Below are 115343 nucleotides of genomic sequence, written 5' to 3' on the forward strand. Positions count from 1 at the left end.
TCCGATGGCTTCATAATAATCCCCACTGTACTCAAAGTCTGCTTGCGTATTCTTCAAAAGCTATCCCTCCGTATCTGTTGTGCCTACACGGAAGTGGATTGGCGTGACAGCTTAACCCCTTCCGTGTCCCGAATGACAACGTTCAGCCTGTCAGCGCTTCTATTCATAAGTTCACTCGCTTTCCTTATTATGTAACTTCAGGGTAGACAATCGGAGCCGGGGAGTCAAAAGAAAGAACCGTTATACTCATTCTGTACGGTTAACTTAACGAATCTCCCGGACCTTCAACCCCGCTGAAGCATCCAGCATAACCTCACAGACATCTGTTTTAATCGTTAGCGGATGCGGATAAGCTTCCTCCTGGTCAGACATGAACCAGACCCGGCCTTGCTTCACAGCAATAATCAGCCCGTGCTCGTCACCTGCGGCGGCGAACTGGCTACTGTAATCCCGCCAAGGAACGATCCCTACCCGGGATAACTTGAGCAGTGCCTCCTCTGCATCGGCTACAGGCAGACCGATCTCACTTACACATAACAGGCTGGCCGGAGAAAAAACTTCATTGGTGGAATTGTTCAGATTGTGCCGGGCAATCAGCTCTACAATATTACCTGCCGGATCATAGAAATAGATGGAATCGGCATTCCAGGACTCAAAGTGAACGACTTTCTGGCCCTCATTAGGAATGACAGATACCTTCGGAATAACCCACCTCAACGCTTCCTCTATCTGGTTCTCAGGGATGTTGAACGCAAAATGATATTTCGGCTGTCTGCCTGGGTCAGACTCTTTGAAGGTTAGAGTGGAATCACCCACTTGTACACTGAAGGACGCCGGATGTTCCCGGACTACTGTCAGCCCAATAGTATTCTCATAAAAGTCTTTCATTCCTTTCAAGGAATGGGTCTGCATTTCTACTTCTCTTATCATTTCGGATCACCTCTGTTTGTGGCATAACAGCCAGATCTTTGCTTCCATGGTATCCATGCAGAGAATTGAAGTCAAACCCGCATCTGCAACTTCTGCACAGCAACCGCGTCCATAATAATATGGAAAATCTATCTATTCTCTGAAAACAATAGGACAATTGAACACAACAGGAGGTTTATGTATGCGCTTTATGGCAGCAATTGTGCTGGCGGCGGCTCTGCTCTCAGGGTGTCAGGGAGCAGACAAGGAAGCTGTGAACAGCTCCTCTTCATCCCCGTTCACAGCTTCCCCGGCCCCTTCCTCACAGACTGAAGTATCACCCACAGCTACTTCAGCCACACCTTCCGCTCCAGCACCTTCAAGCGAGGAGGAGCCGCTGCTCTATATTGAGCAATTGAGAATTATCGGCGGAGGCGGACAAGTGATACAGGTGAAGTCGAACAGCGATATCGATAAACAATCATTGGAGCAAGCATTGAAAAATAGTCTGCAGACCAGTGATCCCGAAGCAGAATTCCGCTACACACTGGAATGGGAGTCCCCGCGGTTTGTGCAAATCCGCCTGCATCTGGATGAGAGCAGCGCCTGGTCCGGGACATTCAATCTGGATGAAGCCCTCACCGCAGACGGGCGCAAGTATGCCAGCACCGAGCAGCCGTACCGTAACACGGTTGTCGTCAGGGCCCAAGCTGGTCAAGGCAGCCTGCTATTCCAGGGCATCACCTCTGGCACCCGGCGCGTAGTACCTGCCTGGAACACGGGCTGGATCAAGTCCGTTCAGACTACCGAATCCTCCGCTCCCTCCTATCTGTTCTACGGGCAGGAGAAGCATCAATTGGTGCAAGCCCTGAAGGGCGAGGCGCTGGAGATTCCGGCTTGGCCCCAGGAGAAGGATGCCTACGGTAATGACTACGGTTACCATGAGATGTATTCTGACCGCTTCTATTCGGGCTTCACTTATATGATCTCAGGCAATAAAACGCTGTATCGGGTAGACCTGAAGAACTTCACCCGCGAGAAGCTTCATGTGTTCGACAAGCCAGTCTACGGCATGTCCTCCTCACCTGACGGTAAGCGTATCGCTGTATTAACCGCACACGACGAGTTCATTGGCCCTGCGGCAGACTTGACGGTGCTGGATCAGAAGGGGAAAATACTGCATTCCAAGGAGAATGCCTCCTTCATCTCCCACAGTGACGGCTTCCTGTTCGTATATTCTCTGACTTGGGGGGATGATTCGCATCTGCTTCTTCCCGCAGACAGAGGTGAGGAGAACCCTCTCGGCCAAATCCGCTACAATACCGGGAACGGAGACTCTTCGGTTATGCAGGATGAGCGCATCACGGACCAAGTAAAACAGGATATTTCGGAGCATGAGCGGCAGCTGCGAAGTGACTTTCTCTTCACTGAACTCCACTGGTCACTGGACAACCGATTCGCAGCCTTCAAATCCGGCACAGGCGCCATTCAGGTCTACGACACACAAGAGCGGACCTTCACCTTCGTCTCCGCAGGCACACTGCTGGACTGGATGCCGGATGGAACGCTGGCCTGGGCGGATGCCGGGGATCATGTGTATACTTTTTAACTATACTTCTCCCCAAAAAATCTCAGTTTCATATTCGAAGGGAACCACACCGTGTTGATTATGCCTGTCAAATATATTTTGCAGCTCTGTCATCATCGGCTTGTAATTCGGATGCCCCGGAACAGGGCTATAGGAGGAGGATAACAGCCGGCCGCTCAGACCCGCGAAATCGAACTCCTGAGTCATTTCAAACTGGCTTTTATGCATCGTATTCTCTTTGAAAAAAGAGCGAAGTATCGCCGGAGAAATGTTTTTATGATTCACTTGTTCATAGTCGGTTCCGTAGGTGCGAAGCAGTTGATCGTACTCTTCACGAAATGAAGTACCCTGTGTAAGCCGGGAATTCCATAGGAGTATGACTTTCCCGCCAGGCTGTAGTATTCTGCGGAACTCCGTTTGCGCGGCTGCTTGGTCAAACCAGTGAAATGCCTGAGCACAGACAATAAAATCAACCGACCGATCCGGTAACCCGGTAGCTTCCGCCGACCCTGATCTGCTCTGAAAATTCGGATTGCTGTGGAGCCTTTGCTCTGCGGCTTCACGCATAGCCTTATTGGGCTCGACCGCGATTACATTGCTGCCGCGTTCCAGAAGCAGCTTGGACAGGCTCCCTGTGCCTGAACCGATATCTGCTATTTTACTGTTCAGGCGCAGACCAATATAGTCGTACAAATAATCAATAGCCTCTTGCGGATAGCTCGGGCGGTACTTCAAATAGGAATCGACCCGGTTCGAAAACCTTTCACCACTGTTCATCGCTGTTCACTCTCCTATTTTGTATTTTTCGGAAACCCGTATACGAATAGTATCACACCAATTAACGTAAGAATGGGCACAAAGATATTATCAAAGAAGCCGGCGATATGGATTTTAGGCTGTACATCGTACATTTGCGCTTGGTATAACGCAGAAATTTCATGAACGCGGGCGATCATAGTCCCTACACGTTCGATCGTGTAGATTAACCCGGCAGCAATCAGAAAGGCCGCCCCTAGTTTTCGGTATAAGTTGTTGCCCATGGAATATTATGCCTCCTCTACTCTTGTGGAATGATTTAGTTACGGTTTCACCACTCCGCCCGGAAGCTCGGAAGCCGGCGGCCAGACGATGGTGCCGCTGCGGTTCATGTACCCTCTGATTTCCTCGCGTGTATCCGGAACCAGCATGGTGATTTCCGCCAACTCGCCGTTGAACGAATGAGCCCAATAGAGCTGCGGCTTGACCACGAAGCGGCCGGAGGTATTAATATAGCCGAACCTCTGTCCCGGGCTGGCCGGAGCCAGACCGCCCTTGAACAAGCCTCCGGCCGTAAAGCCCTGAATGACTTTGGCGCCCTTCTTATTAATATAGAAGGTAACTCCATTGCGCTCGACGAACGCCAATCCTTCCGAGAACGGCTGGGCCATGCTGAACTGCGGTTTGATCAGGTAGTTGCCCTTTTTGTCGATGTAGCCGTACTTCCCGTTCACATAGACCACTGCCGCCCCATTGGAGAACGGAGTGGCGTAATCATACCGTGGTGTAATGAGCAGCTTACCCTTGGTGTCGATATAGCCGCATTTGCCGCCAACGGCAAGCGTAACGGCTGCCATCCCTTCGGAGAAATCAGACGTAAAGCTATACCGGTACGGAACGATAAGCTCGCCCTTGGTGTTAATGTATCCTGAGGCTTTGCCCATGTTGACCCGGGCCAGGCCTTCAGAGAAATTAAATGCCCGGACGTAGATTGGCTGTATGGCTACCTTGCCTTGGCTGTCGATATACCCGTAACGGGTCGCCGTGGCCCCGCCAGCGAGTTGAACCTTCGCTGTATACAGCGCACGGTCATTGTACAGAATACCGGCGTCTCTCAGCTTATATTCGAACAGCTTTTTGCCGGCGGAGCTGAAATAATATTGCTTTTTGGCCGCGTGGTCCTCGACATATACTGTTCCTCCGGGCATTCCTGAATATCCGCATCCGTCGTATACCGCTTCGATAACAACCTTGCCTTTGCCGTTGATGAAGCCGTATTTCCCGTTCACTTCAACCGGATATAATTGATCGGCTGTCTTGGCCTGCACAGTACCAGCTCCGGCAGCCTGGGCCTTGTCCTGCGATTGCGATGGACCCGCTACACTTGCACTGAACACCATCGTCGTCATTAGTAGGGTAAAAGCCAGCTTTTTAAACACCTGTGGTTCACTCTCCTCAGAGGCTATTTTCCATTCTTTATGTATAGACGGCGATTGTACCGGTTTTGTTGTGCAATATTTGGAAGAAAAAAATAGGGCTGTCCCAAGCAGCCTCTCATGGCTACCGGGACAACCCTTTTGTAATTACAATCAGCGAACCTCGCCTCTGGAAGCAATCAGCTTCTGATACCAGTAAAAGCTCATCTTGCGGATACGGCGCAGCTCCTTCAGGTCGAACTCTTCGCGGTCAACATAGATGAAGCCGTAGCGTTTGCTGGAGCCCTGATGGGTGCTGACCAGATCGATGGCAGACCAAGGACAGAAGCCGAACACCTCTACCCCATCGGTAAGTGCAAGCTGAATTTGCTCGATATGCTTGCGGAAGAATTCAATCCGGTACGCATCATTTACCGTTCCGTCTTCCTCCAGCTTGTCGAATGCGCCCAGCCCGTTCTCTGTAACAATCAACGGAAGGTGGTAACGGGAATAAATCTGGCGCAGTGTTGTTCTGAAGCCCACCGGATCAATCTCCCAGCCAAACTCTGTGGTCTGGAGGTTAGGGTTCACTGATCCCCGGTACGCTCCCGGCTCGCCGACGATTTCGTGCTGATCGCCTGTGTGGGAGAAGTCGTTGCCGTCATTTTTACTCTCGCCTACGGTCTGGGAAGTATAGTAATTGAAGGCAATGAAGTCCGGGTGGCCTTGCCGGAGGATATCCATATCCCCTTCCTCGATCTTCGGCTCATAGCCCTTCTCCACCAAATAACTCCAGGCAATATGGTTATACCGTCCGTAGACCGCCATATCCAAATAGAGCCAATTGCGGATCGCTGCATAGTTATCTGCGGCCAGCATATCCTCTGGCTTGGAGCTTGCCGGATAGATGACACCGATGTTGGGAGCAGGACCAATCTTCGCATCTGGCAGCATCTGATGGCATAGCACCATAGCCTTCGCCTGCGCAACGAGCATATGGTGGTTCTGCTGGTAGAGCTCTTTTTGCGGATCGGTCATGTTCTCATTCAGGGTTCCGATCGATCCCGGGTGCAGAATCAGCATATTCTGTTCGTTGATGGTCAGCCACCACTTCACACGGTCCCCATAGTTCTCGAACAGCGTCTTGGCATATTGTTCAAAAGCATCGATCGTCGCCCGGCTGGACCACCCTCCCCGCTCTTCCAGCCCGTAAGGCAGGTCGAAATGGTACATGGTAACGATAGGCTCAATACCGTATTTAAGCAGCTCATCAATTAAATTGCTGTAGAATTCAAGCCCCTTCGGATTAACGGCTCCGTCTCCTTGCGGGTAGATCCGGCTCCAGGCGATGGAGAAGCGGTACGCTTTGAAGCCCATTTCCGCCATCAGGGCAACATCCTCTTTGTACATATGGTAGTGGTCACTGGCAACCTTGAAGTCCGTGACCCCTTCCACGTGGTTGGCCAGGTCAATGACAGAAGGCCCTTTGCCGTCCTCATCCCAGGCACCCTCCAGCTGATAAGCTGAAGTGGACCCGCCCCACAAGAAATTCTCTGGAAAAGCGTGAAGTTGTTTGTGCAGCATACCTTATTCCTCCTCTGTCTTCGATTAACCCACTAATGTCAAAATCACTTCGTTCTGCTCAATCTGCTGCTGGTCTGTCTCAAAAACTTCAACCTCTTTGGGTGTTAAAGTGACGATAACCGGCGTAATGGTCTGATACCCGGCTGCCCGGATCTGCTCCAGATCGAACCGGATTAGCAGATCGCCCTGGCTCACCCGGTCGCCTTCCTTGACCATTGGTGTGAAATGCTTGCCTTTTAGCCCGACGGTATTAATGCCGATGTGAATCAGCAGCTCAGTTCCGGCGGCGGACGTGATGCCAATGGCATGGCCTGTCGGGAAGATCGAGGTTACGGTCCCGTCTACAGGAGCAACCGCCTCTCCAATCACCGGATCAATCGCCAGCCCTTTGCCCATCGCTCCGGTAGAGAAGGCCTCATCGGGAACGGTACTGAGCGGGAAGGCTGTGCCCGTAAGCGGGCTGAAGATCAGTTCCTTTTTCAAGTCCACCACTGGTGTTACCAGGTTGTCCGGCTGAATGGGTTCTATAACTGCATCCGGAGCGGAAGCTTCAATCTTCCCCTTACTCTCATATCCGAACAGCCAGGTCAGCAGCAGCCCTGTCCCCATGGACACAACCATCGAGACAATGAAGATCGACATCGGCTGCTCCACCGGAATCGAGAAAATATTATGAAACACATACGCCGTATACAGCACACCGAAGTGTCCGTTAATCGCGCCGCCGAGCGCCCCGGCAATAATGACGATCGGAATCACCCGCTTGTAGCGGAGAATCAGGCCGTACACAATCGGCTCACTGACCCCGGCCAGCAGTCCGGTAATCCCGGAAGAGGCGGCGATACTCCGCAGGTTCCGGTCTTTCTTGGCCCGCAGGAAGATCCCGAAGGCTACCCCGATCTGGGCGAATACCGCTGCTGAAGCCATGGCTTCAATCGGGTCACCGCCGTTCGCAATATTTTGCAGCGTGATGGGAGTGAAGCCCCAGTGAAGTCCGAACACAACCATGAAGGTCATGCCCCCGCCAAGCACGATCCCCGACAGGATGCCGCTTACGCCAATCAGCCAGGTCACGCCGGAAGCGATCCAGTCGCCGACACTTGTACCGAATGGACCGAAGGCAATCACCGACAGCGGAACCATAATCATCAGCGAGAGCATCGGCACCATGAAGATCTGCAGGTCCTTGTGGATAATCTTCTTAAGCAGCTTATCCAGCAAGGCGTAGATGCTAATCGCAATGAAGATCGGGAAGACGCTGGAGGCATAACTGACCATGACCACCGGAATTCCCAAGAAGGAATGACCGCCATCTCCCTCCAGCATCGCCGTAAAGTTCGGTTCCATTAGCGCCGCCCCTATTGCTCCTGCTACGTAAGGGTTCGCTTTTAACTTGATGCCCAGGGTAATTCCCAGGAAGATCGGCAGGAAGTAGAACACGGCATTACCGGCCGCAGACAGAATCTTGTAGGCATCGCCTGAATCGGACATCCAGCCCAGCAGCGTAAGCACTGTCAGCAGCGCCTTAAGCATCCCCGATCCGGCCATTACAGGAATCAGCGGCGAGAAGCTCCCGGAGATAACCTCGAACACCTTTGATACCGCCGAAGTCTTCTGGCCGGAATTCTGATTATCGGTGGATGTGTTAGACAGGAAGCTGGTATTTTTGACAATTTCGGCGTACACATTCGCTACATTGCTTCCCACGACAACCTGGAATTGCCCCCCGCTCTCCACCACGGTAATGACGCCCGGATGCTTCTCCAGCGTCTCCCGCTCGGCCTTCTTGTTATCCTTGAGGCTGAATCTCAGCCGGGTGGCACAATGGACAAGATCGTTGATATTCTGCTCCCCGCCGACGAGACGGATGATGTCTTCTGACATTTTTTTGTTATCCATGCTGATTCTCCTTTGCTATACTGCCAAAAATGGGCATAAAAAAAACCTAAACGAAAGTTGTAGATCACACCGGTGTGATCCACATCTCGTTTAGGTATCGCCTGCTTCAGCAGTAACAATCCTTAGATTTAAGTTGTGACTCCAATATAGCGGATTAGGTAATCGTTTGCAAGCCCTTTCTTGCTTCCTTTTTAATCCAACGGGTTCATATCTCTTGAAGTAACCCGCTGAATATGAATCGTCAGATACACCTTCTCGTCGATGGACATGGCGTTCCCGTAGGTCTCTTCCAGGTAATGATTAATCTTATTCGTACATGCAAAAGCCTGCGGAAATTTCACCTTAATCTGGTCGTACAGGAAATTGTCGCCGGATGCGGACCGCTCCTGTTCCCCGCTGATCATACGCTGGAGGAAATACTGGAGATGAGTGAGGAACCGGGAGTAGTTGAACGAATTCTCGTTAAGCTTGACCTGATATTCGTCCGCCAGAATACCAAAGATATCGCTCATCGCCTTGGTCACCTCGACCGTCCGCTGCATCTCCTGCCCATCCTGACGGGCATTCACGAAGTGCATCGCAATGAAGCTCGCCTCATCCTGATCCATCTCGATGTCAAAGTGCTTGTGGATCAGACTCAGCGCGTGTACGCCAATAGCGAACTCCTTGGGGTAGAACCGCTTGATCTGCCAGAACAGCGCGTTCTTCAGATTCATCGACTTCCGGTAGCGGGCAATCGCAAAATGAATATGGTCAATTAACGTGATATATATATTGTCATTGAAGATGTCGCCCATATCGGCCTTGGCATAGGCAATAATCTCATCGGCCAGCGAGAAATATTCAGCCGAGGTCTCACCGATCAGATCAATCAATTTGCGGGGTACCTTCTCGGGCTTCAGCATGAAGGTCTTCTCAATCCGTTCCTCTTCGACCCGCTGGCCCGGCTTCTTCTTAAAGCCTAACCCGTTCCCAATGACAACGTATTCATGTCCGACCTGATCTTCAGCCCGAATGACATTGTTATTGAAAATCTGCCGGATAATCATGGTGCTTCACCTCTTCTGTATGCTCCCTGAAAATATATCCTAAGATAACACAGTGGTGTTAGAAAAGACAAGAGGCGGGGGCTTATGTTCATTTGGAACGTATTGGTACTACAATGGTAGCTACGAATTGAACCAATAGAATCAGAAAAAATACGTTCCAAATGCTCGGAATGGATGCCATTGCCAAGTAGAATGAATAGGGTGCCAGCCAGATCCAAGAAATGGCCATGAACACGCGAAGACCAAGCCAGATTGAAATGGTCATGAAGGCTGAAGGTACTATGAGCATGAGAAGCACAATCACTTGTGTGCTGCTGGATGCCGCCTGATCACTGTATGGGTTAGCAAACAGAAACAGAAAACTTAGTCCAATGCCCAGCAGGGATAAGAAAAAGGCTGACCACTTTATCCCAGGACTCAAATGCCTCACCCCTTTTGTTTACTGAGGATAATAATCAGAGAATCCCGAAATCAGAACTCTAGAACCCTTAGTGACGCTGTCCACCTTCCAAGTTCCGTTCGCGAATATTAGCGAGACTGTCCGATCCTCTGCATATTGATCTTCACCTGTAAGACCATTCGCTACTATTACAGATTGTGAAATTGTGGCAGAATTCTTACTGGTATAAATAGGTGAAGTGACAGGCGTTTCATAAGTACCCGCTGTTTTCAATCCTTTGTTCTGAGTAATAGACTTAATTAATTTATCCGTAAAGTACGGTTTAAAGGTTGAATTTACACTCTTAATTGAAGATACATTTGAGGCTTGATTTAATTTATCAGATAGAAGTTTCAAACGTGCTTCAGAAATTTTATTCTTTTCCGGAATTTGAATAGACGGGGTCTCCATATGAACAACCAATCCTTTGTTGCCCATTGTTACTGTAGCTTGTTTAGACAGTTGGTTCCACATTACCGTTGCCCCTAACGACTGACTAACAAAACGAAGAGGAACATAAGTGGTTCCATTGATGACTTGTGTAGCAGTATCCAAATCGACATATTTCTGTGCTGGTGTATCTGGAGCTTCACTTGAGGGAGCAGATTCAATAATCACACGTTTGAAATTTGCTGCAAGCCATATCGTCGAATTCCCGGTTTTGATTTTAACAACTTTATCTGTTTGAAACCATTCCACGCTTGCGTCAAGATTTTCGGAGACAGCACGTAAGGGGATTAAGACTCGGCCGTTGTTTATTTGACCATTGTTAATCGTTGTAGATGTTTGTGCCTCTGCCGCATAACTAGACCCAGGTGTTAAAGGTAGCATAAGAAATGCTGATGAAATCAATGCGATTGTCCATTTTTTTATCATAATATTTCCTCCTCTTAAATAATTCACCACAAAACACTCTCACGCATCTGATTTCTCTATGCAAATAGAATTCAGTCAAACAAAAACTCCCCATACAGCAACAGGCTTTATTATCTCACCTGTCTACCATATGGGGAGCACATCAGTGCAGAAACACTGTCATCTTATGTTGCGGATTAGCCTTTACTATGCAGAGTAATCAGGTAACCGTCCGGATCAGCAAAGGTAAAGGTACGTCCGAAGGGGCCGTCGATGGGTTCGGATGTAATTTTCACGCCTGCTGCTGCGAGTTTATCGTGAATGTCTTGCGCATCTGGAGCATAGAGCCATAGCGCAACACCAAGTCCAGGCTGAGTCCCCTTACTGAGTTCGACTCCCGGCAGGAGGTCACGAAGTGCAAATGCAATAGGCTTGGTGTCAAAAACCACCGCATGAGGCGGGCCCGCCTGTGAACGGATGAGTCCAAGATAGTGTTGATAAAATTCAGCAGAGCCTTCAAGATCGCTCACCTGAAGTGAGATGAAATCGGGTCCAATGACTGACATAATATAGCCTCCTAATATTCGCGTTTGTAGGTTAATATAGTCTTCATTATACCCACCCTTCCTGACAACGTTATGTCAGTAGCGTTCTATCTGTGCTCCCGGCTTGGTTCAGCCTTGTCTCCTCCAGACGCCTCCTGCACAAGCGGTAAATCCGCATCCGGTGTAAAAGGACGTATGCTTGGTATCGTAGGTCAGGGTTACAATCTCCAACCCGACATGCTCCGCTTCCTGAAGTAATCTCTTTACCAGGGCTTGCCCCAATCCCTTCCTCTGAAATTCAGGATGCACGAGGATGTCCTCCATATAGCCATGCTGCAAGCCCATTCCAGCAACATAACCGAACGCTATTAGCTGCTGGCTTTGTTCATCCCTCACGCCTGCCCAGAAGTTGCAGCGCTCGAATACAGCAGGGTAATCCGCCTGCCTGCCCTCCCACCCCACGAGTTCCCTTAACACTGGTACTTCATGCGGTTCGATCAGGAGATTGATGATGATCTCAAGGTTCATGGGCGGCTCCTTTTACGCAATTTCTGAAACGCCGAATACTCCTTATTGCACTTAATGAAACTTAGTATTGCCTCTGCGCATTCTGCCGGAGTCTGCTCTTCCGTGTTCACTTCAAGGTCATATTCATCAAAACAATACACGATGTCGAACTGGGCATCCGCCAGTCCAATCTGCCGGTCCCCTCTGGCCTGCTCTCTTCGGATGAGCTCTTCCCGGGAGCATAGGACGCCAACAAATAACGTAGTCCGGCCGGCAAAATGATCCAAAAACTCATTAAATCTCTTGTCGTTGTCGAATACGGTATCCACGATGACATTGAATCCCATTTCCGCTAACAGCTTAATCGTTGAATAGAACACGGAGCAGATGGAATCATCCAGGATATCCGAGACCACCTGATGGTCGATTTCGCGTACTGGCTCATCCGGGAATTTATGATTAATGAAATCATTGTAATTCATGAAAAAATCATCAATCGAAACATGATAAAACGGAATCTCTTTCTGCTTTACAACCTCAGCCGAGATGGACGTCTTCCCGGAGCTTGAGGTTCCATTTAGAACAAGCAACATACCTTTATTCAATTCTTCCCCTCCTTTTCACCCATTATAAACCATAGGCGATAGAGGGAGGAACTCTCCGCTGGATCAGTTAAACCCGCCGTTGACGCGAATCGTCTGCCCCGTGATCCAGCGGGCTTTGTCACTGACGAGCAGGTCGATCACATTGGCAATATCCTCCGGCTCCCCAAGCCGTCCAAAAGCATTCATCCGCCGGAAGGAATCCACCAGCTCCTCGGATTTCCCGTTCAGGAATAACTCCGTCGATACCTGCCCGGGTGCTACGCAATTCACGACGATATCCTTCACCCCGAATTCCTTCGCTAACTGGCGGGTTAACTGCTCGACTGCCCCTTTGGTTGCGGCGTATACGCTATAGGTCGGCAGCATCGCGCCCGATACAGAGGTCGAGAAGTTGATAATCGTTCCGCCCCGCTCCATATGCTTCATCGCTTGCTGGCAAGCGAAATACGTACCTTTTACATTTACTGCAAAGTGCCGGTCGAACATCTCCTCCGTTACATCTGCGATAGGCACACAGTCCATAATTCCGGCATTATTCACCACAATATCGACACGCCCGAATTGCCCGATTGTCTCCGAGAAAAGCGCTTCGACCTCACTGACCTTACTTACGTCACCTTGAACGGCTACCGCTTCCCCGCCGGACTCCTTAATGATTTGCACGACCTCGTCCGCTTTTCCACGATTAGATGAATAATTAACAGCTACTTTAATCCCTGATCCAGCCAATTGAATGGCGATTTGTCTTCCGATCCCCCGTGATGCACCTGTGACGATGGCTACTTTTCCGTTCTGACTCATTAGGACCACTCTCCTTAAGTTTGCTTAGGCCGGATGATGATCTGTTGGCCTTATGAATTCATTGTAAATCAAGCGAAGAACATCCCGTTATAACAGACCTGTTCACTTCTTGCCTATTTCTCTTCAACTCGTTATGATTAACAACAAACCCCGTGAATACGGAAAAAGGAGGCTTTCAACTTGGACGATTCATTGCGGACCGGGCCACTTTTACAGCAATTGGCTGCGCTGATCCTTCGCCATGCTCCATCGGCAGGCACCCGCCAGACGCTCATTCCTTCCTTGCAGTTGATGCACGCCACAGATGCAGCCGAACCGCTGGAGTCTGTCTATAAGCCATCGATCTGCGTGGTTGCCCAAGGAGCCAAAGCAGCCACCCTGTCGGGTGAGACATTTCATTACGATCCGTCAACGTACCTGGTGACCTCTGTCGAGCTGCCAATTAACGGGAGAATTACCGGGGCTACGTCTGAGCATCCTTTTCTGGGCATCAAGCTAAGCTTCGACCCAGGCACTATCCTCGAAATTGTAAAAGAAATGGCAGACTCCCCCCTTGCTCCGGGTGAAACCTCCCTTGGCATAACGGTTGCCCGCACCTCTGAGCCCTTACTTGAAGCCATCGTACGGCTTATCCAGTTGCTCGACGCGCCTCAGGATATTGCCATTCTGTCCCCGCTCGTGATCCGCGAAATTCTCTATCGCGTTCTTCAAAGTGACCAAGGCGCACACCTGCATCAATTCGCCATCATCGGCAGCCATGCGCACCGGATTGCTGAGGCCATCCAAGTGATCACTAAGCAGTACGATCGATCCCTTGTCGTTGAACAACTGGCTGAGTCTGTAAATATGAGCACCTCCGCCTTCCACAAGCACTTCAAGCGTGTCACCGCCATGAGCCCGCTGCAATACCAGAAGGTCATCCGCTTGCAGGAAGCCCGCCGCCTCATGCTGACCGAATCGCTCCAAGCCTCCGATGCCGCCTTCCGTGTAGGCTATGAGAGCCCCTCCCAATTCAGCCGCGAATACGCCCGCCAGTATGGGAGACCGCCGGTGGCCGATGTTCAGGGGCTGCTGGGCTCAGCGAAATAGCGAAGTGGCAAGTGAAATTATCGGGCTGCAGACGATATTTTTGCCCGCTATGGACAAACAAAAGCAGACATTACGTTCTTCGTGTCGTGGATTTGAATAAACACTCTCCATCTTTTCTTCGAAAATGGCTGATAAAAGAGCCGTTCCAGTTCTTCGAACTGTGCTTCATTCAGATGTAAAAAGAGCGCATGTTTTGCGATTTTGGCGGCAGGCTGGGAAGAAGTTTTCCGTCCTCCGGCCTTTCGTTTGATAGGGATATGAAATTGCAGCAGGTCCTCTAGCTGATCCCAGCCTTCCCAACTCAGCCGGCCTCCGCGTTTCCAGTCAATGGCATAGAGGACATAATAGGCGTGTACTCCTGATTGTTTGGCGGCAATAATCCAGGTGGAAGGAATAAACTTGTCCCGTTGTCTTCGATTCATTGAATTACACCCCTCATTCTAAGGACATCAAGGTCCTTCACGTGTGACATCGAGATACATCCGGTGGGCCGGTCCGCCCTCTGTGTAAGCGAAGCCGTTAGCGATGAATCCGGCGGCTTCGTAAAACTCTATAGCCTGCGGGCCAGCGGTCACCTCTACACGTACATCGCGGAGCGCAATATCTTGGATCAGGGCACTCGCAACACCTTGGCGTATCCATTCAGGATCTGTGAACAGATCCTCTAGCTCAAGGCAGCCGTTGGCAGGGCGTGCTGACACAAAGCCGACGACCCGCCCGTTAACAGCAGCGACACGTGTGAACGGCAACATCTTGTCGTCCCACACGAGCCACTCAGGATGAGCGGCGAAGAGATCCCGGTCAGCCTCAACACTCAGCGAAGCACGGCGATAAATATCGCGAAGCAGGCCGATATCGTCGAAGACTGCGTTTCTAATGATGAAGTTAGACGAGTATAACGGCTTTTTCATCCCAACTCGACCCCCTTTTTAAAAATTAAAAAATAACGGCTCCATTCTCTGGCCAATTCTAAGAGTTCTCTCTCACCGGCCGCTTGTATAGAGCAGCATTGTTGCACATATTGCAGGATTTCTATATAACTGTTACTGGCTGTGGAGCAATGTTGCATTATTTGCACAAATTCTGGTGGTTAGAGTAAGTTAGCGCTGGATTTGTTGCATTTCGTGCATAATTTCAGCATATTCCGCTTTTATTGGCCAGTATTGCTGCATTTATTGCAGGATTTTGCTAAAAATGTTACTGGCTCATACCGTTTCGGACAGATCGTGGCCGCCTACCCGTTTAGTTTCCCGGCCAACACATGGCCCAGATGCTCCAACGCCTGCCGGGTATGGCGGTAAAAGGTCGTTCGGCTCATATGAAAAGCATCTGCAAGTTGAGATTTCCGGTGATTTTTACGCAAATAGCTCTCCCGCAAGATATGCTGCTCCAGTTCTGTGAGCGGATAAGGCGGCGGCTCTGCCGTTAATATGTTCTGCATCAGGTCCCTCATCCCCGCTCCATTCATCCCCGTCGCCACCAGAATCGGCAAAGAACGTAGAAGATTATCGTTATACAGATGCTGAAGAAGGCTTCTCACCTGGTCCCACGGCACGGGAGGGATCTCTGCCGCCAGCTCCTGTTGTTGTTCCTGCTGCAAAATCACCCGCTCCACCCACCGGTCGAAAGACGCCTGCCTGAAGTCCAGCTCCCATACGACCATACCCGGCTGAAGCCGATCTGGCGGTTGGGGTTGTTTGGGCTGGAAACCGGACAACGGAAGCAACATATGCAGCTGCGGGTCCTCTGTCGCGATAATCGCCCGCCATCCATTTGTTGTCTCGACCATCCATGATTGGAACAGCAGGGCGCCTAACTCCTCCGGCCGATAAAAGGACTGATCCACGTTGACCGCGGCCAGCAGCATACACATCGTATCCGCCGCTTCGGATGACAGCGTTCGCAGCTGCTCAGCCTCTTTACCCAGCATTTCGAGATATAGCGGAGCGTACTGTTCCAGCAGCGGCATCGTTTCTGAGTGCAGCCACAGCCCGGCAGAGAAAGCCAGCGGAATACCGTCAGTATTTCTGGTGACCAGAATGCTCATTGGACTCAACTCCGCAATATCATCAAGCAGACGGTGATGCTCTCCGGCCTGCACCAGTTCGGATTGCCAGTCGGACCGCGATAAAGATACCTCCAAATAACGGTGCAAATACGGCAAATCCTCCGGACAAAAACCTTGCTTCTGCTCCTGTCCATGAACACCCGAGAAATCAACATACTGATGAGCTGCAGGCAGCTGCTCACGGTACAGCTCCAGTGCATGGGCCGCAAACTGCATTCGGCGCAGCTGGTCTGCGGACGAATATTGCTCGATCAGCAGTTTTAACGCCAGCCGGCGCATTGTATTATATTCTCCGGGATCACGCTGCTTATAGTCGTCTCTCAGGATCCGGCCTACCACCTGATGTAAGGCAAGCCCGGCCGGAACCATCCGGACGCATGACAATTTGCTAAGCGCCGTATATTCCGCTGCCTGGAGCGGATGCTTCATCAGGCGGTTAAGCATCGTCTGATCTGCGGCGGGAAACAGCGACAGCAGCTGCAGAGCCTCATACATGTACGGGTCAGCGGCCTCCCGAAGCAGCTCTGCACTCAGGATTCTAGGCAGTTGTACTGCCTTTTCCATTGGATCCGTTCCTTCGCGCCTCATCAGGTCTGTGGTCAGTGCAAGCAGCAGCGGGTGCCCTTCCGACCTCTGGGCAATATCCTGCTGCAGCCGGTCGGGGAGACCGCTGTCCTGCAGGTATTCATAAATTTGCTCCCGGGTAAACAGCTCCAGCGGAAAGCGCTGAATCCTGTTCGACCACATAGGGTCCGTATACCAGTGAAGCGGCAGTCCGGTTCTCGACGCCATCACCAGCAGGCACGCAGAATCCTTTAACAGAGGAAACAGCTGTGCCAGCAGCCAGCTCTCGGTCCGGGCCAACGACTCGCAGTTATCCATAATAATAACCGTACGCTCACGATACAATTCTGCTACAACATGGGCAAGCAGCGTATCGTCCGCCTTACGCACCCTGCCGTATTCCGTCTCCAGGCTCATGTCCAGATAAGCCAGCACATCCCTTGGCGTATGCAGACAGAGCTGCCCGTCCACCCACAGCACACGCACGGCCGCCCCGCGGGCCTCCGCCGCCAGCTTTGTAAGCAGTGTTGTTTTGCCGATGCCGCCAATGCCGGATACCGCAAAAATTTGCATACCCTCCCCAGGCGTTTCCAGCCAATCGGACAATGCCCGGATTTCCCGGGTACCGCCAACAATCCGCTGAGAATGTGAACTGGGCCCCGCTGAAGGATTATTCATTACTGCACGCTACTTTCCGTTTGAATTAAATTTGAAACATAATCGGAACAATCTATGAATTTAAATATACTATAATTTGATCTAATCAGCAGCGCTATGAAAGGGGAAAAAGAAGTGAGAATACATAAATCAAAGATAGCCGCCTTGCTTGTGGGCGTGATGCTTATCGGACAGCCGGGGCTGTGTACATCGCCCGTTTTTTCGGCTGGAACCGTTGCAGACGGTATGAATGTAGTTGCGGACAGCCTACAAGCTATACCGCCGGTGATAGAAGGCTGGGTAGAATTATCCGCCCCGGAGCATCTGGTCTATATCGATCAGCACCAGGAGCAATATGTAGACAAGAATCTGCGGCTGCTCCAGGACATCGACCTGTCCGGCGTGTCCTGGATTCCTTTTGGCGGTAATGAGTATGCTCCATTTAGCGGAGTTTTTGACGGGCAAGGGCACTCTGTAAAAGGGGTCACCATCGACGGCTACACGCGCGTCTACGCCGGTTTCTTCGGCGAAGCCAACGGCAGCATACGCAACCTTAGTCTGGAGTTGAATATCAGGGGCGGCTCCATTACAGGGGGAGTAGCAGGACTTCTGTCCGGGGGAAGCATCGAGAGAGCCTATACGAAAGGCAGTGTAACCAGTATTCTTCCCCGCAATCCGAATCAGGTTATTTCTGCCGGCGGAATTACAGGGATACTGGAGCGGGCAACCATTGAGCGAAGCTCCTCGGATGCCACTGTCACCGTCGGCCCGGGAGCCAACAGGTACAGCGGCGGGATTGCCGGACATCTTGTCGCTTCCTCCATCATTGACTCCTATTCCAGCGGTCCGGTCCGCAACACAGAGTATGACGGAAGTAGTTTTCTGTTCACCGCCGGAGTTAGCGCCTATTTAATCGGCTTTCCAGAAGATAGAAACACTATAAAACATACTTATTCCCGTGGGATCATAGCTTCTGATTATCCCGGAACTACTTATACAGGCAGAGCGGGCATTGCAGCTTATGTGACACGGACAGATGTATCTAGTTCTTACTTCGATACGAATACTACCGGGATGACTGTCGGGATAGAAAGTTTCTATGAATCGGATATCCGAGAGGCTACCGCAAAAACAACCGCCGAGATGAAGCTGCAAACGACTTACATGGGCTGGGATTTCGGGCATATCTGGAATATGAACTCAAAGGTAAACGATGGATACCCTTACTTCCGCCCCGAAGTCTTAACAGAGACGCTCCCTTATGCCGTGCATAATAAGCCTTATTCCTATGCGCTTGCCGGTTATGACGGCGCACATGCCGGGCTGACCTGGAGCGCTTCAGGGCTTCCCGAGGGCATGAGTTTGAGCGCTTCAGGCGAAATGCAGGGTACCCCGACAGCCGGTTTTTCGGACAATCGCACCTACACTGTTAAAATAACGGCGATGGATGCCGGCGGGGCAACGGCTGTACGCTCGCTCCAGCTTGAGGTAAAAAGACCAGCACTGGAGCTGAATGTAGCGCTCCAGCCAGGTACTGCGATCGGCACGACAGCCATTGAGGTGGTACCGCAGGAGGCTGGCAGCTCCTTTGCATATATGCTGAACCGGGCGGAAAATGATCCTCCTCTGTTGGACAGCTCCCTCCCGGAAGGTGCGGCCCCATATATCCCCGGCTCCGATCTTTCTGGTGTACAGCCGGGAATGACTGTAGATTTGTATGAGATAAACGGACAAGGACACATTCTAGCCTGGCAGCGTTTAGTGCTGGAGACTGCGCATATTCGGCAGGAGATCCCGGTTAGCAGCATCACGCTTGAGCCGTCATCCCTTCTTCTGACAGCCGGCGGAGCGCCGGTAAAGCTTACTCCAATTCTGAAGCCGGACTCCGCCACCCATAAAGAGGTGACCTGGAGATCCACTGATCCTGCAGTAGCGGAGGTAGACGAACTTAGCGGTGAAATACATCCCCTGAGTCCCGGTCAAGCAGTTATTGTCGCCACCGCATCAAACGGTCTGACGGCTGAGGCATCTCTCACCGTCGAATCTGCAACAGGCAGCGTGACAGGCTCAGTGTACAACTCTGAACTTGACCCGATCGCAGGCGCCTCGGTATCGCTTGACGGCACCCTCAAACAGACCGATTTGCAAGGTCATTTCAGACTGGATCATATTGCGGTTGGCACACACATGTTAATGATAGAAGCAGCGGGTTATCACACTTTCACACAGAGCATCGAGATTGTGGAAGGGCAAACAGCAGATACAGGAAGGATTATGCTCACTTCAAGCAAGACGCCTGAGCCGGAACCTTCGCCAACGCCGTCGCCGACACCATCAGCGACACCGGCAACAACACCATCAACGACAGCGACACCGACAACAACACCGTCACCGACACCGTCACCGACACCAACACCAACACCAACAGCGACACCAACAGCGACAGCGACACCGACAGCAACACCAACAGCGACAGCGACACCGTCACCGACAGCAACACCAACACCGTCACAGACAGCAACACCAACACCAACACCAACACCAACACCAACACCAACACCAACACCAACACCGTCACCGTCACCGTCACCGACAGCATCATCGTCGCCGACACCGACGTCATCGCCGGAACCAACTCCGGACTTTGGTTCGGCTCCGGCTAGCCCCGCAGCCACAGTTGACCCGGCTAAGGTTCTGCTGACCATCAACGGCCAAGGCGTTCTGGTCACGATGTCGCGGGAGATAACCCAAGGCGGGCAGTCGGCGATCCGCTTGAAGCCGGATGCTGCGATATTGGCTCAAGCACTCGCTGCTCAAAATGAAGTTCGTATCGAATTCCAGACGAACAGCTATTCTGCAGTATTTCTTGACCTCCCGGCAGAAGCAGTGCTCAACAGGCTGAAGCTGGCCTCAGCTGCAAGTGTGCCTGCGAACCATTTGGGATCTTCTGCTGCTGCCAAAGAAGGATCCGGCACCGGTCCAGATGACCCAGCCATCACTTTTGCAGTAAACGGAGCCGAGCATGGGTTGCCTCTGCGCCGGCTCAACGGTCTTATGCCTGCGCTGGATTCCGGCTCCATCGTGACCCTGGGCATCTCTTGGCTTACTGCGGCTGAGGAGGAAGCACTAAGCGCCGTCCTTGCGAACCAGGGAGCGGAGCTGACCGGAAGCCCTGTCGCTTTCTCAATGGAGAGAAACGGGAAGCCTGTAGAGAGTCTAAACAACAGATCCACAAATATGTATTTGAATAAGTCGCTGCCGCTTCCCTCCCCCGCTGACCCGCTTCCAGCTGCGGTTGTCAGGGTAGATCAAAACAGCAGTGTCCATTTTGTACCTGCGCTGTTTGGCGCAACTGCGGGTGAAGCGATCATTCATTCACCGCATAACGGCTTGTTTGCGGCAATTGCAACCCGTCGCTCCTTCGCTGATACCGCCGGGCACTGGGCCGAGGAAGATATTCAGCTTTTGGCTAACAAGTGGATTATGCAAGGCGTAAGCCGGGCCACATTCTCACCGGATACCGTCTTGACTCGTGCGGAGCTCACTGCGCTGCTGGTGCGTGCCCTGGGATTGATGGAGTCCGGGGCGGTCCACTCTTTTGCAGATGTCCCTTCCGGTGCCTGGTATGCTGCGGCTGTTGAAACAGCCCTGGAGGCAGGACTCATGACGGGATATGAGGACGGTACATTCCGGCCAAATGCCAGGTTAACGCACGAGCAGTTAGCCGCTGTGATCGCCCGTGCCTTGAACATCGCCGGAAAGATCCCGCAGATAACCGGACTCACTCCAGAAACATTGGCCGGCACAACCGGCCTCGCTCCTTGGGCGGCACAGCCTGTATCGATGCTGCTGGAGGCGGGTCTCCTGAAGTATTCCGAAGCCGTGGACTTTTCATCTAAAGCTCCGGTCACCCGTGCTGAGAGTGCGGTTATGTTGACGCGGATGCTGAAGTATTTGAAATTTATAGATCGTTAGGGGCGAATCCGGCTACATTTCCTTCATTGAAAACGGAATAACTGCAAGTTCATAAAAGACAAATGGCCTATAGATATGCAAAAAGCACAGAGTTTAAACAGACTCTGTGCTTCTTTTTATAGCGGCCGATCCTTAAATTGGCATCCAATTGCTAATTAGAATGTTTTATATGTTCCTCACTATTAACTGTTCACGTCTTGGCCCTACAGAAACGTACGTGATTTTCACATTAATTGCTGATTCAATAAACTCAACATAATGCTTCGCGGCATCTGGCAGGTCATCATAAGATCTTGCATTAGATGTATCACATCTCCAACCTTGAAAATGCTGCAGAATCGGCTTTGCTTTATCTAACTTAGCACTCACTGGAAATTGGTCAGTTATTGTTCCATCTTCTAGTTCATAACCTGTACAGACTGGGATGGTTTCCAAATATCCGAGTACGTCCAGATTCGTTAATGCGACTTCGGTTGCACCTTGTACCATACAGCCGTAACGGGTTGCGACAGCGTCGAACCAACCGACACGACGAGGGCGGCCAGTGGTTGCGCCATACTCCCCCGCATCCCCCCCGAGCTGTCTTAATTCATCTGCCGCCACTCCATCTAATTCGGATACAAAGGGACCCGTGCCAACGCAGCTTGAATACGATTTTACTACTGCCAATACCCTCGTAATCGCAGATGGAGGCAACCCAGCACCTACTGGAGCAAAACCTGCAAGTGTTGAAGAAGATGTAGAAAAAGGATAAATGCCGTGGTCAGGATCTCGAAGTGCCCCCAGTTGACCTTCTAACAGTATGGAATCACCATTTTCGCAGGCTTCGTGGAGCATTGAAGTGGTGTTGCAAACAAATGGCCGAAGTTTTTCTCCTTGGCTTACTAATTCCGGCATCAACTCTTCGGGTTGAACCGGTTGTCGCCCGTACATATGCACTAGCAGCACATTTTTAGTCTCCAGCGATTGTTGTAAGCGTGAAAAGAGCCGCTCCTCATTGTACAAGTCTGACACTTGAATTCCAAGCTTTGCGTATTTATCAGCGTAAAAGGGTGCGATTCCGCGTTTTGTCGACCCAAAACTGCGTGAACCTAGCCGCTCCTCTTCCAGTTCATCAAATAGACGATGGATTGGAAGAACGATTTGGGCTCGATCTGACACACGTAAACAAGGTTCTGGCACACCCCGGGCAAGCAGTTCTTCCCTTTCCCTCATAAAAGACTCTACATCAAGCGCTACTCCAGGGCCAATTACATTCGTGACGTTTGGATAGAAAACCCCCGAAGGCAGCATGTGTAACGCAAATTTTCCGTAATCGTTGATAATCGTATGCCCCGCATTGCTTCCACCTTGATAACGGACCACATAAGATGATTTTGCGGAAAGCACATCCGTCATTTTGCCCTTTCCTTCATCTCCCCAATTCGCTCCTACAATTGCTGTAACCGTCAAATTCATTCGCCTCCACCGCTTGTAATCCCTTACAGCGGTTATTATAATTTGAAAGACAGGCATTAGTAAAATTGAATTTAATAATGACTAACATAAATTGAGGTAATGACTATGGAATTCAATATGGAATGGTATCGCGTTTTTTATTGGACAGCAAAATTAGGGAGTTTGACCAAGGCTGCAGAGAAACTCCATATCACCCAGCCTGCGGTCAGCCATACACTTAAACAGCTAGAAAGGGGCCTCGGCGGGCAACTGTTTTTCCGTACGACAAAAGGGGTTACGCTAACCGCTGAAGGTGAAGTACTCTTTAATTTTGTGGAGCAAGCCATGCATTTTATCGAAATTGGTGAGAAGAAAATTGCGGAGATGCAAGAGTTGTCTTATGGGGAAATTAACATCGGAGCAAGTGATACGCTATGCAAGCATTTTCTGTTGCCGCACCTTGAACAATTCCACAAACAATATCCAGAAGTCAGGATCCGCGTCACTAATCGGACAACACCTGAGACCCTCACACTTTTGAAGGAAGGTAAAATTGACTTCGGAGTTGTGAACTTGCCTGTGTTTGATGCTAAGATCGATTTCCGTACCAGTTCAACACAGCAGGATTGCCTTGTTGGTAATCAAGAGTATGCGGCTTTAGCAGACAAACCATTACCTTTGGAGGAACTTCATCGTTACCCTTTGTTACTGCTTGAACCAGGAGGAAGCACGAGAAATTTTCTGGATGAGTATGCTGCATCTAACGGGATTACGTTAAGTCCTGAGTTTGAATTGGGAAGCCTAGATCTCCTTATCCAATTTGCCCAAAGCGGGTTTGGCCTTACCTTTATCATGCGGGAATACGTTACTAAGGAATTAAATGATGGTAAGCTAATTGAAATTCCTCTAACGCCTCCAATTCCTGAACGCCATGTCGGGATTGCGACACTTAAAAATGTCCCACTTTCTGCTGCTTCGCGACGATTCCTTGAATTTTTGCCATGAAATTTAAACTGGGCTATTTATATCACAAGGTTTAAAAAGAGAGCAGCCTGAAAGAATATTCAGGCTGCTCTTAATTGAGTTTTCTTGGATATTAATTTATACAGCTTTAGTTTCCCCTATCCCCTACTCCACAGTAACACTCTTCGCAAGGTTTCTTGGCTTATCCACATCATGGCCCAGGGCCAGAGACGCATAGTAAGCAAGCAACTGCAGGGTAACTACAGACAGTGCAGCGGTCAGCAGCGGCAGGGTCTGAGGGATCACGAATACCTGATCAACAGAGCGGAGCAGGTCGTCTTTGTGCTCTTCGTGAGTGATGGCCATGACATGGGCGCCACGGGCCTTCACTTCTTTGATGTTGCTGACGGTCTTCTCCAGCACGGATTCCAGAGTAGCCAGAGCGATGACAGGAACGCCTTCTTCGATCAAGGCTAAGGTACCATGCTTCAGTTCACCCGCAGCATAGGCTTCGGAGTGAATGTAGGAGATTTCTTTGAGCTTCAACGAGCCTTCCTGAGCTACAGCGTAATCTACGCCGCGGCCGATGAAGAACAGGTGCTTGTGCTCAGCGATTTGCTCAGCGTAAGCTTTGATCGCGTCTTTTTGACCGAGAATCACTTCTACTTGTTCCGGCAGAGACTGCATAGCAGCCAAAATCTTGGTCACTTCAGATTCAGACTGTGTGCCGCGTACTTCAGCCAGATACAGACCCAGCAAAGTGAATGCGATCAGCTGAGAAGTGTAAGCTTTGGTCGAGGCTACAGCGATCTCTGGACCCGCCAGCGTAACCAGTACACTATCTGCTTCTCGGGCAATCGAGCTGCCTACTACGTTGGTGATCGCCAACACATGGGCTCCATTTGCTTGACCTTCACGAAGAGCAGCCAGAGTATCAGCAGTTTCACCCGATTGGCTCACTACGATCACCAGTGTCTCCGGAGTTACGATTGGCGAACGGTAACGGTATTCAGAAGCGATATCATTCTCTACAGGAATACGCACCAGGGACTCAATCAGGTTACGTCCAACCAGACCGGCATTATAAGCAGTCCCGCAAGCTACCACTTGGATATTGCGGATGTTCTTGATTTGTTCTTCTGTCAGGTTAAGCTCAGGCAGAATAACCTTGTTGCCTTCAGCGTTCATGCGGCCGCGCATCGTATCACGGTAAGCCTTAGGCTGCTCATGGATTTCTTTCAGCATGAAGTGCTCATAACCGCCCTTTTCTGCGGTAACGGCATCCCAATCGACAGTAATCATTTCCCGAGAAATAAAGTTGCCTTCAATCGTCATCAGTTCGACAGCATCCCGTGTCAATACAGCCATTTCGCCGTCGTTCAAAATATATACGTTGCGGGTATATTCCAGCAGTGCAGGAATATCGGACCCGATAAAGTTCTCGCCTTCTCCAAGACCGATAATCAGCGGACTGGCTTGACGTACAGCGACCAGCTTATCCGGTTCATATTCAGTCAGTACACCCAGAGCAAACGCTCCGCGCATGTAAGAAATCGCCTGTTGTACAGCCTTAACAATATCTCCCTTATACTCACGGGCAATCAGATGGGAGATGACTTCTGTATCTGTCTCCGAGGTGAAGTGGCATCCTCCGGCAATCAGTTCTTCCTTGAGATCCAGATAATTCTCGACAATCCCGTTGTGTACTACCGAGAATTTGTGAGTATTATCTGTGTGCGGATGAGAGTTCTCATCAGATGGCTTGCCGTGTGTTGCCCAGCGGGTGTGGCCGATTCCGGCACTGCCTGTCAGCGGAGTCGCGTCCAGACGAGATTCCAGGTTCGCCATACGTCCCTGTGCTTTTACCACCTGCAGACCATCCTTCGTGAACACAGCAATACCAGCGGAATCATACCCGCGATACTCCAGCTTCTTCAGACCCTCTACCAAGATCCCCTGCGAATTCTGATTACCAATATATCCTACAATACCACACATTATATTTTCCTCCGTCCAATTTATCGTAATTAGGGGCGCATGAGGAAAGAAACGTGCCGTGCGGCATGTTTTGAAGAAAAGCAAATATGATGTTGTCCATTACACTCAACATGATAACCTGTCAATTACATCGTTAGTCACGATTATGCACAGTCTTCTCCTCTGCCGTGGCAGAACCATCTGCGTTCCTGCAAATGCGCATACCCATGATTTGTACATCTTCAATTGGCACCCACAGAAGCGTTGTGTGCAAGGTCGCCCTCGCATTTTCCGCTTCCATTTACGGCTCTGGTGCATCACCGGGAGGTCCCCGCCGAACATTTCGAACACCTCCACCTCGTCAGCTTACATCTGCCGTGATCCGTTCAGACCGTCCTGCACTGTCGGCGCAGCTACCGGTCCTCCCTTCTCTCCCGCGCAAGATCAAGCTCTGGCGCTTGTGTTGCAATAACCTTACGATCCCCGCTTTCCTTCTGGAATGACACTCAGTCTATTATATGCATCTCATACTGTTTTTGCAACGATGTGCCGAAGAAAACCTTTTTCATCCATTTCACACTTTTTCCAAACAGCCATGACCTCATTAATAATTCAGCCGGTGAACGAATCGGATTGATCCATCCACCGGCTACCGTTCCTGCTATTTCAGTGAGTGATTACACCAGCTCGCGCTGAACCACTTCAACAATCTGCCCTACAAAAAGATCCAGCTCCGCCTTATCCGGCCCTTCGGCCATTACACGGATCAGCGGCTCGGTTCCCGAAGGACGCACCAGGACACGCCCGTTGTCGCCCAGCTTGCTTTCCACTTCTATGATCGCGGCCTCAATGGCCGGATTGTTCGGATAATTGGTTTTGTCCTGCACACGCACATTGACCAGTACCTGCGGATATTTAGTCATCATGGACTTCAGTGTGCTTAGCTTTTTGCCGGAGGACTTCATGGTATTCACCAGTTGAATCGCAGTCAGAATTCCGTCACCCGTAGTATTATAGTCCAGGAAAATCACATGGCCGGATTGCTCCCCGCCCAGATTATAGCCGCCGCGGCGCATCTCTTCCATGACATAACGGTCGCCGACCGCGGTCTTCGCCGTATTCAGCGCCAGCTTCTCTGTTGCCTTGTAGAACCCGATGTTGCTCATTACTGTAGATACAATAGTGCCATCCTTCAGCTTCCCTGCACGGTTCATCGCATCCCCGCAAATGCAGAGAATGAAGTCGCCGTCCACCTCGTCGCCGTTCTCATCGATAGCAATCAGGCGGTCCGCATCCCCGTCAAAAGCAAGCCCCAGATCCGCACCATGGCGCAGCACCTCTGCACGCAGAGTCTCCGGGTGTGTGGAGCCGAAGCCGTCATTGATATTAAGCCCGTCCGGCTCTGCCCCAATGGCAATCACTTCCGCACCCAGTTCCTTGAACAGACGCGGTGCCAGCTCATAGGCTGAACCGTGTGCACAGTCGAGCACTACCTTCATCCCCTTGAAGGTCTGGTCGATGGTTGTCTTTAGATACTCCAGATAGAGATATTTCGCTTGATCATCTGCCCGCAGTGTGCCCAGACCAGCTCCCACCGGACGCGGCAGCTCATCCTGCTCGGCATCCATCAGCTCCTCAATGCGCAGCTCTGTTTCGTCTGTCAGCTTGAAGCCGTCTCCGCCGAAGAACTTAATTCCGTTATCTTCCACCGGATTATGTGAAGCAGAGATCATCACTCCGGCATCCGCCTGGAGCAGTCTTGTGATATAAGCAACAGCCGGGGTAGAGACTACACCCAGACGGATTACATCCGCCCCAATGGACAACAATCCGGCAATCAGTGCCGATTCCAGCATCGGACCGGAAATCCGTGTATCCATCCCGATGACCACCTTAGGCTTTTCCACATTTCCTGCCAGCACATACCCCCCGCACCGTCCAATACTGTAGGCCATTTCTGCTGTTAATTCACGGTTAGCCACCCCGCGTACGCCATCTGTTCCGAAATACTTACCCATCTTATTTTCTCCTTTGTGAATACGCTGCTTCAGCTTAATAAATTATAGTATGAATGATTCAATAATTCGTGTATGTCAGGTGCTCATATAGACTCGTACATGACCGGAAAATTACGTTCCGCCCGTACTGTTGGCATTATTCCCGCTTGCGGGCGGCGTCGGTTCAGCCTCCGGCGGAATATGTGTCGGCGTCGGGGTCTCCTCTATGATCTCGCCGGTATGCTCCGGGGTTGGCTCTACGAGCGTCTCGTCCCCGGATGCAGGCTCAGCACTGGGCTCCGGCGTAGGCGTCGGGATAGGGCTGCTGTCCGGCGCGGCAGTCGCAGCCGGAGCAGCAGGCGCTACCAGCTCAACCTTCGCAACAAGCTGCGAGGCGGTATTCTGCAGGGTAATGAACCGGGGGAGCGACACTTGCAGCGTGACATCGTAAACGCCAGCCGTAAGCCCACCGGCATCTGCAACTACGCTGATACTATCCTGGTCGAGCTGATCCAGCAGCGTTGGCGCACCTGATATGGTCAGATCCATAGTGGCGCTTCCAGGATCTATGATACGGGCTGTCAGCCCGCTGCTGACGCCCTCCAGCTTAATGGGGACAGCAGAGAGGGTCCGCTGGGTAATCTCCGCCGCAGAGACCGCTACAGTCATTGCCGCAGGCTCAATCTTGCCGGTGCCCTCCGGCGGCTTAAGCTCCAGCTTCATCTGCTCTGTACCAGCATTCTTGATAGCGCTCAAATCCAGTACAGCCTCATACGAGGATAAGGTCTTAAGGGTCTCAGCACTGCCGTACACCGTTACCATATCCTGTTCAGGCGTTACCCTGGACAGCACCAGTGAGCCGGGCAGACTGCCGGTGAAGCTGATGTCCAGCGGCAAGGTTTTGGACGGGAGGGTAACAGGCACTTCCACCGCTACTGTAGAGGGTTCAATGACCGCATCCTCCAGCACATTCCCCTTACTATCCAGAGCGAAGAGCTTCAGCCTTTTCTCGCTAAAAGTCTCATTCTGCCCGTCCAGCTCCACCTTCCCCTGCACCTTCGCTACCCGTCCAAGATCACTTGCCGGAAGGGTAACCTCCACCGATTCCGGGTCAATTACAGGACTGCCTACTTCATAGCCTGCTGCCGGCTCTCCCATAATATTCAGCGAGACGGGAAAAGACTTGGTCGTCCGCGGCTCTATATGCACATTCACCTGATTCGGGACCATAGCTTCCAGGGTGACACCACTCGGAGTCGAATACATCAGCGGAAGCGTGTTATCGCCGGGCTTCACATCCTTCAGATCCAGCCATACCCGATAAGCATCGGAGAACTTATAGGTCAGATCAGACTTTTTGCCCATTACCTCCATCCTGACGCTATCCACATCCTTGGTCAGTACATACTTCTCACTGTCGAAGCCTTCAATCTCCACTTTGACATTCTCAATCGTCTTCGATTCGTTATTAACCGTAGTCTGGTACGTTGGCGCTGTATCCACATGCACAATGGTCCACAGAATAATCCCTAGAGCCAAGGCAAGGATCTTGTTGAAGTTGTTATTCTTCATCCACTTATCCATTGTCTTTATTCCCCCTCCGTCTCCAGAAAGCAGAGCTCTTCTCCATCAGGGGCGAGCTGCTTGCACTCAGCTCTTGGTGCAGCTTCGAGATCAGGGATTCTTCCTTGATATCCCGGACAATTTGTCCATTAATGGCCAGTGAGATCTGCCCCGTCTCCTCGGAGACGACCACAGACACCGAGTCTGCTACCTCGCTGATACCTATGGCGGCACGGTGCCGGGTTCCCAGCTCCTTGCTGATGAACGGATTCTCAGAGAGCGGCAGGTAACAGGCCGCCGCAGCAATCTGGCTTCCCTGCATAATCAGCGCCCCGTCATGCAGCGGCGTGTTGGGAATGAAGATATTAATCAGCAGCTCCGAGCTGACCTCAGAACGCATGGCAATCCCTGATTCCGTATATTCATTAAGCCCCGTAGCCCGTTCAAATACGATCAATGCCCCGATTTTACGGACAGCAAGATAATTCACGGCTTTAATCACTTCGCCGATTAATTTGCTGATCTCCTCATCGCTCTCCGCATTCCGCCCGAAGAACTTGCCCCGGCCCAGCTGTTCCAGCCCCCGCCGCAGCTCCGGCTGAAAAATAATAAAGATCGCAAACACCCCGAACGTAAACATCTGGTTCATCAGCCATTTCAGCGTGTATAAGTCGAGAAGCGTACTGCCGCCCCAGATCACGACCAGCACCAGAATCCCCTTCAGCAGCTGAACCGCCCGCGTCCCGCGCACCATATTGAGCACTTTATAGATAATGTAGCTGACAATTAGAATATCGATTATATCTTTAATGGATTCTTTCCATGTAAGGTCAGTAAAGTAGCTCATGGCCGAAAACCCCCGTCATTTCAAATTAGCTGGGTTTATGTAAATTGTCTGTTAAGTTTGAATCTTATTCTAGGTTATAACGTTACGCCTCCGGTTGCAAGTTTAGCGGCTGGTAAATTGAAGAACCTGTAATTTCAGGCAACAAAAAAGCGCCATCTTTCCGGAAAAAGAGGCGCAAATGAGTTATCTGCTACAAGCGACCAACATTTAGCTATCGGTAGGCAACTTCAGAGAACATGTTCGTCACTTTATACCAGATCCAGCTTACTGCTTGGTCTATACTTTTGACTTGCCCGGAGATATGGGCGGTTGAAGCCTGATACAGAGAACCGTCGATCACCGTTACGTTCCCGTTGACTTCCCCGTAGACTTGAGTCTTACCGTTCTCCACCGTCAGATCACCGGAGATAATTTTGCCGGAGGGTACAATCACCGTATTCCCCTTGATCACAACCTGGTCGAGGTCTGCCCCTCTAACCACAAGCTGCCGATCCTGATTCCAAAAGGTTACGGAGCTCATCAGCATCACAAGAATGAACATGGACGCCGCCGTCAGAGCCGGATGTCTCTTGATCCAGGTGATGAAGGCTCTTTCCTTCTTGGGTTTCGGTAATGAATCCATAATCCGGCTAACCATATCCTCCGAGGCCACAGGTGCCTGGTGCATCAGGGAAAACATCAGCATATCGGTCTGTTCCAGTTCTTTGAACCTCGCACGGCACTCCGTACAGGATAAAAGATGCTCCTTCAATTCCCTCTGCTGCAGGTCGGGCAAGTCGTCATCCAGGTAGTCGTGCATCATAGAGACGGCCAGTTTGCATTCCATAGGAGCCAATCCTTTCATACGTGCTAATTTAGTGCATAAGACTTGCTTAACTTACATACGTCCCTGCCCTGCAGGAGTTTCATAAAAAATAATCTATTTTTACAATTTGGGTCCTAACTTCTTACGCAAAAACTCACGGCCCCGGTGCACCCGGGTCTTGATCGTCGTTACAGGCATATCCAGCACATCGCCGATCTCCTGAAGTGACAAATCCTGCAGATACCGCAGAATCATCACCGACCTGTACTTAACGGGCAGGCTGTCGATGGCTTCATAGATGAGTCTCTGTGTCTCCGAGAGCAGCAGTTCCGTCTCCGGTGTCACATTATCGCTCGGAATCATCGAATACCCGTCAATCCCCTCCTGGTCGTTCATCTCGGCATCCAGGGAATAGGTCGGGCGCCGCTTACGCAGCCGGTCAATGCAGAGGTTCGTGCCAATCCGGTAGATCCATGTCGAGAACTTCTGCTTATCATCATACCTGTCCAGATTTCTGTAGACGCGCAAAAAAGTCTCCTGAACAACATCCTCCGCCTCATGACGGTTATTCAGCATACGGTAAGCCAAATGATAAATTTTGTCTTTATATAGTTCCACAAGCTCGGCAAATGCCCTTTGGTCACCCTTCAGGGCGAGCTTTGTCAGTCTGCCTTCCAGATTCTCCACCTGTTAACTCCCCCAGACTTGCCGCCCTTGGACTGTCAGCTCTTCGAAGACCACGGTACAAGCATTTAAATCGTAAATCATGTGTGTTCAAAAATCAAGGTTTGTATTGTTACCTTCTATATAATGTGCTGGAAAAGCTTCTGCCGGGCTGCTGGCGGCTGATCGCAGCAGGAACCCCCTGGCGGCTGATTAGTCGGGGGCTGCGCAGAACATTTGGACTTCCGGTCGCTGTTATTGGCAGATTTCCTGATTGGAACCGCAGGCTGCGGTCGAAATCTGCCAATAAAGGCGAACGCTATCGCTCCTGCAGTTCCAAATTTCCGCTCCGCCCCCTCCATCAGCCTGGGTTCCCCTACTACAGCTTTTCTTGTTGCCCAAAGTATATCTCAGGCAACAATGGGGTGGGGCATGGGCTCGGCCGTGCCTGTGGCTCCCGGCCTCCTTGAACGACAAAAACCCCGTCCCTCCTCTAGCTAAGAGGCGAACGGGGTTGAAGAACAACGACTTCAAAATCTTAAAGCGGCTTCGCCGACTTTGAAAATCAAAACCTTAAAGCGGCTTCGCCCACTTTGAGATCAAAACCTTAAAGCGGCTTCGCCGACTTTTTAGATCAAGATCGTCAGAGCGAGTGCTCACAAAGCATCAGCCGGTATTCCGAAGACCGGCTGCAATACCATTGATCGTGAGCAGCACTTCGCGCAGCAGCTCAGCGTCATCCCCCTCAGCCTCACGCAGGGCGCGAAGCTCAGCGAGGAGCTGAACCTGCAGGTAGCTGAGCGGATCGACATACGGATTACGCAGGCGGATGGATTCCTGAATGACCGGAACATTATCCAGAATATCCTGCTGGCCGGTGATCTGAAGGATCAGCTCGGAGGTCAGCTTGAACTCGGCCTCGATTTGACCGAAGATTCGCGCACGCGCCTCCTCGTTCTTACCCATGCCGGCGTATTCCTTAGCGATGACAAGATCCGCCTTCGCAATAGCCATCTGCAGCGTATCGATCAGGGTCGTGAAGAATGAGAAGTTGGCATACATATGCTGCATGATCTTCATATTCTCTTCCTTGCCCTCATAGAAGCTCTGCAGACCGGTTCCGGCGGCATACCATGCCGGAAGCAGATAACGGCTCTGCGTCCAAGCGAATACCCAAGGAATTGCACGCAGGTCCTCGAAGCGCTCGCTGTTCTTCCGCTTCGAAGGGCGTGAGCCGATATTCAGCTCGCCTACCTCCGGTAGCGGCGTGGACTCTTTGAAGTACGTAAGGAAATCCGGATCACGGAAGATCAGATCCTGATATTTATTCAGCGAGACTTCAGAGATGCGGGCAATAATCTCATCCCACTTAGCTTCGTACAGATCCGTCTGCGGCGTTTTGGCATGAATAGCCGCCGTGATCAGCGCAGATGTTGCCTGCTCCAGACTGCGGTAAGCAATGCCTTTCATCGAATACCGGGAAGAGATAACCTCACCCTGCTCAGTAATCTTAATCCCGCCGCCGATGGTGGAAGCCGGCTGGGCCAGAATACTCCGGTTGAGCGGCATACCGCCGCGTCCGAGTGCGCCGCCCCGTCCGTGGAAGAACTTCAGCTTAATACCGAACTCATCGGCAGTTGCTGTAATCTCTTTCAAGGCCACACGCAGCTCCCAGTTCGCTGTAACCACACCGCCGTCTTTATTACTATCGGAATACCCCAGCATGATCTCCTGGAGATCATTCATCGCTCTGACTGCATCGCGGTAGATCGGCATGTTGAGCAGCGTACGCATAATCTGCGGCGCATCATGCAGGTCGTCAATCGTCTCGAACAGCGGCACCGCCTGCAGAGTACAGACTACCGTACCGTCGTTGTCTTTGCGGAACAAGCCGACTTCCTTGGAGAAGACCATAACCTCCAGAATATCGCTTGCCGCCTCCGCCATACTGATCAGATAGCTAGTGATGCACTGCTTGCCGTATTCCTCCTGCGCCTCATAAATCGCACGGTATACCGCCAGGCATTCCTCTGTCCCTTCACTATAGGACTGGTAAGGGGAAGTCAGCGGACGCGGATCATTCAACAGTTTCTCCAGCAGCACAATCTTCTCTTGCTCCGACAGCTTGGAATAATCCGGCGTAACATTCATCTTAGCCAGAACCTCTGTCATTGCATTCTCATGCTCCTGGCTGTGCTGGCGGACATCCAGTGTAGAGGTGTGGAAGCCGAACAGCTCCACCTGACGAATCAGCTTCTTAATGTAGGTATCTGCTACATAATCGGCATAGTGATGCCGCAGGCTGCGGTCAATCACGTTCAGGTCGTCGATGAATTGCGCCGGAGATGCGTAGCGCTCTGGTGTTCCTTTTTTCTCATCGTCCAGCACATTCTGGGTCTTCGAGATCATATAGCTGAGCTTAATCCGGTAAGGCTCGTTATCATTACGCCAGGCATCGACCCGGTTGAGATTGATAATATTCCGGTCTGCCTCAATGGATTCCAGCAGCTCCGGCGTCACATTCACAATGCTTGTACTAAAGCTGAGATACTGCATCAGCTCGCGCATAATACGCTGGTATTCACGAATAGCCAGCTTGCGCTGCAGACGGAGGGTCTGTAAGGTAACGGCTGCCTTCACTGAAGGGTTGCCGTCTCGGTCTCCCCCGATCCATGAACCGAAACGCAAATAGGTCGGCACATGCCAGTTCTGGCCCGGATAATATTTGCTCAGACAACGCTCAAGCTCCTGATATACATCCGGCAGCACTTCAAAAATCGTCTCATGGAAGTAATACATCCCGTTACGCACTTCATCCAGCACTGTAGGCTTGCGGTCACGGAGTTCATCAGTCTGCCACAAGGTAATTACCTCATTCAGCAGCTTCTCCCGGAGCTGTTCGCGTTCGCGGAAGGTTAACGTCGGATTATCCAAGCCCATGACGTCGTCGGAGATCCGTTTGTGGATATCGAGAATCGCACGGCGCATAGCTTCTGTAGGATGAGCGGTCATAACCAGCTCGAGTGACATGCCGCTCATGATCTCAAGAACCTCTTCGTGGGAGAATTCCCGTTCGCGAAGCTCCTGAACCGCGCTCTCAATCGACCCCGGTTGTACCGTCTCCCCGGCAGAACGTTCGTAGTCGCGTTTACGGCGAATGCGGTGGTTCTGTTCGGCGATATTCACCAGTTGGAAATAAATAGCGAACGCGCGGATTACCTGATGGCGATTCTCCGGGTCCAGTGAGCTGATCAGCTCTTTAAATTCATTGTGCAGTTCAGGCAAAAACAGTGAGCGCAGCGATTTGCTGGTCTCCCGGATCTTCTCCACGATATCCAGCAGTTCGTTGCCGCCTTGGTGTACCAAGACTTCGCCCAGTATGTTCCCCAGGAACCGTACGTCTCGCCGCAGCAGATTGTTGGAGTTGCTTTTGCTAACGGCAGTCGTAAGTTCGGTCATGCTGCTCCCCCCATCCTCTTCCGGATCAATGCTCTTAACATTGTCTATTTGAAAAGCTTTCTACATATCATACAATAAAACAGCCCGGAAATCTTCAACTTTATTGCGCGGTAAAGCAGTGCAGTAATTTCGATTATACACTAACCCGGCTATTTATGCAGTCAAAAATAATTATGTAATTCTTCCTATTATATTCTCTCTTTTATAGGTGTTATATGTAGTAGTTGTGTAAAGTTACATGACGTAAAACGACAAAAAAGCCAGCTCCGCAGAGCCGGCCGTTGATTACAGGTTAACTTTTATTTCATTGTGTGTCCTGAGTGGTTGTTGAATGCCAATTCAAATAATCCGGTAGCCGATAACCCCGCCAATCCGCCTGCCCATAGACGCAAGGTCAACTCCAGCTGTGTAAAAGGATACGCCGCCGCTCCAACCAGCAGCCCGATGCCTAGTCCAATAAAAGGGATGCTGTTACGCGGCAAATGGGTATTATTTTTGATCAGCTGCACTAGGGCAAGAATAAAGACGGACAGAATGGAGGCAAAAGCCAATACATTATCCAACAGTTCGCTGTTCATCATGAAATCGCTCCTTTCTGCGGTGTGGTGGTGATTTCGACGGTGTTGGCAGCCGGATGGTAGGCAATCTGAGCGCCAAGCGCCTCCGCAATTTTACGTGCAGGAACATAGGTCACCCCATTCTCCAGCCACCCGTCCGCAATCTTCCTTCCATTCACCTGTACTGCAACTTTCATCTGAGTCTTCACCGCTTGTTCCTCCTTGGGCTTGATCCGTTCTATCGCCGCTTCCACGGCCGCAGCCGCAGGTTTCTTCCCCGTTCGCAGATCAGCCAGGCTTAATCCGAAGCTCATCTGCAGATGCGGGTAATCCTTGAAGCTGGTCCAGCCGCCGCCCCATTCGAACCCGATGGCCTTAGCGTGCTGCACCACCTCCAGCCAATCTCTAGTGCCATTCTGGTTGCCGTCCCGGTTCATATCCCAAGAGACGCTAGAGCCATCCGGAAGCAGCAGCGCAAAATCCGCCGCCAATCCATAATTGTGATAACTGTACCCGCCGCGCGCATTCGTCACGATCGCTCCCGGCCGGGTTCGCCCCTGGGCATAGAGCGCATCCTGTTCGGCCATCGTCCGCAGGCCTTGCGTGATCAGAATGGGAACCCCGCCAGCATAACTGCGTTCAATGAGCGCAGTTGCTCCGGCAAGGACGGCGGGATGAAGCCCGGACAGGCGGGCAGCGGATTTATTCAGTACCTGAGCCAGCGTCAGCATGCGATTCCTCCCCTTTCCTGATTTCAGAGAGAACCACGAACAGATCCTGGCGTCTGGTATACATCAAGAGAGTTAGGATGACCAGTCCAATGGTCGTCCCCGTCTGGGCAATGGCCCAGGCATCCGATTGCAGCGAGCTTCGTATAGCTTCCGGGGCGGGAGCGGAGCTGAATCTGATCCAGAAGGCCACCGCCATTTTAACCGTATACGCCCCGAGGAAAAAGAACGCCGCCAGCATAAACAGACTGACTACGCGCACCCGGAATCTCCGGCGGAAATACAAAAAAAGCGCAGCCATCAGCAGCAGCGCACAGAGAAAGGATATGGAATAGGCCAGTAACAACACAATATCAATGCTGCTCATCTTCTGCCCCCCGATCATAGATTAGGAACTGGGCGAACCCGTTGTTCCTGATTTCATCCTGAATGTCCTGAGAGACATTCTTGTACCTTCGGATAGAGAGCGACACCTTATGTCCTGCCAGCGCCAGCCTCCGCTCTCTGTCCCGGTGCAGGGGCGATAGACGCTTGATCCACGCACTCAGCACGTTATCCCCCCCTGTCTTCTTCATTAGTACTACTGGTGTGGCTGTTTGCGGAATGGTCTATTTTCAATCGCTGCAAGACTTCAAGCGTGGGTGCCATGAAGTCTAACCGCTCTTTGTCGAGAATATTCTGCAACCGGTCCCGGTCCTCCTCGGCACGCTCCAGCAGTTCACGCGGCACCAGATTCCCCTTCACAATCGACCGCAAAAGCACAAGCATAATCATGAGCAGAATCAGTGCGATAATATAAGCCAGTCCATACTTATCTGCAAGCGGCAGCAGCTTCTCCAGATTCGCAACATCGTTGCTGTCCATTGCTTCACTCCCTTCTGTGTGATGATTAAATAGTTATATAAGACGCACTTAAGATTTAAACTTGAAGCTTCATCGTCATATATAGCCCCCAGACGAATCCGAGGGCAAAATAAAAACGCCCTCAGCGGCGCCTCTGGCAATCTACTCTTCAGTTACAAGGAACGTAAGTCCATTCTCTACCAGAATCTCCTTGACGGCAGGCTTCAGCGTAGCGGGGACCTCGCTATACTTCGTCTTCCCCAGCGTGACGCGTTGTGCAAAAAATAAGGCCATTGCTCTCACCACCTTTCTATTAATATCTGAACAGCTTAAACAAACCAGCCAAACGTTTAAGAATAGACTTGGGTTGCCATTTCAGCAATAATATCCTCGATAAAATCCGCACGCTCGGACAGCGCCTGATTCTGCGCTCTCAGCACCATATTCTCTTGCTGCAGCTGCTCCATCTCCGTCAGCACTGGCGGCTTGTTCGCCTCAGCCTCCTCGTACGCTTCCCAAGCTGCTTGCAACTCAGCCTCGGTCGGCTGCGGCACATTCAGCTTCCAGACCGCAATATATGGCCCTTTCTCTACCAGATCATAATCCTCGCCTTCAGTCAGCAGATTATAGTCAATGCCGTGGCGGTAGTGGACACCCTCTACGGGTTGTTCGCCGATCTCTGGCTGCTTGATCTCGTAGCGAACACGGCCTTTGGCTTCGGCTCCCGGCCGCAGGACGGGTTCCGGGCCGTTGTCTTGCACGATGAAGTCGTGCATGGGGTTGGCGTTTGGATATAAATGCATGATTGTTTTTGCTAAGTTCATATTAGTCCCCCCTCTTTTATGAAACTCTTACAATTCTCATATAAGTGTAAAACCCGGAGCCTGCAGTAATTGCTGCAACACCAGAATCTTGGAACATATAAATATTTATTGCAGTTCCTGAGGTTATATCTAATGTTGTAGTTCCGCAAACTGAAGCCGGCCCCGCCTTCCCCACATGTTGAGCGGCAAAAATCTGATCCAGGCTTCCGTTTTTACTTGTTCTTAGGTGCATAATAGTTCCATCTATAACATTATCAAGACCAACACAAACAGTTATAGCATAGTGACCTCCGATTTTCGGCGTAAATGTTCCAGTTGAAGCGTTAAATTCACCGCCTACATAATCATATTGGTAACTACCAAATGGTGCTACTAGCTTAACCCATGTACCGTTAGCTATAGATTGCGCTCCGTTTGCTGTCCCTTGTGCGCTACTGCGCTGATTTGCTGTATTATCCCCCCATGGATTAACAACACCATATCCGTCACTAACTATCCCCCCCTCTGATGTATTCATTTTCAAAGTAGAACCTATAGAAGTTCCTGTAATATGAATATGCCCTTTATATGATGCAAGGTGCGCCACAGTATTAGCAGAGCCGCTACAATCTTGCACAAATATTTCACCATTTACGTGAGCGTAAACGGCCGATACTCCCGTCCTGCCAATTATGACGCAATTGTGCAGATACACTTTGGCCGATTCGGCATAAAAGGCAATTTGGGTTGTACTTGTGTCTGTGTAGCAAAGATCAAATATTGTTTCTTGAGAATTAATAACATAAAACGCTGAAGTAGTGGTGGTGGTGGTTTTAAATCCCGCAATTTGGACGCGACAGGCGTTTCTTACTGAAGCAACATTAGTTACAACATGTGTACTGGTAGCGGTAGTTGCCCCATTAATAGATAATACACCCTCACCATAAAATCCTTGTACGTTTATGACTTCATTGTATGTTCCCGCTGCTACATAAATTATAACCGTGTGTCTGACGTTCTTGGGAACAACGGTTAACGCTTTTGTAATCGTCCGAAACGCCCCACCCGCCGTATTCACAAGCCCGGTATTATTGTCATTTCCATCCGTCCGGACGTAATAGGTAACATCCGCCGTAGTCTGCTGTGGCGTAGTCACCAGATTCGCCTTGCCATTCCAGGCCGTCTTCTCCGCATCGGTTACGAAGCGGTTGGACGAGTCCTGGACGATGATGGAAGGCGAGTGCGTGGAAGGATGCACATAATTATTCGCCCCCTGAGCCACACTATCCAGCTTCGATTTATCTGCTGCGGCCATTAAGCCGGCAGCATTGACAGTGGCAACCGCCGTAGACGCCTTACCATTCCACGCAGTCCGCTCCCCTGCCGTAATATGCTTGACCGTATCGGCGGCATGGTCCTGCGCGGCCTTGACGGCGGTGTCCAGAATATCCATATTGCCGTTCAGGTCGGTGATATCTACAATGTCTGTACCATCGGGCTTTTTCAGCCCCAGATTACCCGTTGTTTTCATCGCTCACACTCCTATTCATATACTCTTAGTTCGTTCCAGGTCTTGCCGTGCGCAGCGTTCCAGGTGAGGGACTTCAAGGAGTCCCACCAGGTGTAGCTGTATACGAAGCTATAGTCTAGATGGGCCGGCTTTATCTCCTCCATAATCTGAATCAGCCCCGCCATATTGGCCGGAATACCCAGCGTGCCGACGAATCGGACCTCGAAGCTATACGCTCCGGGCACCTCCACGACCTCCACATCTCCCCCGGAAAAAGCAGACGCCGTCCGCCGGATCATCTCCGGTGTCGTCGTGCCGCTGCCCCGCAGCTTGGCCTTGATCATCTCCCGCCGGGTGGCGTAGGACTTGTTCGGATCCGAGGCCAGCCCCAGCATCCGCTCCCAGCGGGACAGCCCCCAGGTAGCCGACTCCAGCGCCTTCTGATCGTCACTGTCTGCCATGGCGTAAGCCACTTCACCGCAGGCTGCACCGGCGCTGGCCTGCACAGCCTCCATCTCAGGCACGCCCTGATAATAATCGGGCAAGTATTTCATCAGATCGGGAGCCGTAATCTCCGGCCCTTCCCCTGTCACACCATCTGCCGAATACGTCATAAGTCCATAGATACTGTCTCCATAAGCCACAGCTACACCCCCTTCAGCTGGTTCCAGGTCAGCGGACCCTTGGGCAGATAATCATGGGTATGTGCAGCTGCCGGATAGACCGAAGGTTTGCCGTCCACCCCTGACCACGGAACCGTATCCGCAGCCTGGGCATAATCGACCTTGCCGTTGTTATTCGTGTCGTAGATGCTTTTCAGCATATCGCCAGTGCTCTGGCCTGCCGCCAGCAGCATATTGCTGCTGCCGCTGCCGATGAACAGCTTGCCGCTATCTGTGCAATAGCCAAGCTCGCCTGCGGCCAGCGTACCCAGCGCACTCTCCAGGCCGCGGCGGATTTGAATCAATGTCTTCCGTGCCATGGTCACCGCCTCCTAGAATGTTCCGCCGTCGATAGTACTTACCGTGAGCTGGTTGCCATTGGCCGAATCGTAGACGATGCTTGAGCCGTCGATGTTGACCTCGATGCCAGTGGAGTTTACCAGAATTCCCTTACCCGGCTTGGCTGCAACACTGGTTGAGCCGACAATGATCCCATTGCCTGCCCCGACGGTCAGTGTGACACTGTCCGCCTGCCCGCCGCCGGTAAGCCCATTCCCCGCCGTAATCGTCTGCAGCGCACCGCCCGTCCGCACCCAGGCGCTCCCGTTCCAGCTGTAGATTTTCTGCTCATCGTCCACATAAGCCGTCCAGCCGACAGCCGGAACATAATAGACCCAGCTACCTGAGACATACTCCGCAATCTGACTGGTTTTACCCGCCCAGACGCCGGTTGCGCCGGAAGGAATGATATACCGGTCAGCTTCCACGGGACTTACTGGTGGAGCCGCCAGATTCTGATCCTTCACCGAAGCCTGCGGCTCAATATTATGCTTGGCCAGCTCGATTTCGTTTTTGATTTTTTGCGCGGACCACAGATCTGTAATCGTCGCCCCGCTGTCGTTGATCACCCTGTGCTTCGCGGCATCGTTAAGATGCGTTGCAATTTCTGCGGCAGTCTTCGTATTCGTGCCATCCGACACCTTATTGGGATGCCCTGCTGTAAGATCCGCCTTGAGCACCTTGGCATACGTGGAGCCGTCAGCGATATCGTCCACCGTACCGCTCACATCTGTTAATTTCTGCGCATTAACCCGCCGCCAGACGGTCCCGTCATCGAAATACAAATATCCGTTGTTACTCCCGCTGCTCACCACATACAGACGCCCCGCCGAGGCTGCCGCAGGACGCGAAGCTTCGGGACCGGACAAGGCCCGGCCCACCATGGAGTTAGACGAACCGTCCCCGATATAGACCTCCTTCGTATCTGTGCAGAAACCCATTTCGCCCGCCTTCAGCATCCCGTAAGTGGACAGCTCGGCCCGGGTACCGCGTTTGACCTGAATAGTCTGTGCCATATTACACCTCTCTTCTAAAAGATCCGCCGTCAATCAGACCGGCCTGTTTATAACGCTCCAGCTCACGCTGCGTAGCCGTAAGTCCGCCCTGTAACTGGTTCACATCATCCGCTTCCACAGTATCCCCCGGGGTCTCGTAAGTCACATAGACCTCGGGCACATCCGCATAGATGTTGATGAGCCGCCGCCAAGGGGCCTCGTCCGGGAAAGAGACTGAGTAATTCCGCACCTCTGTCCCGCTGAAGCGTGAGCCTGTGTACACGGCCAGCGTCTGATTGTTAATATTGTCGTGGGCCAGCAGTCCGCTGAATGCACCACCTGTAAGCCGAAGCTTCTCCTCTACAACATGACTGCCGCCGTTTGCCTTTTTGTTCAGCTTATCCTGAAAGACATCGATCTGCTCCGGATATCCCATGCCTACACCTCCAGTACGACATTGCCGAACAGCGGCACTTCTGTCTCCAGCAGAGGGATATTTGCCGTTCCGCCGTTCAGCTTAAGTAAGCTATAGTCCACTACGCCCTCCGTATTCAGCAGCAATGCGCCAATGACCGATTGGCTGATATAGGTAGCGGCAAAAGCCTTCTCCTTACGATACTTCTCCAGGAGCGCGGTAAAAGCTTGAATAACCGGCTGCAGCGCATACCCCCCCGCCAACGTGACCTTCGCGGTCACGCTAATCGTGCGGCCCGTGGCCGATTCCACCGTCACCACCGCCCCCACCGGAGCCTGGCCCTCGCCAAGACCCGGCGCAGGATCGATGAACTGCTGCACCTGGGAGACCAGCAGCGGGGAGGCGGGCTGATGCTCCGCATTCACAATGACTACCTTGACCGTCTTCGGTCCGGCCCACAGCGGGAAGACCCGCGCTCCCCCTACGCCTTGAATCTGCTGCGCCCACTCCATATAATGATATTTATTGCCGCTCGTTGCAGGCCGCCGGGCCGAATCGAAGTACCGCTGACGCAATGCTTCATCCGTCTCCGCATCCGTGCCGGGAACCAGCAGGCCCGTAATCTCCCCCCGGGCCAGTCCCGGGATATAATCAATCGGCAGCAGCGCGCCCGTATACTGATTCCCCTCCGCCCCGGCAGTCTCGCTCTCCAGGCGGTACGTCCCCGGAGCCAGCTTCTCCGCCGCACTATAATGAAGCAGTCCCAGGGAGAAGCGGCTGCCCAGCGGAATATCCAGAGGCTGTTCACCGCTGGCATAGAACCTCGCGCCAAGCTGCGCTTTGCCTGCCGGATGACGCTTCAGTCCCGTCCAGGCAATGGTTCGTTCCAGATATTCGCCGTCCGCCGTATCCGGGAAGAACAGATTATTGCTGACCTCAAGCTCAAGATACATCTGGGCCATTTCAGCCGCTGCCGGCGCAAGCGCATCATAGATAATACTTCCCTCGCGCTTATCCAGCCCCTCTGGAACCCGATCCAGCATACGTTCCAGCAGAGCCTCGTACGTCTGATCCTCATACACTGGCCATCTCCTCCTTTCTAAGCTCCAAATCACCGTATACTGTGACAGCCGTACAGCTGAAGCTAACCGTATCTCCTTCAAAAAGAATCTCCACATCCTCAAGCGCCTGAATCCGCTCATCCTGGAGCAGCGCATCGCTGATCAGGCGGCGCAGCTCCGGCCGGGCCAGCAGCCTGTCCTGACCCAGCACCAGCTTCCACTCCGTTCCGTAGTCCGCGCTATAGATCAGGTGCTCATAACGGTTGGTCTGCAGCACCTTGATCGCTGCCTGCTTCACCGCTTCCAGCCCGTCTACCCGCCCGCCGATCCGACCGCGCTCCCAGTCCATCCGGTACGTCAGGCTCGGAGCATTCCCAGGAGCGGTCACATTCCCTTCCAGCGCTCCCGTCACCGGACCCGATCTGCCTATCGCCGGAATCATAGGTCCACCAGCCGATCGAGGACAATATAGCTCTGTCCGCCTTGCATCCGCACGAGCAGCACGCGGTCTCCCGCTTCAAGTCCACGGCGGAGCAGGATCTCCCGGCCTTCGATCACAGCCTTGCTCTCCATCACGGATTCAACCACAACCAGTGCGGCTCCCGTCAGCAGCAGCCGCTGCTCCACCTGAATCTGCAGCGGCTGTGCCAGAACCACCGTTCCATAAGAAAAAGCCACCGGATTCGTATTGGATACGGCCCCGAGGCTTGCCTGTTTAATAATATCGAGCATGTTGTCTACACCACCTTAATGTCTAGGGACATCGTATGCTCCCCTCCGGAAATTTTATGGCTGCATTGATCTACCAGGAACAGCTGTGTCTGGAATTCATCCAGCAGCACATAAATGAAGTTCCCTGCCCTCACCCGTATATCGCCAATAGCCTGCACGGAGAGACTGACCTTCTCGCGGTTATGCTGCTTCAGCAGATTGTCTGCTTTCTCCTGGATCTGCGCGGCATTCGCATTATCGTCCGCCTTCTGGTAGAGATGCAGGATACCCCAGCGCTTTACATTTTCTTTATCTGTGACCGGATAGAACTCGCGTTTGCCGGTCTTTTCGTTGTCCTGGTAGAGCAGAATCGTATTGTACGTATTATCGTCGATACTTCTTTTCAGCGAATAATCATACAGATAATGGCCTGCCCCCAGAATCACCTTAAGCAGCATGGACTGCGGGCTGCGCAGCGTCAGCTTGCCAAAATCATCATAGAACGCCATCAGCTGGCCCTTATACTGCAGCTCACTGCCGACCGCACCCATAATAATATCGAGCAGCTTCTTGCCGTCTTCGATCAGCGAGGGGATCTTGTACTCCGCCGGTTCCAGTAATCCAAGCCGCAAGCCGCGGTCTTTGGCAATGGTACTGATGACCTCAGCCGCAGTAACATCCTGAAGTACATAACTGCCATTGCCCAGCAGATAGCGGATCTGATCGTACGCCGTCAGCTTGATCTCCTGATTTGCACCCGTGTCAATGCTGAAGACGAAGCCGTAGAATACATCGACTCCGTCTCTGCGGAACTGCACTATATCCCCGTTGCTGATCGCGAATTTCTTATGCTGATATATACCGCTGTCCACCAGCGTAAGCTCAAGCGTCGCAGGCTTGCCGGTCCGGGTGGTTTTCCACGTGATATCCGTAACGATTCCGGCAATATTCCAGATGGCGCCTTCCTTATTAATTATGATTAATTCCATCGCCATGGCCTCCTAAGACAGCTTGATCACTCGGCCAATTTTGAGCTTCTTCAGTTCGCTGTCCGAGATATTGTTCAGCTTTTGCAGCGTTTTGAATTTACTGCCGTCACCGAGCAGCTTTTGGGCCACCGACCAGAGCGTATCCCCGGCTTTGAGCGTATAGGTAGCAGGCACTGCCTTCTCGCTTGCCCGTTTCTGCTGCTTCTTCACTTCACCGGTGCTGCCAACCTTCACGGCTAACGCCTGATAGAACACATACTTTTTGAGTCCAAGTGTATAATCGATATCCCCCGAGGACCCCGCACTGAGCTTCCAGGAGAAGTTCTCAATACTGACCGCCATATTAATGCCAATATCCCCGGTAAAAGTCTGCTGCGCCTGCGCCCTGGCCTGCCTCAGCCAATCAGGGGTTTGCGTATTCTGCACGTTCGCCGATTTCAGCCCTGAGAAAACAAACCGGACCGGCCTGCGGCTGAGCATCCATTTGCGGATCAGCTCTACATACTCGTAGGGTTTCAGCAGCTTACCGGCATTCTCCCCGGAGTACACCACAAACGGATAATACTGTGCCGGAAACATGCTCTCAATCGTAATCTCCGTCAGCTTGGGATAAGCGATAGCATTGATTTCACCGAAATCCACGATCGTATAACTTTTGCCATCGCTGTTCTCCTTGATCTCCAGCGTCTCAGGGTTCACCGGAAGCCGGATCACCTCTTCATAATTATTGAAGCTAAGATAGAATCCATACTCCTCCATGTTACGTGTACACCCCCTGCGCCGTAGAGACGAACTCCTCTTTCAGCTTTTGCCCAATCTTCGTGATAATGGAGTCAATATCGCCGGAATTATTAATATTTCCGGTTGTTACCTGCACCGTTGGAGTCAGCTCGACAAAATTCTGAATCGACTGAATCTCCGCCAGCTCCCGCAGCATATCCAGATCATCACTGGAGATATCGACCTTTTCATTGATCTTGCCTACCTCGCCTACCTTGTTGACGTTGTTCAGGCTGCCGTTTTGGTTGGCGAAAGCGTTAGTTGAACCTCCCGGGATATTCTTAAGAGACTTAGGGTTAGTTAACTCCTTGACTTTATCCTCCGTTTCTTTTCCCTTATCCATAAATTTATTCGTAGCATTCATTCCTGTTTGGTTACCCTTATCATAAGCCGCACTGATATCCTTATAATCTTTCTGCTTGGACATTTCAAAGACAACTTTGTCTGCCGGTTTATACACTTCAAGGCCTTGGCGGTATTTAGCAATAATATCACTGGCACCATGAGGAGTCTCGGGTTCCTCTACATCAATTTTGACCTTGCTGATCCCTAATGTGTCGAAGAATGGAATGCTGCTCAGCATATCAACCAGCGAGTTGAATTTGTCGAGCACCCACTGGATAGCCTTAGCCATTATCTTCATGAATCCTCCGGCGAATCCTTCTGCGCCTACAGCAATACTATACATAACATCCAGTGCACCAGCGGCAAGACCATAAAAGAATCCCTGCACTTTATTGACAGCCCAATTAAATATATAAACTAACCCATCGCCAGCCAAAGTGAAAAAATTCTGGATACCAATCGCTATATTCTGCACAACTGCAGCCAGATAGTAGAACGATCCCACAATAAACCCGACAACCTCACCCGCAGAGACGCCAAGGTGCTGCAGAATCATTAATAAGACTGCTATCACAGCAATGACGATTAAGATAGGCCAGTTCGCCACCAGCCAGGCGGCAGCAAGCATATAGACCTGAACGATCATAGCTGCCAGGAAGACAACGGCAATCGCTTCAAGGATAGGCTTAATAAACGACCAGTTATCCTGAACCACCTGGGCCAGCCATAACAGCCCGTCAACGACCATTGAGATCACATTTGCTATGAAAAGAAACCCGTTAGCCATCGCATCAATAAGCGGCGCTAACTGTCCCGAAGTTAACGCTGTGTTAATCGTATCCATTACCGGCCGCAGAGCGCCCAGTGCCTTAGCACCAATCTGTCCGAGCGCATTGTCAATATTCTCGTTCATCACGTTCCATTTCTCAATATCCTCAGGCTGTGCTGCTTCCTTCACGGCCTTCTCCCCGAACGACTTAATCGCGTTAAACGGCGTTACCACATCAGCCGTTTTGAGGAATTTCATGATCTTGGAATCGCCGCCCGGTGCAGGTGGGACTGGTGGAGGTACCGGCGGCGGCACCGGGTCTTTCTTCAAATTGATCTTCGGCTTCGGCAGGACCTCGGGTACTGGCGGTTTAACATCCTCTTTTTTCACCTCAGGCTTTTTTTCTTCATTTTTCTTTTTTTCTTTAAGCCCTTTCCACCAGTTTACCTTTTTAGCCTCTTCCTCTTTCTTAGGCTCCTCTACAGTAGGCGTGGCGTTAAGCATCCGGACCCCCAACTGCTGGGATTGCGCAGCCCTTTGACTTTGCTGCATCACAATTGTTCTGGACACATCCACTTTGACAGGCAGCCGTTTAAATCCTTCCAACAGCGTATCATTAATCTGTTGCAAGGATTGAATCATCCGATCCTCCGAGCGGATGATTTGTTCACTGGAACGTCTCACAGCCGCCTGAAAACCCTTTACCGACCGGTTAACCATGTCGAGATTATTATTCATCCGCAGGCTTTGTTTGTGGACGGCTTTCCAGATCGTAACCGACCTGCGCGAGATAATGACTGCTTTCGAGCTATCGATTTCCATTCTTTCACCCCCTTCATCGCTTCTTCCCCTTGCTCCGCGCGCGCTCCCGCTTCTCCTTGTCCACGCGGACGGAGATCATGGCATAGATCGCCGCGCGTTCGCGGACGGAGAGCTTCATCAGCTCATGCGGGAGAATATGCAGCTCATGGAGGGCGTAGTAAGCCAGATTCGCCTCACCATCGCCCTCGTTGATTAGTTTTTTACGTCATCTACCAGCTCGTTCATATCGGTGGCGAAGCCGTTCAGGGCCTGTACCCGTTCCCCAAGCGCAGCGAATTCCCCGGGCAGCAGCATTTTGCGCAGCAGTGATTCGGCACCCATTACCCCGTAGGAGCGTTGAAGCTCCGTATTCTTCAGATCCGGATGCACAATGCTTGCCGTCATCAGCTTCGCCATATATTCATTGGGATCAATATCCGTAGTGTAGGTTCCGTTCTTTCCTTTGACCTTGCGGGTAGCCGCCTTGCGGCATTCCTGGTTCTCTTCCTCATTCATACTGCGCAGCTTCCAGACAGCAGGGTTACCTTCCTTGTCCTTGAACCGCAGCGAGACCGCGAATTCCTCTGTTGTATCACAAGCCGCATTTTGCGCAAAAAACAAACTTAATTCACTCATGTTGTTCCTCCCGGATTCTTATTGTGTTAAGGCAGCGAAGAGGCCCGCCACAGAATACCGCCGCACAGCGCAGCAATGGTTTCAATGATCCTCCAGATACTTTGCGGGAGCCCCGAACCTTTTCAGTCTTCTACTCTTTTACAACCTGCGGATAGTCCGCTTATGCTTTATTGGCCGGAATTCGCCGGAGCCGCGAAGGGCTGCACCAATTCCACATCCTCGAAGGTAAAAGCAACCTCTTCCTCCAGTGCATCCGACTCCGTATCCAGCGAAGCCATAATCACACTGTCCAGATTGACATCCTTCAGCATGATACGCTGGGCACCCACGGTTGAAGAAGGATCTTCATTGGTCACGATAATGCTGAAGTATTGGTCAATCCCTGTCTTCATGTACTCCAGCATCATCTGGCGGAAACGGCTCGTCATGTAGAAAATCGTCATCGTACCGCTGCCCGACCAGCCAGTCGCCTTATGCTGCACTCCGCGGCGTCCCAGCGTCTTCACTTCCGCCTTCTGCTTTTCAACCGTGGCTTCCAGGGTTTTGACATAGAACATCTCTTCCGTCTGTCCGTTAATCGTGGCATACGCCCGGCCCTCCTGGCCGGACAGCGTATCGCTGGCTCTCAAGAATGTCATCTTAGACCACCTTCACTTTCATATATACTTTTTCTACCGAATCTACCGGCTTCACCGCTACCTCCAGCACTACGCTGTCACTGTCCGCTCCAGGAGTCACGACAATGTCACTCTGCGCATTGAAGTTTTCAATCGCCCCGAGGTTCTGCAGATCATTCATATAAGTGACGCACTGCGACCAGAAGAGCGCGCGCCCGTCCTCATTATTCGGCAATTTTCCAATGAAGTAGCTCTCAAAAATCCGCTTCAAATCACCAGCGATCCCATCCAGCACACGCAGCACGCGGTTCTTGGAGAAGGCCTTGCCTTTGTCTGTAGAGAAGGAGGTGAACGTGTTAATGTCCTGCTCCACTACTGCACGGCCTCCGCTATAGGTGAACAGCAGCTCTCCGTCTGTAAGTGCTTCTACCGTCTCGGAATGGCTGAAACGCACATCCGCATCTACAGCATCGTCATAGGCCTGATAAGTCAACGATTCGTTCACCGCAGCAGCGGCAGTAGCCCCGGCTACCCAAGCCACGGCATGAGCTTTATCCACCACCGTTCCATCACTCAAAATGACACCGTTCGCCACACTGATAATGCCTTCATGATCAGCCGTAGCATAATCGGACAAGACCGCCTGCACCTTCTTGCCTTCCGTGTTACGCAGACGCTTCACATAGGCGCTATACAGCGACTTCAGCGTGTTATCCTGGGATACCAGACCTACCGTCTGGAAATCCTGAACCTCCAGCGCCGACAAGAACGCACTATGCTCCGCATTCGTCACCACACCATTCGCACCGCCTGCCAGCGGCAGCCCTGCGCTCACCGTCAGCGCACCGGATTCATTCGGCTTAAATTCTACATAAGCGTTCGCAGCCAGATCGGCAGCAGCGCTTACCGTCTGCTTGTCCACCTCTGCCCCGTCCAGCAGCGTCCGGACATCGAACTTAGTAGCGTCATCGATATTTTTCTCGATCACTACCTTAAGCGCATTCCCGCGCTCCCCGCCATAGAGCGCAGTCGCCTGAATTCCGTTATTGGCCACAGCAGCCTTCACACCCTGATTCAGACGGTAGAGCAGCAGTGTGCCCGCCCGCTTCAGCACCTCTCGCACCGGCAGCAGCTCTGCAGCCGTCAGATCGTAGCCCAGCTTTTGCTGGAAATCTTCCTGAGCCGTAAGCTTAAGAATGACTCCCGCAGGCCCCCAAGGCAGTGCAAGCGCCAAAGCAGCCGTACCACGTTCCCCCATTTTACCTGCCACAATGCCGTTCGAGGCCACATTTACGTATACCCCCGGACGCACCTTGTTTTGTGTTGTCCATGTTCCTCCAGCCATTAGATAACCTCCTTATTTAGATACAGCTCCATTAAATGCTTAGCCTCTTCCAAGGTGTAGCTCCTGTCCTCTTGCAGAACTACCTCCAGTACATCCTTTTCCCGCGGCGCAAACAGAGCGGACTTCATCATCTGCTTCTTTCCAAAAGCACCCGCTCCCCCGCTGCCGCGTTCCCGCTCACTTGCCTTCATTTCCTTAGAACTCATTTCAGCCGCGCCCCTTCTGTGAAGTGTCCCATCAGCTCTGCCTCTTCCTCCGGCTGCTTCTGCTTCTGGAGATAGAGCATATAGTCCACGGTGAACAGCGCCCCCCGTCCCTCTGCTCCGGCTACCCAGGACTGGCGCACCACCCGATAAGCGGGATTAACACTTTCTCTTGCGTCCAGTGCCTCACAGAGCCCGTCAGCCATAGCCTCTGCGTCCAGCAGACTTCCTTGCTCATAGCGGATACCGAAGCGGTAGATCGCCATGTATCTGCCTTCACGCTGCCTGTCGTAGGTTGCCGAGAGCAGCTCCAGCCTGAAGTAGGCTGACTGCGGCTTATCCCCTTCCACATAGACAGGAATATCCGGGAAAAACTGCACCAGCGCAGCAGTAATATTTCCCCGTAGTTGCTCTACCGTCATGATTTCATTCCTCTCATGAATAGATGTGGTAATCCCTCCTGCCTTTCTTGAAGTCACTCGCGGATTCGATTCAGGAAGAATGGGACCCGTCTTGTACCCGGCAATGACTGAAGGAGCTTTCACCGCGCTTGTCTGCCGGCCTGCCTTAGGCTTCGATGATGTGGAGCATTCATGCTCCTGCGGTGTCCTTCTGCTTCATTTGCCATGTTATAATCATAGCCCCCCTGAGACCTTGCGCAGGCGCTATTACAGATGAGTTAACGATAACTTCCGGTGGTAAAAGGGATGGTAAATGGTGCTCCCCGCCTTAGCCCCGTCACTCCTGCACGGCCTGCTTCAATGGAAGGATTCAATATACGGCGGGGCCGCCAGAACATATAAGCTCATGCAAAAAAGCCGCATCACCCCGGCGGGCAATACGGCCATGTTGATTACATATGGAAGCTGCATTTTGTGTCCAAAGGATTTCTACCTCTTAGGCAAGTTCCCTTCAGCCGGGGTTTTCGTGAGCGTAGCGAGAGACAGCAGCTGCAGATCAGCGAGCGCCAGCGCCATCTTATAGAACGCCTTCGACCTGATTTTCACATAAGTATCCTTGCTCACCGGAGGATCGAACACATGATTATAGATAGTGTAGTCATAGCTCTCCTCTCTGCGCATGTACCTCTCCCGCACCAGTTGTTGTTCCCTCTGGGTAAGCCGCTCTACAACTGAATCGATTACATCACAATACGCCCGTCTTGCAGCAGGCACATCTACATTATGCGTGGCAATTGCTGCTGTCTGATCGGTAACCGTATTAGTCGCCCCATGGAAACGTTCCGTGTAGGAATAAGTAATCCCGGCCTCTTTAGCCTCGAACGTTACAGACTTGAAAATCCGGTATTTCTCCAACATATTCTCTATAGTGACCTGAGTCCTGCGGCGGTCAAGCTCGGGCAGCGAAGATAGAATCATCAACATTTATACCACTCCTTAGATGTTATACAGATTTAAGAACTTTGTTGCGGACCTTTCCGGCCAAATGTGTTAAAATTCTACTTGTTCGTATAGTGTTCGCTTTTTTTGATAATATACCACTTATCTACCAATTCAGTAAAACCTCATTTTGGCCCGTTTTGCAGCATAAACAAGCTATATGCATGTCCATTCTTACCTTTTGGCAATAATAGACTCTTTATTGTTTACCTATTGGCATAAATAGCTTATAGTAAGTACAACAGCTTTTTAGGTGATTAGGGATAAGGAGTGGTTATCGATGGCAGAGGAATTCGGATACTATCTGAGACAGCTTCGGGAAGGAAAGGGACTGACCATTAATCAGCTGGCAGCGCTTGCCGGTATCAGTGGAGCCCAAATCTCACGGATCGAGAATGGATTACGGGGTGTCCCCAAGCCGGCTACACTGCGTAAGATTGCTGAAGCGACCGATGTGTCTTACGAGGAGCTGATGGGCCATGCCGGTTATTTAACCGAGACTGGAAGCAGCACAGAGAGCTCTGTGCCTGCCTGGGCCACCAGCAAGGATAAGCGGGACTTCCGCCAAATGCTGGAGGATGACGGTGAGCTGATGTTTGACGGGATTCCCTTGAACAAGGAAGATAAACAGCGGATCAAGGACGTGTTAACCGGCCTGTTCTGGGAGGCGAAGCAGATGAACAAGCGGACCAAGCCCAAACAACATCCAGGTAAAGAGTAAGTACCAGGCAATCCAACTACTATTAACATGCTGCGGGTGAAGAATATGGATGAGCTAATCAAGCGTTTGGTCAAAAAATACAATACCAGCAGCCCTTTCGAACTGGCTGAAGCACTCGGGATTCACATCCGGTTTATGCATCTGGGTGACGGCACCAAGGGCCTCTACTACCGTAAGCTAAGAAGAAGGTTCATCGTCATTCATAACCAGCTGCCGCTGGAGTGGCAACGGTTCGTATGCGCCCATGAACTCGCGCATGACCGTCTGCACAAAGGGGTCAACCGTTTCTTTCTGGAGGAGAATTCCTATTTCTCACCAGGCAAGCTGGAGCGGCAGGCTAACCTGTTCGCGGTCAAGCTGCTATCGGTCGGCACTGCCATTGAGCAGGATGAATCCCTACAGAGTTATTATGCAAGGATTGGCATCCCGGCTGAGGTTGTCTTTTTTTTAGACGATTAAAGGAACATACGTTCCTTTAATGACGCAACAAAAAACTCTTACCGCAGTAAGAGTTGATTGCCAGCCATAAGCTGTTCGATCGGGATGACACGATTTGAACATGCGACCCCCTGGTCCCAAACCAGGTGCTCTACCAAGCTGAGCTACATCCCGAAACTATTAGATTATTATGGAGCGGGTGATGGGAATCGAACCCACGCTATCAGCTTGGAAGGCTGAAGTTCTACCATTGAACTACACCCGCACAGGTGAAATGAATATCGGGATGACACGATTTGAACATGCGACCCCCTGGTCCCAAACCAGGTGCTCTACCAAGCTGAGCTACATCCCGTTAATAATTAATGAAGTAATAATGGCGCGCCCTGAGAGATTCGAACTCCCGGCCTTTTGATTCGTAGTCAAACGCTCTATCCAGCTGAGCTAAGGGCGCAAAAAATATTGGAGCGGACGACGGGAATCGAACCCGCGACCCTCGCCTTGGCAAGGCGATGCTCTACCGCTGAGCCACGTCCGCAAATAAGTGGTGCGCGTGAAGGGACTTGAACCCCCACGTCTTACGACGCCAGATCCTAAGTCTGGTGCGTCTGCCATTCCGCCACACGCGCATGAATTAATAAAAGTGAGCCATGAAGGACTCGAACCTTCGACACCCTGATTAAAAGTCAGGTGCTCTACCAACTGAGCTAATGGCTCATATTTGGCAGGGGATATAGGATTCGAACCTATGATGACGGAGTCAGAGTCCGTTGCCTTACCACTTGGCGAATCCCCTACAATAGATACCTATATAATGCCCACAATCTCCCTCAAATATCAAGAACATTATGGTGGAGGCTGAGGGGTTCGAACCCCCGACCCTCTGCTTGTAAGGCAGATGCTCTCCCAGCTGAGCTAAGCCTCCATATGTATGGTGACTAATAAGGGTACTAGTTAAAAATGGTGACCCGTATGGGATACTCTTCACTCCATTACGAGATTGCGAAGTATTCCTTACGAAGCCTATCCTTCAACGAACCCAGGGAATTCTCATCCCATAAAAAATGGTGACCCGTATGGGATTCGAACCCATGTTACCTCCGTGAAAGGGAGGTGTCTTAACCCCTTGACCAACGGGCCTTAAAAAATTTGTGGAGCTCTCAACCGGATTCGAACCGGTGACCTCTTCCTTACCATGGAAGCACTCTACCTGCTGAGCTATGAGAGCATGGCTCCCCGAACAGGACTCGAACCTGTGACAACTCGATTAACAGTCGAGTGCTCTACCAACTGAGCTATCAGGGAATATTGTCCGCTTGGCAACGTCCTACTCTCCCAGGACCCTTCGGTCCAAGTACCATCGGCGCTGGAGGGCTTAACGGTCGTGTTCGGGATGGGTACGTGTGGAACCCCTCCGCTATCGCCACCAAACGGGCATTTACAGCGTAAATGCTTCAGGAATTTGATTCCTGAAAACTGAATCCGAAACGAATCTGCGTGATAGAAATTTGGATAAGCCCTCGACCGATTAGTATTGGTCAGCTCCATGCATTGCTGCACTTCCACCTCCAACCTATCTACCTCGTCGTCTTCAAGGGGTCTTACTAATTGGGAAATCTCATCTTGAGGGGGGCTTCACGCTTAGATGCTTTCAGCGCTTATCCCGTCCGTACGTAGCTACTCAGCCATGCTCCTGGCGGAACAACTGATGCACCAGCGGTACGTCCATCCCGGTCCTCTCGTACTAAGGACAGCTCCTCTCAAATTTCCTGCGCCCACGACAGATAGGGACCGAACTGTCTCACGACGTTCTGAACCCAGCTCGCGTACCGCTTTAATGGGCGAACAGCCCAACCCTTGGGACCTACTTCAGCCCCAGGATGCGATGAGCCGACATCGAGGTGCCAAACCTCCCCGTCGATGTGGACTCTTGGGGGAGATAAGCCTGTTATCCCCAGGGTAGCTTTTATCCGTTGAGCGATGGCCCTTCCATGCGGTACCACCGGATCACTAAGTCCGACTTTCGTCCCTGCTCGACTTGTAGGTCTCGCAGTCAAGCTCCCTTATGCCTTTGCACTCTGCGAATGATTTCCAACCATTCTGAGGGAACCTTTGAACGCCTCCGTTACTCTTTAGGAGGCGACCGCCCCAGTCAAACTGCCCGCCTGACACGGTCCCCGTACCCGATAAGGGCACTAGGTTAGAACCTAGATACGATCAGGGTGGTATCCCAACGGCGCCTCCGCAGAAGCTTGCGCTCCTGCCTCCACGGCTCCCACCTATCCTGTACAGATCGTACCCAAATTCAATATCAAGCTGCAGTAAAGCTCCATGGGGTCTTTCCGTCTTGTCGCGGGTAACCTGCATCTTCACAGGTATTAAAATTTCACCGGATCTCTCGTTGAGACAGCGCCCAAGTCGTTACGCCATTCGTGCGGGTCAGAATTTACCTGACAAGGAATTTCGCTACCTTAGGACCGTTATAGTTACGGCCGCCGTTTACTGGGGCTTCGGTTCACAGCTTCGGACTAAGTCCTAACCGCTCCCCTTAACCTTCCAGCACCGGGCAGGCGTCAGCCCGTATACTTCGCCTTACGGCTTCGCACAGACCTGTGTTTTTGCTAAACAGTCGCTTGGGCCTTTTCACTGCGGCCCCCTCGGGCTATTCACCCTACCGAGGCACCCCTTCTCCCGAAGTTACGGGGTCATTTTGCCGAGTTCCTTAACGAGAGTTCTTCCGCGCGCCTTAGAATTCTCTTCTCGCCTACCTGTGTCGGTTTGCGGTACGGGCACCTTCTCCTGACTAGAGGCTTTTCTTGGCAGTGTGAGATCATGACCTTCGCTACTGTAATTTTCGCTCCCCATCACAGCCCAGCCTTACGGTGTGCGGATTTGCCTACACACCAGCCTCACTGCTTAGACGGACATCCATCAGTCCGCGTCACTACCCTCCTGCGTCACCCCATCGCTCATAGCGGATTACGGTGGTACAGTAATTTCAAACTGTTGTCCTTCGACTACGCCTTTCGGCCTCGCCTTAGGTCCCGACTTACCCTGAGCGGACGAGCCTTCCTCAGGAAACCTTGGGCTTTCGGCGGATCAGATTCTCACTGATCTTTTCGTTACTCATACCGGCATTCTCACTTGTATACTCTCCAGCGCTCCTTACGGTACACCTTCAACGTATATACAACGCTCCCCTACCCCAGATACAAAGTATCTAGCCATAGCTTCGGTGGTGTGTTTAGCCCCGTTACATTTTCGGCGCAGAGTCACTCGACCAGTGAGCTATTACGCACTCTTTCAATGGTGGCTGCTTCTAAGCCAACATCCTGGTTGTCTGTGCAACTCCACATCCTTTCCCACTTAACACACACTTGGGGACCTTAGCTGATGGTCTGGGCTGTTTCCCTTTTGACAATGGATCTTAGCACTCACTGTCTGACTCCCGGCAAGAAGTAAATGGCATTCGGAGTTTGACTGAGCTTGGTAACCCTTGCGGGCCCCGCACCCAATCAGTGCTCTACCTCCACCACTCCATTCACCGAGGCTAGCCCTAAAGCTATTTCGGGGAGAACCAGCTATCTCCGAGTTCGATTGGAATTTCTCCGCTACCCCCACCTCATCCCCGCATTTTTCAACATGCGTGGGTTCGGGCCTCCAGTGCGTGTTACCGCACCTTCACCCTGGACAGGGGTAGATCACACGGTTTCGGGTCTACGTCCACATACTTAATCGCCCTATTCAGACTCGCTTTCGCTGCGGCTCCGGCTTCTCACCTTAACCTTGCATGTTAAACGTAACTCGCCGGTTCATTCTACAAAAGGCACGCCATCACCCATAAAAAGGGCTCTGACTTTTTGTAAGCACACGGTTTCAGGTTCTATTTCACTCCCCTTCCGGGGTGCTTTTCACCTTTCCCTCACGGTACTGTTTCACTATCGGTCGCCAGGTAGTATTTAGCCTTAGCAGATGGTCCTGCTGGATTCATACGGGGTTTCACGTGCCCCGCACTACTCGGGATCCGTCTCGGAGAGAATACCATTTCGGCTACAGGGCTTTTACCTCTATCGCGGGCCTTTCCAGACCTCTTCGCCTACCATATTCCTTTGTAACTCCATGTGAGACGTCCCACAACCCCAAGAGGCAAGCCTCTTGGTTTAGGCTGTTCCGCGTTCGCTCGCCGCTACTGACGGAATCACTATTGTTTTCTCTTCCTCAGGGTACTTAGATGTTTCAGTTCCCCTGGTCTGCCTCTGCGTATCCTATGTATTCAGATACGAGTAACTGCGAATTACCACAGCTGGGTTTCCCCATTCGGACACCCCCGGATCAAAGCTTGCTTACAGCTCCCCGAGGCAGTTTCGTTGTTCGCCACGTCCTTCGTCGGCTCCTGGCGCCTAGGCATCCTCCGTGTGCTCTTAGTAGCTTAACCAATGTGTTTTCCCTAAGGAAAATCACGGTAGCAACTAATAACTATCTCCACTTGCTTACACAAGTTTCAGCTAAAAGATGTTCTAAAACGCAAATTCGTTTCGGTATCCAGTTTTCAAGGATCAAGATGCTGTTATAATGAAACAATCACGGCTGTGATGTTCGGAATAACAGACAATGTGCATATACTTTTGTAAAGAAGTTTTGGTGGAGCCAAGCGGGATCGAACCGCTGACCTCCTGCTTGCAAGGCAGGCGCTCTCCCAGCTGAGCTATGGCCCCATATAGGTATTCAATTCATAAGTGTTATATGGTGGGCCTTGGTGGACTCGAACCACCGACCTCACCCTTATCAGAGGTGCGCTCTAACCAACTGAGCTAAAAGCCCATATAACAAAACTTACAGTAGTGAAGCAATCAATAAATTGATTGTTCGCTTGGCGGCGTCCTACTCTCCCAGGACCCTTCGGTCCAAGTACCATCGGCGCTGGAGGGCTTAACGGTCGTGTTCGGGATGGGTACGTGTGGAACCCCTCCGCTATCGCCACCAAACGCATACGAAAGAGACTTGATCTTTCAAAACTGAACACGAGTGAGTGTCCGAACCCGAAGGTTCTATTGTGGAAGCTTACGCTTCCGATTTGAATGTTTCCGTTGCAGGAAACGATTCTCCATAGAAAGGAGGTGATCCAGCCGCACCTTCCGATACGGCTACCTTGTTACGACTTCACCCCAATCATCTACCCCACCTTCGGCGGCTGGCTCCCTTGCGGGTTACCCCACCGACTTCGGGTGTTGTAAACTCTCGTGGTGTGACGGGCGGTGTGTACAAGACCCGGGAACGTATTCACCGCGGCATGCTGATCCGCGATTACTAGCAATTCCGACTTCATGCAGGCGAGTTGCAGCCTGCAATCCGAACTGAGACCGGCTTTGCTGGGATTGGCTCCACCTCGCGGCTTCGCTTCCCGTTGTACCGGCCATTGTAGTACGTGTGTAGCCCAGGTCATAAGGGGCATGATGATTTGACGTCATCCCCACCTTCCTCCGGTTTGTCACCGGCAGTCACTCTAGAGTGCCCAGCTCAACCTGCTGGCAACTAAAGTCAAGGGTTGCGCTCGTTGCGGGACTTAACCCAACATCTCACGACACGAGCTGACGACAACCATGCACCACCTGTCTCAACTTTCCCCGAAGGGCACCTGATGCATCTCTGCTTCGTTAGTTGGATGTCAAGACCTGGTAAGGTTCTTCGCGTTGCTTCGAATTAAACCACATACTCCACTGCTTGTGCGGGTCCCCGTCAATTCCTTTGAGTTTCAGTCTTGCGACCGTACTCCCCAGGCGGAGTGCTTACTGTGTTAACTTCGGCACCAAGGGTATCGAAACCCCTAACACCTAGCACTCATCGTTTACGGCGTGGACTACCAGGGTATCTAATCCTGTTTGCTCCCCACGCTTTCGCGCCTCAGCGTCAGTTACAGCCCAGAAAGTCGCCTTCGCCACTGGTGTTCCTCCACATATCTACGCATTTCACCGCTACACGTGGAATTCCACTTTCCTCTTCTGTACTCAAGTCACCCAGTTTCCAGTGCGACCTCAGGTTGAGCCCAAGGTTTAAACACCAGACTTAAATAACCGCCTGCGCGCGCTTTACGCCCAATAATTCCGGACAACGCTTGCCCCCTACGTATTACCGCGGCTGCTGGCACGTAGTTAGCCGGGGCTTTCTTCTCAGGTACCGTCACTCCGGCAGCAGTTACTCTACCGGACGTTCTTCCCTGGCAACAGAGCTTTACGATCCGAAAACCTTCATCACTCACGCGGCGTTGCTCCGTCAGGCTTGCGCCCATTGCGGAAGATTCCCTACTGCTGCCTCCCGTAGGAGTCTGGGCCGTGTCTCAGTCCCAGTGTGGCCGTTCACCCTCTCAGGTCGGCTACGCATCGTCGCCTTGGTGGGCCGTTACCCCACCAACTAGCTAATGCGCCGCAGGCCCATCCCCAAGCAGCAGATTGCTCCGCCTTTCATTCTCTCCTCAGGAGAAGAAAGAAATTATCCGGTATTAGCTACCGTTTCCGGTAGTTATCCCAGGCTTGAGGGCAGGTTGCCTACGTGTTACTCACCCGTCCGCCGCTAAGTCTGAAAGGAAGCAAGCTTCCTTTCAAACTCCGCTCGACTTGCATGTATTAGGCACGCCGCCAGCGTTCGTCCTGAGCCAGGATCAAACTCTCCAAATTGGTATTTAGAAAGAGCGATTGCTCATTTTGAAACATCTGACGAGAATTTACATTCTCTAATTTGGATCTCACCGAAGTGATTTCCCACTCACTCGTTGTTCAGTTTTCAAAGATCAATGTCTCATTTTAGCTCTTCACCGCATCTCAGCGGCGACCTTCATAATATATCATAGTGTTTCGTTGTTTGGCAAGCTTTTTTTTGAAAAAGTTATTTTTCATTATTTCTTGCCTGCGCCTTCTCATTAAACATTCAAAAGGAGCGCGAGATATAATGTATCATGTCGGCTCCCTTTTCGTCAAGCTATTCCATTCATTTTATTTATTCCGGTTAACTGCCTACTCCAAACTTAGTGCTTGAACTGAGAAGAACGTCCGCCCCACGCATACTTAGACAGCTCTTTCTGTGGAGCAAATCGTGCATACATACGGAAAACTGTTTTATATCGATTAGCAATTGCATGCCTAATGTTCTGATCTAAACGCTGGTCACTCATATCCAGCAGCATCTCATCCAGCTCTTTGCGCAACACATAGTCCAGCTCCTTGCATTCCTTCTCATTGAATAACATTCCCAGCATATGCTTGGCCTCCTTCATGAAATTCATAGTTATCCAAAATCATCAAACGCCGTTTCATCTCACTCAAAAAGCCATTTGATGCGGGAAGCTCTATTGAAGTGCTTACACTAAATTAACCGGAGTATTGAACCTATAACCATTATCATAAGAAAATCCCATTTATGGACTCTCTTTATCGTACCTGGCAGCAGATCCAAATGTTTCGGCTTTACTGTTATGCACAATTCCCCAGGATTTTATGATAAAAGCCAAAATGTAATTGTGCTCTCGATGATTGCTGCAATAAATAACAGAATCACGATCCAGACTGAAGCGGTGAAGGTCTGCCGCATGAAGGCCTGCCAGTTCACTGGCTCTCCCCCGCTCCGCTTCATCGCTCCAAAGAGTGCAGAGAGCACCTTACTGCCGAATTTCAGCCCAAAGGCACAGGCAATGATGATGGCCGGAATCTCTATGATGCCGTGCGGCAGCAGTCCTTTTACAATCAGCGTGAACAGATCCTGTCCCTGTATCGCGGACAAATGAATCAGATAGCCGATAACCGCACCGTTGATGAGCAGGAAGAAGGCCGGCAAGAGACCGAATAGGGCTCCCAGATAAATGATGACAACGCTTTTGATACTATTGTTCAGAAAAATGAATACAAAAAAGCTCCACTGCGGATTGGACGACTCTCTAAGGTTCCCGCTAATCTTACTGATTCCCTTCAATTGCTCGTTGAGCAGCTGCTGAAGACTTCCTGTACCGATCCACCCTAAGAATCCCCCGGCTATAAATAGAATTGCGGCCATTAGGAGCGCGGTGCGAATCGTCCTTAGATCCTTGATAAATGTATTAAAAGATAACATGCGTACCTCCTGATTTAGATTCTGCGGAATTGCAATTCGTATGGATTGATTCATATCTGAGGTCATAAGCGCCCTGTACGAGCATACATTTAGAACAAACAAGCATTTCGCATGGGAGAGGAGCGCTGACATTATGAATTCTTTTTATGTATTTAGCGGCAAAAAGATCAAACGGTTCCTGTATATTTTTGCTGCTGCGCTTCTTACCGCCGGCGTTGTCTATGTGGAGAGGGGCAATATTACCGTATTCTCTGAAGCTGCCCCTTCTGCCATTTACAGTGTGCCGACGGAAAAGAAGCTGATCGCCTTAACCTTCGATATCAGTTGGGGAGAGAAACGCCCTGAGCCGATTCTGAAGGTGCTGGAAGACAAAAAGGTGGATAAAGCGACATTCTTCCTGTCCTCACCTTGGAGCAAAACCCATCCCGAAATCGTGACAAGCATCAAAGACGCCGGGTTCGAGATTGGCAGCCACGGTCACAAGCATGTGAACTACAGTACGTTAAGCAATGATGAAATTCGCACGCAGATCAGTACAGCCCATACAGTATTAACAGAGCTAACCGGTTCGCAGCCCAACCTGATCAGAATGCCTAACGGTGATTTTGACAAAAGAGTCCTGCAGGTGGCTACCGATCTAGGCTACAAAGTCATTCAATGGGATACGGACTCACTGGACTGGAAGAACATAGGTGTGGATAACATCGTTAACCGTGTAACAAGCAAAGCCCATCCCGGAGATATTGTACTGCTGCATGCCAGCGACTCCTGCAAACAGACGCATGAAGCCCTGCCTCAGATTATTGATAAGCTCCGCAGCCAGGGGTATGAGTTCGTAACCGTCTCAGAGCTGATCAGCCAAAGCAGTGCCAACGGCAAGGAAGTCCGCGATTCCGCCTTGCTGGATAATAGCCTGGAAGACGCTGCAGGAATGTAACTCCCTTACCTGTGCATGGCATCAGTGGCGCGGTGAGATCAGCTGTGAGATATCCGGCGTCGGTGTATTCAGCTTCGGGTAGCTCAGGTCAAGCCCCTCCAGCGTTTTGACTACAATCTTGAGGGCCAGATAGTTGCGGTACCAGCGGTGATTCGCCGGAATCCAGTACCACGGAGCCTTATCTATACTGCTTTCCTGAAAAACATCCTCGTACGCCTTTTGATAATCGTCCCAGTATTCACGTTCCTGCAGATCACTGGCATCGAATTTCCAGTGCTTCGCCGGATCTTCAAGCCGCTCCTTAATCTTCTCCAGCTGCTTCTCCTTGGAGATATGCAGAAAGAGCTTAATGACCGTCGTTCCCTCTTCCGCCAGCATTTCCTCGAACTGGCGGATGTAGCGGAACCGCCGCTTGGCATCCTCCTTGCTAAGACTGCCATGCACGCGGGGCACCAGCACATCCTCATAATGCGAACGGTTGAAGGCGGCGATATAGCCTTTGGGCGGGGTCTTCATATGGACTCTCCACAGGAAATCGTGGGCTTCCTCCTCCAGTGAGGGCTTCTTGAAGCTGGTTACGATGAACCCTTGCGGATTGACGCCGGAGAATATGTGTTTGACGGTGCCGTCCTTACCGCTTGAATCCATTCCTTGAAGAATAACCAGCAGCGAATGCTTTTTCTGAGCAAAAAGGATATCCTGCAGCTTAACCAGCCGTTCCTTCAGCTTCTCCATTTTGGCTTCGGCTTCTTCTTTGGATTTGAAGTCTCCCCGTTCATCAGGATCGAGGTCCTTCAGGCGTGTTTCACTTGTGTCTTTTATCATATAGCGCTTGATGTTCATATATTCCCTCCTCCACTCTGTTCTTTAAGATTAACCTCTTCATCTTCATTCTAACCGCTCCCGGGTAGGCAATGCCAAAACCCCGTCTCCCTGGTTGTATACAGAGGGGCGGGGTTTTGAGCATGATTGCTATGGTCAGATAGAGGCCGGCTTCAGTACACGGTGCAGCATCAGAATCTGGAAGGCATTACAGGCGACAAGCGGTACAAGAATAAAGATGGTGGCGCTGTCCACGCCGATCCGCAGCACACCGATAATCTCCACTATAGTGATGGCTGTCATGAAGAAAAAGGTCGGGACCCAGGCTGACGCGTTCGTGCTGCGCATTTTGAGCCAAGATACAATTAGAGCAGTAAACAGAATCGCTATGCCTAGCGTCACATCCGTCCGGGCGCTCTGGTCTCCGCCGACAAAGGTGCGCAGGAACATCAGCTCAAACAGTGCCAGCACAGCTAGCACCAGTTGTATGTAGCGCCACGCCTTACGCGGGAACACCCCGATGCCCGTATAGTTGAGGATCAGATACGCAAAAAATCCGAGCTGGGCGTATACGCTTACAAGCACTCCGTAGCCCAAAAGAATCAGGGAGTACAGGAGAAGATCGGCAGTGCCTTTAAACTCTATACCGCCATTCCCTATCTGCAGAGCAAGTCCAGCAATGACAGCCCCGCCTGCACCGATCAAAAGCGTGGTCCAAAACAAATAAAACCATTTTCTCAAGCTCAGCGCTTTCACCTCCCCGTGTCAGATTTATTTTACCAAGGTTACCGTCAAAAAACCATTCCGCTTCAACATAAATGTTCCCTCGCGCGGCATACTACAAGCAGTAATTCTATAAAGGAGGGCAGCGCCAATGAAATGGAGGGCTATCTGGTCTGGAGGCTTGGCACTTGGCTTGTTGATCACCTTGACGGCCTGCGGGGGCGAACAGAGCAGTTCTTCTTCGGGACAAGGCGGATATAAGGAAATGAAGACGATGGTTGTCGATATATTAAAAAGCGATGAAGGGAAAAAGGCTGTAGAGGAGGCCTTGTCTACTCCAAGCTCAGAGGGGAGCAGCGCCGCCAGCGGCTTAAGCATGAAGATGATGCCTATGCAAACGACGGAACAGATTCGGATCGCTGTTAAGGATACCCTCACCGCACCCGAGTATCAGAAGGAAATCGAAAAGATTATGACTGACCCGCAATTTGCCGGGGATTTTGCCAAAGCGATTAATAAAGAGAGCAAAGAACTTCATCTTCAATTGATCAAGGACCCCACTTATCAGAAGTCGGTTGGCGAAATTATGAAGTCGCCCGAAATGACGAAAATGTTCCTCGATCTTACGAAGACACCGGATTACCGCAAGCAGTCCATGACCATTATGCAGGAAGCCATGCAGAACCCGCTATTCCGTATGGAGGTCCTTACGCTTCTCAAATCTGTGGTCCAGGATGAATTGCAGCCTAAGGTTGAGAAAAAGGATGGTGGTAAAGGCGAAAGCGGCGGCGGCGAGGACAAGCAGGGCGGTGACAGCCAGAAGCAGGAAGGCGGAGACGATTCCGGTTCGGGCTCTTAACCGCAATAAGGCCATGCCCCGTGAAGGGACATGGCCTTATTTGTTTACGTGCATGGTAAAGCTAACGGGTGATTATTGCTCGTACTTGGCAATCAGCTTGTCTGCAATGTCTGCGAACAATACTCCGGTAGCCGTATCCGCCTTATATACTGACGGTGAGAAGTCGGGCTCGGAGATATGGTTGTCCGGGGCACCCAGCGGCACCTGAGCCAGCAGCTCTGTATGCAGTGTCTCTGCCAGACGGGCTCCGCCGCCTCTGCCGAAGATGTAATCCTTTTTGCCGCAGGAGGAGCATTCGTAATACGCCATATTCTCAATGACGCCAAGAATCTCATGCTCGGTCTGCAGAGCCATAGAGCCCGCTCTCGCCGCCACAAAGGCAGCCGTAGCATGAGGGGTAGTGACAATGATCTCCTTGCTGTGCGGCAGCATCTGGTGGACATCAAGGGCCACATCGCCCGTACCTGGAGGCAAATCCAGCAGCAGGTAATCCAATTCCCCCCAGCCGACATCACTGAAGAACTGGCGCAGCATTTTGCCAAGCATTGGTCCTCTCCAGATGACTGGACTATTCTCCCTTATGAAGAAGCCCATCGACATGACCTTCACACCGAAGCGCTCTACCGGGATAATCGTTCCTTCTTCCACGATCGGCCCTTCTTCAATGCCCATCATGTCCGGGATACTGAAGCCGTAAATATCTGCATCAATCAGGCCAACTCTCTTACCCTTGCGGGCCAGCGCCACAGCCAGATTCACGGTTACGGTTGATTTCCCGACTCCGCCCTTGCCGCTGGCGATTGCAATGAAGTTCACCCCTGAATTCTCATTGATCAGCTCATGCCCCTCAAGACCCGCTGCGTGTCCTTTGAGCTTCCCCTCTTGATCTGAATCCGGCTCGTCCCCGCCGCCTTCTCCGCGAAGCGTAGCCCGTTCATAGTCGGTGGCATCACGCAGGCGGATATGAATCTGTTCTCCTCCGCCCTCTGTAAGCAGGTCGCGCACCTGCTGCTCCAGCTCCATCCGCTTCTTCTCATCCGAATCCAGACATACGATGGATAACGAAATACGGTCCTCCTTGATCATGATATCGCGGATTAACTGTAGTTCGATCAGGCTTTTTCCGGATTCCGGGTCTGTAAGCGGCTGTAAAAGTTCCTGAATTTGTTCCCTGGTCTGCATGGAAAAGCACCTCTGTTCCTATCCGGCGGTAAGCCCCGGTATTTGTACCCATTATAGCATTACCCCCGGAGGGAAGAGTAGTCCCACCCTACGCCGCTATGGCTGCTCGGAGCTGTACCGCAGGATGCCCCTGTAGATGCTGGTTGCCACCTTCCGCTGGTACAGATCATCCCCTAGGAGCAAGGACTCCTGAGGATGTGACAGGAAGCCTACCTCAACAAGCACGGACGGCATTTTTAACACTTTTAACAAATAAATGGTATTCGCTGTCTTCGCCACGCGGTCTGTATTCTCAAGTGTAGCTCTCAGCTCATCCTGTACCAGCCCGGCCAAGGCCTTATTCCCCTCGTTGCTTGGATAATAGAAGGTCTGCGCCCCGCTCCAGCGGTTGGAGGGAATACTGTTCATATGTACACTGACAAACAGGTCGGCTCCCTTCTCTTCAATGCTCCGCACCCGCTGCTTCAGATCCTCCGTCTTGCGCCTGGCGTACCCTTTGGTATTGTCACTGGCCAGATCGTAATCCCCCTCACGGGTCATCACCACAATTGCCCCAGCCTGCTGCAGATAGTCGCGCAAGTACAGAGACACAGAGAGATTGATATCCTTCTCAATCAGGCCTGAGCGGCTTACTGCTCCCCCGTCCGGCCCCCCGTGACCTGCATCAATGGCAATCACCTTGCCGGAGAGCGGCAGGCTCCAATAATTGACCGTCCTCGCAGTCGGCATGTCGTAGGCGATGATTCCGATCATTATAGTGAGCAGTACTGCGCCCAGGATACTTTTTTTGATGCCGCGCCAAGAGATCCAGACCGAGACTTTATGCTTCTGCCCTCCAGACATAACAAAGACCCCCTCGTCCCGATAGATTCTACTCATCTATATGGGACAAGAGGGCCAAATAGTACTGGCTATGCTCCCTATTCGTTTAGGACTTCACAGCGGCTTCCGGTGACATGCCTTCAATCAGGATCTGCGCCACTTCCGGGCGGGTGAACTCTGGAGGCGGACACTGGCCGTCACGCAGCAGCGCCCGTACCTTCGTACCCGAAAGCGTCAAATGCTGCTCAGCCGGATGCGGACAGGTTTTGCTGGAGGCCATATTGCCGCACTTCACACAGAAGAAGCTGTGCTCGAAGAATAGCGGCGTAATCCCAAGTTCCTCGGCGGTGAAGTTAGCAAAGATCTCCTGCGCTTCATACGTACCGTAGTAGTCTCCCACACCTGCATGATCACGCCCGACAATGAAGTGTGTACAGCCGTAATTCTTACGCACCATGGCATGGAAAATGGCTTCACGCGGTCCTGCATAACGCATCGCTGCCGGGAAGACGCCAAGGAAAGTGCGGTTCTCCGGATAATAATTCTCCAGCAAAGCCAGGTAACTCTTCATCCGCACGTTGGCCGGAACATCATCCGACTTGGTCTCCCCTACCAGGGGATTGAGGAACAGAGCGTCTACGACCTCCATAGCGCATTTCTGGATATATTCATGGGCTCGATGTACCGGGTTACGCGTCTGGAAGCCTACAACCGTTCTCCAGCCCTTTTCTGCGAAGATCCGGCGGGTCTCGGCGGGGTCAAAATAGAATTCAGCAAATTTCTCCGGCTGCGGGCGGTTCAGTACCGTTATGGGTCCGCCTACATAGGTCGCCGGCCGGGACAGCAGCTTGCTGACTCCGGGATGTGCGGGGTCGGTTGTTTTGAACACATTATGCGCTTCAACCTGCTGATCGACCGTATAAATACTCTCAATATCCAGCAGACCGTAGATAACACCGTCATCTTCACCGATTAGAGAAACCCTGTCGCCTGTCTTAAGAGTTGCTGCAAGCTCGTCACCGACAGCCAGTGTAACCGGTATACTCCATACCGTACCGTTAGCCAGCCGCATATTGCTTACTACCGAGTGATAATCCTCTTCGTTCAGGAATCCGGTGAGCGGCGAGAAGGCGCCTACCCCAATTAAATCCAAATCCGATAAGGTCCAAGTATTAAGGGCAATCGATTGATGTGATGAAGCTTGCTTCAGCAGTTTTTCTCTCTCTTCTCCGTCTGCGATGCGCCGGATCAGCGTTCCTCCGTGAGGAAGTATTGAAGTCATCCCTGTTCTCTCCTCCTGTGCAATGCTATTATCTTATTTATGCAATCCGCATTCTGTCTTGTCCGAACCGGACCATCTTCCTGCACGCGGATCTTCACCAGGCATAACAGCCCGGGTGCATTGCTCACAGCCGATACTCGGAAAATTGCGGTCATGCAGCGGATTGTACACTACATCATTCTCGCGGATATAATTCCACACATCCTCCGTAGTCCAGTTGGCAATCGGATTGAACTTGACCAGCCCGAACTTATTATCATATTCTATCTTCTTCGCATTGGCCCGGGTAGGGGCCTGGTCCCGGCGAATCCCGGTAATCCAAGCGTCGTATTGTGAGAGAATACGGGTCAACGGTTCCACCTTGCGGATCGCACAGCACTGGTTAGGGTCAGTATTCCATAGCGCCTCCCCATACTGCAAGGCCTGCTCCTCCACCGTAATCTGCGGAGACACCCGGACGAATTCCATCCCGTACTTGTCAGCCATAATATCTCTAGTCTCATAGGTTTCCTTGAAATGATAATCCGTATCTAAATAGAACACATCTGTCGAGGGACTCACCTTCTGAATCATATCCACCAGCACCACATCCTCAGCCCCGAAGCTGCAGGCAAAGGTTATATTAGGAAAGGTCTCCACAGCCCAGCGGATAATCTCCTCCGGAGCCGCATGCTCCAGCTCTTCCGCTTTCACTTTGATTAAATCCTCTTTCTCGAGCAGGTTCATCTTAGTTTCCTCCATCCGGATATCGTCAAGATCGAAACCTACGAGGTTAATCCCGACTAATTCTATAAGATATAGTATATCCGTTTATCCGGCGAAGTCAATGGGTTTTGTTCAATTTGGAATAAAGTATGGAGTGGAATTTAACCCTGATCAAGATTAACTTGGTTTAAGTCAAAAAAAAGACCCCTCCATTTCTGGAGAGGCCGTTGCAATATTTCGAAACTTAAATATTTCATTCAAAGATTTGTTTAGCAAAGGCATCGCTTAACCCTATTGATTTTACTTTTCCATCCTCATTGAACGAAAAAGTTATAACATAAATATTCTTACTGTCTTCCTCGGGACTTTTAACTGAGAATTCTCAATATGTTCTAGAGGAATAAGAAGACCACTGGATATAGCCACCTGATGCAAGTTCAGGGGCAAAATAAAAACGCCCACCTAATGGACGCTATGACTTATTTATTTTCTCTCTCCAACAGAGCGGCCACATCGGCGCGAATGCTCTCAGGCACCTGTACCAACATCTTGATCCCCTTATTGATCAGGTTTGCATATATCTTAGCCATTGTCTGTAACACCTCCCTCTACGGGCGATTCCGGCTGCTGCCCGGCCATTACCAGCTCGTACAACTCAGTGATTGCGACCTGGGCATCAACCGTTTCCTGTTTGGTGACTTGCAGTTCAACCTTTGCAGCCTGAAGCTCCTCATAGCTCTCTGCCAATGCAACCTGTGTATCCATCAGCTGCGCCTCAGTCTCGTTCAGCCGTGATAGTGCATCTTCAAGCTGCTTCGTGGTGTCCACCGCTCCAGCCTCCACAGCAGCCATTCGTCCTTCCAATGGGTTCGGCTCGTTAAGATACGTAAATAATAATTCACCTGTCTCCGGGTCCACCCTGTAGCTGTCGCACTGCGCAAACTCCCGGGAGTACTGGCCGTATTGCAGCTTAACCACGCCGACCGTCTCCCGGACGCGCTTCGCCAGCTCCTTGATGCTGGCGAAGTCCTGGTCTTCCGTGGTCTCAACATAGCCTCGGCCGACGTACTCGCCGGTGTTGTGGATTACATTGCCGGTTGCTTTGTCATAGTAGATTTTCATGCTGATTTGCATAATATATATCCTCCTATTCTATTTCAAAAGAATCATAAGAATAGCCCCCGGGGATCCGAGGGCAATTGCCATTGATTTAAACCAGGACGTAGGAAGTAGTTAAGTTCACTCCTGAACCTATCCACTGTAGAGTACCGCCTAACAATCCTCCAGCAAGTACTGTAAATCGGAAGGATAATGCGCCTGTAGACGATTGGTAGTTCATGTACTGTAAGAACGAAGTTACGGTTCCTCCTCCTATGGCAATCGTAGAGCTGAGTCCTCCTCCTGTATAAGACCAGGAAGCGGATGTGTGTACTCTAAAATTATCAACATTGGAGGATGTTACATAACTGGATGAGCTTGACGAAAGTCCCGTGCTTACGGCAGCTAAAGTTTTTCCTGCCGGAGCTGCTATGGAAATAATCCATTCAATAGCATATCCCGACACAGAAGATGGGGCAACAGCTCCAGTGTTATGATTAAACGCGACAGGAGTCGGTGAAAAGTTCCCTGTTATTCCATAAATGCTTACTCCCGCTTTTATATTGGCTGGAATAAATGCAGGGTCTGCTGACTGAAGCTGCGCAGGCGTGACCTTAATCTCACCTGCTCCTGCCCCTCCTTTGCGGTACCCTTCACGCGGATATACGGCAAGAGCTCCGTCCCCCCACTTGCCTACGCCCTGCGCGGGATCAGCCCCATCGGTAATAACTGGCATCGCCCCTTGAAGTCCAAACATATTAACATCAGCTCTAAAGTAAGCAGGGTTAAATCCTGGATCATCCTTGTATACACCAACTAGTCCGCCCTGATCTGATGTTCCTGTCAAGTACGCTCCCTTTGGAATAGCCAAGTGTATCCGACCAACCCCAGACGGTATTTCCACCGTTGCCTCTCGCCATCCGGGGTAATTCTCGCCTCCTCTTAATGGGATTTCTCCATTAACAAGTCCATTTTCAGTCCCGAATGTTTTACCCGCTAAGACGTCCGCCGCTCCCGCTGTTCCATACTCACCCCCTTCACCCTGTAAGATAAAAGCCGTTCCATCGTACACCACTGTATACACCCCGCCCTGCACCAACGGAGGGTTATTACCATTTGGCTTTTTGATGGACTTAGCTCCCAGGCCGTTGACATTGAGCGTAATCGGGCCGGAGGTGGATGTTAACGCCTTAAAGGACAGCCGCTGCCCAGGTGCAAGCGCCGCAATTGGTGGAGTTGCGGTGCCAGTGAAATTAGGCGAGCTGCCTGCGATGGTGCCAAGGTAGGACAACGAACCCTGAACCACTTCAGCCAAGGTTTTGCCTGCGTGAAGATCAGCATCAAGACCGCTTCCCGCGCCGTCTACTGTGATCAATTTGGAAAGCACATCACTTGCTGTGTATGAGTTGGCTGGTAATGGTACAAAGCCAAGGGTAGCACCCATTACAGGACTGGTGTGTACCCCCACTCCTATTCCCCCAGCTACCACAACAGGAAGGGCAATCTGGACAACATCTCCTGGGGTCGCGTAGATACTCGGCGCACCATTAGAATAGCCAGTACCTCCGCTAATCAGGGTTTCAACATGCATCCAGCCATCAGAAGGCGTTACTTGTAGGTGGGTGGATTGAGCTATCCCATTCTTTTTTAACCTGCTTTCCTTGTTGATAGCTACCTTGGTTCCTGACTTTACCCTAATCCAGAAGGATACTGTAAAGTTCTTACCGACACCCGCAGCGGGGAAGCTGGCGTTAACCGTCATCAGGTATGCACCAGGAACGACCCCGCTAGGATTTTGAGTACCACTACCCATTGTATAAGTTGCTATATGGAACTCAGTACCATATCTCACTGTGGTTCCACCGTACATAGCTAATAGCAAGCTGCTAACATCAGCGGTTAATGCTCCACTCACACCACCGTTTGTGGAGTTGTCATGATAAAACTTTCCAGCACCTGTAACAGTAGTACCATTCCATGAGCTGAAAAATCTGATATTGGCAAAGGTGTTAGAACAGCTGACTTCTGAGGGGTCACTGTTAGTCCCAGCAAACCTACCAGAGTCTCCCAACATGTTTGTGACACTACCAAATGGTAAGTTGTCTACAGATACATTGGATGAGCTGTCTAGTCCAGCGTAACCTCCGGCAACATTTTTCGCTGCTGTTGTTTCAATCTGCTGCCAAGTTGTCCATGCACTTTGGTAATAATTACGAGTAAATATTACTGGCGCTGACGCTGCCATACTGTAGTAAGTCACCGTCTGGTTGCATCCAGTACCGTCAGCACTCACTGTTGTCTTAATGTCCAAATTGAAGCAGTAGCTCCCTCCGACGGGGGGCTGATTCGTAATAGTAGCCGATGAAGCGTTTGAAACCGCGTAGAACTGGCCCTCACTAACCAAGGTGTTCAAATCCATATTGTTAGGCAGTGGAGAAGCTTTCATTTTCAGTTCTCGCCACGATGACCAACTACTTCCGCTATTCCTGCTTTCTCTTGTAAACTTTCTTATGATCGTGATTGTGTTAATCGTTGCAAACACATCAGCCTCTTGAATGATATAGGCGGAATTGTACCGTTTTACAAATACAGATGTTGTAGACCCAGTCACCGGAAGATCCGGACTTGAGAAGGTCAGTGTGTAAATACCCGTGTCAAGCAATGTATTGGGGCTGACGGTGGGATTTCCACCTTTCCCTAAACCAGAATTTCCGGTAAGCTGATACTTTTGGATAGTGTCCGGCAGCACTGTACCATCCGCCACCCCCAGCTTTAGATTGTCGACCTTTCCCTCGATATAATCATCCGCGAAATCTTGTCGGGCATTATCCTGCCGCAGCTCCGCGACACTCTGGACCACCTCACAGACCACGCCACCCAGGCCCGTCCGCCAGGTCGCAGCGGCTTCTGTGACATTGGCAGTCAAGGCGTATTTATCACGGACTATATAGGTGACATAGTAATCTGCTGTTGAATCAAAGCTGCCTGGTAATGTCCGTGCATTAAGTGCACCGAGACCATCCGGCGCAAACACCCAGTTCTGAGTATCGTTTTCCGCATCTTTAAATACGGCGAGAAATTTCTGGGTCGGGCAACTCATAACTGCTTTTCCCCAGTAACTACCACTGCTCTGCGAGATGATATAGTAACTTCCGCTATCCAGCTTCGGCACTACTTTTTCTCGCTGGATAACTCCCGTTTCCACGTTGATCTGATTCCCGCCCGGGTGCAGGGTAATACTTCCTTCAGCATTTGGCACTGGAACTGGCTGTGATGCCAGTGCCAGCATATAGTCCAGAGAAGCCCATGCAATCCAGCCAGGCGCTTTATTAGCTGCGACCCATGCCTCAGTATTTGTCGCCGGGGCGCTACCGTCCAGAATAGACACCCATGCGGTATAGACTCCACCACTGCTGGTCGTGGCCTTCCAACCGTTTGTAAGGCCCTTTATTGCATTCCCATTTGGACTTATACCGTTAACCCAGCCAGAATCGACATTGCTTACTGTGATATATACATTACTGCCTACTGACGAGGGTAACCATGATTGCCCTCCTGATGTTGGGGGGTACGCATGGCTAAGTAATTCTCCTTTATAATTAATAACTCGTTCCCTGTCCGCTACTGCATTTGCCCCAGATGGCAATGCTGCATAAATAGAGGTGAATCCATTTTCGGTATTGCCGAACCTCCCCCATGTCCCAGTTCCGTCAAGAATAACATTTTTCCGCACACGCTCCACATACATCCAGTCGTTCCCCGCGCTAAATACACTGTCCCGCACATCCCCGATCTGCCCGAGCGTGACCGGGAGGATTATGCTCTGCGACTCCGCTGGTGTAAACGGAGTAACCGCGCTGCCAAATTCTAACTGCCAGTTTTTATAAGTAATTGTCCCGGCGGCAGTATTGCGTGTACGCACAAGGATATAGCTAGTGTTAATGTCTGTGGTCCAAGTAAATGCTGTCACAATCATAGTTGAAGGGGTCTTGATTGGGCTTCCGTCTGTGGCATATTCAGATATTTGGACTCGACCTTCCCCTGAACTCGCCGTAATACTTGCGGAAAAGGTGTACGTCTCCCCCCCTTTTACATTCATCTTTGCAGATATGTCTGAGACTTGGTCTGCTGCTGATGCTGTCAGCGTCATATCATAAGGACCGTTCATTCTTGCATTGGCGTGAAGAGTGTTGGGCGCTCCCGACAGCAGGTTCTTCCCCTTCTTGGTCACTGCAACACCCTGAACATGCTGCTTACCGTCCACATATGGCCAATAGGCATCAACAGCATCGCCTGTGATTGTCGTGCCTATGGCTGTATACTCCGCTGCCGATACCTCATACAGCCGAAGTTCATCAATGTAGGAGACGCCAGCAGATGCTGCTCCTAATCCAAATAATAGCCTAAATCCCGTGCCCACTAGACTATTGCTCGCTGGGATCTTTACATATTTGAATTGCCAAGTACCTAGAGTTGAAACAGATCCGTATGTGGAATATCTAGTAGTCCACGCCCCCGCATCACGCAAAGAAATCTCTGGACTGTTTGAACCCGAAGTGGATTCAACAAATATCCATGCTGCCAAAATGTAATATTTGGTTGTATCCAAAGAGAATGGAAAATCTTTAAAGAGATAACTTGATGATGCTGAAGAAGCCGAAAACTTAACTGAGGATGAGCCTGAACGCTTTTGGTTGGTGGATAATGTAACACTGCCTGACCCAGATACTGACCACCCGTCGAGGCTTTCCCCGCTTCCTAATTTCCCGATCAGATTCGACCGCGTTACTCCCTGAACCACCAAATCCAGCTCCGAGCCATTAGCGTCCGCCATCACTACCGACGTGCCCGGCCCAAGGGTTTGAGTCAGGTCTACCCGGCCTACCTTTGTATCGGTATAGGCAATGGCTGCGGCCTGCGCTGCGTCTGCCTTAGCTTGAGCACCTACAGTTGTTTCAACCTGCTGCCCGCTTTTGGTTTTTGTATCATCTGGGATAACCTGCATCGCTAAAGGCAAGGTAGTGGCTGCGCCTGTGTAGACGCTACCCTGCACCCAATCTTTGGCCCCAAGTGGTCCGTGATGCTTAACGTGGGTAGTGTAGTTGTTCCCTGCGCTAGTTCTTGCTTCCACTGTTACAATCCATTTACCGTCTTTCCAATACACATCTGAGATTGACAACTGCCCTCTAATAGCGCCAGAAACCTCGGTATATTGTGTGCTTTGACGGTTAATGGTGCCCGCAGTGCTACCCATAACGTCCATCCGCTTTGTCAATCTGCCTTCAGATGAAGCGTTACCCCAAGCCCCAGTTACTGTCACCTCAATAAATCCAGACATGACGGCTGGACCAAAACTGTAGTCTATTTTCTGATTAGCGGTACCATTAACGGTTTGGAACGAGAATACCTTTTCGATGTACTGTTCGCTTCCCCCGAGTCTCACCCCTTGACCCACTATCAGCGATGCATTATCTAGTGCCGCCACCCCATTTGCAACATTCCTTTGCGATGATGGGATAGCCCCGGATATTGCCGCCCTATCCGCAGCGTTAAGGTGCCGGGTAGCATCATCCGCATGCGCCTTAGCAGCCTCCAGTGTTGTGGCCGGTGCAGTCCGCCAGGAAGACTTACCTGTAATGGATTTGACCGTGTTCGCCAGCCAACCCAGCAGATTGGTAATGGTGCCGCTGTCTCCTGTTGGTGCTGTAGTATCTAATATCGTCCGGCTGCCGATAACCGTGTCTGTGGCAGAACCGGCCCCGCCTGCTCCCGCAGTGATCCCCGCCAGTTTAGTCTTTTCGGCTGTGGTGTAGTCATTAGCAGACAGTCCCTTGCCGGAAACCTTATCCACTTTGACAGCATCCACTGCGTCCAGTTCAGATTTTTTCGCAAAAACAAGCGACTCATCAATGACTGCGGTAATATTGGCGGCTGTGCCTACCACTACGACACAATCGAACGTCTTCTCGATGATGTCTGATCCGCCGCCTGGCGGAATGTAATCCGCGGTTACTCCGGCATTAGCGTAGGCGTAGAGGATTTCTCCCGCATCCGGGTCTTGTGCGAAGACTCCTACTTCACGCCAGTAGAATCCTGTAGAGACATCCGCGTTCCGCAGCACTGAACCAATAATCGCCTTATTAGGCGGCTGTGTAGTTATTCGTTTAATCGGCAAACTGATCTTTTGCGAAATCAGTCCATTCATCGCCGGAACAGCCTGTCCTGTAAGTGAACCGTCGCCTACAGCAATGCGGGTATAATTCAACTTGCCCCCCGCTTGGGCCTTCCCCTGCAGCACAAGACCTTTGTTGGTCAGTGTCATGCCTCCAAATACTGCCACATGATTCCCTCCCTAAATCTGAATATGTTCCCCGAAATGTAAAAAGCCGCCCATATAAAGAGGCAGCTGCTCTGCTTGTGAAATAGTGACGCTATCGAGTACAGCAGACAACCTCTTAACCGCATCGACAGCGGCAATGAATTCCTGAGCCCGTGCAGCAGTCACATCCGCATTGTTGGTGACCACCCGGAAATGATAAGGGTCTCCTCCATATTGCCACCATTCTTCGACTGCACCCTGGCCAAACAGGATGGAGATCAGATCTTCTACTGCACCGGCAGTCCCTTTGTGTCTGTGAAAAGGAATTGCATTTTGAATCAGCAGCCGTTTCTGTTCAACAGGCAGAGCCGGATCATAATACGGCGGCTTGAATTGCCAGGCCAGCTCATCCGTTTCCGCATCCGTCCATTCCGTTGACCGGCTGAAAATATTCAGACCGGCGATCATAGTGCTTGTCTCTTGCAAATGTATATCTAGCGCAGCCGCAGCCGCGGCCATGGCAGGGTCCTTACGAATGGAAGGCGGGAGCAGATCGCTCAGGCTTAAGGTCTGGATATTAATCATCTGCCAGCCCCCCATAAGTCAGTGCCGTTGTGCCGGATAGCGCCACTTGGGTTGCGGACATTGTTTTATACACGGGCTCTGTCACCATGACCCGCAGCGCCCCGGCAGCCATAATACGGGATATTAGCTCTGACGGGTTGATATCCCTGCCAAGTTTGGAGCGCTGCCAGAGCTGATAAGCAGCAACGGCTGCCGATACTGCCGTCTGGATACCCGGAACCTCAGCAGCCCGGCTACGGCTAATATAATAGGTCAGCGCGGTATTATAACTGACTGGCTGTGGCGCACTCACGGTTACCAGATCTGTCAGCGGCCGGATTCCCCTGTCCTCCAAAGTCTCGGCAATTGAATTCAGAACATCCTCCCCTGGAATTCCCCCTTCTGCGAGTAAGGGTACCACGGTAACACGCCCGGGTGCCGGGGAGTAGGCATGAACATCCTTGATTGCCGAGGATGTGGACTTGGCCCAGAATTCATATGCTCCCTGAGGTCCAGCCGTTGAATATGATTCCGGCGCATGGCGTATGCGTTCCTTGAATGCTTCATCTGTCTCAGCAGCAGCACCGCCGGAGCTGATGGTCAGATTCGTTACAGCCTGGACAAAAGGCAGCGGGTCCATTGGAACATTAATCTGCCCAGGCAAGAATCCGTTCCCGGTTGTCCCCGATTCGGAGCATGTTGCCTTAACCGTTCCCGCTGTCTCTCCCGGGGGAATCTCCAAGTACTCCATGGTTGTAAAATAAATTGAGCCCTTCCCGCCCTGTACTCCGACGCGTGTCCCTGCCGGTATCGGGGCCGCTGAAGCCAGCGGAATGGATAAAGCGAACTGGAGCGTAACGATTGCTGCCGATGCCTCTAACCGCTTTGATCCTTGAAAAGCCCCCATATGATCTAGTAACGTTCCAGAGGCATACCGCAGCAAATTTCCTTTGGCGGTCTGATTGATCAGCACCTTTTGCTGAATAATCACCGCTGCGAGTGAAGACAAAAAAAGCCGCACCGGATCGGCAGGCTGTAAAGTGCGTCCGGCAAGGCCTTCATATACAGTGATGACATTTTGCTGTATGGCTGCTGCATCCTCCTCCAAAAAGCGGATATCCGGTAATTCAGCATATTCCAATTCCTACTCCTCCTCTGCCAGGCTATATTTCAGTACGACGGCCAAGCTGCCTGTAAGCTGCTCTTCTATATTCTTATGAAAAGAAACATCGGCCACTATTGCGCGTGGCTCCTGCTCCGTTATGGCTGTAATGATCGCTGCCGTCAGGCGGGATTCAGCGATGTATGCCGGTTCATCAATAATGGAGTAGTCCAGGCCAATCCCCCGGGCTAATGGTGCGCTGCCAAGCGGAGTAGCAAGGATCATCCTTATATTCTGAGCAACTTCCTCTTCTACCGTTGCCGGGCTAAAATCAATCAGTGTGGGCTGAGTCATATCTACGGTATACATCATTTTACATACTCCTCAAGTGAGATCGTGACCTGTGCATCCAGTACATTGCCAATGCTATCCAGCCTGTTCCAATCCTGTGACAAACTGCTGATGACCCATAGCCCAACCCCCACATTCTTGCGTCCTATGATTAACGGCATCGCCTTGCCGGCACGGTCCAGCTCAGTAAGCCTGTCCAGCTCTTTGCGCGGATTAAGGCCAAGCGCCGCTGAGAATTGAACCGAGAATGAAACGGAGTCTGCCCCCGGTCCCAGAAATTCTTTCTTGGGCTTCTTGCCGATAATATCGTGCTGAGCCCAACGGCTGGAGCTGCTGCGCTTGAATTCATCTATGGTACGAATCGCACCCTCCGCAACGACAAACACTACCGGCCCCAGACTGCCAATCTTATTCATTTTGTAATCTTGCTTCTGCTCTTTTCCGTTCTTATCACTCATCCGGTTCTGCCTCCTCCATCATGAACTGAGCTGGCAGACACCTTGCCGGTAACCGTCAAGTCTCCCTCGATCCGCACCCCGCCGCTTGATTTGACAGTAAGTGTTTGGGCTGTACGGTCATAATAGACATAGCTGCCATCCTCAAACCATACCCCCCGCTGATCCTGGGTACCAGAAGGTTCACCGTCATCTGCAAAATAACTTCCCAGACAGAACCCGGCGGAACGCGCATGATTCAAAAAAGCACACACAACCCGCTCTCCCGGCAACGGTACTGCATTGCCTTTTCCCCAGCCGCCCGGTGTCAGCACCGGCAGCTCGCCGGAAACCATATCATCACGGTCTGCAAAAGTAACCCTGACACTTCCGGCTGCCGGATTAGCTGTCGATACTCTGCCAATAAGTATCACCTTTCACCACCCCAATACTTTACGAATGTCCAGACTGGTTGTATATCCGCTGCTTCCAATTGAGTGCCTTGCCGATTCAATAATGTATTTGCCGTCAAACCGCTTCCAGCCTTTGATATTAATCGTTAGTCCCGCGGCCATCCTTAGATCTCCCATAAGCGAGAGAGTGCCTTTGCCGCCTTCTTTATTCTTTTCCCGGAGCCTTTTACGGGCCAGCCGCATCGCATCTGCCTGCGAGTCGACCTGTTCGTTAATCTTAAGCACGGGACCGCTCTTAGGCGCGCCTTGAGGCGTATACGTGGCCTTTAAGGACTCTTTGCCCTGAGAGGGAGTATACGTCACAGTACATGCCCGGAAAGCTGCATAGGCCGAATTGTAAGCGAAGCTGTAATCCGTTACATTAGTCTCCCCCCGCACGATCGTTGCCACCGCTGCTTTTTGTTCATATTCCTGTTCATCAAAAAGCACCAGGCTTCCAGAAGATACTTTAATGGCGATACCTTCTTGCGTAGCTGTGTTCAGCAAAAAGGCCAAGTCCGACACCTCCGACTGCTCCAGCCGGTCATAAGAGGGGTTGTCCTGTGCCTCATAGATTAATTTTAGCTTTGCGCGTTTGGCCACTTGAGCAGCTACTGTTTTCAGATTGGTTTTCTCCCAGCTGCGCGAGCTGCGCTGCATCCGAACCTCGGAGGTCACGGGAAGCGAGACCGCCTTAATAGAGATCGTATCGGGAGGACCGCTAAAATCAATACTGTCTACCTCAAAGGTGCCCAGCGGCAGCTTCTTAATTTCACCCGGCTTGTCCCAGTTGACCGTCCGGATCGCAGCAACCAATTGATCGCCTTCAACCGGTGACCAAGGCCCCTGCCAATTGCGCTCCCTATCCTCAAGTGTAACTGTAAGATCATCTAATGAACCTGAAGCAGCATCATTATACTGAAAATCTGTCAGCGATTTAGTGATATCCTGCGTAACATCTTTTCCGTTATAGCGCAGCTCCAGTACCGCTCTGCGTGCGTCCTGCATAAGTTCCATGTGCTTCACTCCCTTCGCCAGGGAGGCAGTGAACTGGATATGTCTGTGGGCAGCTCCGGTACATTCAGTACAATATTGCCTGAGAATACACTGACAGCAGCATGTGCCGGATTAGCATTCAAGAGCAGCGTCAGGAAACGGGCATCTCCATAGATTTTAAAAGCAATCCCGTCCCACATATCGCCTTGTACCGTTCTATAGATCATTGGAAGCTCACCCGCCTCTGTTGCAGCAGCATCGACTTGAACCGGCGTTCGAAGCCGTCCTCTGTCTGCTTTAAAGCCTCCCGTACCTGTTCAGCTACAGACTTATCGCCCCCCTGAAGGGTTACACTAGGCGCCCAGGTTACATGTATATCCCCATTGTTAACGGAATTATTATTATATCCCATTAAGTCATTTGCCTTCTCAAGCAAAGACCGGGACCGGGGCTTGCGGTTTAAGGGAATAGCGATTTCAGGGCCAGCCTCACCAAAAATAGAGGGCACGTATGCGATACCGCCTTCAGCGTACCCCTCAAAACCCGGATCATGTCGCGCCAAATAATTCGCTTTTTGGCCAGCTTTAGTACGCGTATTAGGCGTACCATCAGTTTTAATGGACTTGTGAACTTCTCCCCACTCTTCGTCCGTAAGTTTCCAGTTTGGAACCTGTCCGGTTTGCTCCCAAAGGATTTGTACGTTTACTCTCTTATCGGCAGGCAGTTTATCAACCTCAGCGTTAAGATTTATCATATCAGTCATAGCTTGATTAAATTGTGCTTGTTCAGCAGCAGACATATCCTTGTACTTGGCCGCTTGCTCTTGCAAGGTACCGCCGAGATCAAGCTCAATCAATTTCTTTTGGGAGTTGTAGTAGGAAATAAAGCTGTTTTCAGCTTCGGTTATTTCACTTTGAGTTTTCTTAATTTTTTTATTGTCTTTATCAAATGATTTCTCTAGTTCACCAAAATCTTCTTCAAACTGAAGTGTTCCTCCTAAATAATCATAGTCTTTTCCAGTGACTTGAGTAGCTTTTTTAGCAAAATCTGTAAGACGCTCTATCTTCTGATCATTTTCAGGGCTTAATTCTATTTCAGTGTATTCCGCCTGAAGTTGAACATAATCTCTATACTTCACCTTGTTCTTTTCATAAGAAGCCGTTTGTTTCTGGAGGTCCTGAGTCAGTTTGGAATAATTATTCTCCAATTCAGGCAATTTCGCTTGTGCAGTAAGTGCATCATGTTCTAATTCACGACGGCCCATTTCTTCCTTGGCTTTAGCAATATCTCCGACAAGACCTATCTGTTCTTTGAACTTATCATTCTTGGAGCCTTCTGCAGACAAAATATTTGGATTCATATCGATAAGTTCCTGCTCGACTAGCTTCTGCTTTCTTCTAGCTTCTAACAATTCTGCAGCGGGTGTATTTGCATCCTTAATTTTCTTATCCAACCGGTCTTGTTCAGTAATTAGATCCTTGGTTCTAGCACTGGCCTCCTCAATCCCAGCATAATTGGCATAGGACTCATCCAGCGCATCCCCCATATTCAAAAGCTCCTGGCGCGCATCCTCCTGATGCTTTTTGAAGGCGATGACACCGGCTGTGACCAGCCCCACACCGGCAACAGCGAGACCGACGGGATTCGTCAGTAATCCCAGCGCACCCGCAAATCCTCCAGCCGCTCCACTGGCCGCGCTGGCCGCCTTAATGATCGTGGAGAACTCCTGAACAATCTTCACTGTTTTTGTGGCCAGCATCGCAGCAGGAACAGCGAGACCGATAACCATCAGCACTTCTTTGTTGTCTGACGCCCAGCTGGTCAGCCCCTGAAGTGCAGGCATCACACTCTCTCCCAAAGGAACCACAAGACCGGACATCAACTCCCGCCCTATGGCTGCAAACTGCTCGGTTAGCGTATTATCCTTAATCGCAGACACTTCATCCATCGTCTGCCGGGTCATATCAAACTGATGCCGCGTCTGGCCCAGCGACAACACCGCTTTGTTGCCTATCTCCTCAAACTGAGACCCAAATATAGCGCTGGCAAGGGCCGCTTGATGAACCGGATCTTTAATTGCTTTTAGTTTAGCAATCACCTGATTCATGGCATCCTTACCGGTCATAGACCCGTCTGCCAGCCCCTTGAAGATTTCATCCCCATTGCCCATTGTCTTGCGCAGTTGAAGCATGGCCTTGCTCGCCGAATCACCGCCCGCCTTCAAATCCTTGACCAGGGCAACAGCTCCATTCTTTCCGGCCACTTTCACCAATTCGCCGAATTCTTTCGACTTCGTTCCGCCGCTTACAAGTGCAGCACTGAATTGGTTCAGCTGCTCAGGTGCAAACAACTCATAGACAGCGGTCTTTGTGGAATCCGAGCCCTCTTTCACCGTTGAACTGAATTTCTTCACAAGCCCGGCAAGACCCTCAAGGGAATCCCCCCCATTGTCCATGCCAGAGCTCAACAACTCAAACATCTCGTCAGCAGAATATCCCATTTTCTTGAAGTCTTCGCTGTGTTTCTCTACGGCACTTAGAAGCCCACCGGATGTATTCAGCCCCTTCTGTGCGCCTTGGGCCATCAGATTGTACGCCTGTTCTGAAGAAATGCCGAATTTCTGCATCATCGCATCAACAGCTTGTACTGAGTCTGATATATCCCCCTTAAACACATCACGATACGTCATAGCCTTCTGGGTAGTCGTCTCCAGTTCATCTCCGGTTTGGCCAAGAACTTGGTTTACCATCCCAACCGCGTCACCGATATCCTCGAAGTTTTTACCGTAATTCTGACTGTACAGGCTATCGGAGATTTCTTTCATTCCGCTCATTTCAGCGGCGGTTAATCCGGTTGATGCCTGAAGCTGCGCCATTGCCCCGGCAGAATCATTCACAGCCGTCCATACCGCTTTTAGCGGTTCAACCGCTTTAGTCAGCATGGAGAAATCCACTTCTTTGAAAGCAGTCTTAAGTTTGTCACCGAGTTGTTCGGCTTCGTCGCCAGCGTCCTCAGCATCTCCGCGCAGTTGATCAAAGTAGCCCGCCCTGGCCAGCTCTTTAAGCACGTCTTCCAAATCCTTAATTTGCTGTTCCACTTCCTCGACAGAGCGGGGAACATTTGGATTCACCAATACATTCAGCCGGACAATAAGCTCACTGATGCTGCTTGGACTCCCTGAACCTGAACCTGCCATAGGTTACCTCCCTCCTTTAATTCTCGCCACCCGCTCTGCCCAATCCCCCAGTTCCTCGACAGGCAGGCCGAGAAAATAGGGGATTGGAGTATGGGTAAGCATGGCCAAAGAGACGGCGATGTCTTTGATCCCATCGCCGTCTCCGCAGCCTACAGCAGCAAAAAACTTTGTGCCTGTAAGGTAAGTTTTGTGAAATCCTTAGCGGGCAGTGCTTTAATCAGCCCCACATGGACACCAGCAGCCTTGGCCACAATATAAGCCTGATAGGCTTTATTGGTCTCCTTAATCAATTCCCCGCCGGATTGACGGGCAGATTCCATCTGATATTGCCGGTCACAGGTAAGGATGTCCTCACCGGTTAATTTGTCAAAATCAATATTCAGGCTCTCAAACGTATCGCCCTCAAAGTTGACAGGCCGGGCGAAAGTGTATACTTCCGCTCCGGTCTCCTCCAGTTTTTCTGTTCCCATCGTGCACTCTCCTTATAGACCAAGATTCTGTTTGGTAGCCGCAAGGTAATCCACTTCATATACTTTATGAATGTAGTTATACTTATCAATTTCCAGTACCTGGACACCATCCAGGGTGACCTTCAAATAGTTAACCGAGAAGTTGTTGGTAGTATCCATTGCGGCTCCAGTCTCCAGATTACCGAGTGTCAAGCCGAGCGGTCTAGCCCGGACGGTAACCTTGAACGGCACCTCGCGGTATTCACTTGTCGCGGTATCGAAGGTCTGAATGGAAGCACGCAGATCCAGCGAGTGGACCTTCGGTGCCAGCAGAGAGGCTGCTGCACTCTCAATCGTGCGCCATTTAAGCGCCAGACTCATCGCTCCCGTGTACCCTGGTGAAGGCGCCGCCATTTCTCCGGCAATCCCGCCCCCTTTGATGGTATCTACCAGGTAAGTAATTTCCGGCAAGGTCGCGGTTGCTGTTCCCAAGTAATCAACGGCATTCAAATACACCGAATAATCAATAACTCTTTCTGATCTTTTTGGCATTATTGCTCCTCCTTTTACGCTACCAGCGCAGCCAAGTATGTTGTGTCGTATTCAAGCAGGAATGAAATCTCCTGTGCCGGTCCAGGCGGCGTAAGATGCAGATGGAATGTAATTTTACCGGCCATCAGATCTGTCACCGGATTCTCCGATTCATTGAACTCTACCCGCCCCCCCAGCAGTGCTCCCGATGCAGTCAGGCCATTCAGCCAAATGTTAACTGAATCCGTAACCGCAGCTACCAGCCGCTTGTTCATCGGGTCATCCACCTTCTGCATGTAGGTCAGAATCAGACTGTTGCCGATCCAGTTGAACATCCGGCGGACCGGAATAAAACTGTCTTTAGGATCGGTTACGCCCGGATATGCAGCGGTGTTGTTCCCCCAGCTTTTCCAGCCGCTCGTCCCCAGGTTAAGGGCGGTTACAATGCCTGCACTGTTCAGGTAGCTGGCCTGGTCAATTCCGAGGAATTGGCTTGTCCCGTCAGATAGTGCAGTGCCATCCGCCTGTAGAGGCTTATTAGAAGGCGATACAAAAGGGATACCTCCATTATCGGCATCCGCCGCGGCAATAAGGCCGGCAAGCTGAGTGGAGAAATGATATTTCTTCTCCCCAAGCGTCAGCATCGGATAGGCGGCAACTTGCAGAGCACCCGTGTAGTTATTGTTGGCTTTCCATGTACCGGCCTCTGTATAAGAGCAGGATGGATCAATATCCGTCAGCGCAATCGCCTTGAAATTCCCATTGATATTCCCGGCTTTCGCCTTCATCACTGCACCAACCGCAGGCAAATGCGACCAGCCCGGAGCCAGCAGCAGATCCGGAAGGATACCGAAACGCGGGTAAGCTTGATGAACCAGCTCAAAACCGGTATATTCACCGGAAGATGTTACGCCCCCAATGATATCCTCAGCTTCTACAGCACCAGGGTCCAGCTTGTCATATCCAATAGAAAGTTGATCAATGCTGGATGCAATTGCACCAGAAGCCTTCGTTGTGACTAACACATGTCCATTCTGATCAAAAGCAGCTGTATAATCCTTACCGGATACATAAGTAGAAGTACCATCTGAAGATTTAACAATCAGTGTAGGCAGTAGTACCCCCTCAGCCTGCAAAGTTGCCAACTGGTTACTGACAACTACCGCTGCTGGAGCAACCGTTGTTTTGTGGATAGCCGGGTCAAGCACATTAACCAGAATCATGGGGGCTCTTTCGTACAAGGCAAAATGAGAATACACTAACTCGCTCAGCGTATATTTTGACCAGTCGTCACTATATCCCAGAGCTGCCACGGCTTCTGCGTAGTTATTCACAAGCACTGGAGTATTAACAGGTACAGCTGAAGTTGCCATATGGAGGGGAGCTGTACCCACCGCAAAGGGAATACCGCTTGTTGCTTTTGCGGGAGCCAGAACCGAAGTTGATTGTTCAATAATGCTTACACCATGTTTAAATGACATTGATTAGATCCCCTTTCCTAGAAGCCTTTGATAGACTGTATATTCTGCGGTTCCTGCTTGAAGAATTCGCTCCTGCACTGCGGTCATTTCCTCAACCGGAACAATCAGTTCAGCCACATCCGGCTGTTCAGCCATCAGGGGCGTTAAATAAGATGGAATGCCCGACCGGAATACGGTCGCTTGCAGCAGTTGGCCGCCACGCAAGTTAGGACCCAGATAAATTTGTATGGGCTCCTGCCCGGTTTGAGGTTGGTCATTATTTTCAATAGAATTCACAATACTACCTCCTGTCGAATTTGGGGCAATGCCCAGGTTGTTGTAAGTTCGCCCCTCCACACTGCTGAAGGGTGCTCTTCGTCAAGCTTCCATGTCCAATTGGCTTCCAAACTGAATTTCTGCTCAAGAACTCGTTGGCGCAATAGCAGGATACGTACCCGCTCCATCAGATTAAGCAGAACAATTAAGCCTGTATCATCTTCGGAGGAAGTTCCAAATTGAAGTTTAATTTGAATTTGCCCGTGACTAGAATCTCCCTCACCCTCAGTAGGCCGAAGCATAATTACCGGAGATACCGGATTTATGCTTGTATCCGTCGTAAGATATCCCAGCAGAACTGGGGGCACGGGCTGCGTATCATCAGCCAATTCCTTTTGCAGAAATTTCTGGATTGCCATAAGTAACAGCGTAATGGTCACTTTCGCCCTCCTTGTATTTAGAACTCATTTCTGAACCGTGCTGGTCGCACGTAACGGATTCATGATGATTAACCTCCCTTCTATTTATTAGGGGCTTTCACTAGACAAACCCATTATTTATATTTCGTGCAGCGTGCTTCATCTGAGAAGTGAACCAAATTCGTCCATTACGGAACTGATCTTTTTTTGCGCACGCTGGATATATTCACTTACGCTGCCTGCCGAAATCATGAGCATTCCAGCAATAGCCACATGCGAGAATCCTTCACCGTTAGCCAGCATATAACACTCCCGCTCCCTTCTGCTTAACAGCCCGAGAACATGTTCCAGTTGAAAGCGCTGATCCTCCGATATGCCCTCTGAAGGGATCGCCTTGAAACGGCCAGTGAAATTTTGCATACGAATAGGCTCTAAGAGAATTTCCCGCTCGTAACCCGCACGCCGTTCAATTCCCCGTTTATTCCCCGGCCGGCGACCACTGCTCAGCCACTCAATCACATACTTGCAGTCACTGACCATTCCGGCGATCACCTTCTTATCATCCGCGTCCGCACCTTTGTACAACTGTTCTACACCTTTTAATGATCTTTGGTATTCCGGAAGCATTCTTAGACCGTAATCAGAATGGAGTAATATCCTATCCTCCTGCTCAATCATGCTCATGTTGATTCCCCTCTCTCATAAAAATTCCGCAAATAAATACTCAATTTCGTATTTTTTATTTATATTATGCTCAATTTCGCATTATGTCAAGCATTTCATCCTCTTAAATACGAAAATGCATATTTACTTTTCCCTTCAATCTCTCTAAAATAAAAGAAGATAATACGAAGTAGCGTATATCGGTTATTATGAGGAGGACTGTGTGTGCAGCGGGCTGAAGTCTTAAAGCGATTAATTGAGGAAACCGGCCTGAACACCAAGGCTTTTTCAGAAAAGGCAGGAATTCCTTATACTACGCTGAGGTCCATTCTAATGCGGGGTGTCGGAGGAGCTTCTGTTGATAATGTTCTTAAGGTATGCCGTGCCTTAGGGATCACTACCGAAGAAATGGATCGTCTGGCCAATGGATCAACAGAAGGAGACTCTGCTTCACCAATGTCTGAGCTGTCTGAGTTCGAAGCTTTTTTAAACAATCCGGAGCATGGGCTATTTTTCAAGGATTATCTGGATGCACCGGATGAGCGTAAGCGGGAAATGTTAACCTTCTGGCAATTTATCAAAGACCAAGAAAAGAAAAAAGCCGACTCTTAGACACCAATTAAAAAGTAGAACACATCGTGGTTTCAGCCAACGGGCTGATTCCGCATATCCATATATACGAACATACATTCTATTTCGGAGGTATAATATGTTTATTCATTATACAAAAACACATTTGGAGCATTTCGTGGAGAACCTCTACATAACCCATTCGATTCTGCAACCGGAGGACATCACAATTCCTAAGTTATCAGAAGAGTTAGATGTGCTTGTTAATTATGCGTCGATTACAAGCCGTGCTTATGAGTCCTCATTAGGTGTACGTTATATACTTCTGGATAATCGGGATTCTCCTATGAAGCAGCGGTTTAATTTTCTGCATGAGCTATGCCATATCCTGAGACACGCCGGCAATCAGACGGTAATGCCTGTCCCCTTCATCAAAGCGCAGGAGGAGGATGCTGAGAAATTCGTTTTTTATGCCACCATGCCCTTTTTTATGCTCCGAACGTACAGTTTATCCGATGAATATTCTATTGCAGTTCAGCAGATTTCAGAGCTCTTTGGTGTACCCATAGATATGGCCAAAAGCCGGTTTGATCAAATCTTACGTCGGGAGTATGAGGGAGAAATGTGGCCTAAGAGGAGAAAAGAGCATCAGTATGCCTTTTATCAAGCTGAAGAGGAATGGTGCCAAGCTTCGGATCAACCAGCAGTCTTTGCCTATTATGATCCTCACAGCACTTTGGATGGCCCCGATCAGCTTATTGTCTTTCTTGATCAGCACACGTTATCTACAGGAACTGAATGGAGGATTCCTTTGGAGGAGAGATTTCAAGAAATTGAGCTGGATGTCCTGAGGAATTTAGAACTTGCGCCAGCCGCAAAGGGAGATCTGATCTGCTTCGATGGACAGCTTACCTTACAGCTTCACCAGCTTGTACACAGGTATGGTTCATCCAAACGAAACTTTGTACTCCAAATGAGAGATGTTGAACAGATCTTTGAAGCGGATCAGAGTACGGTGCGAAGATTTTTGTGAGCAGATATAAACAGTTTCTCCCCTGGTTAAATGTAATAATCTTCCACTGAAAAACCTGGCCGCTCCTCCGATGTAAATCAAAAAGCCCTAGATCACTGGGCTACCGACTGACAGAACATAAAAAAAGCTCCCAACCATAAAGGCCAGGAGCTTCCATTCCTTGAACAAGGAAATCTTAACGTTTCGAGAACTGTGGAGCGCGACGAGCAGCTTTGAGGCCGTATTTCTTACGTTCTTAAATAACGATTTACGATTAGTTCCGATTGCCGCATATAATAGGTAGTTTTTCGATTTTGATTTCGATTAATTCCGATTAGTTCAGATGCAAATATGGTCAGAATATGGTCACGGACTCAGGCTTAATATGCTGGGTCCTCCACTTTCAAAATGTCTCGGAACGGTATCTTCACAGTATCATTATAACCCTGTCTAATGTGAATTAACTGCTTGTCACCGTCCAGTTTTTCAACAGTTCCCTGAACAGCTCCTTGTCTGTAAACGAGTAAAATCAATGGCTTATCAGTCTGCTTTGCTTCCTGGAGTCTTTCAGCAATTTCCTGTTGAGTGAATTCATCCAGTTTAGGACGATCATCATTTTTTCGTTTGCTCGATGGCTTAGGTATGGCTGTCATTTTCATCATCCTCTCGAACGTTCGTTCTCATATTATATACGAATAAACGTTCTTATTTCAAGATAATAAAATCGAGTTAAGGAAAATTCCCCCTAAGTAAACACATAAGTAACGCGCGTAAATAACACGCATTTTCTTGTTGACGCGCATTATTTACGCGTGTTCTAATATAATAGAAGGGAGGGAGATAATGGGGAAGCAAAGAACATTACGACAAGTACTTAAGACCTTGAGGAAAGAAGGCTTCGCACCTTCAGCAAATCACGGTCATGGCGGCAGTCACCAGCGCTGGATACACAAGGAAGACCCTACCCGGTATGCGGACGTAAGCAGCCATAGCAGCGGGGACGTATTCGCCAAAGGTACTTTAAAGAGCATGGAACGGACTTCCGGGGTTGAGTTTTAACCCCGGAGTTTCCCCCTACCCCTCCCCACGAGTGAAAGATAAAATGAAGGAGTGTGAATTTGTTGAAAACACATTATGTCTATCCTATCGTTGTTGAGCGGACGGAATCAAATCTAAGCATGTACTTCCCCGACTTTCCAGGTACAGCAATAACAGCGGTCGAGTTGATAGAGGGATTAGGAAGGGCGAAAGAGATGTTGGCGTTCCGCGCGCAAGAACTGGAGGAAGCCGGGCACCCCCTCCCTACTCCCTCGGAGCCAGATCAAATCGAACTGGAGGATGAGAGTGACAAAATTGTTTTCGTTGAGGTGTATATGCCGCCCTACCGGGATGCCGCAGCCAACAAGGCCGTAACGAAAAACTGCACGCTTCCTAAGTGGCTGCGTGACGCTGCCGATGATGCTGGTCTAAATTTTTCTCAGGTTCTGCAAAACGGATTAAAGGACGCTCTGGGGATTGATAAGCAAGGTCGATTTTGAACATCTGCCCTGCTTCCTTATTAGGTCGCATTACCCTTAAACTATGTGAATAAAAAGAGCCGCGCGGGATCATTCCTGTGGCGGTTCTTTAACATGCTCTATTGCAGAAATTAAGGTAAGGCAAATTTTCCTGAGCAACATCTATTTCATAATATAACTTGCAATACGTACTAATACGTGTTATAATATTATTAGGAGGTGAGGGAAAGGATGAAGAGTTACTCTTCAAGAGAGGTGTTAAGGATACTGAACAAAAACGGATGGTACGAAGTACACTCCGTGGGCGATCACTTCCAATACAAACACCCGACCATCAAGGGCAAGGTTACCATAACCCACCCGGTCAAAGATGTTGCAATACATATCCTAAAGGATATAGAGAAAAAGACGGGGCTGAAATTCTAGCCCCTCCCTTTTTCACTTTTAATAAATAGATATATAATGATTTTGATTTTTAAAAATCAATAAGGAAGGTGTAAACATTGAAGAAAAGCTATACGTATCCTGCAGTCTTGAACTTTACCGATAATCACATTGAAGTTTCCTTCCCTGATCTGGAGGAAGCCCTCTCCCAGGCCGATAATGTAGAGCAAGCCGTTAGACGCGCAAACGAAGTATTGAAACTCACCATTGAAAGCCGCTTAGAGGATAAAGAGGCAATTCCGTTACCTACTCCATTAAATGATCTACAGCTTGAACCTAACCAGCGGACAATCGTTGCTACGGCGATTTTGAATGAAAAGGTGACTTACGTAAAAAAGACATTAACTATCCCTAGCGATTTAAACGAAGATGCAGAAGTCGCTGGATTGAATTTCTCTCAGGTATTACAGCGTGCGCTCCGCGAGGAACTGAGTGGAAAGTAAACCGCCTGATGATGGCCAGAAGGGAACCGGCCGAAACCATTTTGCGCTACGGCGCAGGATGGTCGCGGGAACCCGCTACGAGCTGGCCGTACATGGCTGGCCTTCACATATATTGTTCTTTAAAAATTTTTTTATGATATATAACACTTCATCCATTAAATACCGTAATATTAGATATTATGGATTTAAAGGAGATGGATTGTTTTGAAAAAGCTTTCTTTAGTTACTGGCGTTCTTTTTTCTCTTATTGTATTAAGTGCCTGTACTAATGATACAACCGCAATCAAAGATGAAACCCCCGCTCAGGCGAAAGTCGAAGCTTCAAGTCCGACAGAAGAACCGGCTGCTCCTACAAAAGCACCGACACCAGAACCCACAGAGGCACCAGTTGAAGACATTTGGACTTACTACAATGACGCGACTTGGACGGATGATTTTAAAGGACTTGTATCCACAATTGAAAAAGTTGTTGTATCAGATCGCGCGCCACAAGAAAATGATCAAAATGATCTCACTGCATCTGCTGTAGGCATAAAAGTGAAACTTGAAAACACTACCGAAAAGTTGTTTTCTACGTATCCTGATCAAGCGGTGCTTGTAACTTCTACAGGTGAACAGATCGAATCACCGAGTATGTTTTTGTCAGAACATATAGGCGGAGATATTGATGAAGGTGTTATTAAAGAAGGGGATGTAATTTGGTACTTAAAGCGCGGGCACGCCGCAGATATCAAATGGATTAAACTGAAGTGGAGAGCAATGGAAGGCGATGGTATGGGTACGGATGATGAAATAAAAGAATACGAAGTAAAAATACAGCTTAAATAATGATGAACCCCGCCAGCATCAACCGGCGGGGCTTTTCATATTCCCAAACGCTTGCGAATTTACTCTTTTGTTCCCCCCGGCCTATTACTCAGCACCAGCTCAAACAGACCGGTTGCTGACAAACCGGCCAGCCCGCCGCCCCAGAGCCGCAGCGTCAGGTCAAGGTCACTAAACGGATACGCTGCCCAGCCGATCAGCAGGCCGATGATTAAGCCAATCCACGGCAGCAGGTTACGCGGTACGTTGACAGTGGTCTTCACGAGCTGGACCAACGCCAGCACGAATACAGAGATTAGAGTTGCAAACGCCAATACGTTATTTAGGACCTCCATTATTTAGCCCCCTTGGTGGTCAGCGTGACCGTCTTCGTTACGTTGTTCCAGTTCACCGATGCGCCTAGAGCCTTGCCAACTGCCGCCAGAGGTACATATACCCGACCCTCGATTAGCACGCTATCATCGCCTAACCGATTACCGTTGATTACGGTCGATGCCTTATCTACCTTCATGTCCTTTTCCTCCTCATTAAGCTTAAGATTAATAAGCGCCTTGAACTGCACCCAGCCTGTCCATTTTCCGCCATCGTACATCAGACGCGGGCAAATTTTACCCGACCAATCGTAATGCCGCCGGAGCCGATCCACACCCCAGCCGCGTTCTTTGAGCATTCCCGCCACCAACATAACCGCATTTTCCAGCGTCTGCGCGTAGTTGCCGCTCTCACAGATTTCAATTCCGATGCTTGTCCGGTTGCCGGACTTGCTTCCGCTGCCGTCTCCAGAATGCCAACCAGACTCATTAAGAGGCAGACACTCTACCGCCTCCCGCTCATCCACAACAATGTGATACGACGCCTGCCGGACATTAAACGGATTCGTTAGCCATGAGCGCTCCCCTGCGGCGTTGCTGGACTCGTTTCCCGTGTTGTGTATGGTAAGCGTGGTGGCGCTCATGACATACCCTGGACGGCGCTTGTGTGGCGTGTTGCGCGGTATGTGATCCTTACGGTAGATCATTTTATTTTCCTCCTAAAAAGATGTATCCGATTATGACGAAGATCGTCCCGCCAAGCACGTATTTAAGCAGATCCATCCAGAATTTACGTTCGGTTTGATTATCCTTACCCGACTGCTGCAGCAGCATGAAAATCCGGTTCTCCAGTTGATCAAACTTCCCCATGATTGCGTTAAACTGGACCTTCATTTCGATTGTGGATTCTTTGATCTGCTTGATGTTCTCTTCATGACGATGGTCGCTCTCCTCCAGTAGCCTCAGCTTTGTATTCGCGGTGACATTCTCAGCAGATAGCCGGGTAAACTCCGCAGCCAGCCCTTGCAATTGTTGCTCAACCTCCTCCAGCCTTTGCATCGGCATCACATCTCCGCTCCCTCCTCTGATTTGTTCTCCCCCGTCTGACATTCTGACTGCTCCCCCTCTGTCTCTAATGGTAGTAAAAAAGCCCCCGGGGATCCGAGGGCAAAATAAAAACGCCTCAATGGGCGCTGATGAAATATTTATTTCTCCATTTCACTAGGAGTGGTCATATTCTGTTTCACCTCCCCTCACATACATTCACATACATCAGGCTGCCGAATTAAAATTGGTTGACAAGATAAGTTGTATAGAGGGGACTCATAGATGTTACTATGTGAGAAGCCCCAGCGCTGTTGTATACTGTCTGAGTATTGATGTCCAGCCCTAGTCCGTCTGCATTTTTAATTAGCATAGCTGTTGTATACCCTCCAGTTCCGGATGCGCCAAATCTACCGAATACGGCTATAGCAACATTGTTTGGGTCAGTATTACCGCTTCGTTGTAATGATACAATGTACATAGTATCTTGGACCATCTGCGCAGATGCTCCGGTTAAAGGAAGATTCCAAGGCTGCGTTGCGCCGGAAGCCATCATATAGATAAGACCTACCCACCTTCTCATGGCAGTGCCAGTTACGCCCATACGAGTGTAGCCGCGCAACATGAAGGTAGGGTCAAGAGACACTGTGCCCCAGACCTTACTGCCGTTGACATATGCTGACTTGTTGGAGGCTATGTCTGCAGCAGTGGCCGTAGCATCATTTGTTGCAGCACCTGGCACGCCCAGTACGTTTCGTCCGGCCATAATATTTGCACTTGTGAGAGAACCATCAGATACTATAAATAAGGTGTCCTGATCGATGAAGCCAGTATTGAAGTTCCAGGGCTGTACAGCAAGATTCCCACCAGACGCTGAGGCCACGACTGCTGCGACTTCTAGGCCGCTGAAATCTTCTAGTGTGCCTGCCTGCATTTCTGTACTTCCACTACTAAAGAAAGTATCGTTCACCAATACATGTTCAGGGACGGCATTTGTGCCATTTAAGTCTACACCACCTCCTTCACCCTGTAATTGAAAAGCCGCACCATCGTACACGACCGTGTACACTCCGTTCTGTAAGAGCTTCGGCAAGCTAGCATCGGGTTTAGTGATGTACTTAGCACCTAAGCCACCAGGGTTAAGCGTAGGTGTAGTAAATGCGGAGCTGGCGACATGTGCTTTAAAGGTAAGACGTAAGCCAGCCGTGAGCGCAGTACCTGTAGCGACAGTTATGGCATAGGCAGAAGAGCTGCCTGTTGAAGTAGGTAAGCTTGCCAGGTTAGTGGCCTGCACTTTGTCGGCGGCGGACATCAGCCCATTGGCTGATGTAGTAGCTACAGAGGTACTAGCCTTAGCGTTCCAGGCTGCTTTCTCTGCATCAGTGGTAAATCTGTTGGACGAGTCCTGAACAATGATTGAAGGTGGATGGGTAGCAGGGTGCGTATACGCATTGGCCCCTGCGGCTACTCCGTCGAGTTTGGACTTATCAGCAGCAGACATGAGACCTGCCGCAGAAGCAGTAGCCGCAGTAGTAGATGCCTTGCCATTCCATGCCGTACGCTCCGTAGCGGTAATATGCTTCGTAGTATCGGCGGTGTGATCCTGCGCAGCCTTAACAGCAGTGTCCAAAATATCCATATTTCCGTTTAGATCGTTGATATCTACAATGTCCGTTCCTTCGGGTTTCTTCAGCCCTAAATTTCCTGTGGTCTTCATGACTCTCGCTCCCTTCTCCGCATTAAAAGCCCCCGGGGATCCGAGGGCAAAATAAAAACGCCCTCTATTCGGCGCTTTTAATCTCTGAGGCTTGTTCAGTTGTACTCCTTTGGCTAAATCTCGTAGCTCGGTACCGTGGCATTCTAAGGAATCTGAGTCACTTGGGAGAAAGTGTTACCGCCAAAATAGAGCTTACGAATTTTCTCCGGAATCTCTGTCAGTTATTGGGAAATATGTGTTAGTTGGACTCATCTGCCGCCTTTGCCGCCTGCGCCACCTCTTGGTCTTCTTGGGCCGCTCCATTCAGGAATCCGGCAAGTTGTTTAGCCTCTTCACCAAGGACAAACATCTGAGCCTGCACCTCCATTAGTCTCGCGGCTGCCTGTCTGCGTGTTATTGTCGCATTTTTTTGATTCATGTCGTTTTACCCCTCTCACAATCTAGTAATATTTTCATGCCCATTATACAAAATTATGGTTCTGTGAATCCCTATTGTAGTAAATTGCTGAAATTAGCCGACTGCCCCCGGGTTGCTTCCGTTCCATATTTCGACATCATCCACCAAAATGCGGTACAGCCGGACGCGCTTCCAGTACGCTATACCGCCGTTTACGCTGGCGTGTGCCCGTATGAAGTATGAACCGGAAGCGCCGATAATGTTAACGTTTAAGGTCCTGCGCGGCCCAAGGGTGCCGGTGTATGTCCGGTAATTGTATAAACCGCCACCACCCCACTGGTCCGTCGAGACAATGAAAATGGCATCACTTCGGATGTCCGCTGCCCCCTCCAAAGCAAAGTCAAAAGTAACCGTTGACTTTCCTGTAAGGTCAACCGCAACTGCCGTAACCGCAGCGCACTCCCCGCCGCCAGCTCCCGGGTTATAAGCATACAATTCCACATGGTCCGACTGTTTGGCGTAATACGAATTACTCCCGTAGGTTGCGCCCTGCAATACCCGGAACACAGAGGAATAGAACTGCCTCCATGTCCCGCCAACATTCACGAAAGCACTGTTAACGGATTTCCATACCCCGCCTACGTTTACGGAAGGTGTGGCGGCCTTCCAAGCGCCGCCCACGTTAATATTAAAAGGCATCGTCATTCCCTCCTTCAATCATGAGTATTGCAGCCAAATGTCGCCTTCAGAACCGCCAGAAGGCGCTGCCGTTGACTTGGTGACGTTTTTTGATGTGTATATTTCATTCCATTCCTGATATGCTCCCTGCCCTCCCAATTGCGGCGGGTTGCCCACACGAAACACCAAACGCGACGTGCTGTAGTGCGCCGCCAATTGCATGATGGTGTCGCCTCCGGCAGCCATCACGAACATTTGCCCATAGTCCATTGCTGACTTGCCTTGTGCGCTTGGGCTGTTGCTCATGTTTGCGCCCAAACGGAACAAGCCGCTTGTCGTCATTTCGTTAAAGTCGCTGCCGCTAAATGCTTGTTTCTTGACAAAAGAGTCGGCGTGAAGTCCGTCCAGCAAATCAGCGTTCAAGTTATCAACTAACGTCGTGCTTGTCACCGCTAACGGGGCTGATCCGGTGGAAGCCACGGAGACAAAGCGTGTAGCGTTGAGGAATCCCGAAGCGTCGCGGACTGCGGCCGTGTTTCCGCTCCCCCCGTTAGCGCTGGCGTGGAATCCATCTATCATGTCAGCGTTAAGATTGGCGACAAGAGTCGTAGAACTTATTACCATTGGGGCAGTGCCGTTTCCTGAGGTCGCTTGAAGTTGGTACGACTTGAATACGCCGCTATCACTGAATATATACGAAGTATTTACAGCTAATGATGGTGCCGTGCCATTCGCTGCCGTGGACGGCGTTAAAACCAATGTTTGATCCGCTGGCCTGTACATTATCCAGCTTTTATAACCCGCTAACTTGGCTATAAATCCGTTACTAGCTGTTGACGAAACTGTTTGGAAAGAAGGACTTGCCGTGGTCTGGACATCTTGGTTCATATTGTATCCGTCCACCATATCTGCATTCAGATTCGTCACCGCTGTGGTACTGGTGACACCAAACGGCGCTGTCCCTTGGGCTGCGTTAGAAATGAACCGGCGTACCGTTATGTCTTGGTTGGCATCTTGCGCCACAATGGAGTTAGCCGCACTTCCTGTGGAGGCGTGGAATCCGTCAACAGTGTCTGCATTACCTCCACTTGCCGGCAAGCTTGAAGGAATGTCGGATTTATTAGCCTTAGCATTCCATGCCGTACGCTCTGCTGCCGTAATGTGTCGGGTTGTATCGGCGGTATGGTCCTGCACGCTCTTAACGGCGGTGTCGAGAATATCCATATTTCCATTCAACTCATTGATGTCAACGATGTCCGTTCCTTCAGGCTTTTTCAGCCCGAGGTTGCCCGTTGTTTTCATTACCTTCACTCCTATCCATATACTCTTAGTTCGTTCCAGGTCTTGCTATTCGAACCGCTCCAGGTTAGTGATTGGAGTGAGGCCCAGAAGGTGTACGTATAGGCAAATTCATAGCCCAAGTGGGCCGGCTTAACCTCTTCAAGCAATTGAATGAGTCCAGCCATATTCGGTGGAATACCCAGCGTACCAATGAAACGAACAACAAACCGGTATTCGCCCGGAACCTCTTCAACCAGTACATCACCACCCGAGAACGTGGAAGCTATTCGCTGAATCATCTGCGGGGTGGTGGTGCCTATTCCGCGCAACTTGGCAGATATTAATTCCCTGCGTGTCGCCAGAGACTTCGCTGTGTCAACACTGAGACCCAATTCCTGCTCCCATCGTCCAAGGCTGTATGTTGCCGTTTCCACGGCATTCTGCGACCTGACTTCTTCTGCACGAATATTAAAAAAGGTGATCTCTTCAGACAAAATGTCAAGAAGCTGCCGGAGTTTCCCCGCTTTGTTGTACACATCGGGAAGCTGCTTGCTGATATCCGGAGCCAGTATTCCGCCGGGCTGATCCTCATCAGAAGTTCCAGAGTATAGCAAAGTACCATATTTGGATTCACTGTAGGCCACCTCTACACCCCCTTAAGCTGGTTCCAGGTAAGCGAACCTTTAGGCATAAAGTCCAAATATTGAAATACAGTTGCTGCCTCTGGGTGGCAGAAGAATATTTCACTAATACCTATTCTCCTATTTCCATTAGCATCTGCTTGGCCAACCGAACTATCATAGATAGTTATCCGAAACTGCGTAAAAACACCTTGAAAGTTGGGATATAGGGGAATGAGCAATTCCTTTGAAGGTAAATCATTAACACTTTGATCTTTCAGAACGCGCCAGCCCGCGTTATTATAGCTATCGTAACCCTCTATTTTATATTTGGAAGGATACCAATACCTACATGTCCAGCCAAAAACGCCGCCCGTCTGTGTGTGTACGGCAGGAAGACCAGAAATGGTAATGACTGTTGGTGTTGAAGCAGGCACACCCAGCGTTGTATATGATGGCTCCAGTCTTCCATTAAACAAAGAGGGCAAATCGAACAAAGCCACACCAGTCTGAGTAAGTGTAATTTCACTGCGCTTCCCTGCATTGAGCAATATATTATACTCGTGTCCCACCATAGTATTAGATGTTGAGGGAAAGATACCATATATCCCCCCATTAGTTATCTGAGGGTATCTCTCATCATGTGTATGTGCTGATGGAGCATAGGTAGAAGGCTTTCCCGCCACACCTGCCCACGGGACACTATCAGCTATCGCAGCAAAATCCACCTTACCGTCATTGTTCGTGTCATAAATGCTTTTGAGCATATCGCCCGATGTCTGCGCAGCGACCAGCAGCACATTACCCGCTGTGGAACCGATATACAGTTTGCTTGTGTCGGTGCAGTACCCCAGTTCTCCCACGGCCAGCGTGCCGATGGCGGATTCAAGGCCTCTCCGGATCTGTATTAACGCTTTTCTCGCCATATGACCCGCCCCCTAAAATGTTCCGCCGTCGATAGTGCTTACCATGAGCTGGTTGCCATTCGCAGCATCGTAGATAATGCTCGAACCGTCTATATTGGCCTCTATACCTGTCGCATTGACCAGGATGCCCTTGCCCGGCTTTGCTGCTACGCTTGTTGCTCCTACGGTAATTCCGTTGCCAGCCCCAACGGTCAGCGTTACACTGTCCGCCTGCCCGCCGCCGGTTAAGCCGTTCCCGGCTGTAATCGTCTGCAGCGCTCCACCGGTCCGCACCCAGGCGCTCCCATTCCAGCTATAAATCTTCTGCTCATCATCCACATAGGCTGTCCAGCCGACAGCCGGAACGTAATAGGCCCAAGCCCCTGAAGCATATTCCGCAATCTGATTCGTTTTGCCCGCCCAGGCACCGGTTGCGCCAGAAGGGATGATATACCGGTCCGCTTCTGCCGGACTGGCTGGCGGAGCTGTAAGGTTCTGATCCTTCACGGAAGCCTGCGGTTCGATATTATGCTTCGCCAGCTCAATTTCGTTTTTAATTTTTTGAGCGGACCATAAATCTGTAATGGCTGTTCCGGTATCATTGATTAACCGGTGCTTGGTTGCATCATTGATATGCGTTGCGATTTCTGCCGCGGTCTTCGTATTCGTGCCGTCCGAAACCTTATTCGGATGCCCTGCGGTAATGTCCGCCTTAAGCACCTTGGCATAGGTTGCACCATCAGCAACGTTATCAAGGGTACCGGTTAGATCCGCCAGTGAGAGAACATTGATGCGGACCCATGCGGAACCACTGTCAAAGTACAAATAGCCTGTATTGGTTCCGCTAGTGACATAATATAGGCGGCCCACCGATACAGCCGCCGGGCGGGAGGCTTCGGGACCGGATAGCGCCCGACCAACCATGGAATTAGAGGTGCCATCTCCGATGTAAATTTCTTTTGTATCTGTACAGAAGCCCATCTCCCCGGCTTTCAGCGCCCCGTAAGTGGTCAACTCTGCCCGTGTACCGCGTTTAATTTGAATGGTTTGTGCCATCCTTACACCTCTCTCTCAAATGATCCGCCGTCAATGACCCCAGCCTCTTTATAACGCTCCACCTCGGTCTGCGTGGCTGTGATAGCAGTTTGCACAGCGTTAATATCGTCGGCTTCTACGGTGTCCCCTGGTGTCTCATAGGTCACAAACACTTCAGGCGTTGTCGAGAATATCTTAATTAGTCGCCGCCATGGTGTTGCATCGGGAAATGAAACACTGTAGTTACGTATTTCCTCACCTGTAAAGCGGGGGCCAGTGAACACGCGAATCGTCTTATTGTTAATATTGTCGTGCCGAAGCGGACCATCATAAGAACCGCCTTTTAATGCAATCCGCTCTTCGATAACATAATCGTATCCGGTTTGGCTTTTGTTCAGCTTCTCATTAAAAACATCCACACCATTTGGATAAGCCATCTTATACCCCCAAATTCACAGCACCGAGCAACGGCACCTCTTCATCAGCAAGCGCAATATTCGCACTGCTTCCGTTCAGGGTCAAGGCTGAATAGTCCAGTACGCCATCCGTGCCTAACAGCAGCGCACCGATCACGGCATGACTGACATATGACACTGCAAACGCCGCCTTTTGTCGCCATTCCTCAACCCTAGCGCGGAAATGGTCTATGACGTCTTGCAGCGAATGCCCAGCAGCTAATACCACCGTTGCCGTGATGTTGATTGTCTTGGCGATGGCGGCAGCCACAGTGACCACCGCGCCTATAGGCGCTTGACCCTCACCGCGCCCCGGATCGGGGTCAATGTAATCCTGAACCTGCTGGACTAACCCCGCTGATGCAGGCAATTTATCGGCGTCTGCAATAACCACCTTGACCGTCTTCGGTCCGGCCCATAGCGGGAAGACCTTTGCCGCTCCCACGCCCGCGACCTCCCGACTCCACCGCATATAGTCAGCTTTGTTACCGCTCGTGCCGGGATTCTGGCGCCGCTGCAGCACGCGCTCCCGAAATGCGGCATCTGTTTCCCTGTCCCGGCCGTCCTGGGTCTGCTGGGCATTAGTGACGGATACGACATCCGGATTAGGATTGACGACTACGGTTATAGTGCCGGACGGCACATTGCCCGCCGCCCCCATCTCCGTAGCCATAATCTCCACGGTTCCGGTTCCAGCAGAAGAAAGCTTGACTGCTTCCGTGGTTTCAAACCGCACACCGGTAGCTGTGGCCACCAGGAACCCCGCAAGCAGTTCATAGTCCGGCGTGCCGGTCACAGTGATGTTGCCGGACGCATATTCCTCGCTGTACACCGACAGTCCGTCATTGCCGCCCAGCTTGTAGAGATTAGCCCCGGTTGACGCATTGATGGACGCCGAATTGTACACATCCTCCAGGCGCTCGTCAGCCTTGCCTAAGTGCCACGCGAACAGCCGGAGAATCATCCCCATAGGGGATTTCTCGGATGTGTCCAGCTCTTGGCTGTACACCTCCTTGGCTTTATCCACGACATCATCCAATATTTCAGCATACCGCTGGCGCTTAAATCCCTGATCATCCACCGATTTCCACCCCCTCTACTGTTATGGCCTCGCCACTGATGCCCGTTGCGGTAAACGATACGACAAGCTGCCGGAGTTGCCGATCAAAATTGAACTCTATCGCTTCCACAGTCTGTATTCTCGGTTCCTGGAGTAGCCCGGACATGATTTCATCCTGCATTTCATCGCGAGAAACTCCCTTGCCTAAAAACTTTTGATGGTCAATGCCCAGCTCAGGATTGAGAAACCATTCCCCCTTTTGCACCCCCAGGATCAACCTGCAGGATTGAGCAATTTCCAAGGGGCCGGACATCATTTGAAGTTTCCCTGAAGCAACCTCGATATCACCGACATCATTAAGCTTTATAGTGAGCATGGCATCACCCCAACAATGACCGCATCATTCCGGCTGTGCCGCCTGCCAGAGTCCGGCGCAGCTACTCGGCCAGTCAGTGTGTTTTTAATCTCTGCGTCTGCGCAAACGACATATACGATGTCTCCTGGCTGCAGGGCGGGACGCATTGTAGTTTCAAATTCCTGTGGTTTTTTGCCGGTACCAATGTCGATGTCTAATTTGAATTTGAATTTTTGGCCGGCCACCGGTACGGACATGATCTGTGCGGGATCGCTGCCCGACAGCTTAAGCAACGGCTGTACGGAGGCCATCAGCTTTTGAGAGTCAAAAGTGATTACCTTACAAGGCAAGGCCACATTAATGCCGTCCGCCTGCCGCGCTCCATGCCCGCCCAGCATCCGGGCCAGTGCTCCCGCTGGGTCTGTCTTGCTCACATGATCGCCTCCACTTCAGTGATAAAATCACCAGTATTAGAAAACTTATGGCTACCGCTCCGAACATGCAGCTTGCCGGAAAACTCCCGGCAGGCCAGATTAATTACGGATGCCGTAGTAATCCTCCGCTGAAGCTGCGCCTGTATTTTATAGCCCTTGATACCGTTATCCTCAAAATACTCCGGGCTGCCTATCAGGCCCGTTTGCGGAGACAGCGCAAAGACCGCATCCGCGCCGCTGCGTAGGTTGCGGACATAGAGTTTGCTTTGATTGATATAAACCGTTGTCCCGCAGTCCTTGCAAACTTCCGTAATGATGTCCGTAACCTTGCCTTTAGCCGTGTATCCGTCTTGATAACGATAATCCTGATTCAGTGTCATTTGCGCCACCGGCAGACCGATGTATCCGGCCATCTGCTTTATGATCGCACTGGCCAGCGTCCCTTTAGCGAAAGCAATCTCTGTTACCTCTCGCTTGCTCAGATCCTCACTGTCCAGAATATTAATTGTTGTCACCTTGTCCACGCCTTCCCAGCGCGTCCGCACCGCCGATATGCGTCCGTGTAAGATCAGGCCAATATCACCGGTATAGCCTGCATTGACCATCAGCACGCCGTTACGTTTGATATTGTTAATGGTGGTCTGCGCCTGATTCCACAGTCGTATCTCCGATTCATTGGGCAACGCATCGGCATCAAAAGGAACGTTTCCCTCCATACTGTATTTGCTCAAGGCAAAAGACATATTGCCCGTCATAATCTCCACTACACGGCCAAAATTAGTTTTAGCCATCGGTTTCATCCTCCAACAGCAAATATAAAAAGACGCTCACACCGAGCGTCTCCCAGGTTACAGCACTGCTATGCTCCGACAGGTCATAGGGGACAATCGGTATTTTTGGAAACCGGTTATCCTGCGTATCATAGAATAGCGTTTGCCCATACACCAGCTTTTCCCCATATATCAACACTTCACCATCCCGTTCAAGATCAACGGTAAAAAAATCGTAATCCGCATTGTACTGCACCTCGAACGTGAACAACTCGTCGGCAATGGAGATATCGAACCGGTATGGAATCAGATCCTTCTCAATGTCGATGTATTCCATGGCTCACCTCACTTATTCCACTTACTGCCGGGCTTAAATTTGACCTGTTGAACCTTGTCTTTATCCTTGTCCTTCTCTTTATCCTTATCCTTGCCTTTACCAGTGCCTTCACCTTTGCCCTTAGTCTGCTTGGTGCCGCTGTTGACAATCGGCGCGGCCTGCGCCTTGATCGGCGGCGGTAGTGTATCGACGTAAGAGGCAGCCGCTACACGGACCTCCCGCAATTCCATACTAAAGGTCATACCGTCTGCCGTCGTGTAATCGGTCGCTGTTGAAAAGTCCGTAATCACGCCCACGAAACCATTTCGACCTACATAACTGACAATCTGGCCTTTATCCTTAACCGATATGATATCTGCCCGCGTCTTCGCCGCCTTTGGCCCGGCAATAATCCCCGAAAGGGACAGGGTGCGGGCTTGGGCCTGCACATGGTCAATCAGGTTGATGCCCTTTTCAACCGGCTGCTCCGTGACCGTCACCGGAAAGCTGGGCGACTCGCTCTGAACGGTGATGTACATGCCATTAATTAGCGCCACTGATTTCCACCCCCATGATCCGGGATACAGCGTCAATAATATCCTGCAGTTTTTGATCCACAACATTACCAATCTGTTGCACTGTTTTATCATTGGCATTGCCTTGAATGGTGATGTTGATGGCTGGAGCTGTGAAGTTGACTCTTTGATTATTGGTTGTACGAGCCGGTGCAGATTCTGGCGTATATGGATCAGGTTCCCGGCTAACTGTTTTTTCAATTGGAGCAGGCATAAGATCCGAAAAACTATTTGGCATTGTCCACTTTCGCATAGGATCGTAATTGATTTGGGAGTATTCTTCATTTTCCTTGGCGGTTAGGACGCGCTCTCCCTTATGAAGTTCGGAAATATAGCCGTCAAAAGGTACATACGCTAAACCTTTAGCGTTACTCCCGTCAATGGGTGTAACTCCTAATACGGCATCAGGCGTTTCTATACTCGCTGTCGCAGTTGTTTTAAAGCTGAAAGCATTCTTTATCTTGTCTCCCAATGCTTTGACCTTTATCATAAGGTTCTCAGCCATACTACCAATGCCGTTAATAAGGCTCTGAATAATGTCTTTACCGATTTGCTTAAGATCAATGCCCCCAAAGAAGTCCGTCACAGTTCCCCACATATCAGTAACAGCCGTCAGGAGTTTGGTGCCTATTCCTTTGACGCCGCTGACAATCTGCCCCCATATGGCGGTAATCTTGTTCCATACCTTCGTCATGAGGGAATTTGTCGTGTCAAAGACCTTATTCCAGGCTGCCTTAATCTCACTCCAAACCTTTGAGACAGCGCTGGACACGGAACCGGTGATGCTGCTCCATATCGACTTAATTTTGTTCCAGACCGCCGTAAAAATAGAAGCCGTACCCTCTTTGACTTTCTGCCATGCTTCAGCGACTCGTGACCACACGGCTGTTGATGCAGTATTCACCGTGTTCAGAATCCAGTTCCAGGCTTGCTTAAGCCAATTCCAGATGGCCGTGAATACAGCTACGGTCACGGCCTTAATCTTATCCCAATTTTTATACACCAGGAGTGCAATCATAGTGATGGGTCCACCTAAGACGGCCAAGATGGTGACGCCCCATTTTTTGATGAAATTGGTCACCGCATTAAAGGCCAGCATGAAGTATTTAGGGATCGTCACTTTGAAGAAATTAAGAGTTGCCATGGTCGCCTTTTTGATCCCGCCCCACATCTTGTCTATGAAGGCGCGGAATTTGTCTGAACGCTTGTAGGCCACTGTGAGCGCCACGCCTAGCCCCACCAAGGCCAATACGACAAGAGCAATGGGATTCATTGCTATCACCGCGTTAAATGCCGTCTGGACGGCTGTGAACGCCTTGGTGATACCTGACCAAACCTTTGTAGCAATCCCGGCAATCTTGGTCGCGGTTGATACGGCAAATATGGCCGCCTTATAGGTCAGCATCATGGCAGCTATGCCGGATACAATAGGGATAAACCCTCCCCACTCCACAACCGCTTTGCCGACATCATACATCTTCGTAGCAATGTTCTGGATTTCTGGCCACAATGCCACCGCAGCCCCCAGCAGCTTCGTCCCTACTAATTCGACTATCGGCTGCAGGCTGGTCCACAGCTCCTGGCCCTTGGTGACCAGCATATTAAACGCATCCCCCGCCATCTGCCCAAATTGCTGCAGGTAAGGCATTGCCGTCTGTATCCAGCCCCCGACCTTATCCACCACGGCAGCGCCGAATTGCTGGAGATACGGCAGCGCCGCCTTGACCCAGCCAGCGACCGCACCCAGTGCCTTACCTAAACCATTACCGATGGCATTTCCGACCGCCTCAATCTGTGGCTTGTGTTCAGACAGCCATTGACCAAATTGGTTGAAATACGGCAGCAGCTTCTGCCCTATCGGAATCAGGATGCCTACCTCGATCTGCCTGCCGAACATCCTCATAGCCTCGCCGGGCTTTTCAAACTTGATTTTATTCAGCTCGTCCATGGTCTTCTTACTTTTATCAAACGACTTGCCCGCCGCGCCCATGGCCGATATAACGTTAATTTCCAAGTCTTCAAACTGCGAACCCATCAGCGCGACACCGATATTATTCCGCGCTACCGGATCAGCTATATCCGATATCATGGAGACAATATCGCTAAATGCCTGTTTCGACTGCGGGCCGCCGCGTGCGAAGGTCTGCATCATGGCTTCTGCATTTAATCCTAATGCCGTAAAAGCATCCATGGACGTCTTGCTGCCATCCTTGGAACGAATGTTGAACTCTTTAACAGCGTCGCCAACTTTGTCAACTTGAAAGACGCCTTCCTTTGAGCCAGCGGCGAAGACGTCAAACATTTCGTCTGCACTAAAGCCTAAGCTCTTGAATTGGTTCGCGTATTCATTTGCGGAGTCTACCAGCTCCCCGGATTTATCAAGCCCCCGCTGCGCACCCTGCGCTAGTAGGTTGTAAGCATCTTCCGATGTGATGCCGAACTGCTTCATCATGGTATCTACCGACTTGATTGATTCAGGGATTTCAAAACCAAACTGATCTCGCATCAGGATTGCATTCCTGGTGGTGTTCTCCAGCTCCGCCCCGGTCTGGCCGGTTACCTGCTGCACGTTTGCAATAGCTGCGCCCAGGTCGTTCCAATCTTCACCGAAGTTGTTGGCATACAAGTTCTTGGCAATCCCTCGGGTCGCTTCCATTTGTTCCGCCGTCGCTCCAGTAGCTCCCTCGACCTGCTTCATGGCCGTTTCGTAATTAGACGCTGCATTTATTCCGGCCGCAGCAATACCCACCATAGCCGCGCCTGCCGCCGCTCCCATGGCAACAACACCTTTGGTCAACTTGCTGACCTTTTTGTCCGCGCTGTCTAAGCCCTTGCTGTTAAACTTGAAGCCTACCGCATACATCAAGGACCCAATAATTCCGCCTGCCATATGCCCCCTCCTTTCCAGCAGAAAAAAGACGCCCCGAAGGACGTCTATTTCTTGCTCTTATTCAATTCCCTTTGCTGCTTGATGTGGATGTCCAGAGCCGCGTTAGCCTCCGCCACATCCTCATCATCCATAATTAGCAGATCCGAATAGGTAATGCCCATATCTGACAGCAATATCCGCCACTGGCTCCAATTCGCTTCGGCACGTCGCATTGCTTCGGTCTTACTGATCCTCGGCATCGTCTTCCAGCTCTTCGTCGTCTTGACCAGTGATGAAGGCAAAGGCTTTACCGACAATCTCCGTCATTTCCATATAGGAATCAAAATCGTCAAGGCGTAGCTTCGGTTCAACAACCACATGCTGAAGCATTTCCTCTGCCAGACGCTCGTCGGAAGGAACGCCGTGCTTGTTCTTGACCCGGTCCGTAATCTTGGTTACATTTCGGACTCCGGGATGTTGTAAGGTATAGTCCTTCCCGGACTTAGTTGTTACCTTCTTTTGCTGAAATGTTGCCAATTCAATTACCCCTCTCAAATTGTGATAATCCCAAACGCTTGGGAATTTAGTTCATTGACAAGTCAAGGCACTGGAACTCATACGATTTATCGCCAGCCTCGCCGCCATATTCCCGGTCTGCGGGCTTTTTGAGATATGCCTGAGTCGCAATGTTCGTTTCTTTTGGTGTCCCCGAAAAAATAACGGAAACAGGAACCAGTTTGCCGCTGTTCGCAAGTCCATCCAGATAAGGAACCTGCGGGCTGGTCCGCTGCAGGGTGACGGTGATAGTTCCCAGGGGATTATTCACCTTGTTACGGATTACATCCCCCTGAGCGCCCACCGCTGTTGTATACTGTTCTTCATCCTTGGCAACCGTCACCAAATCCTCACCGTATCCTGTTAAAAAGACGCCATCCACAATCGTGGTGACGTCCATCGAATCGTATGTTTTAACTTCTCCTGCCACTTGTACCGCCTCCTATGCAAATTTGATTGTGCCGCGAATCACGGCCGTGTGAACAGCTCCGGCAATGACAAACTCAAATTGTCCGTCCGGGTAGTTACGGGCGGCAACCTGCGCCGGATCAACCTGCGAACGCGGCGGGAATGTCGTATTGTACAACGGCACGCCATCATCATCGGCCGCAATCATGCCCTGCAGGTATGCCCGCTGCAGCACCGTCCGCACCGCGCTCTCAATCTGGGCAATGCCGCGATTATCATACGGGATTTTAGATAAAGCAGCCTGCGCCTGGTTGAACAGATCCTGAACAGCGTACTGGATGGAAAATACAATGAAGTCCTGAGAGTGGATAAAGTCGATGAACTCCCCGCTAACCGCCCGGCCGTCGCTGGTGACGTTGGTCCCGGCCTTGGTCACGTAGGTATTAGCGCCCAGTGCATGGATGGCATTCAGTTCGGAAGCGTCGATATCCATTGGAGCAATGCCAACCAGCGTCCAGCCTTTCCATGTTACACTGCCCACCGGTAGGCTGCCGACCGCTCCCACCCACGCAGCATCAGGGTAGTTGTTGACGGTTGTGTGATAGATCACCGCTGTGCGGTCATATACCTTTGCTTTGATGGTCGCCAGATCTGCCTTACTACTGGTCCGGGCCACAAACTGCCGAGACTTATCAGCCTCTACGGCATCCGCAATCAGGATTAGGTCTTCAACCGTTGTTGTAGTGGTGAGCAGAAAGTGCCAATCCTTTAGAAACAAGGTCGGCAGCAGATCCACCAACGCTACCGGGCTTGCTCCGGTCTTGCGGGAGATAATTGCCACCTCTGCAGGCGGATTTTTCTGGGCAAACAGGGCGAAAGCCGCCTTGTATTCCTCGGTGCTGGCCGGATAATCCGCCTTCACCGCATCGATGTCCGCGTAATTCTTGAAGTCTTTACCTGCCGTACTGCTGCCCAAAATCAAGGGCTTGCCGAATCCACCCAGGATAGGCGTCGGCTTAAGAACGGCAATGGTTACTGTTACATCACTAATGCTCAACATAATCACTCCTTTGTATTGGTGTTGCTGTCTCGATCCAGCCGGTCAAATCGGAAATCACTAGGTCGGTCGCTCGAAGCTCGACATCAAACCCCTGCCGCCGCTCCCACTCTTCGCCTATGTTGATATCCCGGTTCTGTATTTCCCCAATCTCGATCACAATCACATCCAGCGTATCTTTAAGAACTTCCCGGCCCGTCGCCTTGAACCAGTCCCGCGCCCGCATGGCATTTACCATAGCAACATCAGAATCATCGGCGTAGCAGTTAAAAGAGGCGGTGAAGGTCACCGCCTCCCGTCTCTGCTGCTGCCCGTCCTGCTGGGTGATGATGGGCTGCCCGCCGGCGGAACCAAACCCACCGACGAAGCTATAGGTCATGAAATCGCCGGGAGGAATATCCCCGCCGCCGTTCATCTCGATCACTAGCCCGCCGGTGGCTACTTCCAACCCTTCAACAATAGATACTCGAATATCCTCAAACGGAAGCATTGGCGACCACCTTTCTCAGCAGGTATTGATTAATGTCGGAGTATTCGCGGTCCGGCGACTCCACCACGTTGTACTGTACGCCCAGGTAATCAATACGCTCCCCGGTGGCGTGTACGGCCGTTGTGTAAAGCATACGGTCCGTCTCGGTATAATCACCGCCCTCTGTGGCCCGCAGGCGGGCGCTGACCGGCTGGATGCTCCCGCTCCGCTGCAGACGCTCCGGCGGAGACGGCACCCATTTCCCCTTAACCCATGTACCGCCGCTGTCCCGCACCAGGGTATACGGCCGGAAATACTTGCGGACTACGCCAGCAAACTTGAAATTCCTCATCAGCTCGGCCCCCTTCGTGCGCGGGCAATGACGGACCAGGACAGTGCCTCTTTCAAGCGCAGTTCCTCGGCCTGCAGCAGTTTACGCCCCTGCTTGTGACTCGCATAGATAGCGCTGAGGGGTGGCTGCTTGATCCGTTCAAAGTTTGCGCGGGTCTTTTCCAGACCAGCCTCGCCAATCTCCTGATAAAGCTCCTGCGGCGTCTTACGGCCAAAGGCGATTTCAGTCACTCCGGCCTTAACAATTTTATTGATGATGGGCCGGGACTTAATTTTCCCTGTTCGTATAAAGGAACGCTCTGGGATGTGCTTCGGCGCGGAACCAAACTCATGCACAATGCCGATTACCGCCAGTTCTTCGCTGCCTCGGATGCCGACAACCACCCGATGCTCTGTGATAGCCTTCATTCGTTTGGTCAACTTCTTCAAATTTTCATCCCCAGTTACCTGCACTCGAACACAGGTTGCCCGGCGTCTTGGTGTCGCCATGGTCTCACCTCACAATTCCGGGCGGATATGCGGCGCAATCAGCGCTTTAACCGCCATTGGCATGTCAGCTTCCGCCGCCGCATACGCAACCGAGATATCACCGACCCGCTCGGACGTAACCCCCGGTTCCCGCTGCAGGTGTTTTGCCATCAGTACACAGGCATATTCCAGCGTTTCGGGCAGGGTGGAGGGATTATCATCGGTTGCATCCTCCGGCAGCACGTAACCGGCGGTGTAGGTCACCGACAGTCCGCGCTCGCCGCCAGGCCAGCCGCAACACCGGAAAAATATGCCGTTATCCAGTGGCTCTACATCGGTAAATGGTTGGTCAGGCTTTTCGTGAATGGAAACAGAGTGCACAGGATAGTTTGGAAGATACAAATACTGCCCACGCATTCCATTCACGCGCCCGGTGTACTGCTGGAGCTTGAACCTCCGACGGCACTTCTCTTCAATCGCTGTGGAAGCCACGGTAAGCAGCGCCGTCAGCTCCGCATCTGGCATATCGCCTGCCGGATCAACGCCCAGGAGCCTAGCTTTTTCCAGCGTCGTTAGCATCCGGCGTCACCTCGCCTGCTTTCCCCTTCTTCTCAGCGGACTTCACGGCATCTGGTGCCTGCGTTTCAGCCGCCAAATAGCCCGCCTCCTGCAGCTCCGCAATACGTTCCGGGGAGTCTCCGGGGTATGAAGCACCCACAATATAGCGTTTCTGGGTCTCCTTGTCCCGGAATACCTTCAATACTTCGTAATTCTCCGTTGTTTTCGCCATGGTTGGCCTCCTTCTGCCGGTTCATCCGGCCATGGGATTAAAAAAGGGGCGAAACGCCCCTATACTTCGTCTGAAATATCCAATTGTCCGTAAACAGCCGCGCCCGGGTCCCAAATCTTGATATCATCCCGCATAATAGTCCGGAACTCCGTGGTATCCCGTCTCCAAGCGTCGCCACCCTCTTTCGTGCTGGCCAGTTCGAAGAATTTGCGGGAAAACAGCTTGATCAGTTGTTTGAGATTACCGATAATGATAGGCGCTTTTCCAGTAGTGGTGTCACTCGGCAAATACCGATTCGCAACCACGACAATCCGGCGACCCTTGTACACCATACCGGTAGGTGAAGTGATGTCCGGCTGCAAGAGTGGCCGTCCCTGGGCATCAACCAATTGATCCAGCCAGTTATAACCGTCCTGGTTAGTCATGATCACGGATGTTTGGCTAATTGCTGGGTCCAAATCGACATTAAGAACGCGCTTAACGTCACCAAAATTGGCTAAATCCACTTTCGGAAGTGTCTTTGCAAGCGTGGTAATCAGCACATTCCGTGTGACTACCGCCTTGCGGCCGATCCAATCCGTAATATATTCAATCAAATTCTGATCACTATCGGCCAAAAGTTCATTTGTCAGTGGCAGGATACCCCCACGTTTCCGAACCTTGTAATCGATATCCTGAAAGGTTGGATTGTCGATTTCAGGAATTGGTGCATATTCATCAATAACCGGGAAAGGGACCATGTCCTGAATCTTCTCCATTACACGAGAACCGGACAAAGAATTTACCGAAATGACGTCAACATATTGGGAAAGATCATCCAAAGAACGCATAAAGGTATGAATCTTTGTTTGGATATCCTTCGGAACCAGCAAATGCGAATCCCCTGCAGGAATGGCCGGGTTGGTTTCCCCTTCGTTCATCACGGCGCGGCGTTCGTATTCCTTAACCACACTCCGCATGTCCGCCGTCACCCCTTGGCGGCGCAATCCCCGAAGGAAAATGCTCTGATACTCCTTCTCCAGCTCCGCATCTTCGCGTTTGTCCATGTCGGTATTCCGTCCGCCCAATTCTTCGCCGCCGCCCAGATTATCGCGATCCTCATTCTCCAGCTCCTGGTGCATCTTGGCTTTCGCTTGCAGAGAACGGACTTCATCCATCATCTCTTCCGCTTCCTTCGTCTTATCCTGCGCCAAGAAAGAGCGCACTTCTGTTTTCCGCTGCTCCAGCTTCGCCAGCAGCTCCCGCAATTCTTTATTCATAGGTTATAACCCTCCGTATAATGGTTTTTGGCCAAACAAAAAGAGCCGATCAGATCAGCTCCAGCTCAATTAACATTTTCTGTTTTAATATCTGGTCGGCTGCCCGCTGCTCACTGGCTTTATAATCCTCCAGGCTTCGGGCGGAAACCTCATTTGCCGGATAAGCCGGGAAGGCTACCGGGGAGATTTCATATAGCTCTGCGTTCAGGATGGACCGTTTGTAGAGCTTACTTTTATCCTCGCGGGTCTCGGAGGACCATTTATCCTTCGTCACCCGCATCCCAAAGGATACGCCGTCCACATCTCCGCGCTGGATAATGGCAAAAGCATCATTCCCGGATGTAGTATCCGGCAGGTCCAGCTCGAAGCGCAATTCCTGCTTACCGCTCAGGAGCCGCAGCGTGCCACTCTTAGTATTACCCAGCACCTGGGAGGTATCATGCGACCACAGGCCGACCACATCCCGCGCCGCTAGGCTCTCGTCAAACGCACCGGCTGCAATCTGCTCCACAAAGGTGTCGCCGTACCAATCACGCATTTCCTCGCTGTCGCTCTCATACTTAATCGCCCCGGTGATGGTCCGCTTACTCGGTTGCTCCTCCGTCGCCTCCGTCTCCCGGATCTCTAGCTTCACCGGCATTGCTCTCTTCTCCTTCGTCGGAGTCGGGTTCGTCTTCTTCTGGCTCAGTTTCTTCACCCCCCTTCACGTATTGCTGGCCTGCCATAGTCAGCGGTATGACGTTGCCATTGAACACCAGTTGATCCCCGCCCGGCATCGGCGGCTTGTCTTCCGCTGCCCGCGCTTCGTTTGGCGTGAGGAATCCGCCCGAAATGCCTTTCGCGTGCGCTTCATACCGCGTTTTCAGGTCGGCCCGCAGAATGGAATCGACGTTGAATTTGCAGTAATACCCGTTGTCCAGCTCCGAATCAGTGAAAAGTTTGTAAGAAAGTTCCTGTTCATAGGTGGTAAGTATCGGCTGCTGGGTATCGGAGTAGAATGCAAGCTGCTGCTGCTCCACATTGCTGTAAGTCGCCTTCGCTAAGTCATTGAGTTGGTGCATTTTGACGCCGAAGGCATTGGCAATCTGTCGAAACGTCAGTTCTGTATTTTGCAAAAACTGTGCATCGGCCATGCTGATTGAAATCGGCGTGAATTGATAGCCGTAAGGCATCATAGCTACTCGATGGCTGTTTTTTAACCCTGATGTCATGCTTTCAAAGTTATCCACGAATACCTTTTTGGACCCTTCGTCCAGCGCACCGGTATACTGCACCAAGCCTTTGACTTGAAGTCCTTGCTTATAAAAATTGTTGATGAACTTGCCTGCGGAAGCCGCATTCTCGGCGGACGTTCGCAGGTAATCCATGGTATGCACACCGATTAAACCATCCAGGGTAATGCTTCCCTTGAAATGCAGCACCTCGTCCGGCAGCAGCTTACGCTTTTGGCCGTTGCCTATGTCCACCTCGTACCATAACCGCGTTTGACGGGAGGCTATCCGCAGCGTCGGGTCTGACAAGATCCCGGCATCGTCCACAATCACCCGGACTTTGCTGGCATCCATCGGCCACAGCCCGGCCACTCTACCGGTCCGCTTATCAAATTCGATTGAAGCATACGCATTCCCCATGGCCCGATTCGCTTCGATGGCCTTCCAAAAGTCCGCAGCCGACATGTACGGGTTCGGCCGCAGCTTCAGCAGCCGATACAGGTAATGGCGGGCAGACTTTGTAATACCGGAATCGTCCTCCTGGTACACCTTTAACGGTAGCTTGGATATGGCATCTGATAATACCTTGATGCAGGCATACACCGTGTCCACCTTCAGGGCGTTCCAGCCTTTGATATTGACTTCGCCCGGCCCCACATCCAAACCCAGCCATTCTAGCAGCTTCCGGTCATTCAGGCCCACTTCATAGCTCCGCGTTTCCGCTTCGCTCCGGCCAAAACCAAACATTCGCGTTAAAAAATTCTGTCTCACACATGCACCCCCTCCCTCCAAGACATTAGCCCCATAGTTTCTTTAAGAAATCTTCTTTGCTGAACTCTGATACATCGGATGAGGTGTCCTCAGCGTCAAACATCGCCCGAACAAAGGCATTTATAATAGAGGCTGCGGGGTCAATCCGCTGCCGGGATTTCTGTTTATCCAGCATGATATTGTCATTATGATCCGCCCGGGCTATGGCATTCCCAAAAGCCCAAGCAATGACAGGATCATTGTCATGGATAATTTTCTTTTCCAAGACGCTATCTCGGAAGGATTTTGTAGGTTCGCCAAGCGTCTTTATCCCCTGCCGGATCTCAACAGGGATGAATCCTTCTGTTTCCATGTTCTGCGCGAACTGAGTGGCGTTGTACGGGTCGAAACAGTTCTCTTGCACTTTCCACCCGTTCGCCTCGATCTGTTCCATGACATACGCCTGAACAAACCGATAATCCACCACCGCGCCCGGCGTAGCTGTCAGCCAGCCAGCCCGCACCCAGCGACTGTAAGGAACCTTGTCCTTCTTTTCCCGCTGCAGTAAGGTTTCTTCCGGCATGAAAGAATGACCCAGCACCGCATAACGCCCATCCTCCAACGGGAAGACGAACCCAACGCTTGTTAAGTCGATCTTTGAAGATAAATCCACGCCCAAATATCCAAGTTTGCCGCGAAGTTCCGGGAAGGGATTCGCTTCCGAAGCACCGCAGGCTTTCCAGCGGTCCGCCCGCAGGTACTTTTTCTCCCCTGTCACCATCCACACGTTCATGTTTTTGGTTAGGAAATCATCCATCGCTTCCGGCTTCTCCAGCGCCTCATTCATACGCGCCCGTATATTGTTCAGTCCTTCGGGATACGATGCCGCAATAGGGTTCGCCTTCAACCATGCCCGTTCATCCCGGATATCGTCTATCACGTTCCCGTCTTCATCCTTGTCCAGCTCATTGACCATGACAAAATACTGCTCATTCTCGGCTTGGTCGGCCGGATCAAGCAGACGGGAAACATAATCATATTCCACGCGATAGCAAGGCCCGCTGACATCCCCGGCCGTGGTGATGACCATCAGCAGGGGCTGCGGCCGGGCCACCATCCCGGAATCCAGGACGTCATAAATCTCCGTGGTCAGGTGGGCGTGATATTCGTCGATGATGGCCGCCTGTGGGTTCAGACCGTCGCCTGTCTTCTGGTCCTCTTTGGACAAGGCACGAATAACGGAATCTGTCTTCGTGTGTGTAATACGTCCGTAAGCTTCCCGCCACTTCCCCTTAAGCTCTGGACAGCCCGCAAGCATGGCCCTAGCTTCCTTATAGACAATCTTGGCTTGTTCAGACTTCGTAGCCCCTATATACACCTCAGACATCCCCTCGCCAAAGGCCATGGCCTCATAGGTGGCGACAGCTCCCAGCGTCTGAGACTTCGCATTCTTCCGGCCCACCTGCCAGTATGCCTTTCGAAAACGGCGGTAGCCGGTCGCGGGGTTCACCCAGCCATAGACATTGCCAAACACGAATACCTGTATGTCATGGGGCTGAAGCCGTTCCCCCTTAAGCACTCCTTTGGTATGCCTGAAAAGGTTCATCCACTCAAAGAATCTCATGGCTCGATCTTCGTCAAAGACATAAGGGAAGTCCTTTGTTCCGGAACGGTCAATATCCCGTAGGAATCGTTCACACGCCTGCTTATGCTTCTGACAGGCCGGCACATCATCATGAATGACGTCGTAACAATAGCTCATCATCCAGTGTTTCAGGCCCAGCATTATACATCACCAAACTTCTGATCAAACTCGGATGGTTCTCCCTTTTCGGGTCCCTGCGGAATCACCAACCGGCACCGGGAAGCAATGGTTAAGCCAAGATCAGACGCAGCTTGCCGACATTGCTTGAATAATTTGTCTTGGTTGAGCAGCAGATCTGCATACACGCCGCTGGCCGCTTCCTTG

General features: G+C 50.9%; 121 protein-coding genes, 14 tRNA genes and 4 rRNA genes (2 of these 139 only partly in view). 15 read left to right on the plus strand and 124 right to left on the minus strand.

The annotated features are described in order from the left end of the window. Together NSS83_RS15150 and NSS83_RS15155 are read right to left on the minus strand one after the other, a co-directional pair. Positions 1-57, minus strand: the start of a protein-coding gene (locus tag NSS83_RS15150) for a class I SAM-dependent methyltransferase (RefSeq protein WP_341348539.1). The gene continues 381 nt to the left of window position 1, outside the view; the window shows 57 of its 438 coding nt (coding positions 1-57); the start codon lies at positions 55-57; the stop codon falls past the left edge of the window. Between the two features lie 207 nt (positions 58-264). After that, positions 265-930, minus strand: a complete 666-nt coding sequence (locus tag NSS83_RS15155; protein ID WP_341348540.1) for a glyoxalase/bleomycin resistance/dioxygenase family protein — start codon at positions 928-930, stop codon at positions 265-267. 181 nt (positions 931-1111) lie between these two features. Between NSS83_RS15155 and NSS83_RS15160 the strand changes: the two genes are divergently transcribed. Beyond that, on the plus strand, positions 1112-2518 hold the full coding sequence (locus tag NSS83_RS15160; RefSeq protein WP_341183809.1) for a hypothetical protein: 1407 nt from the start codon (positions 1112-1114) through the stop codon (positions 2516-2518). Here the strand turns inward: NSS83_RS15160 and NSS83_RS15165 are convergent, their stop codons facing one another. From NSS83_RS15165 to NSS83_RS15215, 11 genes are all read right to left on the minus strand, one after another. Next, on the minus strand, positions 2519-3274 hold the full coding sequence (locus NSS83_RS15165) for a class I SAM-dependent methyltransferase (protein WP_341348541.1): 756 nt from the start codon (positions 3272-3274) through the stop codon (positions 2519-2521). A gap of 14 nt (positions 3275-3288) precedes the next feature. Continuing rightward, complete coding sequence (locus tag NSS83_RS15170) at positions 3289-3537, minus strand: hypothetical protein (protein WP_341348542.1); 249 nt, start codon at positions 3535-3537, stop codon at positions 3289-3291. Positions 3538-3576: 39 nt separating this feature from the next. Continuing rightward, a complete protein-coding gene (locus NSS83_RS15175; protein WP_341348543.1) occupies positions 3577-4692 on the minus strand; it encodes a WG repeat-containing protein in 1116 nt (371 codons plus the stop codon). A gap of 150 nt (positions 4693-4842) precedes the next feature. Continuing rightward, positions 4843-6252, minus strand: coding sequence for a glycoside hydrolase family 1 protein (locus NSS83_RS15180; RefSeq protein ID WP_341183803.1), 1410 nt, complete (start codon positions 6250-6252; stop codon positions 4843-4845). Between the two features lie 24 nt (positions 6253-6276). Then, positions 6277-8151, minus strand: a complete 1875-nt coding sequence (locus tag NSS83_RS15185) for a beta-glucoside-specific PTS transporter subunit IIABC (protein WP_341348544.1) — start codon at positions 8149-8151, stop codon at positions 6277-6279. A gap of 191 nt (positions 8152-8342) precedes the next feature. Further along, positions 8343-9200, minus strand: a complete 858-nt coding sequence (locus NSS83_RS15190; RefSeq protein WP_341348545.1) for a PRD domain-containing protein — start codon at positions 9198-9200, stop codon at positions 8343-8345. Between the two features lie 439 nt (positions 9201-9639). After that, on the minus strand, positions 9640-10515 hold the full coding sequence (locus tag NSS83_RS15195; RefSeq protein ID WP_341183800.1) for a stalk domain-containing protein: 876 nt from the start codon (positions 10513-10515) through the stop codon (positions 9640-9642). Between the two features lie 176 nt (positions 10516-10691). After that, positions 10692-11060, minus strand: coding sequence for a VOC family protein (locus NSS83_RS15200; protein WP_341348546.1), 369 nt, complete (start codon positions 11058-11060; stop codon positions 10692-10694). Positions 11061-11168: 108 nt separating this feature from the next. Next, a complete protein-coding gene (locus tag NSS83_RS15205; RefSeq protein ID WP_341183798.1) occupies positions 11169-11567 on the minus strand; it encodes a GNAT family N-acetyltransferase in 399 nt (132 codons plus the stop codon). Beyond that, positions 11564-12151: an AAA family ATPase gene (locus NSS83_RS15210; protein WP_341348547.1), complete on the minus strand. Its 588-nt coding sequence runs from the start codon at positions 12149-12151 to the stop codon at positions 11564-11566. The genes NSS83_RS15205 and NSS83_RS15210 overlap by 4 nt, the downstream gene beginning before the upstream one ends. A gap of 63 nt (positions 12152-12214) precedes the next feature. After that, on the minus strand, positions 12215-12952 hold the full coding sequence (locus NSS83_RS15215; RefSeq protein ID WP_341183795.1) for an SDR family oxidoreductase: 738 nt from the start codon (positions 12950-12952) through the stop codon (positions 12215-12217). A gap of 180 nt (positions 12953-13132) precedes the next feature. On the opposite strand from NSS83_RS15215, the gene NSS83_RS15220 reads away from it, so the two are divergent. Further along, the gene (locus NSS83_RS15220; protein WP_341183794.1) at positions 13133-14041 is read left to right on the plus strand and encodes an AraC family transcriptional regulator; all 909 of its coding nucleotides are present in this window, start codon (positions 13133-13135) and stop codon (positions 14039-14041) included. 47 nt (positions 14042-14088) lie between these two features. On the opposite strand, the gene NSS83_RS15225 is transcribed toward NSS83_RS15220, so the two are convergent. The 3 genes from NSS83_RS15225 to NSS83_RS15235 form a co-directional block, all read right to left on the minus strand. Next, positions 14089-14463, minus strand: coding sequence for a hypothetical protein (locus tag NSS83_RS15225; protein WP_341183793.1), 375 nt, complete (start codon positions 14461-14463; stop codon positions 14089-14091). Positions 14464-14490: 27 nt separating this feature from the next. Next, positions 14491-14952 carry a GNAT family N-acetyltransferase gene (locus tag NSS83_RS15230; RefSeq protein WP_341348548.1) on the minus strand — a complete coding sequence of 154 codons (462 nt, stop codon included), beginning with the start codon at positions 14950-14952 and terminating at the stop codon, positions 14491-14493. Between the two features lie 323 nt (positions 14953-15275). Continuing rightward, positions 15276-17351 carry an ATP-binding protein gene (locus tag NSS83_RS15235; RefSeq protein WP_341348549.1) on the minus strand — a complete coding sequence of 692 codons (2076 nt, stop codon included), beginning with the start codon at positions 17349-17351 and terminating at the stop codon, positions 15276-15278. A gap of 114 nt (positions 17352-17465) precedes the next feature. Between NSS83_RS15235 and NSS83_RS15240 the strand changes: the two genes are divergently transcribed. After that, a complete protein-coding gene (locus tag NSS83_RS15240; protein WP_341348550.1) occupies positions 17466-21305 on the plus strand; it encodes an S-layer homology domain-containing protein in 3840 nt (1279 codons plus the stop codon). Positions 21306-21470: 165 nt separating this feature from the next. Here NSS83_RS15240 and NSS83_RS15245 read toward each other — a convergent pair whose 3' ends face one another. Beyond that, positions 21471-22757 (minus strand): adenylosuccinate synthase, encoded by a 1287-nt coding sequence (locus NSS83_RS15245; RefSeq protein ID WP_341185205.1) that lies wholly within the window; start codon positions 22755-22757, stop codon positions 21471-21473. Between the two features lie 111 nt (positions 22758-22868). On the opposite strand from NSS83_RS15245, the gene NSS83_RS15250 reads away from it, so the two are divergent. Beyond that, positions 22869-23747 carry a LysR family transcriptional regulator gene (locus tag NSS83_RS15250; RefSeq protein WP_341183790.1) on the plus strand — a complete coding sequence of 293 codons (879 nt, stop codon included), beginning with the start codon at positions 22869-22871 and terminating at the stop codon, positions 23745-23747. A 123-nt stretch (positions 23748-23870) separates the two neighbouring features. Here the strand turns inward: NSS83_RS15250 and glmS are convergent, their stop codons facing one another. The 31 genes from glmS to NSS83_RS15405 all read right to left on the minus strand — a co-directional run bounded on the left by glmS (position 23871) and on the right by NSS83_RS15405 (position 51501). Next, positions 23871-25703, minus strand: a complete 1833-nt coding sequence (glmS, locus tag NSS83_RS15255) for a glutamine--fructose-6-phosphate transaminase (isomerizing) (RefSeq protein WP_341183789.1) — start codon at positions 25701-25703, stop codon at positions 23871-23873. Positions 25704-26359: 656 nt separating this feature from the next. Continuing rightward, a complete protein-coding gene (glmM, locus tag NSS83_RS15260) occupies positions 26360-27700 on the minus strand; it encodes a phosphoglucosamine mutase (RefSeq protein ID WP_341183788.1) in 1341 nt (446 codons plus the stop codon). A gap of 111 nt (positions 27701-27811) precedes the next feature. Then, on the minus strand, positions 27812-29263 hold the full coding sequence (locus NSS83_RS15265; protein ID WP_341348551.1) for a CdaR family protein: 1452 nt from the start codon (positions 29261-29263) through the stop codon (positions 27812-27814). Then, positions 29256-30089 carry a diadenylate cyclase CdaA gene (gene cdaA, locus NSS83_RS15270; protein WP_076160722.1) on the minus strand — a complete coding sequence of 278 codons (834 nt, stop codon included), beginning with the start codon at positions 30087-30089 and terminating at the stop codon, positions 29256-29258. Before cdaA ends, NSS83_RS15265 begins: the two co-directional genes overlap by 8 nt. Before the next feature lie 211 nt (positions 30090-30300). After that, positions 30301-30915, minus strand: coding sequence for a zf-HC2 domain-containing protein (locus NSS83_RS15275; RefSeq protein WP_036696243.1), 615 nt, complete (start codon positions 30913-30915; stop codon positions 30301-30303). 99 nt (positions 30916-31014) lie between these two features. Then, positions 31015-31581: an RNA polymerase sigma factor SigW gene (gene sigW / locus NSS83_RS15280; protein WP_036696241.1), complete on the minus strand. Its 567-nt coding sequence runs from the start codon at positions 31579-31581 to the stop codon at positions 31015-31017. A 642-nt stretch (positions 31582-32223) separates the two neighbouring features. Continuing rightward, positions 32224-35016 carry a phosphoenolpyruvate carboxylase gene (ppc, locus tag NSS83_RS15285; protein ID WP_341348552.1) on the minus strand — a complete coding sequence of 931 codons (2793 nt, stop codon included), beginning with the start codon at positions 35014-35016 and terminating at the stop codon, positions 32224-32226. A 299-nt stretch (positions 35017-35315) separates the two neighbouring features. After that, positions 35316-35594 (minus strand): holin, encoded by a 279-nt coding sequence (locus tag NSS83_RS15290; RefSeq protein ID WP_341348734.1) that lies wholly within the window; start codon positions 35592-35594, stop codon positions 35316-35318. After that, positions 35594-36304, minus strand: a complete 711-nt coding sequence (locus NSS83_RS15295) for a M15 family metallopeptidase (RefSeq protein WP_341348553.1) — start codon at positions 36302-36304, stop codon at positions 35594-35596. The genes NSS83_RS15290 and NSS83_RS15295 overlap by 1 nt, the downstream gene beginning before the upstream one ends. Further along, positions 36276-36668 carry a hypothetical protein gene (locus NSS83_RS15300; protein WP_341348554.1) on the minus strand — a complete coding sequence of 131 codons (393 nt, stop codon included), beginning with the start codon at positions 36666-36668 and terminating at the stop codon, positions 36276-36278. Before NSS83_RS15300 ends, NSS83_RS15295 begins: the two co-directional genes overlap by 29 nt. Next, complete coding sequence (locus NSS83_RS15305) at positions 36655-36852, minus strand: hypothetical protein (RefSeq protein ID WP_076081810.1); 198 nt, start codon at positions 36850-36852, stop codon at positions 36655-36657. The genes NSS83_RS15300 and NSS83_RS15305 overlap by 14 nt, the downstream gene beginning before the upstream one ends. A gap of 1 nt (position 36853) precedes the next feature. Then, a complete protein-coding gene (locus NSS83_RS15310) occupies positions 36854-37165 on the minus strand; it encodes a hypothetical protein (protein ID WP_341348555.1) in 312 nt (103 codons plus the stop codon). A 141-nt stretch (positions 37166-37306) separates the two neighbouring features. Then, a complete protein-coding gene (locus tag NSS83_RS15315; protein ID WP_256707486.1) occupies positions 37307-37438 on the minus strand; it encodes a hypothetical protein in 132 nt (43 codons plus the stop codon). A gap of 56 nt (positions 37439-37494) precedes the next feature. Beyond that, entirely contained in the window at positions 37495-37968 is a 474-nt protein-coding gene (locus NSS83_RS15320) for an XkdW family protein (protein WP_341348556.1), read from the minus strand. Positions 37969-37984: 16 nt separating this feature from the next. Next, positions 37985-39478, minus strand: a complete 1494-nt coding sequence (locus NSS83_RS15325) for a hypothetical protein (RefSeq protein ID WP_341348557.1) — start codon at positions 39476-39478, stop codon at positions 37985-37987. Between the two features lie 11 nt (positions 39479-39489). Next, on the minus strand, positions 39490-40101 hold the full coding sequence (locus tag NSS83_RS15330; RefSeq protein WP_341348558.1) for a putative phage tail protein: 612 nt from the start codon (positions 40099-40101) through the stop codon (positions 39490-39492). A 2-nt stretch (positions 40102-40103) separates the two neighbouring features. After that, positions 40104-40439, minus strand: coding sequence for a hypothetical protein (locus tag NSS83_RS15335; protein ID WP_076160700.1), 336 nt, complete (start codon positions 40437-40439; stop codon positions 40104-40106). 12 nt (positions 40440-40451) lie between these two features. Then, positions 40452-41474: a DUF2793 domain-containing protein gene (locus NSS83_RS15340; protein ID WP_341348559.1), complete on the minus strand. Its 1023-nt coding sequence runs from the start codon at positions 41472-41474 to the stop codon at positions 40452-40454. Between the two features lies 1 nt (position 41475). Continuing rightward, on the minus strand, positions 41476-41889 hold the full coding sequence (locus NSS83_RS15345) for a phosphoglucomutase (RefSeq protein WP_209879667.1): 414 nt from the start codon (positions 41887-41889) through the stop codon (positions 41476-41478). A 2-nt stretch (positions 41890-41891) separates the two neighbouring features. Then, the gene (locus NSS83_RS15350) at positions 41892-42950 is read right to left on the minus strand and encodes a baseplate J/gp47 family protein (RefSeq protein WP_341183773.1); all 1059 of its coding nucleotides are present in this window, start codon (positions 42948-42950) and stop codon (positions 41892-41894) included. Next, on the minus strand, positions 42943-43371 hold the full coding sequence (locus NSS83_RS15355; protein ID WP_341183772.1) for a DUF2634 domain-containing protein: 429 nt from the start codon (positions 43369-43371) through the stop codon (positions 42943-42945). The genes NSS83_RS15350 and NSS83_RS15355 overlap by 8 nt, the downstream gene beginning before the upstream one ends. Next, positions 43368-43661 carry a DUF2577 domain-containing protein gene (locus tag NSS83_RS15360; RefSeq protein ID WP_036696221.1) on the minus strand — a complete coding sequence of 98 codons (294 nt, stop codon included), beginning with the start codon at positions 43659-43661 and terminating at the stop codon, positions 43368-43370. Before NSS83_RS15360 ends, NSS83_RS15355 begins: the two co-directional genes overlap by 4 nt. 5 nt (positions 43662-43666) lie before the next feature. Continuing rightward, positions 43667-44629, minus strand: coding sequence for a hypothetical protein (locus NSS83_RS15365; protein ID WP_341183771.1), 963 nt, complete (start codon positions 44627-44629; stop codon positions 43667-43669). Between the two features lie 12 nt (positions 44630-44641). Next, on the minus strand, positions 44642-45388 hold the full coding sequence (locus tag NSS83_RS15370) for a LysM peptidoglycan-binding domain-containing protein (RefSeq protein WP_341183770.1): 747 nt from the start codon (positions 45386-45388) through the stop codon (positions 44642-44644). Position 45389: 1 nt separating this feature from the next. Further along, positions 45390-47345, minus strand: a complete 1956-nt coding sequence (locus NSS83_RS15375; RefSeq protein WP_341348560.1) for a hypothetical protein — start codon at positions 47343-47345, stop codon at positions 45390-45392. Between the two features lie 192 nt (positions 47346-47537). Further along, positions 47538-47960 carry a phage portal protein gene (locus NSS83_RS15380; protein ID WP_036696211.1) on the minus strand — a complete coding sequence of 141 codons (423 nt, stop codon included), beginning with the start codon at positions 47958-47960 and terminating at the stop codon, positions 47538-47540. 167 nt (positions 47961-48127) lie between these two features. After that, positions 48128-48598: a phage tail tube protein gene (locus NSS83_RS15385; protein WP_340937760.1), complete on the minus strand. Its 471-nt coding sequence runs from the start codon at positions 48596-48598 to the stop codon at positions 48128-48130. Position 48599: 1 nt separating this feature from the next. After that, positions 48600-49922 carry a phage tail sheath family protein gene (locus tag NSS83_RS15390; RefSeq protein WP_341348561.1) on the minus strand — a complete coding sequence of 441 codons (1323 nt, stop codon included), beginning with the start codon at positions 49920-49922 and terminating at the stop codon, positions 48600-48602. Next, positions 49922-50128 carry a hypothetical protein gene (locus NSS83_RS15395; protein WP_341348562.1) on the minus strand — a complete coding sequence of 69 codons (207 nt, stop codon included), beginning with the start codon at positions 50126-50128 and terminating at the stop codon, positions 49922-49924. The genes NSS83_RS15390 and NSS83_RS15395 overlap by 1 nt, the downstream gene beginning before the upstream one ends. Beyond that, positions 50125-50670 carry a DUF6838 family protein gene (locus tag NSS83_RS15400; protein ID WP_341348563.1) on the minus strand — a complete coding sequence of 182 codons (546 nt, stop codon included), beginning with the start codon at positions 50668-50670 and terminating at the stop codon, positions 50125-50127. The genes NSS83_RS15395 and NSS83_RS15400 overlap by 4 nt, the downstream gene beginning before the upstream one ends. A gap of 345 nt (positions 50671-51015) precedes the next feature. Then, complete coding sequence (locus tag NSS83_RS15405; protein ID WP_341185203.1) at positions 51016-51501, minus strand: ArpU family phage packaging/lysis transcriptional regulator; 486 nt, start codon at positions 51499-51501, stop codon at positions 51016-51018. Positions 51502-51805: 304 nt separating this feature from the next. Here NSS83_RS15405 and NSS83_RS15410 point away from each other — a divergent pair, with 304 nt between their 5' ends. Both NSS83_RS15410 and NSS83_RS15415 read left to right on the plus strand, forming a co-directional pair. Further along, positions 51806-52246, plus strand: a complete 441-nt coding sequence (locus NSS83_RS15410; protein WP_341183765.1) for a helix-turn-helix domain-containing protein — start codon at positions 51806-51808, stop codon at positions 52244-52246. A gap of 45 nt (positions 52247-52291) precedes the next feature. After that, positions 52292-52705: an ImmA/IrrE family metallo-endopeptidase gene (locus tag NSS83_RS15415; RefSeq protein ID WP_036696270.1), complete on the plus strand. Its 414-nt coding sequence runs from the start codon at positions 52292-52294 to the stop codon at positions 52703-52705. 79 nt (positions 52706-52784) lie between these two features. On the opposite strand, the gene NSS83_RS15420 is transcribed toward NSS83_RS15415, so the two are convergent. The 20 genes from NSS83_RS15420 to NSS83_RS15515 all read right to left on the minus strand — a co-directional run bounded on the left by NSS83_RS15420 (position 52785) and on the right by NSS83_RS15515 (position 60781). Next, positions 52785-52858: transfer RNA gene (locus NSS83_RS15420), tRNA-Pro, on the minus strand. 17 nt (positions 52859-52875) lie between these two features. Next, positions 52876-52949, minus strand: a tRNA-Gly gene (locus NSS83_RS15425). Between the two features lie 16 nt (positions 52950-52965). Further along, positions 52966-53039: transfer RNA gene (locus tag NSS83_RS15430), tRNA-Pro, on the minus strand. Between the two features lie 22 nt (positions 53040-53061). Beyond that, positions 53062-53138 (minus strand) — tRNA-Arg (locus NSS83_RS15435). 9 nt (positions 53139-53147) lie between these two features. Then, positions 53148-53222, minus strand: a tRNA-Gly gene (locus NSS83_RS15440). A gap of 7 nt (positions 53223-53229) precedes the next feature. Then, positions 53230-53313, minus strand: a tRNA-Leu gene (locus NSS83_RS15445). A gap of 15 nt (positions 53314-53328) precedes the next feature. Beyond that, positions 53329-53401, minus strand: a tRNA-Lys gene (locus NSS83_RS15450). Between the two features lie 5 nt (positions 53402-53406). Next, positions 53407-53480: transfer RNA gene (locus NSS83_RS15455), tRNA-Gln, on the minus strand. Between the two features lie 53 nt (positions 53481-53533). Continuing rightward, a tRNA-Val gene (locus NSS83_RS15460) sits at positions 53534-53609 on the minus strand. 140 nt (positions 53610-53749) lie between these two features. Continuing rightward, positions 53750-53824: transfer RNA gene (locus NSS83_RS15465), tRNA-Glu, on the minus strand. A gap of 12 nt (positions 53825-53836) precedes the next feature. Further along, positions 53837-53912: transfer RNA gene (locus tag NSS83_RS15470), tRNA-Thr, on the minus strand. 1 nt (position 53913) lies between these two features. Beyond that, a tRNA-Asn gene (locus NSS83_RS15475) sits at positions 53914-53989 on the minus strand. A gap of 9 nt (positions 53990-53998) precedes the next feature. Then, positions 53999-54115: ribosomal RNA gene (rrf, locus tag NSS83_RS15480) — 5S ribosomal RNA — on the minus strand. A 77-nt stretch (positions 54116-54192) separates the two neighbouring features. Continuing rightward, positions 54193-57119 (minus strand): 23S ribosomal RNA (locus NSS83_RS15485). Between the two features lie 204 nt (positions 57120-57323). Next, a tRNA-Ala gene (locus tag NSS83_RS15490) sits at positions 57324-57399 on the minus strand. A gap of 29 nt (positions 57400-57428) precedes the next feature. Then, positions 57429-57505, minus strand: a tRNA-Ile gene (locus tag NSS83_RS15495). 47 nt (positions 57506-57552) lie between these two features. After that, positions 57553-57669: ribosomal RNA gene (gene rrf / locus NSS83_RS15500) — 5S ribosomal RNA — on the minus strand. Positions 57670-57794: 125 nt separating this feature from the next. Further along, a 16S ribosomal RNA gene (locus NSS83_RS15505) occupies positions 57795-59355 on the minus strand. Together the 16S, 23S and 5S rRNA genes with 14 tRNA genes alongside form the textbook arrangement of a ribosomal RNA operon. A gap of 347 nt (positions 59356-59702) precedes the next feature. Further along, positions 59703-59933 (minus strand): hypothetical protein, encoded by a 231-nt coding sequence (locus NSS83_RS15510; protein ID WP_036692450.1) that lies wholly within the window; start codon positions 59931-59933, stop codon positions 59703-59705. A gap of 236 nt (positions 59934-60169) precedes the next feature. Then, positions 60170-60781, minus strand: coding sequence for a stage II sporulation protein M (locus NSS83_RS15515; RefSeq protein WP_341348564.1), 612 nt, complete (start codon positions 60779-60781; stop codon positions 60170-60172). A 133-nt stretch (positions 60782-60914) separates the two neighbouring features. On the opposite strand from NSS83_RS15515, the gene pdaB reads away from it, so the two are divergent. Then, positions 60915-61718, plus strand: coding sequence for a polysaccharide deacetylase family sporulation protein PdaB (gene pdaB, locus NSS83_RS15520; protein ID WP_341150182.1), 804 nt, complete (start codon positions 60915-60917; stop codon positions 61716-61718). Between the two features lie 21 nt (positions 61719-61739). On the opposite strand, the gene NSS83_RS15525 is transcribed toward pdaB, so the two are convergent. Both NSS83_RS15525 and NSS83_RS15530 read right to left on the minus strand, forming a co-directional pair. After that, the gene (locus tag NSS83_RS15525; protein ID WP_341183763.1) at positions 61740-62561 is read right to left on the minus strand and encodes a PPK2 family polyphosphate kinase; all 822 of its coding nucleotides are present in this window, start codon (positions 62559-62561) and stop codon (positions 61740-61742) included. A 135-nt stretch (positions 62562-62696) separates the two neighbouring features. Beyond that, positions 62697-63287, minus strand: coding sequence for a KinB-signaling pathway activation protein (locus tag NSS83_RS15530; RefSeq protein WP_341185202.1), 591 nt, complete (start codon positions 63285-63287; stop codon positions 62697-62699). Between the two features lie 127 nt (positions 63288-63414). Here NSS83_RS15530 and gerD point away from each other — a divergent pair, with 127 nt between their 5' ends. Continuing rightward, positions 63415-64122 carry a spore germination lipoprotein GerD gene (gene gerD, locus NSS83_RS15535; RefSeq protein WP_341183762.1) on the plus strand — a complete coding sequence of 236 codons (708 nt, stop codon included), beginning with the start codon at positions 63415-63417 and terminating at the stop codon, positions 64120-64122. Between the two features lie 72 nt (positions 64123-64194). Here gerD and NSS83_RS15540 read toward each other — a convergent pair whose 3' ends face one another. The 21 genes from NSS83_RS15540 to NSS83_RS15640 form a co-directional block, all read right to left on the minus strand. Beyond that, complete coding sequence (locus NSS83_RS15540; protein WP_341348565.1) at positions 64195-65304, minus strand: Mrp/NBP35 family ATP-binding protein; 1110 nt, start codon at positions 65302-65304, stop codon at positions 64195-64197. A 96-nt stretch (positions 65305-65400) separates the two neighbouring features. Next, the gene (gene cwlD, locus NSS83_RS15545; RefSeq protein WP_341348566.1) at positions 65401-66147 is read right to left on the minus strand and encodes an N-acetylmuramoyl-L-alanine amidase CwlD; all 747 of its coding nucleotides are present in this window, start codon (positions 66145-66147) and stop codon (positions 65401-65403) included. 85 nt (positions 66148-66232) lie between these two features. Then, positions 66233-67408: a sulfate adenylyltransferase gene (gene sat / locus NSS83_RS15550; protein ID WP_341183759.1), complete on the minus strand. Its 1176-nt coding sequence runs from the start codon at positions 67406-67408 to the stop codon at positions 66233-66235. A gap of 33 nt (positions 67409-67441) precedes the next feature. Beyond that, entirely contained in the window at positions 67442-68134 is a 693-nt protein-coding gene (locus NSS83_RS15555; RefSeq protein ID WP_340937748.1) for a phosphoadenylyl-sulfate reductase, read from the minus strand. A gap of 458 nt (positions 68135-68592) precedes the next feature. Next, positions 68593-68703: a CD1375 family protein gene (locus tag NSS83_RS15560; RefSeq protein WP_268748425.1), complete on the minus strand. Its 111-nt coding sequence runs from the start codon at positions 68701-68703 to the stop codon at positions 68593-68595. Then, a complete protein-coding gene (locus NSS83_RS15565) occupies positions 68696-69247 on the minus strand; it encodes a hypothetical protein (protein WP_341183758.1) in 552 nt (183 codons plus the stop codon). Before NSS83_RS15565 ends, NSS83_RS15560 begins: the two co-directional genes overlap by 8 nt. Positions 69248-69323: 76 nt before the next feature. After that, a complete protein-coding gene (locus NSS83_RS15570) occupies positions 69324-75551 on the minus strand; it encodes a phage tail protein (protein ID WP_341348567.1) in 6228 nt (2075 codons plus the stop codon). A 12-nt stretch (positions 75552-75563) separates the two neighbouring features. Then, a complete protein-coding gene (locus tag NSS83_RS15575) occupies positions 75564-76115 on the minus strand; it encodes a phage tail protein I (RefSeq protein ID WP_341183756.1) in 552 nt (183 codons plus the stop codon). Further along, the gene (locus NSS83_RS15580; RefSeq protein WP_341183755.1) at positions 76108-77235 is read right to left on the minus strand and encodes a baseplate J/gp47 family protein; all 1128 of its coding nucleotides are present in this window, start codon (positions 77233-77235) and stop codon (positions 76108-76110) included. Before NSS83_RS15580 ends, NSS83_RS15575 begins: the two co-directional genes overlap by 8 nt. 3 nt (positions 77236-77238) lie before the next feature. After that, complete coding sequence (locus NSS83_RS15585; RefSeq protein ID WP_341183754.1) at positions 77239-77568, minus strand: GPW/gp25 family protein; 330 nt, start codon at positions 77566-77568, stop codon at positions 77239-77241. After that, the gene (locus tag NSS83_RS15590; RefSeq protein WP_341183753.1) at positions 77565-78005 is read right to left on the minus strand and encodes a phage tail protein; all 441 of its coding nucleotides are present in this window, start codon (positions 78003-78005) and stop codon (positions 77565-77567) included. Before NSS83_RS15590 ends, NSS83_RS15585 begins: the two co-directional genes overlap by 4 nt. After that, a complete protein-coding gene (locus tag NSS83_RS15595) occupies positions 78002-78415 on the minus strand; it encodes a phage baseplate assembly protein V (RefSeq protein WP_341183752.1) in 414 nt (137 codons plus the stop codon). Before NSS83_RS15595 ends, NSS83_RS15590 begins: the two co-directional genes overlap by 4 nt. Before the next feature lie 3 nt (positions 78416-78418). After that, positions 78419-79450, minus strand: coding sequence for a contractile injection system protein, VgrG/Pvc8 family (locus NSS83_RS15600; RefSeq protein WP_341183751.1), 1032 nt, complete (start codon positions 79448-79450; stop codon positions 78419-78421). A gap of 5 nt (positions 79451-79455) precedes the next feature. After that, on the minus strand, positions 79456-79656 hold the full coding sequence (locus tag NSS83_RS15605) for a tail protein X (protein ID WP_036721798.1): 201 nt from the start codon (positions 79654-79656) through the stop codon (positions 79456-79458). Next, positions 79653-82625, minus strand: coding sequence for a phage tail tape measure protein (locus tag NSS83_RS15610; protein WP_341348568.1), 2973 nt, complete (start codon positions 82623-82625; stop codon positions 79653-79655). The genes NSS83_RS15605 and NSS83_RS15610 overlap by 4 nt, the downstream gene beginning before the upstream one ends. Before the next feature lie 149 nt (positions 82626-82774). Beyond that, on the minus strand, positions 82775-83095 hold the full coding sequence (locus NSS83_RS15615; protein ID WP_341348569.1) for a phage tail assembly protein: 321 nt from the start codon (positions 83093-83095) through the stop codon (positions 82775-82777). 12 nt (positions 83096-83107) lie between these two features. Beyond that, on the minus strand, positions 83108-83626 hold the full coding sequence (locus NSS83_RS15620) for a phage major tail tube protein (RefSeq protein ID WP_341348570.1): 519 nt from the start codon (positions 83624-83626) through the stop codon (positions 83108-83110). A gap of 14 nt (positions 83627-83640) precedes the next feature. After that, a complete protein-coding gene (locus tag NSS83_RS15625) occupies positions 83641-85086 on the minus strand; it encodes a phage tail sheath family protein (RefSeq protein WP_341348571.1) in 1446 nt (481 codons plus the stop codon). 3 nt (positions 85087-85089) lie between these two features. Then, positions 85090-85362 (minus strand): hypothetical protein, encoded by a 273-nt coding sequence (locus NSS83_RS15630; protein WP_341183747.1) that lies wholly within the window; start codon positions 85360-85362, stop codon positions 85090-85092. Then, entirely contained in the window at positions 85359-85781 is a 423-nt protein-coding gene (locus NSS83_RS15635) for a hypothetical protein (RefSeq protein ID WP_341348572.1), read from the minus strand. Before NSS83_RS15635 ends, NSS83_RS15630 begins: the two co-directional genes overlap by 4 nt. Positions 85782-85919: 138 nt before the next feature. Beyond that, positions 85920-86444: a sigma factor-like helix-turn-helix DNA-binding protein gene (locus NSS83_RS15640; protein WP_341348573.1), complete on the minus strand. Its 525-nt coding sequence runs from the start codon at positions 86442-86444 to the stop codon at positions 85920-85922. A 204-nt stretch (positions 86445-86648) separates the two neighbouring features. Between NSS83_RS15640 and NSS83_RS15645 the strand changes: the two genes are divergently transcribed. Both NSS83_RS15645 and NSS83_RS15650 read left to right on the plus strand, forming a co-directional pair. Further along, positions 86649-87035 carry a helix-turn-helix transcriptional regulator gene (locus NSS83_RS15645; RefSeq protein WP_341183744.1) on the plus strand — a complete coding sequence of 129 codons (387 nt, stop codon included), beginning with the start codon at positions 86649-86651 and terminating at the stop codon, positions 87033-87035. Between the two features lie 97 nt (positions 87036-87132). Next, entirely contained in the window at positions 87133-88026 is an 894-nt protein-coding gene (locus NSS83_RS15650) for an ImmA/IrrE family metallo-endopeptidase (RefSeq protein ID WP_341348574.1), read from the plus strand. A 359-nt stretch (positions 88027-88385) separates the two neighbouring features. Here the strand turns inward: NSS83_RS15650 and NSS83_RS15655 are convergent, their stop codons facing one another. Next, positions 88386-88658: a YolD-like family protein gene (locus NSS83_RS15655; RefSeq protein ID WP_341348575.1), complete on the minus strand. Its 273-nt coding sequence runs from the start codon at positions 88656-88658 to the stop codon at positions 88386-88388. A 190-nt stretch (positions 88659-88848) separates the two neighbouring features. Here NSS83_RS15655 and NSS83_RS15660 point away from each other — a divergent pair, with 190 nt between their 5' ends. The 5 genes from NSS83_RS15660 to NSS83_RS15680 all read left to right on the plus strand — a co-directional run bounded on the left by NSS83_RS15660 (position 88849) and on the right by NSS83_RS15680 (position 91237). Further along, a complete protein-coding gene (locus NSS83_RS15660; RefSeq protein ID WP_341348576.1) occupies positions 88849-89064 on the plus strand; it encodes a type II toxin-antitoxin system HicA family toxin in 216 nt (71 codons plus the stop codon). 62 nt (positions 89065-89126) lie between these two features. Continuing rightward, on the plus strand, positions 89127-89543 hold the full coding sequence (locus NSS83_RS15665) for a type II toxin-antitoxin system HicB family antitoxin (RefSeq protein ID WP_341348577.1): 417 nt from the start codon (positions 89127-89129) through the stop codon (positions 89541-89543). Positions 89544-89753: 210 nt separating this feature from the next. Next, positions 89754-89948: a type II toxin-antitoxin system HicA family toxin gene (locus NSS83_RS15670; RefSeq protein WP_341348578.1), complete on the plus strand. Its 195-nt coding sequence runs from the start codon at positions 89754-89756 to the stop codon at positions 89946-89948. A 77-nt stretch (positions 89949-90025) separates the two neighbouring features. Further along, positions 90026-90409: a type II toxin-antitoxin system HicB family antitoxin gene (locus tag NSS83_RS15675; RefSeq protein ID WP_341348579.1), complete on the plus strand. Its 384-nt coding sequence runs from the start codon at positions 90026-90028 to the stop codon at positions 90407-90409. Between the two features lie 204 nt (positions 90410-90613). After that, complete coding sequence (locus tag NSS83_RS15680; RefSeq protein WP_341348580.1) at positions 90614-91237, plus strand: hypothetical protein; 624 nt, start codon at positions 90614-90616, stop codon at positions 91235-91237. Positions 91238-91296: 59 nt separating this feature from the next. On the opposite strand, the gene NSS83_RS15685 is transcribed toward NSS83_RS15680, so the two are convergent. The 32 genes from NSS83_RS15685 to NSS83_RS15840 form a co-directional block, all read right to left on the minus strand. Then, positions 91297-91569: a holin gene (locus tag NSS83_RS15685; protein ID WP_341348581.1), complete on the minus strand. Its 273-nt coding sequence runs from the start codon at positions 91567-91569 to the stop codon at positions 91297-91299. After that, the gene (locus tag NSS83_RS15690; protein ID WP_341348582.1) at positions 91569-92252 is read right to left on the minus strand and encodes an N-acetylmuramoyl-L-alanine amidase; all 684 of its coding nucleotides are present in this window, start codon (positions 92250-92252) and stop codon (positions 91569-91571) included. The genes NSS83_RS15685 and NSS83_RS15690 overlap by 1 nt, the downstream gene beginning before the upstream one ends. 1 nt (position 92253) lies before the next feature. Continuing rightward, the gene (locus NSS83_RS15695; protein WP_341348583.1) at positions 92254-92613 is read right to left on the minus strand and encodes a hypothetical protein; all 360 of its coding nucleotides are present in this window, start codon (positions 92611-92613) and stop codon (positions 92254-92256) included. A gap of 217 nt (positions 92614-92830) precedes the next feature. Further along, positions 92831-94306 carry a hypothetical protein gene (locus tag NSS83_RS15700; RefSeq protein WP_341348584.1) on the minus strand — a complete coding sequence of 492 codons (1476 nt, stop codon included), beginning with the start codon at positions 94304-94306 and terminating at the stop codon, positions 92831-92833. Positions 94307-94544: 238 nt separating this feature from the next. Next, positions 94545-94724 (minus strand): hypothetical protein, encoded by a 180-nt coding sequence (locus tag NSS83_RS15705; RefSeq protein ID WP_341348585.1) that lies wholly within the window; start codon positions 94722-94724, stop codon positions 94545-94547. A gap of 93 nt (positions 94725-94817) precedes the next feature. Then, positions 94818-95402 carry a hypothetical protein gene (locus NSS83_RS15710; RefSeq protein WP_341348586.1) on the minus strand — a complete coding sequence of 195 codons (585 nt, stop codon included), beginning with the start codon at positions 95400-95402 and terminating at the stop codon, positions 94818-94820. A gap of 18 nt (positions 95403-95420) precedes the next feature. After that, positions 95421-96683, minus strand: a complete 1263-nt coding sequence (locus NSS83_RS15715; protein ID WP_341348587.1) for a hypothetical protein — start codon at positions 96681-96683, stop codon at positions 95421-95423. 11 nt (positions 96684-96694) lie between these two features. Next, on the minus strand, positions 96695-97306 hold the full coding sequence (locus NSS83_RS15720) for a putative phage tail protein (RefSeq protein WP_341348588.1): 612 nt from the start codon (positions 97304-97306) through the stop codon (positions 96695-96697). 2 nt (positions 97307-97308) lie between these two features. Then, positions 97309-98208 carry a hypothetical protein gene (locus NSS83_RS15725; RefSeq protein WP_340947198.1) on the minus strand — a complete coding sequence of 300 codons (900 nt, stop codon included), beginning with the start codon at positions 98206-98208 and terminating at the stop codon, positions 97309-97311. 12 nt (positions 98209-98220) lie between these two features. Then, positions 98221-99243 (minus strand): DUF2793 domain-containing protein, encoded by a 1023-nt coding sequence (locus NSS83_RS15730; protein WP_341348589.1) that lies wholly within the window; start codon positions 99241-99243, stop codon positions 98221-98223. 2 nt (positions 99244-99245) lie between these two features. Next, positions 99246-99659: a phosphoglucomutase gene (locus NSS83_RS15735; RefSeq protein WP_340947201.1), complete on the minus strand. Its 414-nt coding sequence runs from the start codon at positions 99657-99659 to the stop codon at positions 99246-99248. A gap of 1 nt (position 99660) precedes the next feature. Continuing rightward, positions 99661-100758, minus strand: a complete 1098-nt coding sequence (locus NSS83_RS15740) for a baseplate J/gp47 family protein (RefSeq protein ID WP_341348590.1) — start codon at positions 100756-100758, stop codon at positions 99661-99663. Next, positions 100751-101113, minus strand: a complete 363-nt coding sequence (locus NSS83_RS15745; protein WP_341348591.1) for a DUF2634 domain-containing protein — start codon at positions 101111-101113, stop codon at positions 100751-100753. Before NSS83_RS15745 ends, NSS83_RS15740 begins: the two co-directional genes overlap by 8 nt. Beyond that, on the minus strand, positions 101101-101526 hold the full coding sequence (locus NSS83_RS15750) for a Gp138 family membrane-puncturing spike protein (protein ID WP_341348592.1): 426 nt from the start codon (positions 101524-101526) through the stop codon (positions 101101-101103). Before NSS83_RS15750 ends, NSS83_RS15745 begins: the two co-directional genes overlap by 13 nt. Then, positions 101523-102317, minus strand: coding sequence for a hypothetical protein (locus NSS83_RS15755; protein ID WP_341348593.1), 795 nt, complete (start codon positions 102315-102317; stop codon positions 101523-101525). The genes NSS83_RS15750 and NSS83_RS15755 overlap by 4 nt, the downstream gene beginning before the upstream one ends. Next, positions 102310-102633 carry a hypothetical protein gene (locus tag NSS83_RS15760; RefSeq protein ID WP_341348594.1) on the minus strand — a complete coding sequence of 108 codons (324 nt, stop codon included), beginning with the start codon at positions 102631-102633 and terminating at the stop codon, positions 102310-102312. The genes NSS83_RS15755 and NSS83_RS15760 overlap by 8 nt, the downstream gene beginning before the upstream one ends. Positions 102634-102641: 8 nt before the next feature. Beyond that, entirely contained in the window at positions 102642-103169 is a 528-nt protein-coding gene (locus NSS83_RS15765; protein WP_341348595.1) for a phage baseplate protein, read from the minus strand. Next, complete coding sequence (locus tag NSS83_RS15770) at positions 103156-106077, minus strand: phage tail tape measure protein (protein ID WP_341348596.1); 2922 nt, start codon at positions 106075-106077, stop codon at positions 103156-103158. The genes NSS83_RS15765 and NSS83_RS15770 overlap by 14 nt, the downstream gene beginning before the upstream one ends. A 44-nt stretch (positions 106078-106121) precedes the next feature. After that, positions 106122-106316 (minus strand): hypothetical protein, encoded by a 195-nt coding sequence (locus tag NSS83_RS15775; RefSeq protein ID WP_341348597.1) that lies wholly within the window; start codon positions 106314-106316, stop codon positions 106122-106124. Beyond that, entirely contained in the window at positions 106300-106593 is a 294-nt protein-coding gene (locus tag NSS83_RS15780; protein ID WP_341348598.1) for a hypothetical protein, read from the minus strand. Before NSS83_RS15780 ends, NSS83_RS15775 begins: the two co-directional genes overlap by 17 nt. A 46-nt stretch (positions 106594-106639) precedes the next feature. Beyond that, on the minus strand, positions 106640-107041 hold the full coding sequence (locus tag NSS83_RS15785) for a phage protein (protein ID WP_341348599.1): 402 nt from the start codon (positions 107039-107041) through the stop codon (positions 106640-106642). Positions 107042-107053: 12 nt separating this feature from the next. Beyond that, complete coding sequence (locus NSS83_RS15790; RefSeq protein WP_341348600.1) at positions 107054-108079, minus strand: DUF3383 family protein; 1026 nt, start codon at positions 108077-108079, stop codon at positions 107054-107056. Then, positions 108066-108566 (minus strand): hypothetical protein, encoded by a 501-nt coding sequence (locus tag NSS83_RS15795; RefSeq protein ID WP_341348601.1) that lies wholly within the window; start codon positions 108564-108566, stop codon positions 108066-108068. The genes NSS83_RS15790 and NSS83_RS15795 overlap by 14 nt, the downstream gene beginning before the upstream one ends. Next, complete coding sequence (locus NSS83_RS15800; protein ID WP_341348602.1) at positions 108553-108897, minus strand: hypothetical protein; 345 nt, start codon at positions 108895-108897, stop codon at positions 108553-108555. The genes NSS83_RS15795 and NSS83_RS15800 overlap by 14 nt, the downstream gene beginning before the upstream one ends. Next, positions 108897-109325 (minus strand): hypothetical protein, encoded by a 429-nt coding sequence (locus NSS83_RS15805; RefSeq protein WP_341348603.1) that lies wholly within the window; start codon positions 109323-109325, stop codon positions 108897-108899. Before NSS83_RS15805 ends, NSS83_RS15800 begins: the two co-directional genes overlap by 1 nt. 69 nt (positions 109326-109394) lie before the next feature. Further along, positions 109395-109943 carry a hypothetical protein gene (locus NSS83_RS15810; RefSeq protein WP_341348604.1) on the minus strand — a complete coding sequence of 183 codons (549 nt, stop codon included), beginning with the start codon at positions 109941-109943 and terminating at the stop codon, positions 109395-109397. Then, positions 109918-110154, minus strand: coding sequence for a hypothetical protein (locus tag NSS83_RS15815; protein WP_341348605.1), 237 nt, complete (start codon positions 110152-110154; stop codon positions 109918-109920). Before NSS83_RS15815 ends, NSS83_RS15810 begins: the two co-directional genes overlap by 26 nt. 59 nt (positions 110155-110213) lie before the next feature. After that, complete coding sequence (locus NSS83_RS15820) at positions 110214-111413, minus strand: phage major capsid protein (protein WP_341348606.1); 1200 nt, start codon at positions 111411-111413, stop codon at positions 110214-110216. A gap of 49 nt (positions 111414-111462) precedes the next feature. Next, on the minus strand, positions 111463-112053 hold the full coding sequence (locus NSS83_RS15825) for an HK97 family phage prohead protease (RefSeq protein WP_341348607.1): 591 nt from the start codon (positions 112051-112053) through the stop codon (positions 111463-111465). Further along, complete coding sequence (locus NSS83_RS15830; RefSeq protein WP_341348735.1) at positions 111998-113371, minus strand: phage portal protein; 1374 nt, start codon at positions 113369-113371, stop codon at positions 111998-112000. The genes NSS83_RS15825 and NSS83_RS15830 overlap by 56 nt, the downstream gene beginning before the upstream one ends. Before the next feature lie 49 nt (positions 113372-113420). Continuing rightward, entirely contained in the window at positions 113421-115160 is a 1740-nt protein-coding gene (locus tag NSS83_RS15835; RefSeq protein WP_341348608.1) for a terminase TerL endonuclease subunit, read from the minus strand. Continuing rightward, positions 115160-115343, minus strand: the end of a protein-coding gene (locus NSS83_RS15840) for a phage terminase small subunit P27 family (RefSeq protein ID WP_341348609.1). The gene runs 353 nt beyond the window's last position; only the last 184 of its 537 coding nucleotides appear in the window; its start codon lies beyond the right edge, outside the window; the stop codon is at positions 115160-115162. Before NSS83_RS15840 ends, NSS83_RS15835 begins: the two co-directional genes overlap by 1 nt.

The organism is Paenibacillus sp. FSL H3-0469 (assembly GCF_038051945.1).
Taxonomy (GTDB): domain Bacteria; phylum Bacillota; class Bacilli; order Paenibacillales; family Paenibacillaceae; genus Paenibacillus_AQ.

Excerpts from the sequence above, each read along its gene's own strand:
- NSS83_RS15155 (WP_341348540.1), bottom strand. The coding sequence starts at position 930 with ATGATAAGAGAAGTAGAAATGCAGACCCATTCCTTGAAAGGAATGAAA.
- NSS83_RS15160 (WP_341183809.1), top strand. The coding sequence starts at position 1,112 with ATGCGCTTTATGGCAGCAATTGTGCTGGCGGCGGCTCTGCTCTCAGGG.
- NSS83_RS15165 (WP_341348541.1), bottom strand. The coding sequence starts at position 3,274 with ATGAACAGTGGTGAAAGGTTTTCGAACCGGGTCGATTCCTATTTGAAG.
- NSS83_RS15170 (WP_341348542.1), bottom strand. The coding sequence starts at position 3,537 with ATGGGCAACAACTTATACCGAAAACTAGGGGCGGCCTTTCTGATTGCT.
- NSS83_RS15180 (WP_341183803.1), bottom strand. The coding sequence starts at position 6,252 with ATGCTGCACAAACAACTTCACGCTTTTCCAGAGAATTTCTTGTGGGGC.
- NSS83_RS15185 (WP_341348544.1), bottom strand. The coding sequence starts at position 8,151 with ATGGATAACAAAAAAATGTCAGAAGACATCATCCGTCTCGTCGGCGGG.
- NSS83_RS15190 (WP_341348545.1), bottom strand. The coding sequence starts at position 9,200 with ATGATTATCCGGCAGATTTTCAATAACAATGTCATTCGGGCTGAAGAT.
- NSS83_RS15195 (WP_341183800.1), bottom strand. The coding sequence starts at position 10,515 with ATGATAAAAAAATGGACAATCGCATTGATTTCATCAGCATTTCTTATG.
- NSS83_RS15200 (WP_341348546.1), bottom strand. The coding sequence starts at position 11,060 with ATGTCAGTCATTGGACCCGATTTCATCTCACTTCAGGTGAGCGATCTT.
- NSS83_RS15205 (WP_341183798.1), bottom strand. The coding sequence starts at position 11,567 with ATGAACCTTGAGATCATCATCAATCTCCTGATCGAACCGCATGAAGTA.
- NSS83_RS15215 (WP_341183795.1), bottom strand. The coding sequence starts at position 12,952 with ATGAGTCAGAACGGAAAAGTAGCCATCGTCACAGGTGCATCACGGGGG.
- NSS83_RS15225 (WP_341183793.1), bottom strand. The coding sequence starts at position 14,463 with ATGAATCGAAGACAACGGGACAAGTTTATTCCTTCCACCTGGATTATT.
- NSS83_RS15230 (WP_341348548.1), bottom strand. The coding sequence starts at position 14,952 with ATGAAAAAGCCGTTATACTCGTCTAACTTCATCATTAGAAACGCAGTC.
- NSS83_RS15235 (WP_341348549.1), bottom strand. The coding sequence starts at position 17,351 with ATGAATAATCCTTCAGCGGGGCCCAGTTCACATTCTCAGCGGATTGTT.
- NSS83_RS15250 (WP_341183790.1), top strand. The coding sequence starts at position 22,869 with ATGGAATTCAATATGGAATGGTATCGCGTTTTTTATTGGACAGCAAAA.
- glmS (WP_341183789.1), bottom strand. The coding sequence starts at position 25,703 with ATGTGTGGTATTGTAGGATATATTGGTAATCAGAATTCGCAGGGGATC.
- glmM (WP_341183788.1), bottom strand. The coding sequence starts at position 27,700 with ATGGGTAAGTATTTCGGAACAGATGGCGTACGCGGGGTGGCTAACCGT.
- NSS83_RS15265 (WP_341348551.1), bottom strand. The coding sequence starts at position 29,263 with ATGGATAAGTGGATGAAGAATAACAACTTCAACAAGATCCTTGCCTTG.
- cdaA (WP_076160722.1), bottom strand. The coding sequence starts at position 30,089 with ATGAGCTACTTTACTGACCTTACATGGAAAGAATCCATTAAAGATATA.
- NSS83_RS15275 (WP_036696243.1), bottom strand. The coding sequence starts at position 30,915 with ATGGAATGCAAACTGGCCGTCTCTATGATGCACGACTACCTGGATGAC.
- ppc (WP_341348552.1), bottom strand. The coding sequence starts at position 35,016 with ATGACCGAACTTACGACTGCCGTTAGCAAAAGCAACTCCAACAATCTG.
- NSS83_RS15290 (WP_341348734.1), bottom strand. The coding sequence starts at position 35,594 with ATGAACAGCGAACTGTTGGATAATGTATTGGCTTTTGCCTCCATTCTG.
- NSS83_RS15295 (WP_341348553.1), bottom strand. The coding sequence starts at position 36,304 with ATGCTGACGCTGGCTCAGGTACTGAATAAATCCGCTGCCCGCCTGTCC.
- NSS83_RS15300 (WP_341348554.1), bottom strand. The coding sequence starts at position 36,668 with ATGAGCAGCATTGATATTGTGTTGTTACTGGCCTATTCCATATCCTTT.
- NSS83_RS15310 (WP_341348555.1), bottom strand. The coding sequence starts at position 37,165 with ATGGACAGCAACGATGTTGCGAATCTGGAGAAGCTGCTGCCGCTTGCA.
- NSS83_RS15315 (WP_256707486.1), bottom strand. The coding sequence starts at position 37,438 with ATGGCCTTATTTTTTGCACAACGCGTCACGCTGGGGAAGACGAAGTAT.
- NSS83_RS15320 (WP_341348556.1), bottom strand. The coding sequence starts at position 37,968 with ATGAACTTAGCAAAAACAATCATGCATTTATATCCAAACGCCAACCCC.
- NSS83_RS15325 (WP_341348557.1), bottom strand. The coding sequence starts at position 39,478 with ATGAAAACAACGGGTAATCTGGGGCTGAAAAAGCCCGATGGTACAGAC.
- NSS83_RS15335 (WP_076160700.1), bottom strand. The coding sequence starts at position 40,439 with ATGGCACGGAAGACATTGATTCAAATCCGCCGCGGCCTGGAGAGTGCG.
- NSS83_RS15340 (WP_341348559.1), bottom strand. The coding sequence starts at position 41,474 with ATGGCACAGACTATTCAGGTCAAACGCGGTACCCGGGCCGAGCTGTCC.
- NSS83_RS15345 (WP_209879667.1), bottom strand. The coding sequence starts at position 41,889 with ATGGGATATCCGGAGCAGATCGATGTCTTTCAGGATAAGCTGAACAAA.
- NSS83_RS15355 (WP_341183772.1), bottom strand. The coding sequence starts at position 43,371 with ATGATTCCGGCGATAGGCAGATCGGGTCCGGTGACGGGAGCGCTGGAA.
- NSS83_RS15360 (WP_036696221.1), bottom strand. The coding sequence starts at position 43,661 with ATGCTCGATATTATTAAACAGGCAAGCCTCGGGGCCGTATCCAATACG.
- NSS83_RS15365 (WP_341183771.1), bottom strand. The coding sequence starts at position 44,629 with ATGGAATTAATCATAATTAATAAGGAAGGCGCCATCTGGAATATTGCC.
- NSS83_RS15370 (WP_341183770.1), bottom strand. The coding sequence starts at position 45,388 with ATGGAGGAGTATGGATTCTATCTTAGCTTCAATAATTATGAAGAGGTG.
- NSS83_RS15375 (WP_341348560.1), bottom strand. The coding sequence starts at position 47,345 with ATGGAAATCGATAGCTCGAAAGCAGTCATTATCTCGCGCAGGTCGGTT.
- NSS83_RS15380 (WP_036696211.1), bottom strand. The coding sequence starts at position 47,960 with ATGAGTGAATTAAGTTTGTTTTTTGCGCAAAATGCGGCTTGTGATACA.
- NSS83_RS15385 (WP_340937760.1), bottom strand. The coding sequence starts at position 48,598 with ATGACATTCTTGAGAGCCAGCGATACGCTGTCCGGCCAGGAGGGCCGG.
- NSS83_RS15390 (WP_341348561.1), bottom strand. The coding sequence starts at position 49,922 with ATGGCTGGAGGAACATGGACAACACAAAACAAGGTGCGTCCGGGGGTA.
- NSS83_RS15395 (WP_341348562.1), bottom strand. The coding sequence starts at position 50,128 with ATGAGTTCTAAGGAAATGAAGGCAAGTGAGCGGGAACGCGGCAGCGGG.
- NSS83_RS15410 (WP_341183765.1), top strand. The coding sequence starts at position 51,806 with ATGGCAGAGGAATTCGGATACTATCTGAGACAGCTTCGGGAAGGAAAG.
- NSS83_RS15415 (WP_036696270.1), top strand. The coding sequence starts at position 52,292 with ATGGATGAGCTAATCAAGCGTTTGGTCAAAAAATACAATACCAGCAGC.
- NSS83_RS15510 (WP_036692450.1), bottom strand. The coding sequence starts at position 59,933 with ATGCTGGGAATGTTATTCAATGAGAAGGAATGCAAGGAGCTGGACTAT.
- NSS83_RS15515 (WP_341348564.1), bottom strand. The coding sequence starts at position 60,781 with ATGTTATCTTTTAATACATTTATCAAGGATCTAAGGACGATTCGCACC.
- pdaB (WP_341150182.1), top strand. The coding sequence starts at position 60,915 with ATGAATTCTTTTTATGTATTTAGCGGCAAAAAGATCAAACGGTTCCTG.
- NSS83_RS15525 (WP_341183763.1), bottom strand. The coding sequence starts at position 62,561 with ATGAACATCAAGCGCTATATGATAAAAGACACAAGTGAAACACGCCTG.
- gerD (WP_341183762.1), top strand. The coding sequence starts at position 63,415 with ATGAAATGGAGGGCTATCTGGTCTGGAGGCTTGGCACTTGGCTTGTTG.
- NSS83_RS15540 (WP_341348565.1), bottom strand. The coding sequence starts at position 65,304 with ATGCAGACCAGGGAACAAATTCAGGAACTTTTACAGCCGCTTACAGAC.
- cwlD (WP_341348566.1), bottom strand. The coding sequence starts at position 66,147 with ATGTCTGGAGGGCAGAAGCATAAAGTCTCGGTCTGGATCTCTTGGCGC.
- sat (WP_341183759.1), bottom strand. The coding sequence starts at position 67,408 with ATGACTTCAATACTTCCTCACGGAGGAACGCTGATCCGGCGCATCGCA.
- NSS83_RS15555 (WP_340937748.1), bottom strand. The coding sequence starts at position 68,134 with ATGAACCTGCTCGAGAAAGAGGATTTAATCAAAGTGAAAGCGGAAGAG.
- NSS83_RS15560 (WP_268748425.1), bottom strand. The coding sequence starts at position 68,703 with ATGGCTAAGATATATGCAAACCTGATCAATAAGGGGATCAAGATGTTG.
- NSS83_RS15565 (WP_341183758.1), bottom strand. The coding sequence starts at position 69,247 with ATGCAAATCAGCATGAAAATCTACTATGACAAAGCAACCGGCAATGTA.
- NSS83_RS15575 (WP_341183756.1), bottom strand. The coding sequence starts at position 76,115 with ATGATTAATATCCAGACCTTAAGCCTGAGCGATCTGCTCCCGCCTTCC.
- NSS83_RS15585 (WP_341183754.1), bottom strand. The coding sequence starts at position 77,568 with ATGATGTATACCGTAGATATGACTCAGCCCACACTGATTGATTTTAGC.
- NSS83_RS15590 (WP_341183753.1), bottom strand. The coding sequence starts at position 78,005 with ATGAGTGATAAGAACGGAAAAGAGCAGAAGCAAGATTACAAAATGAAT.
- NSS83_RS15600 (WP_341183751.1), bottom strand. The coding sequence starts at position 79,450 with ATGGAACTTATGCAGGACGCACGCAGAGCGGTACTGGAGCTGCGCTAT.
- NSS83_RS15605 (WP_036721798.1), bottom strand. The coding sequence starts at position 79,656 with ATGATCTATAGAACGGTACAAGGCGATATGTGGGACGGGATTGCTTTT.
- NSS83_RS15610 (WP_341348568.1), bottom strand. The coding sequence starts at position 82,625 with ATGGCAGGTTCAGGTTCAGGGAGTCCAAGCAGCATCAGTGAGCTTATT.
- NSS83_RS15615 (WP_341348569.1), bottom strand. The coding sequence starts at position 83,095 with ATGGGAACAGAAAAACTGGAGGAGACCGGAGCGGAAGTATACACTTTC.
- NSS83_RS15620 (WP_341348570.1), bottom strand. The coding sequence starts at position 83,626 with ATGCCAAAAAGATCAGAAAGAGTTATTGATTATTCGGTGTATTTGAAT.
- NSS83_RS15625 (WP_341348571.1), bottom strand. The coding sequence starts at position 85,086 with ATGTCATTTAAACATGGTGTAAGCATTATTGAACAATCAACTTCGGTT.
- NSS83_RS15640 (WP_341348573.1), bottom strand. The coding sequence starts at position 86,444 with ATGAGCATGATTGAGCAGGAGGATAGGATATTACTCCATTCTGATTAC.
- NSS83_RS15650 (WP_341348574.1), top strand. The coding sequence starts at position 87,133 with ATGTTTATTCATTATACAAAAACACATTTGGAGCATTTCGTGGAGAAC.
- NSS83_RS15655 (WP_341348575.1), bottom strand. The coding sequence starts at position 88,658 with ATGACAGCCATACCTAAGCCATCGAGCAAACGAAAAAATGATGATCGT.
- NSS83_RS15660 (WP_341348576.1), top strand. The coding sequence starts at position 88,849 with ATGGGGAAGCAAAGAACATTACGACAAGTACTTAAGACCTTGAGGAAA.
- NSS83_RS15670 (WP_341348578.1), top strand. The coding sequence starts at position 89,754 with ATGAAGAGTTACTCTTCAAGAGAGGTGTTAAGGATACTGAACAAAAAC.
- NSS83_RS15685 (WP_341348581.1), bottom strand. The coding sequence starts at position 91,569 with ATGGAGGTCCTAAATAACGTATTGGCGTTTGCAACTCTAATCTCTGTA.
- NSS83_RS15690 (WP_341348582.1), bottom strand. The coding sequence starts at position 92,252 with ATGATCTACCGTAAGGATCACATACCGCGCAACACGCCACACAAGCGC.
- NSS83_RS15700 (WP_341348584.1), bottom strand. The coding sequence starts at position 94,306 with ATGAAGACCACAGGAAATTTAGGGCTGAAGAAACCCGAAGGAACGGAC.
- NSS83_RS15705 (WP_341348585.1), bottom strand. The coding sequence starts at position 94,724 with ATGAATCAAAAAAATGCGACAATAACACGCAGACAGGCAGCCGCGAGA.
- NSS83_RS15710 (WP_341348586.1), bottom strand. The coding sequence starts at position 95,402 with ATGCCTTTTAATATTAACGTGGGCGGCGCTTGGAAGGCCGCCACACCT.
- NSS83_RS15715 (WP_341348587.1), bottom strand. The coding sequence starts at position 96,683 with ATGAAAACAACGGGCAACCTCGGGCTGAAAAAGCCTGAAGGAACGGAC.
- NSS83_RS15725 (WP_340947198.1), bottom strand. The coding sequence starts at position 98,208 with ATGGCGAGAAAAGCGTTAATACAGATCCGGAGAGGCCTTGAATCCGCC.
- NSS83_RS15730 (WP_341348589.1), bottom strand. The coding sequence starts at position 99,243 with ATGGCACAAACCATTCAAATTAAACGCGGTACACGGGCAGAGTTGACC.
- NSS83_RS15735 (WP_340947201.1), bottom strand. The coding sequence starts at position 99,659 with ATGGCTTATCCAAATGGTGTGGATGTTTTTAATGAGAAGCTGAACAAA.
- NSS83_RS15745 (WP_341348591.1), bottom strand. The coding sequence starts at position 101,113 with ATGCTCACTATAAAGCTTAATGATGTCGGTGATATCGAGGTTGCTTCA.
- NSS83_RS15755 (WP_341348593.1), bottom strand. The coding sequence starts at position 102,317 with ATGGCTAAAACTAATTTTGGCCGTGTAGTGGAGATTATGACGGGCAAT.
- NSS83_RS15760 (WP_341348594.1), bottom strand. The coding sequence starts at position 102,633 with ATGGAATACATCGACATTGAGAAGGATCTGATTCCATACCGGTTCGAT.
- NSS83_RS15770 (WP_341348596.1), bottom strand. The coding sequence starts at position 106,077 with ATGGCAGGCGGAATTATTGGGTCCTTGATGTATGCGGTAGGCTTCAAG.
- NSS83_RS15775 (WP_341348597.1), bottom strand. The coding sequence starts at position 106,316 with ATGCCGAGGATCAGTAAGACCGAAGCAATGCGACGTGCCGAAGCGAAT.
- NSS83_RS15790 (WP_341348600.1), bottom strand. The coding sequence starts at position 108,079 with ATGTTGAGCATTAGTGATGTAACAGTAACCATTGCCGTTCTTAAGCCG.
- NSS83_RS15795 (WP_341348601.1), bottom strand. The coding sequence starts at position 108,566 with ATGCTTCCGTTTGAGGATATTCGAGTATCTATTGTTGAAGGGTTGGAA.
- NSS83_RS15800 (WP_341348602.1), bottom strand. The coding sequence starts at position 108,897 with ATGAGGAATTTCAAGTTTGCTGGCGTAGTCCGCAAGTATTTCCGGCCG.
- NSS83_RS15810 (WP_341348604.1), bottom strand. The coding sequence starts at position 109,943 with ATGCTAACGACGCTGGAAAAAGCTAGGCTCCTGGGCGTTGATCCGGCA.
- NSS83_RS15815 (WP_341348605.1), bottom strand. The coding sequence starts at position 110,154 with ATGGCGAAAACAACGGAGAATTACGAAGTATTGAAGGTATTCCGGGAC.
- NSS83_RS15820 (WP_341348606.1), bottom strand. The coding sequence starts at position 111,413 with ATGAATAAAGAATTGCGGGAGCTGCTGGCGAAGCTGGAGCAGCGGAAA.
- NSS83_RS15825 (WP_341348607.1), bottom strand. The coding sequence starts at position 112,053 with ATGCCGGTGAAGCTAGAGATCCGGGAGACGGAGGCGACGGAGGAGCAA.
- NSS83_RS15830 (WP_341348735.1), bottom strand. The coding sequence starts at position 113,371 with ATGTTTGGTTTTGGCCGGAGCGAAGCGGAAACGCGGAGCTATGAAGTG.
- NSS83_RS15835 (WP_341348608.1), bottom strand. The coding sequence starts at position 115,160 with ATGCTGGGCCTGAAACACTGGATGATGAGCTATTGTTACGACGTCATT.